The sequence below is a fragment of the Pseudonocardia sp. Ae505_Ps2 genome (assembly GCF_001932425.1).
GTDB lineage: Bacteria > Actinomycetota > Actinomycetes > Mycobacteriales > Pseudonocardiaceae > Pseudonocardia.
Map to the genome: position 1 here is coordinate 3210913 of NZ_MCIP01000001.1, position 112745 is coordinate 3323657.

106 protein-coding genes and 1 riboswitch (1 of these 107 running past the window's edge) are annotated in these 112745 nt (G+C 75.2%); of the genes, 65 read left to right on the forward strand and 41 right to left on the reverse strand.

The window, feature by feature from the left end:
* Positions 1-91 precede the first annotated feature (91 nt).
* Positions 92-676 carry a TetR/AcrR family transcriptional regulator gene (locus Ae505Ps2_RS15365; RefSeq protein ID WP_075307314.1) on the reverse strand — a complete coding sequence of 195 codons (585 nt, stop codon included), beginning with the start codon at positions 674-676 and terminating at the stop codon, positions 92-94.
* A gap of 206 nt (positions 677-882) precedes the next feature.
* Here Ae505Ps2_RS15365 and Ae505Ps2_RS15370 point away from each other — a divergent pair, with 206 nt between their 5' ends.
* A complete protein-coding gene (locus Ae505Ps2_RS15370; RefSeq protein WP_198932367.1) occupies positions 883-1422 on the forward strand; it encodes a DUF5709 domain-containing protein in 540 nt (179 codons plus the stop codon).
* An 83-nt stretch (positions 1423-1505) separates the two neighbouring features.
* Here the strand turns inward: Ae505Ps2_RS15370 and Ae505Ps2_RS15375 are convergent, their stop codons facing one another.
* Together Ae505Ps2_RS15375 and Ae505Ps2_RS15380 are read right to left on the reverse strand one after the other, a co-directional pair.
* A complete protein-coding gene (locus tag Ae505Ps2_RS15375; protein ID WP_075553730.1) occupies positions 1506-1931 on the reverse strand; it encodes an SsgA family sporulation/cell division regulator in 426 nt (141 codons plus the stop codon).
* Positions 1932-2216: 285 nt separating this feature from the next.
* Positions 2217-2882 carry a hypothetical protein gene (locus Ae505Ps2_RS15380; RefSeq protein ID WP_075307310.1) on the reverse strand — a complete coding sequence of 222 codons (666 nt, stop codon included), beginning with the start codon at positions 2880-2882 and terminating at the stop codon, positions 2217-2219.
* A 242-nt stretch (positions 2883-3124) separates the two neighbouring features.
* Here Ae505Ps2_RS15380 and Ae505Ps2_RS15385 point away from each other — a divergent pair, with 242 nt between their 5' ends.
* On the forward strand, positions 3125-4822 hold the full coding sequence (locus tag Ae505Ps2_RS15385; protein ID WP_075553731.1) for an AMP-binding protein: 1698 nt from the start codon (positions 3125-3127) through the stop codon (positions 4820-4822).
* A gap of 17 nt (positions 4823-4839) precedes the next feature.
* Here Ae505Ps2_RS15385 and Ae505Ps2_RS15390 read toward each other — a convergent pair whose 3' ends face one another.
* Together Ae505Ps2_RS15390 and Ae505Ps2_RS15395 are read right to left on the reverse strand one after the other, a co-directional pair.
* Positions 4840-5472 carry a flavin reductase family protein gene (locus Ae505Ps2_RS15390; protein ID WP_020624955.1) on the reverse strand — a complete coding sequence of 211 codons (633 nt, stop codon included), beginning with the start codon at positions 5470-5472 and terminating at the stop codon, positions 4840-4842.
* A gap of 46 nt (positions 5473-5518) precedes the next feature.
* Positions 5519-6505, reverse strand: a complete 987-nt coding sequence (locus Ae505Ps2_RS15395) for an aldo/keto reductase (RefSeq protein WP_075307304.1) — start codon at positions 6503-6505, stop codon at positions 5519-5521.
* Between the two features lie 102 nt (positions 6506-6607).
* Between Ae505Ps2_RS15395 and Ae505Ps2_RS15400 the strand changes: the two genes are divergently transcribed.
* Both Ae505Ps2_RS15400 and Ae505Ps2_RS15405 read left to right on the forward strand, forming a co-directional pair.
* Complete coding sequence (locus tag Ae505Ps2_RS15400) at positions 6608-7474, forward strand: helix-turn-helix transcriptional regulator (protein ID WP_075307302.1); 867 nt, start codon at positions 6608-6610, stop codon at positions 7472-7474.
* A gap of 10 nt (positions 7475-7484) precedes the next feature.
* On the forward strand, positions 7485-8492 hold the full coding sequence (locus Ae505Ps2_RS15405) for a cobalamin biosynthesis protein (protein WP_075307300.1): 1008 nt from the start codon (positions 7485-7487) through the stop codon (positions 8490-8492).
* Positions 8493-8714: 222 nt separating this feature from the next.
* Here the strand turns inward: Ae505Ps2_RS15405 and Ae505Ps2_RS15410 are convergent, their stop codons facing one another.
* Positions 8715-9629 carry an SURF1 family protein gene (locus Ae505Ps2_RS15410; protein WP_083695760.1) on the reverse strand — a complete coding sequence of 305 codons (915 nt, stop codon included), beginning with the start codon at positions 9627-9629 and terminating at the stop codon, positions 8715-8717.
* 58 nt (positions 9630-9687) lie between these two features.
* Here Ae505Ps2_RS15410 and Ae505Ps2_RS15415 point away from each other — a divergent pair, with 58 nt between their 5' ends.
* The 9 genes from Ae505Ps2_RS15415 to Ae505Ps2_RS15455 all read left to right on the forward strand — a co-directional run bounded on the left by Ae505Ps2_RS15415 (position 9688) and on the right by Ae505Ps2_RS15455 (position 20067).
* Positions 9688-11217, forward strand: a complete 1530-nt coding sequence (locus Ae505Ps2_RS15415; RefSeq protein ID WP_075312043.1) for a cobyric acid synthase — start codon at positions 9688-9690, stop codon at positions 11215-11217.
* The gene (locus Ae505Ps2_RS15420) at positions 11214-13475 is read left to right on the forward strand and encodes a VWA domain-containing protein (RefSeq protein WP_139318767.1); all 2262 of its coding nucleotides are present in this window, start codon (positions 11214-11216) and stop codon (positions 13473-13475) included. The genes Ae505Ps2_RS15415 and Ae505Ps2_RS15420 overlap by 4 nt, the downstream gene beginning before the upstream one ends.
* 29 nt (positions 13476-13504) lie before the next feature.
* The gene (cobO, locus tag Ae505Ps2_RS15425; protein WP_075307298.1) at positions 13505-14119 is read left to right on the forward strand and encodes a cob(I)yrinic acid a,c-diamide adenosyltransferase; all 615 of its coding nucleotides are present in this window, start codon (positions 13505-13507) and stop codon (positions 14117-14119) included.
* 23 nt (positions 14120-14142) lie between these two features.
* The gene (locus Ae505Ps2_RS15430) at positions 14143-15519 is read left to right on the forward strand and encodes a cobyrinate a,c-diamide synthase (RefSeq protein WP_249265278.1); all 1377 of its coding nucleotides are present in this window, start codon (positions 14143-14145) and stop codon (positions 15517-15519) included.
* Positions 15520-15572: 53 nt separating this feature from the next.
* Entirely contained in the window at positions 15573-16073 is a 501-nt protein-coding gene (locus Ae505Ps2_RS15435; RefSeq protein WP_075307296.1) for a cobalamin biosynthesis protein, read from the forward strand.
* Positions 16070-17290 (forward strand): uroporphyrinogen-III C-methyltransferase, encoded by a 1221-nt coding sequence (gene cobA, locus Ae505Ps2_RS15440; protein WP_075307294.1) that lies wholly within the window; start codon positions 16070-16072, stop codon positions 17288-17290. The genes Ae505Ps2_RS15435 and cobA overlap by 4 nt, the downstream gene beginning before the upstream one ends.
* 53 nt (positions 17291-17343) lie before the next feature.
* On the forward strand, positions 17344-17886 hold the full coding sequence (locus tag Ae505Ps2_RS15445; protein WP_226362056.1) for a MarR family transcriptional regulator: 543 nt from the start codon (positions 17344-17346) through the stop codon (positions 17884-17886).
* Positions 17883-19469 carry a chloride channel protein gene (locus Ae505Ps2_RS15450; protein WP_075307292.1) on the forward strand — a complete coding sequence of 529 codons (1587 nt, stop codon included), beginning with the start codon at positions 17883-17885 and terminating at the stop codon, positions 19467-19469. The genes Ae505Ps2_RS15445 and Ae505Ps2_RS15450 overlap by 4 nt, the downstream gene beginning before the upstream one ends.
* A riboswitch (cobalamin riboswitch) is annotated at positions 19466-19655 on the forward strand. (Overlaps the previous gene by 4 nt.)
* A 34-nt stretch (positions 19656-19689) precedes the next feature.
* Positions 19690-20067 carry a hypothetical protein gene (locus Ae505Ps2_RS15455; protein ID WP_075307290.1) on the forward strand — a complete coding sequence of 126 codons (378 nt, stop codon included), beginning with the start codon at positions 19690-19692 and terminating at the stop codon, positions 20065-20067.
* A 21-nt stretch (positions 20068-20088) separates the two neighbouring features.
* Here the strand turns inward: Ae505Ps2_RS15455 and Ae505Ps2_RS15460 are convergent, their stop codons facing one another.
* The 3 genes from Ae505Ps2_RS15460 to Ae505Ps2_RS15470 all read right to left on the reverse strand — a co-directional run bounded on the left by Ae505Ps2_RS15460 (position 20089) and on the right by Ae505Ps2_RS15470 (position 22777).
* Positions 20089-21621, reverse strand: coding sequence for a DNA polymerase IV (locus tag Ae505Ps2_RS15460; RefSeq protein ID WP_075553732.1), 1533 nt, complete (start codon positions 21619-21621; stop codon positions 20089-20091).
* 7 nt (positions 21622-21628) lie between these two features.
* On the reverse strand, positions 21629-22336 hold the full coding sequence (locus Ae505Ps2_RS15465) for a 4'-phosphopantetheinyl transferase superfamily protein (protein ID WP_233147597.1): 708 nt from the start codon (positions 22334-22336) through the stop codon (positions 21629-21631).
* A gap of 120 nt (positions 22337-22456) precedes the next feature.
* Entirely contained in the window at positions 22457-22777 is a 321-nt protein-coding gene (locus Ae505Ps2_RS15470) for a hypothetical protein (RefSeq protein WP_075333599.1), read from the reverse strand.
* Positions 22778-23035: 258 nt separating this feature from the next.
* On the opposite strand from Ae505Ps2_RS15470, the gene Ae505Ps2_RS15475 reads away from it, so the two are divergent.
* On the forward strand, positions 23036-24205 hold the full coding sequence (locus Ae505Ps2_RS15475) for an FAD-dependent oxidoreductase (protein ID WP_075307282.1): 1170 nt from the start codon (positions 23036-23038) through the stop codon (positions 24203-24205).
* 34 nt (positions 24206-24239) lie between these two features.
* The gene (locus Ae505Ps2_RS15480) at positions 24240-25448 is read left to right on the forward strand and encodes a cytochrome P450 (RefSeq protein WP_075307280.1); all 1209 of its coding nucleotides are present in this window, start codon (positions 24240-24242) and stop codon (positions 25446-25448) included.
* Between the two features lie 92 nt (positions 25449-25540).
* On the opposite strand, the gene Ae505Ps2_RS15485 is transcribed toward Ae505Ps2_RS15480, so the two are convergent.
* The 4 genes from Ae505Ps2_RS15485 to Ae505Ps2_RS15500 all read right to left on the reverse strand — a co-directional run bounded on the left by Ae505Ps2_RS15485 (position 25541) and on the right by Ae505Ps2_RS15500 (position 28886).
* A complete protein-coding gene (locus Ae505Ps2_RS15485) occupies positions 25541-26167 on the reverse strand; it encodes a 3-oxoacid CoA-transferase subunit B (protein ID WP_020626879.1) in 627 nt (208 codons plus the stop codon).
* 2 nt (positions 26168-26169) lie between these two features.
* Positions 26170-26913: a CoA transferase subunit A gene (locus Ae505Ps2_RS15490; protein ID WP_020626880.1), complete on the reverse strand. Its 744-nt coding sequence runs from the start codon at positions 26911-26913 to the stop codon at positions 26170-26172.
* A 198-nt stretch (positions 26914-27111) separates the two neighbouring features.
* The gene (locus Ae505Ps2_RS15495) at positions 27112-28029 is read right to left on the reverse strand and encodes an MOSC N-terminal beta barrel domain-containing protein (RefSeq protein WP_075307276.1); all 918 of its coding nucleotides are present in this window, start codon (positions 28027-28029) and stop codon (positions 27112-27114) included.
* Between the two features lie 68 nt (positions 28030-28097).
* Entirely contained in the window at positions 28098-28886 is a 789-nt protein-coding gene (locus Ae505Ps2_RS15500) for an HAD hydrolase-like protein (RefSeq protein ID WP_249265279.1), read from the reverse strand.
* Here Ae505Ps2_RS15500 and Ae505Ps2_RS15505 point away from each other — a divergent pair.
* From Ae505Ps2_RS15505 to Ae505Ps2_RS15530, 5 genes are all read left to right on the forward strand, one after another.
* Positions 28885-30036, forward strand: coding sequence for a lyase family protein (locus Ae505Ps2_RS15505; protein WP_075307274.1), 1152 nt, complete (start codon positions 28885-28887; stop codon positions 30034-30036). The two genes, Ae505Ps2_RS15500 and Ae505Ps2_RS15505, sit on opposite strands and share 2 nt — an antisense overlap.
* On the forward strand, positions 30033-30818 hold the full coding sequence (locus Ae505Ps2_RS15510; RefSeq protein WP_075307272.1) for an IclR family transcriptional regulator C-terminal domain-containing protein: 786 nt from the start codon (positions 30033-30035) through the stop codon (positions 30816-30818). The genes Ae505Ps2_RS15505 and Ae505Ps2_RS15510 overlap by 4 nt, the downstream gene beginning before the upstream one ends.
* 67 nt (positions 30819-30885) lie before the next feature.
* Positions 30886-32022, forward strand: a complete 1137-nt coding sequence (locus tag Ae505Ps2_RS15515) for an LLM class flavin-dependent oxidoreductase (RefSeq protein WP_075553733.1) — start codon at positions 30886-30888, stop codon at positions 32020-32022.
* A gap of 128 nt (positions 32023-32150) precedes the next feature.
* Positions 32151-33089, forward strand: coding sequence for a PaaI family thioesterase (locus Ae505Ps2_RS33450; RefSeq protein ID WP_249265280.1), 939 nt, complete (start codon positions 32151-32153; stop codon positions 33087-33089).
* A 33-nt stretch (positions 33090-33122) separates the two neighbouring features.
* Positions 33123-34508, forward strand: coding sequence for an FAD-dependent oxidoreductase (locus Ae505Ps2_RS15530; protein ID WP_075553736.1), 1386 nt, complete (start codon positions 33123-33125; stop codon positions 34506-34508).
* 49 nt (positions 34509-34557) lie between these two features.
* Here Ae505Ps2_RS15530 and Ae505Ps2_RS15535 read toward each other — a convergent pair whose 3' ends face one another.
* On the reverse strand, positions 34558-34869 hold the full coding sequence (locus Ae505Ps2_RS15535; RefSeq protein ID WP_020625128.1) for a hypothetical protein: 312 nt from the start codon (positions 34867-34869) through the stop codon (positions 34558-34560).
* A 309-nt stretch (positions 34870-35178) separates the two neighbouring features.
* On the opposite strand from Ae505Ps2_RS15535, the gene Ae505Ps2_RS15540 reads away from it, so the two are divergent.
* On the forward strand, positions 35179-35457 hold the full coding sequence (locus Ae505Ps2_RS15540) for an Lrp/AsnC ligand binding domain-containing protein (RefSeq protein ID WP_060711495.1): 279 nt from the start codon (positions 35179-35181) through the stop codon (positions 35455-35457).
* A gap of 152 nt (positions 35458-35609) precedes the next feature.
* Here Ae505Ps2_RS15540 and trpD read toward each other — a convergent pair whose 3' ends face one another.
* The gene (trpD, locus tag Ae505Ps2_RS15545; RefSeq protein WP_020625130.1) at positions 35610-36650 is read right to left on the reverse strand and encodes an anthranilate phosphoribosyltransferase; all 1041 of its coding nucleotides are present in this window, start codon (positions 36648-36650) and stop codon (positions 35610-35612) included.
* A gap of 23 nt (positions 36651-36673) precedes the next feature.
* Positions 36674-37129 (reverse strand): hypothetical protein, encoded by a 456-nt coding sequence (locus tag Ae505Ps2_RS15550; RefSeq protein WP_226352936.1) that lies wholly within the window; start codon positions 37127-37129, stop codon positions 36674-36676.
* A gap of 188 nt (positions 37130-37317) precedes the next feature.
* On the opposite strand from Ae505Ps2_RS15550, the gene Ae505Ps2_RS15555 reads away from it, so the two are divergent.
* From Ae505Ps2_RS15555 to Ae505Ps2_RS15570, 4 genes are all read left to right on the forward strand, one after another.
* Positions 37318-37929 (forward strand): heme-copper oxidase subunit III, encoded by a 612-nt coding sequence (locus tag Ae505Ps2_RS15555; RefSeq protein WP_020625132.1) that lies wholly within the window; start codon positions 37318-37320, stop codon positions 37927-37929.
* 64 nt (positions 37930-37993) lie between these two features.
* On the forward strand, positions 37994-38860 hold the full coding sequence (locus Ae505Ps2_RS15560) for a cytochrome c (RefSeq protein WP_075307264.1): 867 nt from the start codon (positions 37994-37996) through the stop codon (positions 38858-38860).
* Positions 38857-39993 carry a Rieske 2Fe-2S domain-containing protein gene (locus tag Ae505Ps2_RS15565; protein WP_043279663.1) on the forward strand — a complete coding sequence of 379 codons (1137 nt, stop codon included), beginning with the start codon at positions 38857-38859 and terminating at the stop codon, positions 39991-39993. The genes Ae505Ps2_RS15560 and Ae505Ps2_RS15565 overlap by 4 nt, the downstream gene beginning before the upstream one ends.
* Positions 39990-41705, forward strand: coding sequence for a ubiquinol-cytochrome c reductase cytochrome b subunit (locus tag Ae505Ps2_RS15570; RefSeq protein ID WP_075553737.1), 1716 nt, complete (start codon positions 39990-39992; stop codon positions 41703-41705). The genes Ae505Ps2_RS15565 and Ae505Ps2_RS15570 overlap by 4 nt, the downstream gene beginning before the upstream one ends.
* Before the next feature lie 99 nt (positions 41706-41804).
* Here the strand turns inward: Ae505Ps2_RS15570 and Ae505Ps2_RS15575 are convergent, their stop codons facing one another.
* A complete protein-coding gene (locus Ae505Ps2_RS15575; RefSeq protein WP_075307260.1) occupies positions 41805-43550 on the reverse strand; it encodes a DEDD exonuclease domain-containing protein in 1746 nt (581 codons plus the stop codon).
* Between the two features lie 148 nt (positions 43551-43698).
* Between Ae505Ps2_RS15575 and Ae505Ps2_RS15580 the strand changes: the two genes are divergently transcribed.
* Positions 43699-45192 carry an NYN domain-containing protein gene (locus tag Ae505Ps2_RS15580; protein WP_075553738.1) on the forward strand — a complete coding sequence of 498 codons (1494 nt, stop codon included), beginning with the start codon at positions 43699-43701 and terminating at the stop codon, positions 45190-45192.
* Positions 45193-45196: 4 nt separating this feature from the next.
* Here the strand turns inward: Ae505Ps2_RS15580 and Ae505Ps2_RS15585 are convergent, their stop codons facing one another.
* A complete protein-coding gene (locus Ae505Ps2_RS15585) occupies positions 45197-45526 on the reverse strand; it encodes a hypothetical protein (protein ID WP_075307256.1) in 330 nt (109 codons plus the stop codon).
* 397 nt (positions 45527-45923) lie between these two features.
* Between Ae505Ps2_RS15585 and Ae505Ps2_RS15590 the strand changes: the two genes are divergently transcribed.
* Positions 45924-47066 carry a glycosyltransferase family 4 protein gene (locus Ae505Ps2_RS15590; RefSeq protein WP_075307254.1) on the forward strand — a complete coding sequence of 381 codons (1143 nt, stop codon included), beginning with the start codon at positions 45924-45926 and terminating at the stop codon, positions 47064-47066.
* Positions 47067-47109: 43 nt separating this feature from the next.
* On the opposite strand, the gene Ae505Ps2_RS15595 is transcribed toward Ae505Ps2_RS15590, so the two are convergent.
* Positions 47110-48954, reverse strand: a complete 1845-nt coding sequence (locus Ae505Ps2_RS15595; RefSeq protein ID WP_075307252.1) for an AMP-dependent synthetase/ligase — start codon at positions 48952-48954, stop codon at positions 47110-47112.
* Between the two features lie 207 nt (positions 48955-49161).
* Between Ae505Ps2_RS15595 and Ae505Ps2_RS15600 the strand changes: the two genes are divergently transcribed.
* Genes Ae505Ps2_RS15600 through Ae505Ps2_RS15625 form a run of 6 tightly spaced genes read left to right on the forward strand, consistent with a single transcriptional unit; the run spans position 49162 to position 53496 of the window.
* A complete protein-coding gene (locus tag Ae505Ps2_RS15600) occupies positions 49162-49578 on the forward strand; it encodes a polyketide cyclase / dehydrase and lipid transport (protein ID WP_075312037.1) in 417 nt (138 codons plus the stop codon).
* Between the two features lie 2 nt (positions 49579-49580).
* Positions 49581-50375 (forward strand): metallophosphoesterase, encoded by a 795-nt coding sequence (locus Ae505Ps2_RS15605; protein ID WP_075333595.1) that lies wholly within the window; start codon positions 49581-49583, stop codon positions 50373-50375.
* Between the two features lie 20 nt (positions 50376-50395).
* Entirely contained in the window at positions 50396-50833 is a 438-nt protein-coding gene (locus Ae505Ps2_RS15610; RefSeq protein WP_020623841.1) for an SRPBCC family protein, read from the forward strand.
* 43 nt (positions 50834-50876) lie between these two features.
* Positions 50877-52124, forward strand: coding sequence for an ArsA family ATPase (locus tag Ae505Ps2_RS15615; RefSeq protein ID WP_075333594.1), 1248 nt, complete (start codon positions 50877-50879; stop codon positions 52122-52124).
* Positions 52121-52513, forward strand: a complete 393-nt coding sequence (locus tag Ae505Ps2_RS15620; protein WP_075307246.1) for a hypothetical protein — start codon at positions 52121-52123, stop codon at positions 52511-52513. The genes Ae505Ps2_RS15615 and Ae505Ps2_RS15620 overlap by 4 nt, the downstream gene beginning before the upstream one ends.
* Positions 52510-53496, forward strand: coding sequence for an ROK family protein (locus Ae505Ps2_RS15625; RefSeq protein WP_075307244.1), 987 nt, complete (start codon positions 52510-52512; stop codon positions 53494-53496). Before Ae505Ps2_RS15620 ends, Ae505Ps2_RS15625 begins: the two co-directional genes overlap by 4 nt.
* Before the next feature lie 3 nt (positions 53497-53499).
* Here the strand turns inward: Ae505Ps2_RS15625 and Ae505Ps2_RS15630 are convergent, their stop codons facing one another.
* Positions 53500-54000 (reverse strand): hypothetical protein, encoded by a 501-nt coding sequence (locus tag Ae505Ps2_RS15630; protein WP_075307242.1) that lies wholly within the window; start codon positions 53998-54000, stop codon positions 53500-53502.
* Between the two features lie 186 nt (positions 54001-54186).
* Between Ae505Ps2_RS15630 and Ae505Ps2_RS15635 the strand changes: the two genes are divergently transcribed.
* The 3 genes from Ae505Ps2_RS15635 to Ae505Ps2_RS15645 are packed head-to-tail and all read left to right on the forward strand — an operon-like array spanning position 54187 to position 56901.
* The gene (locus Ae505Ps2_RS15635) at positions 54187-54942 is read left to right on the forward strand and encodes a lysophospholipid acyltransferase family protein (RefSeq protein WP_020626437.1); all 756 of its coding nucleotides are present in this window, start codon (positions 54187-54189) and stop codon (positions 54940-54942) included.
* A gap of 26 nt (positions 54943-54968) precedes the next feature.
* A complete protein-coding gene (locus Ae505Ps2_RS15640; RefSeq protein WP_020626438.1) occupies positions 54969-55469 on the forward strand; it encodes a polyadenylate-specific 3'-exoribonuclease AS in 501 nt (166 codons plus the stop codon).
* Positions 55470-55497: 28 nt separating this feature from the next.
* Entirely contained in the window at positions 55498-56901 is a 1404-nt protein-coding gene (locus Ae505Ps2_RS15645; protein ID WP_020626439.1) for a class II 3-deoxy-7-phosphoheptulonate synthase, read from the forward strand.
* A 126-nt stretch (positions 56902-57027) separates the two neighbouring features.
* On the opposite strand, the gene Ae505Ps2_RS15650 is transcribed toward Ae505Ps2_RS15645, so the two are convergent.
* A complete protein-coding gene (locus Ae505Ps2_RS15650; protein ID WP_075307240.1) occupies positions 57028-58044 on the reverse strand; it encodes a LacI family DNA-binding transcriptional regulator in 1017 nt (338 codons plus the stop codon).
* 117 nt (positions 58045-58161) lie between these two features.
* On the opposite strand from Ae505Ps2_RS15650, the gene Ae505Ps2_RS15655 reads away from it, so the two are divergent.
* From Ae505Ps2_RS15655 to Ae505Ps2_RS15665, 3 genes are read left to right on the forward strand one after another with little or no spacing between them, the layout of a single operon-like run.
* Positions 58162-59139, forward strand: coding sequence for a nucleoside hydrolase (locus Ae505Ps2_RS15655; protein ID WP_075307238.1), 978 nt, complete (start codon positions 58162-58164; stop codon positions 59137-59139).
* A complete protein-coding gene (locus Ae505Ps2_RS15660) occupies positions 59136-60560 on the forward strand; it encodes an MFS transporter (protein ID WP_075307236.1) in 1425 nt (474 codons plus the stop codon). Before Ae505Ps2_RS15655 ends, Ae505Ps2_RS15660 begins: the two co-directional genes overlap by 4 nt.
* Complete coding sequence (locus Ae505Ps2_RS15665) at positions 60557-61420, forward strand: ribokinase (RefSeq protein ID WP_075307234.1); 864 nt, start codon at positions 60557-60559, stop codon at positions 61418-61420. The genes Ae505Ps2_RS15660 and Ae505Ps2_RS15665 overlap by 4 nt, the downstream gene beginning before the upstream one ends.
* 179 nt (positions 61421-61599) lie before the next feature.
* On the opposite strand, the gene pknB is transcribed toward Ae505Ps2_RS15665, so the two are convergent.
* Entirely contained in the window at positions 61600-63468 is a 1869-nt protein-coding gene (gene pknB, locus Ae505Ps2_RS15670) for a Stk1 family PASTA domain-containing Ser/Thr kinase (RefSeq protein WP_083695770.1), read from the reverse strand.
* 122 nt (positions 63469-63590) lie between these two features.
* Between pknB and Ae505Ps2_RS15675 the strand changes: the two genes are divergently transcribed.
* Positions 63591-63944 (forward strand): helix-turn-helix domain-containing protein, encoded by a 354-nt coding sequence (locus Ae505Ps2_RS15675; RefSeq protein WP_139318765.1) that lies wholly within the window; start codon positions 63591-63593, stop codon positions 63942-63944.
* Positions 63945-63988: 44 nt separating this feature from the next.
* Here Ae505Ps2_RS15675 and Ae505Ps2_RS15680 read toward each other — a convergent pair whose 3' ends face one another.
* The 4 genes from Ae505Ps2_RS15680 to Ae505Ps2_RS15695 form a co-directional block, all read right to left on the reverse strand.
* Complete coding sequence (locus Ae505Ps2_RS15680) at positions 63989-64981, reverse strand: phytoene/squalene synthase family protein (protein WP_075333591.1); 993 nt, start codon at positions 64979-64981, stop codon at positions 63989-63991.
* On the reverse strand, positions 64962-66563 hold the full coding sequence (gene mptB, locus Ae505Ps2_RS15685) for a polyprenol phosphomannose-dependent alpha 1,6 mannosyltransferase MptB (RefSeq protein WP_249265281.1): 1602 nt from the start codon (positions 66561-66563) through the stop codon (positions 64962-64964). Before mptB ends, Ae505Ps2_RS15680 begins: the two co-directional genes overlap by 20 nt.
* 155 nt (positions 66564-66718) lie before the next feature.
* A complete protein-coding gene (crtI, locus tag Ae505Ps2_RS15690; protein ID WP_075312029.1) occupies positions 66719-68278 on the reverse strand; it encodes a phytoene desaturase family protein in 1560 nt (519 codons plus the stop codon).
* Positions 68279-68283: 5 nt separating this feature from the next.
* Positions 68284-69360, reverse strand: a complete 1077-nt coding sequence (locus tag Ae505Ps2_RS15695) for a polyprenyl synthetase family protein (protein WP_075334297.1) — start codon at positions 69358-69360, stop codon at positions 68284-68286.
* A 213-nt stretch (positions 69361-69573) separates the two neighbouring features.
* Between Ae505Ps2_RS15695 and Ae505Ps2_RS15700 the strand changes: the two genes are divergently transcribed.
* Entirely contained in the window at positions 69574-70497 is a 924-nt protein-coding gene (locus tag Ae505Ps2_RS15700; protein ID WP_043277965.1) for a methylenetetrahydrofolate reductase, read from the forward strand.
* A gap of 45 nt (positions 70498-70542) precedes the next feature.
* Here Ae505Ps2_RS15700 and Ae505Ps2_RS15705 read toward each other — a convergent pair whose 3' ends face one another.
* Positions 70543-70962, reverse strand: coding sequence for an ATP-binding protein (locus tag Ae505Ps2_RS15705; RefSeq protein ID WP_158071506.1), 420 nt, complete (start codon positions 70960-70962; stop codon positions 70543-70545).
* 185 nt (positions 70963-71147) lie between these two features.
* On the opposite strand from Ae505Ps2_RS15705, the gene Ae505Ps2_RS15710 reads away from it, so the two are divergent.
* Both Ae505Ps2_RS15710 and Ae505Ps2_RS15715 read left to right on the forward strand, forming a co-directional pair.
* A complete protein-coding gene (locus Ae505Ps2_RS15710; protein WP_075307226.1) occupies positions 71148-72257 on the forward strand; it encodes a glycosyltransferase family 4 protein in 1110 nt (369 codons plus the stop codon).
* 173 nt (positions 72258-72430) lie between these two features.
* The gene (locus tag Ae505Ps2_RS15715) at positions 72431-73300 is read left to right on the forward strand and encodes an SAM-dependent methyltransferase (protein WP_075312027.1); all 870 of its coding nucleotides are present in this window, start codon (positions 72431-72433) and stop codon (positions 73298-73300) included.
* A 9-nt stretch (positions 73301-73309) separates the two neighbouring features.
* Here the strand turns inward: Ae505Ps2_RS15715 and Ae505Ps2_RS15720 are convergent, their stop codons facing one another.
* Complete coding sequence (locus tag Ae505Ps2_RS15720) at positions 73310-74785, reverse strand: PucR family transcriptional regulator (RefSeq protein ID WP_075307224.1); 1476 nt, start codon at positions 74783-74785, stop codon at positions 73310-73312.
* 115 nt (positions 74786-74900) lie between these two features.
* Here Ae505Ps2_RS15720 and Ae505Ps2_RS15725 point away from each other — a divergent pair, with 115 nt between their 5' ends.
* The 6 genes from Ae505Ps2_RS15725 to Ae505Ps2_RS15750 all read left to right on the forward strand — a co-directional run bounded on the left by Ae505Ps2_RS15725 (position 74901) and on the right by Ae505Ps2_RS15750 (position 83423).
* The gene (locus tag Ae505Ps2_RS15725) at positions 74901-76322 is read left to right on the forward strand and encodes an aspartate aminotransferase family protein (protein WP_075333589.1); all 1422 of its coding nucleotides are present in this window, start codon (positions 74901-74903) and stop codon (positions 76320-76322) included.
* A 101-nt stretch (positions 76323-76423) separates the two neighbouring features.
* On the forward strand, positions 76424-78823 hold the full coding sequence (locus Ae505Ps2_RS15730) for a glycerol-3-phosphate 1-O-acyltransferase (protein ID WP_075553740.1): 2400 nt from the start codon (positions 76424-76426) through the stop codon (positions 78821-78823).
* On the forward strand, positions 78810-80315 hold the full coding sequence (locus Ae505Ps2_RS15735; RefSeq protein WP_075307216.1) for an HAD-IB family hydrolase: 1506 nt from the start codon (positions 78810-78812) through the stop codon (positions 80313-80315). Before Ae505Ps2_RS15730 ends, Ae505Ps2_RS15735 begins: the two co-directional genes overlap by 14 nt.
* Positions 80312-81748 (forward strand): wax ester/triacylglycerol synthase domain-containing protein, encoded by a 1437-nt coding sequence (locus Ae505Ps2_RS15740; protein ID WP_075307213.1) that lies wholly within the window; start codon positions 80312-80314, stop codon positions 81746-81748. Before Ae505Ps2_RS15735 ends, Ae505Ps2_RS15740 begins: the two co-directional genes overlap by 4 nt.
* Positions 81745-82539 carry an alpha/beta fold hydrolase gene (locus Ae505Ps2_RS15745; protein WP_075307211.1) on the forward strand — a complete coding sequence of 265 codons (795 nt, stop codon included), beginning with the start codon at positions 81745-81747 and terminating at the stop codon, positions 82537-82539. Before Ae505Ps2_RS15740 ends, Ae505Ps2_RS15745 begins: the two co-directional genes overlap by 4 nt.
* Complete coding sequence (locus tag Ae505Ps2_RS15750; protein ID WP_083695774.1) at positions 82536-83423, forward strand: MaoC family dehydratase N-terminal domain-containing protein; 888 nt, start codon at positions 82536-82538, stop codon at positions 83421-83423. Before Ae505Ps2_RS15745 ends, Ae505Ps2_RS15750 begins: the two co-directional genes overlap by 4 nt.
* A gap of 45 nt (positions 83424-83468) precedes the next feature.
* Here the strand turns inward: Ae505Ps2_RS15750 and Ae505Ps2_RS15755 are convergent, their stop codons facing one another.
* The 3 genes from Ae505Ps2_RS15755 to Ae505Ps2_RS31240 are packed head-to-tail and all read right to left on the reverse strand — an operon-like array spanning position 83469 to position 87538.
* Positions 83469-84197: a Clp protease N-terminal domain-containing protein gene (locus tag Ae505Ps2_RS15755; protein WP_075333588.1), complete on the reverse strand. Its 729-nt coding sequence runs from the start codon at positions 84195-84197 to the stop codon at positions 83469-83471.
* Positions 84198-84246: 49 nt separating this feature from the next.
* The gene (dinB, locus tag Ae505Ps2_RS15760) at positions 84247-85563 is read right to left on the reverse strand and encodes a DNA polymerase IV (protein ID WP_075553741.1); all 1317 of its coding nucleotides are present in this window, start codon (positions 85561-85563) and stop codon (positions 84247-84249) included.
* Between the two features lie 46 nt (positions 85564-85609).
* Positions 85610-87538, reverse strand: a complete 1929-nt coding sequence (locus Ae505Ps2_RS31240; protein ID WP_139320177.1) for a hypothetical protein — start codon at positions 87536-87538, stop codon at positions 85610-85612.
* Between the two features lie 98 nt (positions 87539-87636).
* Between Ae505Ps2_RS31240 and Ae505Ps2_RS15770 the strand changes: the two genes are divergently transcribed.
* The 6 genes from Ae505Ps2_RS15770 to Ae505Ps2_RS15795 all read left to right on the forward strand — a co-directional run bounded on the left by Ae505Ps2_RS15770 (position 87637) and on the right by Ae505Ps2_RS15795 (position 94029).
* Entirely contained in the window at positions 87637-88464 is an 828-nt protein-coding gene (locus Ae505Ps2_RS15770; protein ID WP_075333586.1) for a hypothetical protein, read from the forward strand.
* A 50-nt stretch (positions 88465-88514) separates the two neighbouring features.
* Complete coding sequence (locus Ae505Ps2_RS15775) at positions 88515-89348, forward strand: DUF1684 domain-containing protein (protein WP_075307203.1); 834 nt, start codon at positions 88515-88517, stop codon at positions 89346-89348.
* Positions 89349-89545: 197 nt separating this feature from the next.
* Positions 89546-91351 (forward strand): NAD(P)/FAD-dependent oxidoreductase, encoded by a 1806-nt coding sequence (locus tag Ae505Ps2_RS15780; protein ID WP_139318763.1) that lies wholly within the window; start codon positions 89546-89548, stop codon positions 91349-91351.
* Between the two features lie 75 nt (positions 91352-91426).
* Entirely contained in the window at positions 91427-92317 is an 891-nt protein-coding gene (locus Ae505Ps2_RS15785; protein ID WP_249265282.1) for a hypothetical protein, read from the forward strand.
* Entirely contained in the window at positions 92314-93357 is a 1044-nt protein-coding gene (locus tag Ae505Ps2_RS15790) for an LLM class flavin-dependent oxidoreductase (protein WP_075307199.1), read from the forward strand. The genes Ae505Ps2_RS15785 and Ae505Ps2_RS15790 overlap by 4 nt, the downstream gene beginning before the upstream one ends.
* A 180-nt stretch (positions 93358-93537) precedes the next feature.
* On the forward strand, positions 93538-94029 hold the full coding sequence (locus Ae505Ps2_RS15795) for a DNA starvation/stationary phase protection protein (protein WP_075554248.1): 492 nt from the start codon (positions 93538-93540) through the stop codon (positions 94027-94029).
* A 127-nt stretch (positions 94030-94156) separates the two neighbouring features.
* Here the strand turns inward: Ae505Ps2_RS15795 and Ae505Ps2_RS15800 are convergent, their stop codons facing one another.
* A complete protein-coding gene (locus Ae505Ps2_RS15800; RefSeq protein WP_075307197.1) occupies positions 94157-94651 on the reverse strand; it encodes a hypothetical protein in 495 nt (164 codons plus the stop codon).
* Positions 94652-94697: 46 nt separating this feature from the next.
* On the opposite strand from Ae505Ps2_RS15800, the gene Ae505Ps2_RS15805 reads away from it, so the two are divergent.
* The 6 genes from Ae505Ps2_RS15805 to Ae505Ps2_RS15830 all read left to right on the forward strand — a co-directional run bounded on the left by Ae505Ps2_RS15805 (position 94698) and on the right by Ae505Ps2_RS15830 (position 99692).
* Entirely contained in the window at positions 94698-95333 is a 636-nt protein-coding gene (locus Ae505Ps2_RS15805; RefSeq protein ID WP_075307195.1) for a YoaK family protein, read from the forward strand.
* Between the two features lie 41 nt (positions 95334-95374).
* Positions 95375-96289: an alpha/beta hydrolase gene (locus tag Ae505Ps2_RS15810; protein ID WP_020622406.1), complete on the forward strand. Its 915-nt coding sequence runs from the start codon at positions 95375-95377 to the stop codon at positions 96287-96289.
* Positions 96290-96449: 160 nt separating this feature from the next.
* Positions 96450-97670, forward strand: coding sequence for an MFS transporter (locus Ae505Ps2_RS15815; protein WP_233147593.1), 1221 nt, complete (start codon positions 96450-96452; stop codon positions 97668-97670).
* A gap of 198 nt (positions 97671-97868) precedes the next feature.
* Positions 97869-98264, forward strand: coding sequence for a transglycosylase family protein (locus tag Ae505Ps2_RS15820; RefSeq protein WP_020622404.1), 396 nt, complete (start codon positions 97869-97871; stop codon positions 98262-98264).
* Between the two features lie 141 nt (positions 98265-98405).
* The gene (locus Ae505Ps2_RS15825) at positions 98406-99230 is read left to right on the forward strand and encodes a transposase family protein (RefSeq protein WP_075553319.1); all 825 of its coding nucleotides are present in this window, start codon (positions 98406-98408) and stop codon (positions 99228-99230) included.
* A gap of 33 nt (positions 99231-99263) precedes the next feature.
* Positions 99264-99692, forward strand: a complete 429-nt coding sequence (locus Ae505Ps2_RS15830; RefSeq protein ID WP_075307193.1) for a pyridoxamine 5'-phosphate oxidase family protein — start codon at positions 99264-99266, stop codon at positions 99690-99692.
* Between the two features lie 2 nt (positions 99693-99694).
* Here Ae505Ps2_RS15830 and Ae505Ps2_RS15835 read toward each other — a convergent pair whose 3' ends face one another.
* Entirely contained in the window at positions 99695-100249 is a 555-nt protein-coding gene (locus tag Ae505Ps2_RS15835) for a DUF3558 family protein (RefSeq protein ID WP_075307191.1), read from the reverse strand.
* Positions 100249-100590, reverse strand: a complete 342-nt coding sequence (locus Ae505Ps2_RS15840) for a PE domain-containing protein (protein WP_083695781.1) — start codon at positions 100588-100590, stop codon at positions 100249-100251. The genes Ae505Ps2_RS15835 and Ae505Ps2_RS15840 overlap by 1 nt, the downstream gene beginning before the upstream one ends.
* 170 nt (positions 100591-100760) lie before the next feature.
* On the opposite strand from Ae505Ps2_RS15840, the gene Ae505Ps2_RS15845 reads away from it, so the two are divergent.
* Positions 100761-101780 (forward strand): hypothetical protein, encoded by a 1020-nt coding sequence (locus Ae505Ps2_RS15845; RefSeq protein WP_075307189.1) that lies wholly within the window; start codon positions 100761-100763, stop codon positions 101778-101780.
* Between the two features lie 50 nt (positions 101781-101830).
* Here the strand turns inward: Ae505Ps2_RS15845 and Ae505Ps2_RS15850 are convergent, their stop codons facing one another.
* The gene (locus Ae505Ps2_RS15850; RefSeq protein WP_212567637.1) at positions 101831-103210 is read right to left on the reverse strand and encodes a ParB/Srx family N-terminal domain-containing protein; all 1380 of its coding nucleotides are present in this window, start codon (positions 103208-103210) and stop codon (positions 101831-101833) included.
* A 122-nt stretch (positions 103211-103332) separates the two neighbouring features.
* On the reverse strand, positions 103333-104631 hold the full coding sequence (locus tag Ae505Ps2_RS15855; protein WP_075550131.1) for an MFS transporter: 1299 nt from the start codon (positions 104629-104631) through the stop codon (positions 103333-103335).
* 53 nt (positions 104632-104684) lie between these two features.
* Here Ae505Ps2_RS15855 and Ae505Ps2_RS15860 point away from each other — a divergent pair, with 53 nt between their 5' ends.
* Positions 104685-105215 (forward strand): GNAT family N-acetyltransferase, encoded by a 531-nt coding sequence (locus Ae505Ps2_RS15860; protein ID WP_212567638.1) that lies wholly within the window; start codon positions 104685-104687, stop codon positions 105213-105215.
* Positions 105216-105347: 132 nt separating this feature from the next.
* Positions 105348-106727 carry an amino acid permease gene (locus Ae505Ps2_RS15865; protein ID WP_075307185.1) on the forward strand — a complete coding sequence of 460 codons (1380 nt, stop codon included), beginning with the start codon at positions 105348-105350 and terminating at the stop codon, positions 106725-106727.
* On the opposite strand, the gene Ae505Ps2_RS15870 is transcribed toward Ae505Ps2_RS15865, so the two are convergent.
* Positions 106696-106914, reverse strand: a complete 219-nt coding sequence (locus Ae505Ps2_RS15870) for a DUF2945 domain-containing protein (protein ID WP_020622397.1) — start codon at positions 106912-106914, stop codon at positions 106696-106698. The genes Ae505Ps2_RS15865 and Ae505Ps2_RS15870 overlap by 32 nt on opposite strands.
* 50 nt (positions 106915-106964) lie before the next feature.
* Positions 106965-108944, reverse strand: coding sequence for a M13-type metalloendopeptidase (locus Ae505Ps2_RS15875; RefSeq protein ID WP_075333582.1), 1980 nt, complete (start codon positions 108942-108944; stop codon positions 106965-106967).
* Between the two features lie 374 nt (positions 108945-109318).
* Between Ae505Ps2_RS15875 and Ae505Ps2_RS15880 the strand changes: the two genes are divergently transcribed.
* Entirely contained in the window at positions 109319-110251 is a 933-nt protein-coding gene (locus Ae505Ps2_RS15880) for a TauD/TfdA family dioxygenase (protein ID WP_020622395.1), read from the forward strand.
* A 3-nt stretch (positions 110252-110254) separates the two neighbouring features.
* On the opposite strand, the gene Ae505Ps2_RS15885 is transcribed toward Ae505Ps2_RS15880, so the two are convergent.
* The 3 genes in view from Ae505Ps2_RS15885 to Ae505Ps2_RS15895 are tightly spaced (at most 19 nt apart) and all read right to left on the reverse strand, a layout consistent with a single transcriptional unit that may run on beyond the window.
* Entirely contained in the window at positions 110255-110737 is a 483-nt protein-coding gene (locus Ae505Ps2_RS15885) for a hypothetical protein (protein WP_075550130.1), read from the reverse strand.
* Between the two features lie 19 nt (positions 110738-110756).
* The gene (locus tag Ae505Ps2_RS15890) at positions 110757-112280 is read right to left on the reverse strand and encodes an AbgT family transporter (protein ID WP_075307169.1); all 1524 of its coding nucleotides are present in this window, start codon (positions 112278-112280) and stop codon (positions 110757-110759) included.
* A protein-coding gene (locus Ae505Ps2_RS15895; protein ID WP_075307167.1) for a threonine synthase crosses the window boundary here: on the reverse strand, positions 112277-112745 show its final stretch. Its footprint extends 758 nt past the window's final position; only the last 469 of its 1227 coding nucleotides appear in the window; its start codon lies off the right edge, out of view — the gene reads right to left on this strand; it ends in the stop codon at positions 112277-112279. The genes Ae505Ps2_RS15890 and Ae505Ps2_RS15895 overlap by 4 nt, the downstream gene beginning before the upstream one ends.

The window sequence follows — 112745 nt, forward strand, 5'->3', positions numbered from 1 at the left end:
CACGACCGCGCCCCGCGGCCCGAGCACTACCTGTCGCGCACCCGGGAGACCCCCGCCCAGCGCGAGCGGTTCCGCGCCGAGGTGGACCGGCTCACCGGCTGACCCCGGGTGCCTCCAGCAGGGTGCGCGCGGCGCGCGTGACGTGGGCCAGCACCGTGTCCGGCTCGGCCCGCCCGACCGCGCCCTCGGGCAGCAGCGGCTGGACCAGGCTCAGCCCGAGCAGCCAGGTCAGGACCAGCTCCGCGCGCAGCTCGGCCTCGGCCCGGTCGGCGGCGCCGGTGGCCTGCGCGGCGAACGCCTCGGTGAACGCCCCGGCCAGCTCCCTCCGCACGGCCGTGGCCGCCTCCGACGTGCCGGCCGAGCGCACGACGGGCCCGAACAGGTCGCGCTCGGGGCCCTGGCTGCTGTCGAGGACGGACCGCAGCAGCCGGGGCAGGAGATCCTCGGGCGGGCCGTCGTGCAGCACGGCGAGGGCGCGCTCGGCGGCGACCCGGGCGAACAGGGCGTCCTTGCTGCCGAAGTAGCGGAAGAGCAGCGCCTGGTTCACCCCGGCCCGGTCGGCGATCGCACGGACCGAGGTGCGGTCGTAGCCGTGCTCGGTGAACAGGTCCGCGGCCGCGGCGAGCAGGGCCCTGCGGGTGCTGTCACCGGAACGGGCGGACGGGGCGGCGGTCACGGGGGAGTGCTCCTTCGTAGGTACTGGAGGTGCGGCGCGCCAGGGGCGCGGCGCGGGGACCGGCGACGGCGGGTCCGGTGTCGGCGACCGTAGCGTCCGGGCGTCGGCGCATGGCGGGAGGCGACGCCGGGTACGCACGGTCGATACCGAACACCCGAGACCGAACACCACCCGACACACGGCCACAGCGAGGAGACCCGCAGGCGATGGCATCCGCTTCAGGTGACGAGAACGAGTTCCAGCCGGAGGCGCCGGACATGGCGTCGGCGATGCAGCTGGACACCGACGAGGCGCTGACCGGGCCGTCGGACACCGACCCGCTGGACTCCGGCTACGTCCCGCCGGACCGCCCCTACGGCGTCGAGGACAACGCGGTGACCGCGGCGGGACAGGAGGAGGGCGAGTCGCACGAGGCGCGCCTGGCCCGGGAGCTGCCCGACGACCTGCCGGAAGGCGACCCGGGCCGCTCCGGCCGGCTGACCGCGGCCACCGACTCCGTCGCGGGTGACCCGGCCGTCGACGGCGCCGGAACCGACGTCGGCATCGACGGCGGCGCGGCCAGCGCCGAGGAGGCCGCCGTGCACGACGTCGACGAGGGCGTCGTGCCGGTGGTCGACGAGTCCCCGGTGGGGGACCCGGAGGTCAGCGACCAGCTCGCCCGCGACGCCGACCACGCCGACCAGGCCGCGGCCGACGCCGAGTGGGACGCCTCGACCGACCCCGAGTGGGCCGGGCAGAACCGCTGAGTGTCCGGGACACCCGGTCGACAAGAGGGCCCCGGTACCGCGTCGTGCGGTCCGGGGCCCTCGTCGTCGGTGGGAGCGTGGGCTCAGGGGGTGGTGGGGCCCGCCGCGCTGCCGGTCAGCCGGGCGATGGCGCCGTCGATGTCGAGGTGGTCGTGCTCCTCGCCGAGGTCGACGATCTCCAACGTCGAGTCGACGAACTGGGCCAGCAGGTCGCGGTCGACCTCCAGCGCGGCGGAGCCGCCGTCGGAGCGGATCTCCAGCTCGACGACGTCGTAGCCGTCGATGCGGCGCGGCGCCATCCGGATGTCACCGATGCCGGTGGGGGTGGTCAGGCCCTCGATCACGAGATCACGCGCGACGAGCCACTCGATCCAGCGGTCGGAGGACCGGCGCACCGAGAAGGAGATCGCGAACGGGTCCGCAGCGCGGTACGCCCATCGGCTCACGATCGGCGACGCCTGCCCGTGCAACACGGTGAAGACGTCCTGCTGGACCGACTCGCTGGCCATCGTGCTCCGCCTCTCCTGGCCCCCCCGACCGTCGCGGTCTCGCGACGGCCTCGTACGGAACATCGTCGAACCGGGCCCTGGCGCTGCACTCGACGCCGGGTTTCACCCGTTCGTGCCAACTGTCATTCACCTCACGGTACCCACGGCGCGCACAGGGCGTAACGCGAGGTCGGCTTCCGGCGAGGCACACCGTCCGGCGCGAGGCTCCGGTGACGGCGGGTGCCGGCGCGTGCCGGGCCGTGACCGGCCCCGGCAGTCGGCCTCGGTCGGCCCCGTCGGGTCCGGTCAGCCGCGGTCGACGTGGTCGACCACCCAGATCCCGCCGGTACCGGAGCGGACCGGCTGGGTGAGCCGGATCGTCGCGCGCTGCGGCGTGCGACCGTCGGTGGCGGCGTAGACACCGTTGCCGAGGCGGGTGACGGTCGGGTTCCGGTAGCCGAGCTCGCTGCCGACGAAGGAGAGCGTCACCTCCTCCGGGTCGAGCAGCCACGGGTCGCCGCCGGCGTCGGACTGCTGCTGCATCCGCCGCGCGGTCGCCGCGTCGCCCGCGGGCCACATCGGCGACGGCGCCGCGGCCGCTCCCGGGGCCCCGGTCCGGCCCGACCCGCCGCCGTCGGCACCACCGCGCCCGGGCGCGGGGGCCGGGGCCGGGGCGGGGGCGGCCGTCGTGCGCGACGGCTCGGCGGTGCGGCTCGGCGTGGGGGTCGCGGTGGGCGTCGGGGACGGGGTCGGCGTGGCGGTCGGCGATGTCGTCGTCGGGGCCGGCGACGGGGTGCGCCACGCCGCGGGCAGCTCGCTGTTGCCGCAGCCGGCCAGCAGCAGCACGAGGAGCACCAGCGCGAGCCCCACGAGTACGACGCGGAGCAGCGTCCGCGGTCCGTACCGGCCCACCCGCAGGCGGGACACCGACACGTCGGGGGTCGTCACCTTCGGCAGGTTCGGCACGGTCACGCGGGCACCTTACGATCACCGGCCCGCCCGGGCGGGCCGACCTCGCCGCCACCATCGCGTGATCGAGGTCCTACGGCCCGAGGTCCTGCGGCGGCCCTGTTCGGTGGGCCCGTGTGGCGGGGCCGTCGCGACCTGCCGAGCCTGCTGCGGAGTGACTAGGGTCGCGGTACGGCCGCACGGGCGGCCCCGCACGACGGGCCCGGGGCACGGGCCCCCCGCACGAGCCCACCGAGGTGCACCCCATGGCGACCGCCAGCCCGGCGACGGAGACGTTCCTCGCCGCCCGCGACTTCCTGCTGACCCACCGCGAGGACTACGACACGGCCTACCGCGACTTCCGCTGGCCGGAGCTCGACGAGTTCAACTTCGCGCTCGACCACTTCGACGTCGTCGCCGCGGACCCCGAGCGGGGTGCCCGGAAGGCACTGTGGATCGTGGAGCAGGACGGCTCGCAGGCGCACTGGACGTGGGCGGAGCTGTCCGAGCGGTCCAACCGGGTCGCGAACTGGCTGCGCGAGCAGGGCGTCGTCCGCGGCGACCGGGTCGTCCTGATGCTCGGCAACCAGCTGGAGCTGTGGGAGACCCTGCTGGCGGCGATGAAGCTGGGCGCCGTCGTCATCCCCGCAACCACCCTGCTCACCCCGGCCGACCTGCAGGACCGGATCGACCGGGGTCGGGCGCGGCACGTCGTCGTCGGTGCGGGCGACACCGCGAAGTTCGACGGCGTCGACGGCGACTACACCCGCATCGCCGTGCGCGGTGCCGTCGCGGGCTGGCGCGACTACACCGGTGAGGCCTACTCGGCCGCGGCCGACTTCACCCCGGACGGCGTCACGAAGGCCTCCGACACGCTGCTGCTGTACTTCACCTCGGGCACCACGGCCAAGCCGAAGCTGGTGGAGCACACCCACACGTCCTACCCGGTGGGGCACCTGTCGACGATGTACTGGATCGGGCTCGAGCCCGGCGACGTCCACCTCAACATCTCCTCGCCCGGCTGGGCCAAGCACGCCTGGTCCAACGTGTTCGCGCCGTGGATCGCCGAGGCGACCGTGCTCGTCATGAACTACGCCCGGTTCGACGCCGAGTCGGTCCTGTCGGTCCTGGACTCCTGCGGCGTGACCAGCTTCTGCGCGCCGCCGACGGTGTGGCGGATGCTGATCCAGGCCGACCTGTCCGGGCTGACGACGCCGCCGTCGAAGGTCGTCGGGGCGGGGGAGCCGCTCAACCCCGAGGTCATCGAGCAGGTCGAGAAGGCGTGGGGCCTGCGCATCCGCGACGGGTTCGGCCAGACCGAGTCCTCGGTCCAGATCGGCAACCCGCCCGGGCAGCCGGTCAAGCCGGGCTCGATGGGCAGGCCCATCCCCGGGTTCGTCGTCGCGTTGGTCGACCCAGCCACCGGGAAGGCGGCCGACGAGGGCGAGATCTGCCTGGACCTCGCCCACCGCCCCACCGGGCTGATGGTCGGCTACGCCGACGACCCGGAGCGCAACGCCGAGGCCATGGCCGGCGGGTACTACCACACCGGCGACGTCGGCTCCCGTGACGAGGCGGGCTACATCACCTACGTCGGCCGCGCCGACGACGTGTTCAAGGCCAGCGACTACCGGATCAGCCCGTTCGAGCTGGAGAGCGTGCTGATCGAGCACCCGGCCGTCGCCGAGGCGGCGGTCGTGCCGTCCCCGGACCCGGTCCGCCTCGCCGTGCCGAAGGCCTACGTGGTGCTCGCCAAGGGGCACGAGCCGACCGAGGAGACGGCGAAGGCGATCCTGCGGTTCGCCTACGACAACCTCGCGCCCTACAAGCGGATCCGCAGGCTCGAGTTCTTCGAGCTGCCGAAGACGGTCTCCGGCAAGATCCGCCGGGTCGAGCTGCGCGGCCGGGAGGGCGAGATCCACGCCGACCCGGCCGCGACGCCGCCCACCGAGTACCCCCTGTAGCCCCGGCGGGGGCCGGGTCACGCGTCGCCGAAGTGACCCGGCCACTGCTGATAGGGGATGCGGGTGATCTCCAGGACCTCGCCGACGCGCGACCACTCGTTGCGGCCCAGGCGGGCCAGCGGGGCGAGCCGGTGGATGTCGGGCAGGGAGTTGCCGCGTTCGTCGGTGACGAACACGCTCTCCTCGATCGCGGCGTGCACGACCCGGCCGATCACGACGGTCGAGTTGCCCAGCTCGATGCTGGCGTGCAGCACGCACTCCAGCGCGACCGGTGACTCGGCGACCCGCGGCGGCGCCACGACCGACGACGCCTCGGCGGTCAGCCCGACCGAGGAGAACTCGCTGATCTCGGCGGGGAAGTCGGTGCCGGTCGCGTTGATCTTCTCGAACATCGGCTCGTTCGCCAGGCAGACGACGAACTCGCGGGTCTCCGAGACGTTGCGCAGCGAGTCCTTCTTCCCGACCGACGTGAACTGGATCATGGGCGGGTCCACGCAGGACACCGTGAAGAACGAGTGCGGGGCGAGGTTGTCGACGCCGTCGGCCGAGCGGGTGGAGACCCAGGCGATCGGCCGGGGGACGACGACGCTGGTCAGGAGCTTGTAGAACGGGCCGCTGCCCAGCTCCTCGGGGACGATGTCCGTGCGCATGCCCCTGATCCTCCCCGGCCCGGCGCCGGGCCGCCCACCGCGAGGGTCAGTTCCCCACGCCGAGGGCCCCCATGAACGCCGACGGGTAGCGGTCCCCGCGCGCGGAGCCCGCGGGCAGCGCGTCGGTGATCGCGGCGAGGTCCGCCGGGCCCAGGTCGAGGTCGGCGGCGGGCAACGCCTCGGCGAGCCGCTCCCGGGTGCGGGCACCGACGAGCGGGACCACGTCGTCGCCCTGCGCGGCGACCCAGGCGATCACGAGCTGGGCGACGGTGACCCCGCGCTCGGCCGCCAGCGCGCGCAGCGTCTCGACCAGGCCCAGGTTGTGTGTCAGGTTCTCCCCGCTGAAGCGCGGGCTGCGGGTGCGGGCGTCCCCGGGCTTGCCGGGCTCGTAGTGGCCGGAGAGGAGCCCGCGGGCCAGCACGCCGTAGGCGGTGAGGCCGATGCCCAGCTCGCGCAGCGTCGGCAGGACCTCGGCCTCGACGGCGCGGGAGATCAGCGAGTACTCGATCTGCAGGTCGGCGACCGGGTGCACGGCGTGCGCCCGGCGGACGGTGGCGGCGTCGACCTCGGACAGCCCGAGGTGGCGGACGTACCCGGCGTCGATCATCTCGCTGATCGCGCCGACGGTGTCCTCGATCGGGACCTGCGGGTCGAGCCGGGCCGGGCGGTAGACGTCGACGTGGTCGACGCCGAGGCGGGTCAGCGAGTACGCGAGGAAGTTCTTCACCGCGACCGGGCGGCAGTCCTGGGTCAGCGGTGGCAGGCCCGGGCCACCGAGCCCGCCGAACTTCACCGACAGGACGTAGCCGTCGCGATCGCGCCCGCGCAGCGCCTCGGCGAGCAGCAGCTCGTTGTGGCCCATGCCGTAGAAGTCGCCGGTGTCGATCAGCGTGACTCCGGCGTCGAGCGCGGCGTGCACGGTCGCGACGGCTTCCGCGCGGTCGGCGTGTCCGTAGGAACCGGACATGCTCATGGCGCCCAGGCCGAGAGCGGAGACGGTGGGGCCGGTGGTGCCGAGGGTGCGTGTCTGCATGGGAGCCAGCGTGCGCCGCGTCGGCCCGTAGCGGGAGCGGAGCGTCGATCGTGGGAGCGGCGCTCCCTGGTCGGGCGGCCTGCCCACGGGGACCATCGCAGGGTGCAACGTGAACAGCTCGCGGACTTCCTGCGTCGCCGGCGGGACTCGGTCCGCCCGGCCGAGGTCGGCATCGCGGCGGGGCCGCGCCGGCGGGCCACCGGCCTGCGCCGGGAGGAGGTGGCGATGCTGGCGGGGATGTCGGTCGACTACGTCGTGCGCCTCGAACAGGGGCGCAGCAGCCGACCGTCGACGCAGCTGCTCGCCGCGCTGGCCCGGGCCCTGTGCCTGACCGACGACGAGCGCGACCACCTCTTCCGACTGGCCGGGCACCGGCCCGCTCCCGGGGAGGGGGTGGCCCGGCTCGCCCGCGCCGGGCTGCTGCGCCTGCTCGACCTGCTGCCGGCCACCCCGGCGATGGTGATCTCCGACCTGGGGGAGGTCCTGGCCCAGAACGCGATGTCACGGGTGCTCGCCGGGGAGCAGACCGGGTTCACCGGCGACGACCGCTACCTCGCCCACCGCTGGTTCACCCGGTCCGACCAGCGCGACGGTCACCCGCCGCAGGAGCAGGTGCGCCACTCCCGCCAGCTGGTCGCGGAGCTGCGGGCGGTGGCCGGGCGGCGTGCGGGGGACCCGGTGGTCGACCGGCTCGTCGCACGGCTGGCCGCGGCCAGCGCCGAGTTCCGCGAGCTGTGGGCCGAGCACGAGGTCGCCGTCCGCCGCGCCGACCGCAAGACGCTGCGGCACCCGCGGGTCGGCGCGCTGGTGATGGACTGCGAGACCCTCGTGACGCCCGACCTCGGCCAGCAGCTGGTCGTGCTCACCCCGGCCGACGACGACACCCGCGAGCGGCTCGAGCTGCTGCGCGTGCTCGGCGTGCAGGAGTTCCCGACCGGGCCTGCGCCGGACGGACGCCCGGTGGCCTAGTTTCCCCGGCATGGGAACACGGGGCCGCGCGACGGGGCTCGCCGCCGGGATCGTCGCCGACGCGTTGCTCGGCGACCCGCGGCGGGGGCACCCGGTCGCCGGGTTCGGTGCCGCCGCCGCCCGGCTGGAGCGCCGGCTGTACCGCGACGCCGTCGCGCCTGGTGCCGCCTACACCGCGCTGCTGGTCGGTGGCACGGTCGCGGCCGGGGCGCTGGCCGAGGCGGTCGCCCGCCGGGCCGGGGGTCGGCGGGAGACGGTCCTGCGGGCCGGGCTGACCGCCGTCGCCACCTGGGCGGTGCTCGGCGGGACCTCGCTGGTGGGGGAGGGCGCCGCGCTGGCCGCGTCGCTCGACGCCGGCGACCTGGACGCCGCACGCGCCCGGATCCCGCACCTGTGCGCGCGTGACCCGGACCTGCTCGACGCCGACGGAATGGCCCGCGCCGGAGCCGAATCGCTGGCCGAGAACACCTCCGACGCCGTCGTCGGGCCGCTGGTGTGGGGCGCGGTCGCCGGGATCCCGGGGCTGCTCGGCTACCGCGCGGCGAACACCCTCGACGCGATGGTCGGCTACCGCTCCGCCCGGCACGCCCGCTTCGGGTGGGCCTCGGCCCGCCTCGACGACCTGGTCAACCTGGCGCCGGCCCGGGTCACCGCGGTGGTCACCGTGGCCGTCGCGCCGCTGGTGGGGGGCTCGCCGGCGACCGCGCTGCGGACCTGGCGCCGCGACGCCGCCGGGCACCCCAGCCCGAACGCCGGTCCGGTCGAGGCGAGCGCCGCCGGTGCGCTCGGGCTGCGTCTGGGCGGGCCGACGATCTACGCCCACGGCACCGAGGACCGCCCGTCGCTCGGCGACGGGCACCCGCCCCGGGTCGCCGACCTGCACCGCGTCGCGCGGCTGTCCCGGCTGGTGGCCGGGACAGCCGGGCTGCTCGCCGTCGCGACGGCGGCGGTCCTCGCACGGCGGGGCGTGCCCACCCGGTCGGTGAGGGTACATCGGGGGCGGTCGCCGAGCGGGTGAGCGGGTCCGGAGGGAGGGATCGCGGGCGGTCGGTGTGTTCGGGGGGCGGGCGAATTCGCTTACCCGGTAAGCGAGTTCGGAGAGTGAGGCCCGCGAGGTGGCGCTGGTCCGGTGCGGGGCAGCGCGGGAGACGGGTCGGTCGGGCGGACTCACTGACCGGGTGAGCGCACGGGACTCGCGGGGTGCAGACCTGCCCGCCCGGCGCACCTGGCCGGGGCGGAGTCAGCCGGCGCCCGGGCCGGAGCCGGCGGCGTCGCGGGCGGTGTCACGGCGGCCGTCGTCGGCACCACCGTCGGCACCATCGGCGGCACGGTCGGTGACACGGCCGTCGGGGGCGGGCTCGTCGCCGAAGCCGTCGCGGCCGGAGAGCTGGTCCCGCAGGCTGCCTGCCGTCTCGCGCTTCCCGTTGCGCTGCAACAGTTCCAGTCGGATGAACAGGCCCAGCGCGATCAGGGCGACGGCGCCGAAGGTCAGCCACTGCAGGGCGTAGGAGAAGTTGCTGAACGGCGCTCCGCCCCCGACCGGCGCGATCGGGATCGGGTCCAGCACGCCCGGCTGACCGGCCTCCAGCACGACGACGCCCTCGACCGGCGTCAGGCCGGTGGCGGCGGCGACCGACCGGGAGTCGGACACGTAGACCTGGCGGGTGCCGTTCTCGACCAGCGGGGGGCGGCCCTGCGGGTCGGTCTCGTCCAGGCGCAGCCTGCCCTCGACGGTCACCGGCCCGGCGGGCGCCGCGGCGTACTCGGGCACGGCGCCCCGGTCCGCGGCCGGGATCGACCCCCGGTTCACCACGACGGTCCGACCGTCGGTGAGCCGCAGCGGCGTCAACACCTCGAACGCGGGCGCGCCGTCGACGACCCGCAGGCGGACCAGGGTCTCCGCGGCGCGGTCGAAGGAGCCGGTCAGGGTGACCCGGCGCCACTGGTCCTCGGCGCCGATCCCGGTGCCCGGCGGCACGAGCGTGTCGAACCCGACGGCGGGGGTCGCGTCGGCGGTGGCGATGGCCCGGCTCTGCGCGGAGCGCTCGGACTCCCGGTCGAACTGCCACGGCGCGAGCAGCGTGTAGCAGGCGACGGCGAAGGCCAGCACCGCGACGACGAACGCGATCCACCCGGGACGCAGCAGGAAACGCACGCCGCCCAGGGTAGCCGCGCCCGCCGACGGTCCCGCCGGGGCGATACTTCGCGCCGTGGTGGTTCAGGGAGCGGTCCTCGTCGCGGGGACGACGTCGGATGCGGGCAAGAGCGCCGTCGTCGCCGGCATCTGTCGGTGGCTGCACCGGCGCGGGGTCTCGGTGGCGCCGTTCAAGGCACAGAACATGAGCAACAACTCGGTCGTCACCCCGGACGGCGGGGAGATCGGGCGGGCGCAGGCGATGCAGGCCTTCGCCTGCGGCATCGCCCCCTCGGTCGACCTGAACCCGGTGCTGCTCAAGCCCGGCGGGGACCGGACCTCGCAGGTCGTGGTGCGCGGCCGCGCCGACGGCCAGGTGTCAGCGCTGTCCTACCGGCACCGCACCGCGGCGCTGTCCGACGTCGTCGCCGACTCCCTGGCCCGGCTGCGCGCCCGCCACGACGTCGTGGTCTGCGAGGGGGCGGGCTCGCCCGCGGAGATCAACCTGCGGGCCACCGACCTCGCCAACATGGGCTTCGCCCGGCGCAACGACCTGCCGGTGCTCGTCGTCGGCGACATCGACCGCGGCGGGGTGCTCGCGCACCTGTTCGGCACCCTCGCCGTGCTCGACCCGGCCGACCAGGCGCTGATCGCCGGCTTCGTGATCAACAAGTTCCGCGGGGACCCCCGCCTGCTCGAACCCGGCCTCGACCGGCTGCGCGAGCTCACCGGTCGGCCGACGCTGGGCGTGCTGCCCTTCGCCGAGGGGCTCTGGCTCGACGCCGAGGACTCGCTCTCCGCCGTCGCCGACGGGGTGCTCGGGCGTCCGGCCCCGCCACTCGGCACCCAGTGGCTGCGGGTCGCGGTCGTCCGGTTCCCGCGGATCTCCAACGCCACCGACGCCGAGGCGCTGGCCTGCGAACCGGGCGTCGCCGTGCGGTACGTGACCGAGCCGTCGCGGCTCGCCGACAGCGACGTCGTCGTCCTGCCCGGGACGAAGGCGACCGTCTCGGACCTGGCCTGGCTGCGGTCCTCCGGGATGGCCGACGCGGTGCGCGCGCACGCCGCGTCCGGGCGTCCGGTACTGGGGATCTGCGGGGGCTACCAGATGCTCGGGCACACCGTCGCCGACCCGGACGGGGCCGAGGCTGCCTCCGGCACCTCCGTCGCCGGGCTGGGGCTGCTGGACCTGGAGATCGCCTTCGACCCGGTCAAGCACCTCGGCACCCCCACCGCGACGGCGTGGGGCGAGACCGTCACCGGCTACGAGATCCACCACGGCCGCGTCGTGCGCTCCGGCGACCCCGGCCTGATCGGGGAGGAGGGCAGCGACCGCGGCAACGTCCTGGGCACGCACTGGCACGGCCTCGCCGAGAACGACGGTTTCCGACGGCTGCTGCTCACCCGCCTCGCGGACGAGGCAGGGCGAACCGGGTTCCGGGTGGCACAGGACACGTCGTTCGCGGCCGAGCGCACCCGGCAGGTGGATCTGCTGGCCGACCTGGTCGAACACCACCTGGACACGTCGTCACTTGAACATGTGATCGGACACGGTGCGCCGTCGGACCTCCCTGTGCTGACCTCCGGTCTGGCAGCCTCACCGGCGTGAGCACGAGCACCGCCCCCGCCGCCGGACCTCCCCGTTTCCCGTTCTCCGCCGTCGTCGGCCACGACGACCTGCGGCTGGCGCTGCTGCTCAACGCCGTGCACCCGGGCGTCGGCGGTGTCCTGGTGCGTGGGGAGAAGGGCACCGCGAAGTCCACGGCGGTGCGCGCGCTGGCGGCGCTGCTGCCCTGGCACGACGTCGTCGAGGCCTGCCGGTTCGGCTGCGACCCCGCCGCGCCGGACCCGTCCTGCCCGGACGGCCCGCACCCGGCGGGCGCACCGGGCGGCCGCCGCCCGGCCCGGTTGGTCGAGCTGCCCGTCGGTGCGACCGAGGACCGCCTGGTCGGCTCGCTCGACCTGGAGAAGGCGCTGTCCGAGGGGCGCCGCGCCTACCAGCCCGGTCTGCTCGCCGACGCCCACCGCGGGGTGCTCTACGTCGACGAGGTCAACCTGCTGCACGACCACCTCGTCGACCTGCTGCTCGACGCCGCCGCGATGGGCCGCGCGCACGTCGAGCGCGACGGCGTCTCCGTCTCGCACGCGGCCCGGTTCCTGCTGGTCGGGACGATGAACCCGGAGGAGGGCGAGCTGCGCCCGCAGCTGCTCGACCGGTTCGGGCTGACCGTGGAGGTCCGGGCCAGCCGCGACGTCGACACCCGCGTCGAGGTGACCCGGCGGCGGATGGCGTTCGAGGACGACCCGGCCGGGTTCGTCGCCCGCTTCGCCCCGGACGAGACCGCGACCGCGGCCCGGCTCCGCGCCGCGCAGGCCCGGGTCTCCGCCGTCGCGGTGAGCGACCGGGAGCTGCGGCGGATCGCGTTCGTGTGCGCCCGGTTCGACGTCGACGGCATGCGCGCCGACCTGGTCATCACCCGCGCCGCGGCCGCGCACGCCGCCTGGGAGGGCCGCGACGCGGTGACCGCCGACGACGTGCGCGTCGCCGCCCGGCTCGCGCTGCCGCACCGCCGTCGCCGCGACCCGTTCGACGAGCCCGGCCTGGACCCGGCCGAGCTGGACCGCGCCCTCGCCGACGCCGAGGACCACCTGGGTCCCGAGGACGGCCCGGACCCCGACGACGACCCTGACCACGATCCGGATCCCAGCCCGGGCCCCGGCGACCCGGCCGAGCCGCAGGACGGCCCGGACGGATCCGGGGCGGGCGAGGAGCCCGACGGGACCGGGGGGACGACCCCCGAGGCGGACGACCCTCGCGGCCCCGCGACCGGGTCCGGCGGGCGCGCCGAGGCCCCCGGCACCGACGGCACGGCGAGCGCCGACGGCGCCGACGGCACGACCGACCCGACCGATGCGACGGAGACGACCGAGGGGACCGGGGCGACGGACCCGGGGGACCGGGAACCCGGGGCCGCGCAGGCACCGGCCGGGGGCGACGGCGGGGAGGGCCGCGCCGTCGTCGTCGGGGAGGCCGCCCGGCTGCACCGGGCCACGGTCAGGAAGTTCACCGTGCCCGGGCTGGGCGCGGGCGCCCCGGGGCGCCGCTCCCGGGCCCGCACCGACACCGGGCGCGTCGTCCGCCCGTCCGGGGCGGGGACCACCCGCGCCGCGGACCTGCACCTGCCCGCGACCGTGCTCGCCGCGGCCCCGCACCAGGCCGGTCGCGGGCGCCGCGGGCCCGGCCTGCTGGTCCGCCGCGACGACCTGCGCCGCGCCGAGCGGGAGGGGCGCGAGGGCAACCTGGTGCTGTTCGTGGTCGACGCGTCCGGCTCGATGGCCGCGCGCAGGCGGATGACCGCGGTGTCCGGCGCCGTACTGGGCCTGCTCCGCGACGCCTACCAGCGCCGGGACAAGGTCGGGCTGGTCACCTTCCGGGCCCGGGAGGCGGAGCTGGCTCTGCCCCCGACGTCGTCGGTGCCGACCGCCCAGCAGCGCCTGTCCCGGCTGCGCACCGGCGGGCGGACCCCGCTGGCCGGCGGGCTGCTCAAGGCCCGCGCCGTGCTCGACGCCGAGCGGCGCCGGGACCCGCGCCGGCGTCCGCTGGTCGTCCTGCTCACCGACGGGCGGGCCACCGTCGCCGCCCGCGACGGCGGGGACCCCGTCGCCGACTCCCGCCGCGCCGCCGGGCTGCTGGCCGCGGACGGGGTGCACACCGTCGTCGTCGACTGCGAGGCCGGGCACGTGCGCCTGGGTCTCGCCGCGCCGCTCGCCGCCGCCGCGGGCGGCGAGCTGGTGACCCTCGACGAGCTGACCGCCGACAGTGTGGGCGACCTGGTCCGGGCGACCCGGTCCGCGCGCGCCGCCTGACACATCACGCCCGAGAAGGAGGGACAGCCGTGCCGCAGGGACAGGTGTCCGTCACGCCCGCCGACGGGCTCACCACCCGTCAGCGCCGCAATCGGCCGCTGCTGGTGGTGCACACCGGGGTGATGAAGGGGAAGTCGACCGCCGCGTTCGGGATGGCGCTGCGCGGCTGGAACCAGGGCTGGTCGATCGGGGTGTTCCAGTTCGTCAAGTCCGCGAAGTGGAAGGTCGGCGAGGAGGAGGCGTTCCGCGCGCTGGGGGCCGTCCACGAGCAGACCGGGCAGGGCGGGCCCGTGGAGTGGCACAAGATGGGGTCGGGCTGGTCCTGGTCGCGCAAGGCGGGCACCGAGACCGACCACGCTGCCGACGCCGTCGAGGGTTGGGCCGAGATCCGTCGCCGCATCGAGCGCGAGGAGCACCAGGTCTACGTCCTCGACGAGTTCACCTACCCGCTGAAGTGGGGCTGGATCGACGTCGACGAGGTCGTCGAGGTGCTGACCGCCCGGACCGGCCGGCAGCACGTGATCATCACCGGCCGGGACGCCCCGCCCGCCCTGATCGAGGCCGCCGACCTGGTCATGGAGACCACGAAGATCAAGCACCCGATGGACGCCGGGCAGAAGGGCCAGCGGGGGATCGAGTGGTGACCACCGTGAGCACCGTGTCCACCGTGAGCACGGCCCGCGCGCTGGTCGTCGCGGCGCCGTCGTCGGGCAGCGGGAAGACGACGGTGGCGACCGGGCTGATGGCCGCGCTGTCGCGGCGCGGCACCCGGGTCGCGCCGTTCAAGATCGGGCCGGACTACATCGACCCCGGGTACCACACGCTCGCCGCGGGCCGTCCGGGCCGCAACCTCGACGTCGTCCTGCAGGGCGCCGACCGGCTCGCCCCGCTGGCCCGGCACGGGAGCCGGGACGCCGACGTCGCCGTCGTCGAGGGGGTGATGGGGCTGTTCGACGGCCGCATCGCCGACGGCGCCGGGTCCACCGCGCAGGTCGCCGCCGTGCTGGGGGCACCGGTGGTGCTGGTCGTCGACGTCCGGGGGCAGTCCCGGTCGCTGGCCGCGTTGCTGCACGGGTTCCGCAGCTTCGACGAGTCCGTGCAGGTGGCGGGGGTGATCCTCAACCGGGTCGGGTCGCAGCGCCACGCCGACGTCTGCCGGGCCGCGGCCGAGGAGGTCGGGCTGCCGGTGCTCGGCGCCGTCCCGCGACGTGCCGAGCTCGCGGTGCCCTCGCGGCACCTGGGCCTGGTCACCGCCGCCGAGCACGGCACCGCCGCGACCGCCGCGGTGGACGCGATGGCCGAGCTCGTCGCCACACACGTGGACCTCGACGCCGTCCTCGCACTCGCCCGCCCGCTGCCCGCCGGCCCGGTCTGGGACCCGGCCGCCGAGGTCGGCACGAGCGGCACGGCGGGGCAGCGGCCGCTCGTCGCGCTCGCCGGGGGGCCCGCGTTCGGGTTCGGCTACGCCGAGCACGCCGAGCTCCTCACCGCGGCCGGCGCCGACGTGGCGACCTTCGACCCGCTGCGCGACCCCGCGCTCCCGGCGGGCACCGCCGCGCTCGTGCTGCCCGGCGGCTTCCCCGAGGAGCACGTCGGCGCGCTCGGCGACAACGCACCGCTGCGGGCGCAGGTCGCGGCGCTGGCCGCGTCCGGGGCCCCGGTGCACGCCGAGTGCGGCGGGCTGCTCTACCTGTGCCGGGACCTCGACGGGACGCCGATGTGCGGGGTCCTCGACGCGTCGGCGGGGATGACCCCGCGGCTCACCCTCGGCTACCGCGACGCGGTCGCGGTGTCGGCGTCGCCCCTGTTCGCGGCGGGCGAGCGGGCCGGGGCACACGAGTTCCACCGGTGCGCGGTCACCCCGCGGGCCGGTGCGGCCCCGGCCTGGGCGTGGCGGGGCGGGGAGCCGGAGGGCTACGTCGAGGATCGGGTGCACGCCTCGTTCCTGCACACCCACCCGGCCGGCGTGCCCGGCGCCGTCGCCCGGTTCGTCGCGGCGGCACGCCACACCCCGGCCGGGGCCGCCCCGGCCGCGTTCGCATGATCACCGGTCGTGGAGCCGACCGTCCGCGTGCCGAGCGCTCCGCTCCACGACCGGTGATCACGGTCGGGGTGGGGCTGCGCCCCGGAACCCCCGAGGCCGCGGTGCGCGCGCTGCTGGACCGGGTCGCCGCCGAGCACGGGCTGGAGCTCGGCGGCGCCGTCGTCGCCACCCTGGACCGGCGGGTCGCCGAACCCGGTCTGCTGGCGGCCGTCGCACCGCGGGAACCGCACGGATTCGCCGCGGCCGCACTGGCCGTGGTCGGGGTGGCGAGGTCGGATGCCCGGGTCGCCGCGGCCGTCGGGACCCCATCGGTCGCAGAGGCCGCCGCGCTCCTCGCCGCGGGCGACGGAGCCCAGCTGATCGTGGGCAAGACCGCTGGTCAGGGCGTCACGGTCGCCGTGGCCGCCGGAGCGGCGGATGTGGGATTGCCCTCCGGGGGCTCCTGCGACACATGCGGGCCCGGCTATCGTCCGGCGTCGCCGTCGAGCGGGGGCCCGGCGCAGGGACCCGCTGCCACCACCGGGCCTCGGAGTCCGGGAGAGGAACGTCGTTGAACGCGCACCACGAGCAGTACCTGGTCGGGCTGGACCTGGCCGGCCGCCGGGCCGTCGTCGTCGGCGGGGGACAGGTCGCCCAGCGGCGTGTCGCCCGCCTGATCGCGGCGGGAGCGGTCGTCGAGGTCGTCTCGCCCGAGGTCACCCCGGCGGTCGAGGGCATGGCCTCGGCCGGGGAGATCACCTGGACGGCCCGCCGCTGGACCGACGGCGACCTCGCCGGGGCCTGGTACGCGATCGCCGCCACCGACGAGCCGGAGACCAACGCCGCCGTCGTCGCCGAGGCCGAGCGGGACCGGGTGTTCTGCGTCCGCGCCGACGACGGCGACCGGGGCACCGCGGTCACCCCCGCCACCGGCGGCTACGACGGGCTCACCGTCGGTGTGCTGGCCCGGGGCGCGCACCGGCGGTCCGCGGCCGTGCGCACCGCGCTGGTCGAGGCACTGGCCGCCGGCGTCGTCGACGAGTCGGCCGAGCCCCCACAGGCCGGTGTCGCGCTGGTCGGTGGCGGCCCCGGCGACCCGGAGCTGATCACCGTGCGCGGCCGGCGGCTGCTGTCGCGCGCCGAGGTCGTCGTCGCCGACCGGCTCGGCCCGCGCGACATCCTCGACGAGCTGTCCCCCGAGGTCGAGGTCATCGACGCCTCGAAGATCCCCTACGGCCGCGCCATGGCCCAGGGGCGGATCAACGAGCTGCTCGTCTCGCACGCCCGTGCCGGGAAGTTCGTGGTGCGCCTCAAGGGCGGCGACCCGTTCGTCTACGGCCGCGGGTTCGAGGAGGTCCAGGCGTGCGCCGCGGCGGGGGTGCCGGTGACCGTCGTCCCGGGTATCACCAGCGCCTTCGCCGCACCGGCCGTCGCCGGGACGCCGGTGAGCCACCGCGGGGTGGCACACGAGATCGTCGTCGTCTCCGGGCACGTCGCACCGGGTGACCCGCGCAGCCTGACCGACTGGACCGCGCTGGGCCGGATGACCGGCACGATCGTGCTGATGATGGCCGTGGAGCGGCTCGGGAAGTTCGCCGAGGCGCTCATCACCAACGGCCGCCCGGCCGACACCCCGGTGCTGATCGTGCAGGACGGCACCACGCGGATCGAGCGGTCGGTCCGCGCGACGCTGGAGACCGCCGAGCGCGTCGCCGCCGAGCAGGAGATCAGCCCGCCCGCGATCGTCGTGATCGGGCCGGTCGCCGGTCTGCAGGCGCCCGTCGCCCGCTGACCGCGCCGACCTCATTGCACACTGCAACCTTGCAGTGTGCAATCATCGGCGGCGTGACCGACGAGAACGGTGCGACCGACGAGAACGGTGCTGCCGACGAGATCGACGATGTCGTCGACGCGGTGATGACCGCGAGCCGGGCGATGCTCTCCGTGGTGGCCGGGTCCCTGGCCGCCGCGGGGGAGCAGGCCGGCCCGACGGCGGGCGAGGTGACCCTGCCGCAGTACCGCGCGCTGGTCGTGCTGGCCCAGCACGGCACCCGGCGCCCGGCCGACCTGGCCACGGCGCTGACCGTGTCGGCGTCGACGGCGACCCGGATGTGCGACCGGCTGGTGAGCCGCGGCCTCGTCGTGCGCACCCGCACCGGCGACGACCGCCGCGAGGTCGCCCTCGCGCTCAGCCCCGCCGGGCGGACGCTCGTCGACGAGGTCACCCGGCTGCGCCGCGCCGAGATGCACCGGCTGCTCGCGATGCTGCCCGCCGCCGAGCGCACCGCGGTCCGCGACGCACTGCGCCGCTTCGCCGACGCCGCGGGCGAGGTCGGCGAGACCGACTGGGCCGTCGCGCCGGTGCCCGCCGAGGGCGGTGCGCGGTGACCGCGGTCCGCGCGCTGCACCGCGCGCTCGTCGGCACCCGGCCGGGGCTCGTCGGCCTGGCGACGGTCATCGGGATCGGCGCCGGCATCGGGTCGGTGCTGTTCCACGAGCTGATCCTCGGCGTGACCTGGCTGGTCACCGGGCGGGAGGACTTCTCCGACGCCGGCCGGGTCGCCTCGCCGCACCTGCCCGGGCTGGGCGTGTGGTTCCTGCTGATCGCCCCGGTGCTCGGCGGCCTGGTGTACGGCCCGCTGGTCCAGCGGTTCGCCCCGGAGGCGCGCGGGCACGGGGTGCCCGAGGTGATGTTCGCCGTCGCGCGCAGGGGCGGGCGGATCCCGGCCACCGTCGCCGCGGTGAAGGCGCTCGCGTCGGGGATCTGCATCGGGACCGGCGGCTCCGTCGGCCGGGAGGGCCCGATCGTGCAGATCGGCTCCGCGCTCGCCTCGGCGATCGGGCAGTGGCTGCGGGTGCCCGCCACCCGGCTGGTGCTCATGGTCGCCTGCGGTGCCGCGGGCGGGATCTCCGCGACGTTCGACGCCCCGGTCTCCGGGGTGGTGTTCGGCCTGGAGCTGATCCTGCGGTCGTTCAGCGCCGAGGCGTTCGGCGTGCTGGTGATCAGCTCGGTGGTCGCGAACGTCGTCGCCGAGGTGATCGCCGGCGACCGCGCGATCCTGACCCTGCCGCACTTCGACCTGGGCAGCCCCGCCCAGCTGCCGCTCTACGCGCTGCTCGGGCTGCTCGCCGGGCTGCTGGGCTGGGCCTTCGCCCGGATCCTCTACGTCGTCGAGGACGCCTGTGACGCCGTCTGGCGCGGCCCGGAGTGGCTGCGCCCGGCCGTCGGCGGGCTGCTGCTCGGCGCGCTGCTGCTGGCACTGCCCCAGATGTACGGCGTCGGCTACCCCGTGCTGGAGGCCGCGATCGGTGGCCGGTACGCCGTCGGGTTCCTGCTCCTGCTCGTCGTCGGGAAGATCCTCGCGTCCAGCCTCACCATCGGCATCGGCGGGTCCGGCGGTGTGTTCGCGCCGTCGCTGTTCGTCGGTGGCACCGCCGGTACCGCCTTCGGCTACGCCGCCGCGGCCCTGTTCCCGGCGCTGGACCTGCACCCCGGCGCGTTCGGTCTGGTCGGCATGGCGGCGGTGTTCGCGGGGGCGGCGCACGCCCCGATCACCGCGGTGCTCATCGTGTTCGAGCTGACCGGCGACTACGCCCTCATCCTGCCGCTGATGGCCGCCGTCGTCCTGGCCACCGGCCTGTCGAACCTGGTGTCGCGGGACAACATCTACACGCTCAAGCTGCTGCGACGCGGGATCGACCTCGCTGCCGACACCCCGACCGACGAGGCGCTGCGCCGGGTCGTCGTCGCCCAGGTGATGCGTCCCGTCGACGGCACCCCGCCCGGCCCGGAGCTGCCCGCGCTGGACCCGGCCGCCCCGGTGCACGACGTCCTCGGGGTGCTCGCCGCGCACCGGGGAGCCGCGCTGCCCGTGCGGGAGCCGGACGGGCCGCTGCTCGGGACGCTCGCCGAACACGACCTGCTCGACCATCTGCGGGGGGTGTCGGGGCGGGGGACGGTTGACCACTGACCCGGTCGCGTGATGGGCTCCCCGACGACGACGGAACAGGAAGCCGGTGCGAATCCGGCGCGGTCCCGCCACTGTCACCGGGGAGTGCCCTCCCCACACCGGTGCCACCGCCCGCGAGGGTGGGAAGGCCGGGGAGGGCGCGGGGATCCGGGAGCCAGGACACTGCCCGTCGTCGCGGATTCCCACTGGTGAGGGCGCGGACCCTCGAGGAGGACATGCGATGAGCCACGACCTGGTGGTGCTCGGTACCGACCCGTCCGGCGACGGCGCACCCCGCCCGGGTGCCCACGTCGCCGACCTGCTGGCCGACGCCGAGACCGTCTTCGCCTTCCCCCAGGCCGAGTCGACGGCCCTGTTCTACGCCGAGGCGTGGCGGGTCGAGCCGGTCACCCCGCGTGACGCCGTCGCCCGGATCGGGGCCTGGGCCGCCGCCGGACCCGCCGGCGGCGCGGTGCTGCTGGTCGGGGGCGACCCCGCGGCCGACGCCGCGCTCGGTGCGGTCCTCGACGGGTTGGCGCGCACCGTCCCGGCGCTGCGGGCCCGGGTCGCCGAGGGCAGCCGCGTCGCGCCGCCGCACCGCAGCCCGCTGATCGGCTGAGACCGCCGGCGGGCGGCGCGCTCAGGCCCGCCAGCTGCCCAGCGGGTCGGCCCGGGTGAGGTCGGGGTCGGCGGCGTCGAGCGTGCGGGTGCGGCCGGGCCCGGTGTAGGCGGTCTCGAAGCGCACGGTGACCCGCCCGTGCCCGGCGCCCTGGACCCAGCCGTGGCCGTGCTCGGGGTGGGCGACGTCGTCGCCGGCGCGCCAGGGCCGGTCCGGGTCGGGTTCGCGGTCGGGGCGGCCCGGGCGGACGGGGCCGGGCACGTCGCCGGCACCCGTGGTCGCGTCGGCCCCCGCGGTACCGCCGGTCCCCGCAGGACTGTCGGCCCCCGCGGCCGCGCCCGTCCCCGTCCTCGCGTCGGTGTCCGGAGGTGCGTCGGTGTCCGGTGGTGCGTCGAGCACGGCCACCCCCGCCGCGCCGGCCCGGGCGGCGGCCGCGGGCGGGGGGTCCAGGGCCGAGGCCGTCGTCCACCCGTTCTCCGAGGGCACCGCGTCGAACAGGGCCAGCGGCGGCTCGTCGCCGAAGCCGGACACCGACACGCCCAGCAGCCGCACCCCGCCCTCGCCGACCGCGCCCTCGGCCAGCCGGCGCGCCACCGCGACCAGGGTCGCCAGGTCCCGGGTGCCGAACGGGGTCGTCTCCGACCGGGTGTGGGTGGTGAAGTCCCCGGTCCGCGCCTTCACGGTGACGGTGCGGGCGGTCCGACCGTCGGCGACCAGCCGTCGGTGCACGGCGACGCAGATCGACTCCACCGCGGTGTGCACCGCGCTCATCGCGGTCAGGTCGGCGTCGAAGGTCGTCTCCGCGCTGATCTGCTTGGCCGCGCCGCGCGGGGCGACCGGACGGTCGTCGATGCCGCGGGCGAGACGGTGCAGCTCGGACCCGATCGCACTACCCAGCACCCCGGCGACCTCGCGGGCGTCCATCGCGGCGAGCTGCCCGATCGTCTCGATCCCGATCTTCCGCAGCGCCTCGCCGGAGACCGGCCCGATGCCCCACAGTGACCGCACCGGCAGCGGGTCGAGCACGGCCGCCTGCTCGGCGTGGGCGATCACCCGCAGCCCGTCCGGCTTGGCCAGCTCGGAGGCGATCTTCGCGATCTGCTTGCCCGACCCGGCGCCCACCGAGGCGGGCAGCCCGGTGCGGTCGCGCACCGCGCCGCGCAGCCGGGTGCCCCACTCCCGCACCTGGTCGGGGGAGGCGCCCACGAGGTCGGGCGGCTCCACGAACGCCTCGTCCACCGACACCGGCTCCAGCACGGGGGAGAACTCGCCGAGGACGGCCATGACCTCCTCGGACAGCGCCTTGTACAGGGAGAACCGGGGCGGCAGGACCGTCGCGTGCGGGCAGCGCCGCCGCGCCTGGCCCATCGGCATCGCCGAGCGTGCCCCGAACACCCGGGCCTGGTAGCTCGCCCCCGCGACGACGCCGCGAGGTCCCGCGCCGCCGACGAGGACCGGACGGTCGGCCAGGGTGGGCCGGGTGAGCTGCTCGACGGAGGCGAAGAACGCGTCCATGTCGAGGTGCAGCACCCAGCGGTCGGCCGCCGCGGTCACTCCATCATCACCCGTGCATCGTGCCCCGGCGCACCGACAGGATCGCGTCGCCGTCGGCGACGGTGACGGCCGGGGCCACCGGTCCCGCCCCGGCGACGGCGCCCGGGTGGTCGTCGAGGCCGGTGGGGACGTCGGTGACCCACCAGCTCCCGGCGGTGCCGGTCCAGTCCAGCACCCGGGCCGGGCCGTGCGGCGGGGACAGGGTGATCGCGTCCATCGGGCTCGACAGGCCCTCCCCGGTGGCCTTGAGCAGCGCCTCCTTCCGGGTCCAGGTGACCAGGAAGCCGGTCCCGTCGGGCGTCCCGGCGGCGAGCTCGGCGGGGGACAGGGCGTGCCGGGCCAGGCCGTCGAGGCCGGACAGGGGGCGGTGCGCCTCGACGTCGACGCCGACCGGCCCGGTCCCGACCGCGACACCGACCAGCGCGCCGGAGTGGGTGAGGGAGAAGCCGGGGTCGTCGCCGCGCCCGGCCAGGCGGGGCTTGCCGTGCGGCTCCCCGCAGCGGCAGGTCCGGTCGAGGACGAGCTCGGCGGGGTCGGCGTCGAGCCGCTCGGCGAGCACGAGCCGGGCCAGCGCGTGCGCGGCGAGGTAGCGGGCGCGGTCCTCGGGCCGTCGCAGCGCGACGAGCCGTTCGCGTTCGTGGGCGTCCAGCAGCGCGACGAGGTCGGCGCGGGCGCCGGGATCGGCCGGGGCGGCCCACCAGACGGTGACGGTCACGGCGTCCAGCCTCCCACGTCGCACCCCGGTCGGGGCGCGCCGCCGGGAGTGATCACGGACCGGGCACACGAAGGGTCGCCCGTCGGCGTCTCCGGTGCCCGGTCCGTGCTCCCCGTGCGGTCAGCCGCTGCGGCGGGCGGCGAAGTCCGTGCGGACGTGGGCCGGGCGGGCCTGCGGGGCCGGCCCCGCCGTGCGCGGTGCCGCCGGGCCGCCCGGCGCGCCGGACCGGCCGCGCTTGGCCGCACGGCGCTCGGCGCGGTTGGCGGGTGCGGTGGCGGTGGCCCCGCCGGGTGCCGCCCCGCCGGCCGTGCCGGGCCCGGTCGCGCCGGTCAGGGAACCGGGAACCGCGGACGCGTCGGTCGGTCGGGCTGTGCTGTGGGCTGCCCTGTGGGCGGTGCTGTGGGCGGTGCTGTGGGCGGTGGTGTGGCGGGTCGTGGGCATACGACCTCCTCGGAACATCGGGTCGGACTCGGACCGGGTGAGAGGGGCCGGTGACGCGCGGGGACGCCGGAGGGGCCGCGTGAGGGCGGCGACGGTTCCGGGGCCCGGTGAGGACGTCACGGGCCGGCGACGGAGGGCGCGGAGATCGACCGCGCGGGTCGCTCAGAGGAACCGGATCAGCATGGCGGCGACGCTACGACGACGACCCCGACCGGTGCCACCGGTTTTCCCCGGCGCCGCCGCCCTATCGTCGCGGGCATGGGTACGGCGGGCACGGGTACGGCAGGGACGGCGGGCACGGTGACGGCGGACGTGCTGGTGATCGGCGGCGGCATCGCGGGGGTGTCGGTCGCGTGGGAGCTGGCCGCGCACGCCCGGGTCGTGCTGACCGAGGCGGAGGACGACCTGCCGGTCCACTCCACCGCCCGCTCCGCGGCGACCTACATCCCCGGGCACGGCTCCGGCCCGTTCCGCGCGCTGATCGACGCCTCGGGCCCGCGGTTCGCCGCGCTGCCCGCGCTGCTCGGCACGCCACCGCTGCTGAGCCCGCGCCCGGTCCTGCACGTCGCCGACGACGACCTGGCCGCCGACCACCTCGCCACGACGGTGCGCGAGCAGCACGGCGAGCCCGGCGCCCCGGTCGCGCTGGACCCCGAGCAGGCCTGGCGACGCGTGCCGGTGCTGCGCCGGGCCCCGCGTGCGGCCGCGTGGACCGCCGGTGCCTGCGACGTCGACACCGCCGCCCTGCACGACGGCTACCGGCGCGGGCTGCGCGCCCGCGGCGGCACCGTGCTGCGCGGGGCCCGGGTGGCCGCGCTGGAGCGGGACGGCTCCGGCTGGACCGCCACGACGGCCGCCGGGCACCGGGTGCGGGCGGAGACGGTCGTCGACGCGGCCGGCGCCTGGGCCGACGCGGTGGCGGCACTCGCCGGCGTGCCCGGTGCCGGACTGACCCCCTACCGGCGCACGATCGCGGCGTGCCCGGTCGCCGACCCGTCGGTGCTCACCGTCGACGGCGCCGTCCTGCCGATGGTCGTCGACGCCGCCGAGCGCTGGTACCTCAAGGCCGAGGCGGACACGGTGCTCGTCTCCCCGGCCGACGAGACCCAGGCCGAGCCGGGCGACGCCCGTCCCGACGAGCTCGACGTCGCCCTCGCCCTGGACCGGGTGGGCGCGGCGACCACGCTGGGGCTGCGGTCTGTCCGGACCGCGTGGGCGGGGCTGCGGACCTTCGCCCCCGACCGTGCCCCCGTGCTGGGTGCGCGCCCGGAGCACCCCGGCTTCTTCTTCGTCGCTGGGCAGGGCGGGTCGGGCATCGAGTCCGCGCCGGCGCTGGCCGCGCTGGCCGCGTCGGTCGTCCTCGGCCGGCCGTCGCCGGCCGACATCGATCTCGACCCGGCTGCGTGCTCCGTCACACGATTGACGTAAGCGCTCGCTTACCACCGGCTGGCACGATGGACCCATGGCGCTGACCACCACCGGCACCGAGACGCACGACCTGTTCTCGGGCGACTTCTGGACCGACCCGCACCCCGCCTACGCGGCCCTGCGCACCGAGGAGCGGGTGCGGGAGCTCGCACTTCCGGACGGGAAGGTGTGGCTGATCAGCCGGTACGCCGACGTCCGCGCCGCGTTCGTCGACCCGCGGCTGAGCAAGGACTGGCGGTACACGCTGCCCGCCGACCAGCGCGAGGGCCAGCCGGCCGCGCCGATCCCGATGATGATCCTGATGGACCCGCCGGACCACACCCGGCTGCGCAAGCTCGTCGGCCGCTCGTTCACCGTGCGGCGGATGAACGACCTGCAGCCCAGGGTCGAGGAGATCACCCAGGAGCTGCTCGACGCGCTGCCTGCCGAGGGCCCCGTCGACCTCATGCGCCAGTACGCGTTCCTCGTCCCGGTGCTGGTCATCTGCGAGCTGCTGGGCGTGCCCGCCGAGGACCGCGACAAGTTCTCCGCGTGGTCGTCGGTGCTGGTCGACGACTCCCCGCAGGAGGAGAAGTTCGCCGCGATGGGCAGCCTGAACGGCTACCTCGCCGAGCTGATCGAGCGCAAGCGCACCGAGCCCGACGACGCCCTGCTCTCCGGCCTGCTCGCCGTCAGCGACGCCGACGGCGACCGGCTGTCCTCCGAGGAGCTCGTCGCGATGGCGACCCTGTTGCTCATCGCCGGGCACGAGACCACGGTCAACCTGATCGGCAACGGCGTGCTCGCCCTGCTGACCCACCCCGAGCAGCACGCCCGGCTGAAGGCCGACCCGTCGCTGATCAACTCGGCGGTGGAGGAGTTCCTGCGCTTCGAGTCCCCGGTCTCCAACGCCCCGATGCGCTTCGCCAGCGAGGACGTCGAGTACTCCGGGGTGACCATCCCCGCCGGATCGACCGTGATGCTGGGGCTCGCCGCGGCGAACCGGGACCCGGAGTGGCTGGCGGACCCGGATCGCCTCGACATCACCCGGGACTCCTCGTCCGGGGTGTTCTTCGGGCACGGCATCCACTTCTGCCTGGGCGCGCAGCTGGCCCGCACCGAGGGGCGGGTGGCGATCGGCAAGCTCATCGCGCAGCGACCGGACCTGGCGCTGGCCGTCGACCCCTCGGAGCTCGTCTACCGCGAGTCGACGCTGGTCCGGGGCCTGTCCCGGCTGCCGGTCACGCCGGGCGCGCCCGCCTGAGGGCCGCGCCGCCGCCGGACGCGACCGAGGGGGCGCGCCCGGCGGGGCCGGCGTGGACCCGGCGGGGCGGCCGTCGGTGCAGCGGGTCGGGGTCAGCGCAGCGGAGCGCCGGTCTTCTCCCGGACCTCGTCGGCGGTGACGCCGGGCGCGGTCTCGACCAGTGCGAGCCCGTCCGGCGTCACGTCGATCACGGCCAGGTCGGTGACGATCTTCGTGACGCAGCCGAGGCCGGTGATCGGCAGCGAGCACCGCTCCACGATCTTGGGGGACCCGTCCTTGGAGACGTGGTCCATCATCACGATCACCGAGCGCGCGCCGTGGACGAGGTCCATCGCGCCGCCCATCCCCTTGATCATCTTGCCGGGGATCGCCCAGTTCGCGAGATCGCCGTTCGCGGCGACCTCCATCCCGCCCAGGACGGCCACGTCGAGCTTCCCGGCCCGGATCTGGCCGAAGCTCTCGGCGGAGCCGAAGAAGGCGGCACCGGCGGCGACGGTGACGGTCTCCTTGCCGGCGTTGATGAGGTCGGGGTCGACCTCGTCGTCGGTGGGGTAGGGGCCGACGCCGAGGATCCCGTTCTCCGAGTGCAGCACGACCGTCCGGCCCTCGGGGATGTGCCCGGGGACCAGGGTCGGCATGCCGATGCCGAGGTTGACGTACGCGCCGTCGGGCAGCTCCGCCGCGACCCGGGCGGCCATCTCGTCACGGTTGAGGGCCATGGTCAACGCACCGTCCTGAACTCGACCGGCTTCTCGACGTCGGGGACGTGCAGCACGCGGTGCACGTGGATGCCGGGGGTGTGGACCTCGTCGGGGTCGATCTCCCCGGGCTCGACCAGGTGCTCGACCTGGGCGATCGTCGTCCGCCCGGCCGCGGCGCAGTCCGGGTTGAAGTTGCGCGCCGCGCGCCGGAACACCAGGTTGCCGTGCCGGTCGCCCTTCCAGGCGTGGACCAGCGCGAAGTCCGGGGTGAGGGCACGCTCGAGGACGTAGGTCACGCCGTCGAACTCGCGGGTCTCCTTCGCCGGGGACTCGACGGCGACCGAGCCGTCGGCCGCGTAGCGCCAGGGCAGCCCGCCCTCGGCGACCAGCGTGCCGACCCCGGCCGGGGTGTAGAACGCCGGGATGCCCGCGCCGCCGGCCCGCAGTCGCTCGGCGAGGGTGCCCTGCGGGGTCAGCTCCAGCTCCAGCTCGCCGGCGAGGTACTGGCGGGCGAACTCCTTGTTGTTGCCGACGTAGGAGCCGATCGTGCGCCGGATGCGCCCGGCGGCGAGCAGGGTGCCCAGGCCGAAGCCGTCGACGCCCAGGTTGTTCGAGATCGTCTCCAGGTCCGTCGCGCCCTGTTCCAGCAGCGCCGCGATCAGCACCGTCGGAACCCCGGACATGCCGAACCCGCCGACCGCGAGCGACGCCCCGTCGCCGATGTCGGCGACCGCCTCCGCGGCGGATGCCACCACCTTGTCCATCACTCACCTCCGTCGCCGACGACGGTACGCGGCGTACGACAGACGCACAAGTGTTCGCTCTGCGAACACTGCCGGAGTGGCGTCCACGCGCCGAGATGCAGCTCAGCGGGGCCCGAGGGTGCCCCGTACCCCGCTGAGCTGCATCTCGACGACCGCCGCCGTCGCGGCGCACCGTCGGTCGGGCGGGCGCGGCGCGGGTCAGGCCGGGGCGGGGGCGGTGTGCGGGTCGCCGACGGCGATCTCCCCGCCCGCGGCGACCTCGGCGTACACGCCCGCGCACGCCCAGACCCCGCCGATCTGCGGGATCTCGATGCGGTTGTGCTTCGCGATCGTGCGCAGGGTGTCCGGGTCGTCGGGCAGGTCGCCCTGGGGGAGCGTCGTCATGACGCACCGCATGGTGGCGAAGGAGAAGGAGACCCGGACCTCCTCGCCGATCGTCGACGTGCTGCCCGGCCAGTCGTTCTCGACGAAGCCGTGGCCGCCGTCGGGGGATGAGTCGGCGCGGAGCACGATGTTCGGCCGGTAGCGCAGCGCGTCGAAGGTCGCCTCCGGCGCGAGCTCGCGGAGCCGGTCGAGGGTGGACTCGGTGAGCACGTGCAGCGACGACAGGTCGAAGAACGTGCCCGGCGCCCCGAACGCGGAGATGTCGAACCGGCTGATGGCCTCGCCGGAGTCCTCGTGCCGGGTCGTCGTGGCGTCGATGAGCGCGCGCGGGGCGAGCTGCTGCGGGGTGAGGCCCTCGATGTCGGGCCACAGCTCCTCGAAGTGGCTGCCCTCCGGCGGGACCGAGACCAGCGACACGTCCCGCCCGAGCGCGGCCGACAGCGCGGTGTCCAGGCCCTCGTCGTCGCTGCGCAGGACCGAGCCGTCCGGGAAGGTGATCTCGACCGGCGGCAGCGGCTCCCCGGGCACCGGCTCGGCGACGAACCGGGCCGCGAAGCCGAGCAGTCCGAGCCAGCGCCTGGGCACCTTGGCGCTGGCGATGCTCCCGGTCTCGGTGTCGAGCACCGCATAGGCGCGGTCGCCCAGCAACCCCCGCCCGCTGACGGTGGCCCGGGTCAGGGACTCACCGAGCATGGACTTGACCGGGTACCGGTACAGCGCGACGACCGTCATGTCCGGTGTATATCGGCCCGTCCGCGTCCCCGGCACGGGTCGGACGGAGGGGGCTGCCCGGCCGGGTCTCAGCTGAGGGACTGCCGGGGGAGGGTCGCCGCGGATGCGCCGTCCCGCCCTGTCGGACCACCCGTTCGGCTCAGCAGGGCGACCCGGAGCTCGTCCGCGGAGTCGTAGACGGTGTCCGCGCCCGCCGCGACCAGCTCACCGGGCTCGGCGTAGCCCCAGCCCGCGCCGACGCAGCGCAGGCCGTGCTCGGCGGCGCCCTCGACGTCGTGCAGCCGGTCGCCGACCATCAACGGCTCGTCGGCACCGGACGGGTGCCCGAGCCGGCGCAGGGCCTCGGCGACCACGGCGCCCTTGGTCGGCCGGTCCGCGGTGCGCGTGTCGCCGACGATCTCGGTGAACAGGTCGGTCCAGCCGTGGTGGGCGATGATCCGCCGGGCCGGCGGCTCGGCCTTGCTGGTGGCCAGGGCCATCGTCACGCCGGCCGCGGACAGCGCGCGCAGCAGCTCCTCGACGCCGGGGTACGGAGTGCAGTCCAGGCAGCCGTCCTCGTCGCCGTAGATCCGCCGGTACACCGGCAGCACCGCGGCGGTGCCCTCCTCGCCGAGGATCGGGGGCAGGCTGCGGTACAGCGGCGGGCCGAGCAGGTGGGTGCCGAGCGCGGACTCGGGGACGTCCAGGCCCACCTCGTCGATGGCGCGGCGCATCGAGCCGAGGATGCCGGGGGCGGAGTCGACGAGGGTGCCGTCGAGGTCGAGCAGGATGTGGGTCAACACGTCGGGCCATTCTGCCTGCCGGGCGACGCGGGCGTCCTCCTCCCCGGCGGTCGCAAGCCGTACGCTCGTACGCATGGCGAACACGTTGCTCGGGCCCCTGTCCGGTACCGACCGGGTCGACGGCCTGCTCGACGACGGCGCGTGGATCGCCGCCCTGCTGGAGGTCGAGCTGGCGCTGTCGGCCGTCGCCGCCGAGCAGGGCGCGGTCGCCGAGCACGACGCCGACGCGGTGGAACGCGCCGTCGCCGCCGTCGCGGGCCTCGACCCGCACACGCTGGCCGCCGAGTCGGTCGAGGGCGGCAACCCGGTCATCCCGCTGGTCAAACGGCTCAAGGCGGCCGCGGCGCGGATCCAGCCCGGCGCCGAGCGGGCGGTGCACCCGGGCGCGACCAGCCAGGACGTCATGGACACCGCGCTGATGCTGCTCACCCGCCGGGCCGGGCACCGCATCGTCACCGACCTCACGGCCTGCGCCGACGCCGCGGCCGCGCTCGCCGCCGCCCACCGCGGCACCCCGTGCGCGGCCCGCACCCTCGGCCAGCAGGCGTTGCCCACCACCTTCGGCCTGGTCGCCGCGACCTGGTGCACCGGGCTGGACCGGGCGCGCACCGGTCTCGACCGGGTGCTCGACGCCCTGCCGGTCTCCTACGGCGGCGCCGCGGGCACCCTCGCGGCCGTCCACCCGCACGGCCCGGCCGTCGCCGACGCACTGGCCGCGCGGCTCGGGCTCGCCCCGCAGGGCGTGCCGTGGCACACCGAACGCAGCCGCGTCGGCGAGCTCGCCGGGGCACTCGGCGTCGCCGCCGGGGCCTGTGCGAAGCCCGCGGGCGACGTGGTGCTGCTGTCCGCCACCGAGCTCGGCGAGGTGTCGGAGTCCGCGCCGGGGGACTCGTCGTCGATGCCGCACAAGCGCAACCCGGCCGCCGCCGTCACCGCCCGTGGCGCCGCGAAGCGCGCCCCCGGCCTGGTCGCGACGCTGCTCGCGGGCGCCGAGCAGGAGTTCCAGCGCGCCGCCGGGGCCTGGCACGCGGAGTGGGAGACGCTCGTCGCGCTGCTGCGGGTCACCGCGGGTGCCGCGGCCCGGCTGCGGGTGAGCCTGGAGGGACTGCAGGTGCACCCCGGGGCGATGGCCCGCAACCTCGCCCTCGCCGCGGGCGCCCAGGGCTCGGGCACCGGGCACGCCGCCGACCTGGTCGACACCGTCCTCGCCGGGCGGCCCGGATGAGCGCCCCGCGCACCGAGCAGGTCCGCTCGCTGGCCCGCGGTCTGGCCGTCATCCGGTCCTTCGACGCGCAGCGCCCGCAGCAGACCCTCGCCGACGTCGCCCGCGCCACCGGGCTCACCCGCGCCGCGGCGCGCCGGTTCCTGCTCACCCTCGCCGAGGAGGGCTACGTCCGCACCGACGGCAGGCTGTTCGCGCTGACCCCGCGGGTGCTGGAGCTCGGCTGGTCCTACCTGTCCGCGATGGGGCTGCCCGAGATCGCCGCCCCGCACCTGGAACGGCTGGTCGCCGCGGTGCGCGAGTCCGCGTCGGTGTCGGTGCTCGACGGCGACCCGCACACCGGCTACGACGTCGTCTACGTCGCCCGCGTCCCCACCTCGCGGATCATGACCGTCACGATCACGATCGGGACCCGCTTCCCCGCCTGGGCGACGTCGATGGGCCGGGTCCTGCTCGCCGCCCTCCCACCCGCCGACCTCGACACCCACCTCGCCGCGCTGGAGCCCGCGGCGCTGACCGCGCACACCGTCTCGACCCCGGAGCAGCTGCGCACCGAGCTGGACCGGGTCCGCGTGGACGGGCACTGCGTCGTCGACCAGGAGCTGGAGGCCGGGCTGCGCTCGGTCGCGGTGCCGGTCCACGACCGCGCGGGGCGGGTCGTCGCGGCCGCGAACGTCTCCACCCACGCCTCCCGCAACGACGCCGACGGCCTGCGCGCGGACATCCTGCCCGAGCTGCGCGCCTGCGCCGCCGCGATCGAGGCGGACCTGCGCGCCGCCGGGTAGCCGGGAACAGACCGCGTCCGCGACGGGTTGGCTCGGTCAGGAGCTGAACACGAGCGACGGAGGCACGGTGAGCGGACGTCTGCACCTGGCGGTCGAACTCGGAGCGGCGGGGCGGCACCCCGGCGCGTGGCGGCTCGGCGGCGCCGACCCGGCCCGGCTGTTCACCGCCCCGTACCAGCTGGACCTGGTGCGCACCGCGGCGCGCGGCGGCCTCGACCTCGTCGCGCTGCCCGACTCGCTGCAGCCGCCCGGCGCCGACCCGGCCGCGCTGCCCGGCACCCTCGACGCCGTCGCCGTCGCCGCGCGGGTCGCGCCCGCCGTCCCCGGCATCGGGGTCGTCCCGACGGTGACGGTCACCCACACCGAGCCGTTCCACCTGTCCAAGGCCGTGGCCACCCTGGACTTCGTGTCCACCGGGCGGGCCGGGTGGCAGCCCGAGGTGTCGCGCACCCAGGCCGAGGCCGACCTGTTCGGCCGTGCGCGCGCCGACCGCGACGCGGCCTCGCTGTGGCGGGAGGCCGGTGAGGTGATCGAGGTCGCCGCGCGGCTGTGGGACTCCTGGGAGGACGACGCCGAGATCCGCGACGCCGCCACCGGGCGCTTCGTCGACCGCGACCGGCTCCACCACATCGACTTCACCGGCGAGTTCTTCTCGGTGACCGGGCCGTCGATCACACCGCGGCCGCCGCAGGGGCAGCCGCTGACCGTGCTGCGCGGCGACGAGCCCGCCGCGCTGGCGACCGTCGGCCGCTACGCCGATGTCGTCCGGGTCGCGGCCGACACGGTCGCCGGTGCCGCCGAGGCCCGCGACCAGGTCCGGGCCGCCGTCGCCGGCGCCGGGCGCGACCCCGAGCAGGTCACCGTGCTGCTCGACGTCGAGATCCTGCTGGGCGACGACGCCCCTGCCCGGCTGCGTGAGCTCGACGCCCTCGCCCCGGCCGGCGCCGACGCCGGCCCGGCCACGCTGCGCCACGTCGGCGACCCGGCCGAGCTCGCCGCCCTCCTGCGCGACGCCGCCGAGGAGCGTGCCGCGGACGGGTTCGTCCTGGTCCCGCTCGCGTTGCCGTCCGGGGTCGACGAGATCGTCGACGGCCTGCTCCCCGCGCTCGGTGACACCTGGGCGCCCGCCCCCTACGACGGCACCCTGCGGGACCGGTTCGGGCTCGCCCGCCCGGTGAGCCGGTACGCCCGTACGGCGGGCTGACCGGCACGATCGCCGGGTGCGCGTCCTCACCGCGAGCGGCGCGCCGTCGACGACGCGGCGACACTGCTCACCGCCGGGTACCGGGACCCGGAGCCGGGAGCACCCCCGGGGTGACGCACGATGGGATCATGACCGGTACGACGCAACCGCAGCAGACCAGGCCCGGACCGGGCTCCCGGGAGCGGCTGCGGCGCGCGCCGGTCGAGTCCGGTCTCGGGATGGTCCCCGACCCGTCGTCGACGCGGGAGCGCGCGGTGGTGCGCGCCCCGCTGCACGACGGCGTCCGCACCGCCGACGGCCGGGTCCTCCCGGTGGTCCCGGCGCTCCTCGCGGACGCGGGCCTGGGCTACCTCGTGTTCTCCACCGCGCGCCTCGCCGCCGGCGCCCCCACCGTCGACCTGCGCCTGGACCTGGCCGGGATCCCCGCGCCGGACGCGCGGTGGCTGCGCGCCGAGCTGACCCTGCTGCACCTCGACGGCGCCGTCGGTGTCGGCCGGGCCGAGATGCACGACGACACCGGGGTCGCCGTGGCGCACGTCGTCGCGACCTTCGCGCTGACCGGTGTCCCCGCGGGCCCCGGCGGGCTCGCGACCGCTCCCGCCCCGGGCCCCACCGCTCCCGACAACCCCACCGCTCCCGACAACACTGATCCCGACGCCACCGCTCCCGGCACCGACCTCCGGGCCGCCCTGCCGCCGTTCGACGCCACCCGGCTGCGGCCGGAGAACCTCGAGCGCGACGGCGACGGCGACGTCGTGTTCACCCCCCGGCCCCTCGACGACCAACCTCAACGGCACCACCCACGGCGCGGTCCTGTCCGGGCTCGCCGCCGCGGCCCAGTCCGCGCACCCCGGTGCCGGCGACGCCCGGCCGCTGTCGACGACGGTGGAGTTCCTGCGGCCGGTGCAGGTCACCGACCGGCTGCGGGCCCGCACCGTCGCGATCCGCGACGGCCGGCGCTTCCGCACCCTGAGCACGGAGCTGCTGCTGCCCGACGGGCGGACCGCGGTGCGCGCCGTCGGCACCGCGCTGCGTCGGTGATCGCCCGGACGGGTCATCGCTGTTAGCGTCGTCACCGTCCCCGGCTCGGAGGTGCGCACGTGTCGACCCCGCAGGTCCTCAGCCCACGACCCCACCGGATCGCCGTCATCGGGTCCGGACCGTCCGGCCTGTACACGGCCGAGGCGCTGCTGGCGGGGGACCCGGCGGTGCACGTCGACGTGATCGACCGGCTGCCCGCGCCCTACGGTCTGGTCCGCTACGGCGTCGCCCCCGACCACGTGAAGATGAAGTCGGTCATCCGGGCGCTGGTGCGGACCTTCGACGACAGCGACCGCGTCCGGTTCCTCGGCAACGTGCACGTCGGTCCCGGCGGCATCCCGGGGGAGGCGCTGCGGGAGCACTACCACGCCGTCGTGCACGCCCCCGGCAGCGCGGTCGACCGCGACCTCGGCGTCCCGGGGGAGGATCTCGCGGGCTCGGTCGGGTCCGGGGCGTTCGTGTCCTGGTACTGCGGGCACCCCGACGCGGTGGGCCCCGGCCCGCTGCTCGACCGCCCCGGCGCGGTCGTGGTCGGCGCCGGGAACGTCGCCGTCGACGTGGCGCGGGTCCTTGCCCGCCCCGCCGAGGACCTCGCCGCCACCGACGCGCACGACGCGGTGCTCGACGCACTGCGGGCGAGCGCGGTCACCGACGTGCACGTGCTGGTCCGGCGCGACCCGCTGCACGTGAAGTTCACCCCTGCCGAGCTGCGCGGTCTCGGGGGTCTCGACGACGTCGACGTCGTGGTGCACGACGACGGCCTGCTCGCCGCGGGCGTCGCCGAGCCGGAGGAACGGCGGATGCGCCAGAACATCGAGATGCTCACCGAATGGGCCGCCCGGTCCGTGACCGGTGCGCGTCGGCGCATCCACCTGCGGTTCCTGCGGTCGCCGGTCCGGCTCGTCGACGACGGCACCGGCCGGGTCGGCGCCGTCGTGGTCGAACGCAACGCCGTCGACGCCGACGGCCGGGTGCACGGCACGGGTGAGGTCGAGACCCTGGAGGCGGGCCTGGTCGTGCGGGCCATCGGCTATGCGGGCGAGCCCATCGAGGGGCTGCCGTTCGACCCGGTGACCGGCACCGTCCCGAACGAGGCCGGACGGGTGCTGCTCGGCGGGGAGCCCGTGCGCGGCAGCTACGTGGCCGGGTGGATCAAGCGGGGCCCGACCGGGGTGATCGGCACCAACAAGGGCGACGGCGCACAGACCGCGGAGTCGGTGCTGGCCGACCTGCCGGACCTGGCGACGCCGCCGCGGCCGGGTGGCGACGCCGTCGTCGAGCGGATGCGCTCCTACGGCGTCGACCCCGTCCTGTGGGAGGACTGGCTGCGTCTCGACGCCGCCGAGATCGCCCTGGGGGAGCGGCGCGGCGGCACCGAACGGGTCAAGATCGCGGACCGGGCCGAGATGCTCGACGCGGCCCGCAGCCGCAGCTCACGCCCGTAGCGGCCGCGGGCCCGTCGCCTCGGTGGCGGCCGGTCCAGCTCAGTACGGCTCAGTACGGGTCGACGGCCAGGACGCAGGGCATGGCGCCCATGCCGCGGGTGAAGTCGTCGGCTTCGTCGGGCGTCATCGACAGGGTGCAGGTGACCGAGCTGTAGGCGACGCCCTCACGGACGTCGACGCAGAACTCGCGCAGCGTGCGGCCGCAGCTCTGCAGCGCCGAGGCGATCTGCATGACCCCGGCCATCCCGTCGCCGGTGACGACGGTGTGCCGGCGGGGCATCCGGGACGCGATGTCCGCGGCGCCACCGGAACCGGTGGGGAAGGAGAAGGTGGTGGTGGGGCGGTCGGCGGTGATGCTCATGATCGTGTGGCTCCGTGCGTTGCGCGAGAGAGAAGCGGGAACGCGAGCCAGGTCTCGAAGATCCTCACCGCGGTGTGCGGGAGGGAAGCGCCGGGATTGCGGCGCGGGCGCGTCGGCGGCCTGGATCAGCCGACGCGCAGTGCTACTACCGCGGGAATGAGTGCGGGCAGCGCTGCGGCCGGAGCAAGGGTGTGCTCGACGGTGCGCATGACGGTGACAGTAGCAACCGGATGCGGCCTGCGCCACAGGGGATGCCCCCACTAGCCTGACCGGTGTCCGCCACGCCCTGACCCGAGGGGGAGCCCCACCGTGATCACCGCGATCGTCCTGGTGCACACCGCCGCCGACCGGATCCCCGAGACCGCTCAGGCCATCGCGGACCTCGACGGCGTGTCGGAGGTCTACTCCTGTGCCGGCGACGTGGACCTGATCGCGATCGTCAAGGTGCGCGAGCACGAGCAGCTCGCCGACGTGATCGCCAGCCGGCTCAGCCGGATCGACGGCGTCGTCGGGACCGACACGCACATAGCGTTCCGGTCCTACTCCAAGGCCGACACCGACGCGGCCTTCGCCATCGGCCTCGACTGAGCCCGCGCCCCGCCCCAACTGACCGGACTGCGCGAGCGGTCGGCCCGCGGGATGGCGCTGCCCGAACCGACCGGACTGCGCGAGCGGCCGGCTCGGCGGAGGGTGCCGGTCCGCTCGGGCGGCCGGTCCGGTGGACGGTGGTGCCGGTCCGCTCAGGCGGCCAGCTCGGTGGACAGCGCCGCCCAGCGGGTGAGCAGGTCGGACGCGGCGCCGGAGTCCACGGCCGCGGCGACGGCGTCGAGCGCGTCCCCGATCGCGGCCGTGAGGTCGGTGCCGATCCCGCGGTGCGCGGCGAGCGCGCCCGCGGCGTTGAGCAGCACCGCGTCGCGCACCGGGCCGCTCTTGCCGGCCACCAGGTCGCGGACCACGGCGGCGTTGACCTGCCGGGTGCCGCCGCGCAGGTCCTCTGCGGTGGCCACGCCGACCCCGAGGTCGGCCGGGTCGAGCCGCTCCTCGCGGACGGTGCCGCCGTCGCTGATCCAGACGGTGCTGCGCCCGGTGGTGGTCAGCTCGTCGAGCCCGTCGTCGCCGCGCACCACCAGCACCGACTTGCCGCGCCGGGCGAAGACCTCGGCCATCGTCGCGGCGTGCCGCGGGTCGGCGCAGCCGATCAGACCGGTCTCGGGTTGGGCCGGGTTGGACAGCGGCCCGAGCAGGTTCATCGCGGTCGGCACCCCGAGCTCGCGACGGACACCGCCGGCGTAGCGCATGGCGGGGTGGAAGGACTGGGCGAAGCAGAACGCGATCCCCAGCTCCGCGGCACACCGCTCGACCGCGGCAGGGGTCAGCTCGATCGCGACCCCCAGCTCCTCGAGCACGTCGGCCGTCCCGCACTGCGACGACGCCGCGCGCCCGCCGTGCTTGACGACCGGCGCACCCGCCGCCGCGACGACGATCGCCGCCATCGTGGAGATGTTCACCGTGTGCGCCTGGTCCCCGCCGGTGCCGACGACGTCGACCGAGCGGCCGGGCACGTGCACCCGCAGCGCATGGGCGAGCATCGCGTCGGCCATGCCCGAGATCTCCGCGGGCGTCTCGCCCTTCGCGCGCAGCGCGACGAGGAACCCGGCGAGCTGCGCCGGGGTCGCCTCCCCGGCGAACACCTGCCCCATCGCCCAGGTCGCCTCGTCGGCGGTGACGTCCTCGCCGCGCATCAGGCGGCCGATCACGGAGGGCCAGGTGGGTGCGCTCACGACGTGAGGTGTCCTCTGTCTCGCTACTGCTGCTGGGTCAGGGTGCCGGGTCGGTGGTCGCGCAGGACCTGGGCGACGACCTCGGCCGCCTCGATCGGGTCGAGCGGGTGCACCAGCACGGCATCCGCCTCCGACCAGGTGGCGAGCCAGCGGTCGTCCCGGCGGCGGACGGTCAGCACGATCGGCGGGCAGTCGACGATCTCGTGACGCAGCTGCTTGGCCACGCCCATCCCGCCGGTCGGCTGGGCCTCGCCGTCGAGGACCAGCAGGTCGGCCTCACCCGCGTCGCAGGCCGCGAGGACCTCGGCGATGCCGGCCGCCTCCACCCAGCGCACCCGGCCCACGTCCGGCGCGGGACGCCGCCCGACCGCCTCGATGATGCTCTCGCGGACCTCGGGACGGTGGCTGTAGACCAGCACCGTGCTGGTCCCCGTCCCCGACCCGGCCGCGCTGCCGATCTCTGCCGCTCGTCCGCTCACGCCGGCGATACTAGGGGAACCTCCCGACACCCCCGAACGTTGTCGTGTCGGCGATCCGGGCCGGGGCCGCGTGGCGGCCGCTCCGTCGTCCCGACCAGGCGATGAGTTCCCGATCATCGGGTCCGTTCGCCGATCGTGATGCGGTGAGGGGTATCCCGACAAGCCGTAGAAGTTCGGCTCGGGTCATAATGCCCGACGTGACGACAGCGGCACCCAACATCAGCGCGCGGATCCATTCGCTGAACCGCCCCAACCTGGTCAGCATCGGCACCATCGTCTGGCTCTCCAGCGAGCTGATGTTCTTCGCCGGGCTGTTCGCGATGTACTTCACCGCGCGGGCGCAGAACGACGGCCCCTGGCCGCCGCCGCCCACCGAGCTCGACGTCCCCTACGCACTGGTGGTCACCCTCGTCCTGGTGGCGTCCTCGTTCACCTGCCAGTTCGGCGTGTTCGCGGCCGAGCGCGGCGACGTGTTCGGGCTGCGTCGCTGGTACGCCCTGACGCTGGCGATGGGGACGTTCTTCGTGCTCGGCCAGGCGTTCGAGTACTACACCCTGGTCACCTCGCACGAGACGACGATCTCCTCGAGCGCCTACGGGTCGGTCTTCTACCTGGCGACCGGCTTCCACGGGCTGCACGTGGTCGGTGGCCTCGTCGCGTTCGTGTACCTGATCATCCGCACGAAGCTCAGCAAGTTCACGCCCGCCCAGGCCACCGCGGCGATCGTGGTGTCCTACTACTGGCACTTCGTCGACGTGGTGTGGATCGGGCTGTTCGCCACGATCTACTTCATCCGCTGACCGATCGCGCCGCCCGTCCCCTGACAGCACCCGCCACGACGTCGAGGTTGGAAGACCCCCAGCGATGACCGAGAACCAGAACCCACCACCGGTCGAACGGCCGGACGAGAAGGCCGGGGGCCGCACCCGTCCGCACGGCAAGGTGAAGCGCCGCATCGCCGGCGCCCTCGCCATCGGGCTGGGCCTGCTGTCCGTCGGTTTCCTCTACGCCGCCTTCGCGCCGCAGCCGCAGGTCGCCCAGGCCCAGCAGGACACCGCGCTGATCGCCAAGGGCGAGCAGCTCTACAACAACACCTGCATCACGTGCCACGGCGCGAACCTGCAGGGTGTCCAGGAGCGCGGCCCGAGCCTGATCGGCGTCGGCGACGCCGCGGTCTACTTCCAGGTGTCCTCGGGGCGTATGCCGATGGCGCGCCAGGAGGCCCAGGCCGCCCGCAAGCACCCGCTGCCGATCTTCGACCCGGAGACCCAGGAGGGTCGGGCGAACCTCGAGGCGCTGGGCGCGTTCGTGCAGGCCAACGGCGGCGGGCCGGTCACCCCGGCCGCGACCGGCGAGGCCCTGCGCGGCGACGACCCGGGCCGTGGTGGCGTGCTGTACCGGCTGAACTGCGCCTCGTGCCACAACTTCACCGGCGTCGGCGGCGCGCTGTCGTCCGGCAAGTACGCTCCCGCGCTCGAGCCGGCCAGCGAGGAGCAGATCTACACCGCGATGCAGACCGGCCCGCAGAACATGCCGCGCTTCTCCGACCAGCAGCTCACGCCGCAGGAGAAGCAGGACATCATCGCGTACATCAAGTCGGTGAACCACGCCAACGACCCGGGCGGCTACTCGCTGCTGGGTCTCGGTCCGACGGCCGAGGGTGTCTTCATCTTCGCCGTCGTGATGTCCGGTCTGGTCGGGTTCGCCATCTGGTTGGGGGCGAAGAGTTGAGCAGCGAAGTCAGCACCGGGTCGGACCGTCGTCCGACCAAGGAGGAGCTCGACGAGATGTCGCCCGAGCAGCTGGCCCGTCTGGCCGGCGAGCTCGACGAGGTCGAGGTCGTGCACAACACGCCGGCGTTCCCGATCCCGGGGACCCGCGCGGAGAAGCGCGCCGAGCGTTCGGTCGCGCTGTGGTTCATCATCTCGGCGATCTCCATGATCGCCTTCGTGGTCGCGTTCATCGCGTGGCCGTGGGAGTACGTCAACGTCGGCGAGCCCGGCCACGCGCTCTACAACCTCTACACCCCGGTCATCGGCTTCACCTTCGGGTTCGCGGTGCTCTCCATCGGCATCGCGGTCATCCAGATGGTGAAGAAGCTCTTCCCGGACGAGACCTCGGTCCAGCAGCGCCACGACGGCCCGTCCACCGACGTCGACCGCGCCACCTTCCTGGCCCAGGTCGCCGACGCGGGCAAGGGCACGACGATCGGCCGTCGCAAGCTGATCATCCGCAGCGCCGGGCTGGCGGCGGCCGTCGCCGGTATCGGCACCGGCGTCGTCGCGCTCGGCGGCATCATCCGGAACCCGTGGGCCGAGGGTGAGAACGCCCCGCTGTGGCACACCGGCTGGCGTCCGGAGAACGGCGAGACGGTCTACCTGCGCACCGACACCGGCATCCTCTCCGAGATCGCCCGCGTGCGACCCGAGGACATGGAGCCGGGCGCGATGATGACGGTCTTCCCGTACCGCGAGAGCGAGCGGGGCAACGAGGAGGAGCTGCTGCACGCGCAGCGCGCCTCGGACGCGCCGGTCATGCTCATCCGTCTCCGCCCCGGGACCGAGGTCACGAAGCGCCCCGGTCAGGAGAACTTCAACTACGGTGACTTCTACGCCTGGTCGAAGGTCTGCACCCACCTCGGATGCCCGACCTCGCTGTTCCAGGCGCAGGACAACCGCATTCTCTGCCCGTGCCACCAGTCGCAGTTCCTGGCCACCCAGGATGCCGAGCCCGTCTTCGGGCCGGCCGCCCGGCCGTTGCCTCAGCTGCCGATCACGGTGAACGAGGAGGGCTTCTTCGTCGCCCGCAGCGACTTCGTGGAGCCCGTCGGACCCGCGTTCTGGGAGAGGCCGAAGACGACATGAGTTCGATCACGACACCCACCACCTCCTCAGGGGGCCTCGCGGCCAAGGGCGGCGAAGCACTCGACCAGGCGGACCAGCGCTACCACGCGGCCGCGGGTCTGCGGAAGCAGTTCAACAAGGTCTTCCCGACCCACTGGTCGTTCATGCTGGGCGAGATCGCCCTGTACAGCTTCATCATCGTGCTGCTGTCGGGCACCTACCTGGCGCTGTTCTTCGACCCCTCCATGCAGGAGGTCGCCTACAACGGGCCGTACGACCCGCTGCGCGGCGTGCACATGTCGCGTGCCTACGAGTCCGCCCTGGAGATCTCGCTCGAGGTCCGCGGCGGGCTGTTCATGCGCCAGCTGCACCACTGGGCGGCGCTGCTGTTCGTCGCGGCGATGATCATCCACATGTTCCGGGTGTTCTTCACCGGAGCGTTCCGCAAGCCGCGCGAGGCCAACTGGACCATCGGGATCGTGCTGATCCTGCTGGGCACCTTCGCCGGCTTCACCGGCTACTCCCTGCCGGACGACCTGCTCTCCGGTGTGGGTCTGCGCATCGCCTCGGGCATCACGCTGACCGTGCCGATCATGGGCACCTGGGTGCACTGGGCGCTGTTCGGCGGCGAGTTCCCCGGGACCGAGATCATCCCGCGGCTCTACATCATCCACGTGCTGATCCTGCCCGGGATCATCCTCGCGCTGATCGCCGTGCACCTCGGGCTGGTGTGGTACCAGAAGCACACCCAGTTCCCCGGCCCCGGCCGGACCGAGAACAACGTCGTCGGCGTGCGGATCATGCCGCAGTTCGCGGCGAAGGGCGGCGCGTTCTTCTTCGTCGTCGCCGGTGTGCTGGCGCTGATCTCGGGGCTGTTCCAGATGAACCCCATCTGGCACCTCGGCCCGTACGACGCCTCGCACATCTCCGCCGGGTCGCAGCCGGACTTCTACATGCTGTGGTCCGAGGGCATGGGCCGGATCTTCCCGCCGTGGGAGTTCTACCTGTTCGGGACGTACACGATCCCGGCGGCGTTCATCCCCACCGCGGGCTTCCTGCCGGTGCTGTTCGTGCTCGCGGGTGCCTACCCGTCGATCGAGCGGCGCTTCACCGGCGACGAGGCGATCCACAACCTGCTGCAGCGCCCGCGCGACGTGCCGGTCCGGACCGCGCTCGGCGCCATGGCGATCTCGTTCTACCTGTGGCTCGTGATGTGCGGGTTCAACGACTGGATCTCGTACTTCTTCCACATCTCGCTGAACGCGACGACGTGGGCCGGCCGCATCGGTCTGCTCGTCGTGCCGCCGATCGTGTACTGGGTGGCCTACCGCTGGTGCATCGGTCTGCAGCGGTCGGACCGCGCGGTGCTGGAGCACGGCATCGAGACGGGCATCATCAAGCGGCTCCCGCACGGCGAGTTCATCGAGGTGCACCAGCCGCTGGGCGGCGTCGACGCGCACGGCCACGCCATCCCGCTGGAGTACCAGGGCGCCTCGGTGCCCAAGCGGATGAACCAGCTGGGCTCGGCGGGTGAGCCGGTCTCCGGTTCGCTGCTCACGCCCGACCCGGTCGAGGAGTCCCGTGCGCTGGCCGCGGCCCGCCACGAGGCCCACGAGCGCGAGCTCGAGGAGTCGCGCCAGCGTCACGAGGCGCGGGCGGAGCTCGAGTCCGGGCACGGTGAGCTCGCGGGCCGCCCGGACGACGGTGGTCGTCCGCAGCAGCCGCGCGACTGAGCACGGCCCGGGCCCCGGCCCGGAAGCACTCCACGGCGGCCCCGCCGGAGACCCGGTCTCCGGCGGGGCCGCCGTCGTGCGTGCGGTCTCCGTGCGACCTCAGACCCCGGCCGGTTCGTCGGGGGAGCGGTCACCGGTGCGGTGCGAGGCCTCCCGGGCCCGCTCGGCCCAGGTGCGCCAGGCGCCCCCGCCCCACGCCGGCTCCGCCCACGGCGGGTCGCAGTGCACCAGCCGGGTCCCGCCGCTGGTGAGCCAGCGGTGCAGGATCCGGACCTCCTCCGACGGGGCCCCGCGCAGCGGCCCGTCGCCCGGCAGGACCGTCTGCGCGCCGGCCCGCAGCGCCTCGACGACCGGCATCGGCCGCACCCCGCGCGGCGCGGTGCCCGCCGCGGCGAGCCGCCCGTGCCGCAGCACGGCGAGCTCCCAGCCGCCCCTGCCGTCGGGCCGGGCGCCGACCAGCTCGTCGATCCCCGCGAGCGCGGCCAGGGTGGTGCCCCGGTCGACCCCGGCGGCCAGCGTGGCCAGCCGGTCCCGGGCCCGTGCGGCGGCCTCGTAGCGCCCGCCCTCGGACCGGTCGTCGACCTCGGCGGCCAGCACCCGCAGCGGGCCGTCGTCCCTGCCCGCGACGAGGTGACCCCAGGCGTGCACGGCGGGCGCGTAGTCCTCGGCCGGCTGCAGACCGGCGCACGGCGCGGCGCAGCGGCCCAGCTCGTGCAGCGCACACGGTGTCGCCGACGGGTTCCGGGCCGGGATGCGGATCGTGCACCGGCGCAGCGGCAGCGCGTCCAGCGCCGCGTCGAGCACGTCGGTCGCGGCCCGCTGCGACCCGAACGGGCCCAGGGCGCCCGCCCGCGGGGTGGCGACGACCGACAGCCGCGGGAACGCCTCCGCCGTCGGCACCACCCAGTAGGCCCGGCCGGGGTTGCGCGAGCGCCGGTTGTACGGCGGGCGGTGCGCGGCGATGAGGGCCAGCTCGCGCACCGAGGCCTCCAGGGCGTGCGCGCAGACCACCGTGTCGACCTTCTCGGCCCGGGCGAGCATGTCCCGGACCCGGCGGCGCTTCTCCCCGGCGGTGAAGTACGACCGCACCCGCCGGTGCAGGTCACCGCTGGTGCCCACGTAGAGCACCTGGCCGTCGCCGCCGCGGAACAGGTACACCCCGGGCGCGGAGGGCACGTCGTTCGCCAGGTGCCTGCGGCGGCGCTGGGTGGTGGTGGGCCGGTGCGGGGCCCGGTCCCGCACGAGCTGCAGCAGCTCCTCCAGGCTCTGCACGCCCAGGTTCCCGATCCGCTCCAGCAGGTGGTGCAGCACCTCGACGGTCGCCCTGGCGTCGGTCAGCGCCCGGTGGTCCGGGGTGGTGGCACATCCGAAGTGCCGGGCCAGGACGCCCAGCTTCACGCTGGGGCACTCGGCGTGCGGCAGCACGGCACGGGCGAGCCGGGCGGTGCACAGGACCGGGGGGCCGGGCCAGGGACGGTCGAGGCGCTCGCAGGCGGCCTTGAGGAACCCGGCGTCGAACGGGGCGTTGTGCGCCACCAGGACCGAGCCGCGGAGCATGTCCAGCACCGACGGCAGGACCGCCCCCAGCGGCGGTGCGCCGTGCAGCATCGCCGTGGTGATGCCGGTCAGGCGGGTGATGTCGGCCGGGATCCGCACGCCCGGATCGACCAGGGTGCCGAGCTCGGAGACCCGGCTGCCGCCGCGGACGGCGACGGCGCCGACCTCGGTGATCGCGTCGGTCCGGTGGCTGCCGCCGGTCGTCTCCAGGTCCACCACGCAGAAGGTGACGTCGCGCAGCGGCGTGCCCAGCTCGTCGAAGGTGAGCTGCGGGGAGCAGGAGGTCACGCCCGCACCGTAGCCGTCGGGTCCGACAGTATGTTCGAACGCCCGGCCGGGACCCGGGCGGGCGCGGCGCCGCCACCGATCGGGCACGCCCCGTACGGGGACGGCCGCGCCGACGGCGGTCCGGGGCGGGCGGGGATAACCTGGAGAGATGGCGCACGACGACACGGAGCGACCGGAGCCCACGCGCTCCGGGCCGCCGTCGTGCGCCGAGGACGGTACCCGTGACGGGGAGGGCCCCGGCGGACCGGCCGCGGGCGACTGGCCGGAGCTGCCCGCCCCGCTGCGGGCCCGGCTCGCGGAGATCGCGGGCACCGCGCTGGGCGGCCTGCCGCCCGGGGAGGTCCCCACCCCGCTGCGCCGCTTCGCCCGGTTCACCCCCGCCAAGCGGGCCCGCCTCGGCGGGCAGGTGCTGGTGGCCCGGCTCCAGCACGACGCGGCGTTCCGGGCCGCGGTGGTGGCCTGGTGGGCCGAGAACCGGCCCGGTGAGCTGGAGCTTCCCGAGACCTCCACGCCACGGCCCACCGACGACCCGTCCCCGGACGGGACCGGCGCGCCCGCCGGCGACGCCGGAGCCGCGGAAGGGGCCGGGCCGCTGCCCGCGCCCGTCGACAAGCTCGATGCGGCCGCGGTCGCGCTGCTCACCGCCGACCCGCTCGCGGACCGGCGGGTCGCCGAGGTGGGACAGACCGCGGACCTGGCGAACCTGCGCGCCGAGCGCGACGAGGCACTGGCCAAGGTCGACAAGCTCACCGCCGAGCTCGAACGGGCCCGGGCCGAGCTGGTCGAGGAACAGGAGCGGGCCCGCATGCTCGTCGGTGAGCGGGAGACCGAGTACCAGCAGATGCGCCGCCGGGTCAGCGACCAGGGCGCCCGGCTGCGTGCCGCACTCGAGGCCCGCAGCGAGCTGGAGGCGGAGGTCGCGCGGCTGCGCGGCGGCGTCGACGAGGAACTCGCGCGGGCCCGCGCCGAGACCGCCGCCGAGCGCGAGCGCGCCGACCGGGAACGCCGCAGGGCCGAGGCCGCGGCCGGTCAGGTCGCCGCCGCCCGCCAGGCCGCCCGCGAGGCCCGTCGCGGCGACGAGGTGCGCCTGGAGCTGCTGCTCGACACCGTCAGCGGCGCGATCTCGGGCCTGCGCCGCGAGCTCGACGTCGGCGCGGGCGGACCGCGGCCGGCGGACCTGGTCGCGGGCACGGGCGACCGCGCGGCGGGCGCACGCGCCGCGGCACCCGTCGACGGGCTGGCCGCGCTGGACGCGCTGCTGAGCGTGCCGTCGGTGCACCTCATCGTCGACGGCTACAACGTCAGCAAGACCGGCTACCCGGACCTGCCGCTGGCCGACCAGCGCTCCCGGCTGGTGGCCCAGCTCAGCGCCCTGGGCGCCCGCACCGGGGCCGAGATCACCGTGGTGTTCGACGGCGCCGCGGTGATCGCCGCGCCGGTGCGCGGCAGCCGCGGGGTACGGGTGCTGTTCAGCGACGCCGGGGTGATCGCCGACGACGTCGTCCGCGACCTCGTCGCCGCCGAACCGGCGGGCAGGCCGCTGCTGGTGGCGACCTCGGACCAGGAACTCGTGCGCTCGGTGCGCCGCCGGGGCGCGCACACCGTGGCGTCCGCCGTGCTGCTGCGCCGCCTCGGCGGCTGACCGGTCACCCCACGTCACGGTGCCGGGTCCGGCGCCCGGCCGGCGGGACCACCGGCATCGGCAGCGTGGTGCGTGCCGGCGCGCCCGGCTCGACCAGGCGCAGGTGCGGGATGAGGCCGCCCTCGGCCAGCACCTGCAACGCCCGGCGCTCCGGCTCGGCGAACTCCACCGGGGCCCCGGCCGTGGCCACGCTCGTGTCCACCGAGCCGGCCGCCAGGTCGACGGGGAGATAGGGGATCGGTCGGTCGTCCTCCGGGACCTCCAGCAGCACTCCGATGACGCAGTCACCGCACGCGGCACCGCGGACCTCGCAGCGATCGCAGTCGACGATCATGGCTCCTCCTTCGTCGGACCCGAGGTGGTCGAGTACCGCGGACGCTAGGGGAGGGGTCCGACAGAATGGCCGCGCCGGAGAAATGCCGGGCCGGACCGTCACCGCGGGCGGCCGCACTCGTTCACCTGAACAGCACGACATCCTCACCAGCTGTCCCGTCGAACGACCGGCACCACTCCTGCGGAGCAGCGCCACGCCGGCGGGCCAACGCTCCGGTCACGCAGCGGTGAGGACGCGGAACTCGTCCGCTCCCCGGAGTGTCGCCCGGCGGCCCGCATCCCCGACGCGCCGTGCGCGTGCGGAGCCGCCGTCCCGACCCCGCCGCTCCGACCCCGCTGCCCGGTCCGCCGGTGACCACCGGGGGCCGCCGCCCCGTCGGGGACTAGCGTCGCCGATCGTGGCGCGCACGCTGCTGGTGACCAACGACTTCCCGCCCCGCCCCGGCGGCATCCAGTCCTACCTGTCCGACCTCGCCCGCGCGCTCCCGCCGGAGACCCTCGCCGTCCACGCCCCCGCCTGGCGCGGCGACGCCGCCCACGACGCCACGCTGCCGTTCCCCGTGCACCGGCACCGGTCGTCGCTGATGCTGCCGGTCCCCGAGGTCGCCCGGCGCGCCGCGGAGCTGGCCCGCGAGCACGACGCCCGGACCGTCTGGTTCGGCGCGGCCGCGCCGCTGGGGCTGCTCGGCCCGTACCTGCGCCGCCACGCGGGGGTGGAGCGGGTCGTCGCCACCACGCACGGCCACGAGGTCGGCTGGTCGATGCTGCCCGGCGCGCGTCGGGCGCTGCGCCGGATCGGCCGGGACGCCGACGTCGTCACCACGGTCTCGCGCTGGACCCGCAGCCGGCTCGCCGGTGCGCTCGGCCCGGACGCGGCCGTCGAGGTCCTGCCGCCGCCGGTGGACACCGTGCGCTTCGCGCCCGACCCGGCCGCCCGCGCCGCGGTCCGGGCCCGCTACCGGCTCGGGGACGCGCCGGTGGTGTCGTGTGTGTCCCGGCTGGTGCCGCGCAAGGGGCAGGACGTGCTGGTCGCGGCGCTGCCGAGGATCCGCGCGCGGGTGCCGGGCGCCCGGCTGCTGCTCGTCGGCGGCGGGCCCTACCGGGACCGGCTGCGCGCACTGGCGGCCCGGGCCGGGGTCGCCGACGCCGTGGTGTCCACCGGCGGGGTGCCGGCCGCCGAGCTCGCCGCGCACCACGCCGCCGGGGACGTGTTCGCCCTGCCGTGCCGCACCCACCTGGGCGGGCTCGACGTCGAGGGGCTGGGGATCGCGCTGCTGGAGGCCGCGGCGTCGGGACTGCCCGTCGTCGCGGGGGACTCCGGCGGAGCACCGGAGACCGTCGAGGACGGCGTGACCGGCCACGTCGTGGCGGGACGGGACGTCGCCGCCGTCGCCGACCGGGTCGCGGACCTGCTCGCCGATCCCGCCCGCGCGACGGCGATGGGTCGCGCCGGGCGGGCCCGCGTCCGTCGGCTCTGGGGCGGACCGTCGTCGGCGGCGCGGCTGCACGGCTTCCTGACCGGCGACGACGGGCCGCGCTGAGCGCGCGACCCGTCGGCGCCGGGAGGAGGGCGTCGGTGGAGGGTCAGCCCTTGTCGGCGGTGGTCCCCGCGTAGAGCGCCTCGATCTCGTCGGAGTAGGACTCCACGACGACCTTGCGCTTGACCTTCATCGTCGGCGTCAGCTCGCCGCCCGCCTCGCTGAAGTCGTGCGGCAGGATCGTGAACTTGCGGATCTGCTCGGCCCGCGAGACGGCCTGGTTGGCGTCCTCGACCGCGGCCGCGATCTCGCCGCGCAGCTCCGGATCGTCGACGAGGTCGGCGGCCGAGCTCCCGTCGCCGGCGGGCTTGCCGTTGCGTTCGCGCCAGCCCGGTAGGGCGTCCGGGTCGATCGTGACCAGCGCGGAGATGAACGGCTTCTGGTCGCCGATCACGATGCACTGCCCGACCAACGGGTGCGCCCGCAGGCGGTCCTCGAGCACGGCCGGGGCCACGTTCTTGCCGCCCGCGGTGACGATGATCTCCTTCTTGCGGCCGGTGATCGTGAGGAAGCCGCCGTCGTCGAGCTCACCGATGTCGCCGGAGTGGAACCAGCCGTCGGACTCCAGGGCCTCGGCCGAGGCCTCCTCGTTGTCCCAGTAGCCGCGGAAGACGATGTCGCCGCGCAGCATGATCTCGCCGTCGGAGGCGATCCGGACCGCGCAGCCGGGCACCGGGCGCCCGACCGAGCCGACCCGCTGGGCGTCGAGGGTGTTCAGGGTGATGCCCGCGGTGGTCTCGGTCAGGCCGTAGCCCTCCAGGACCGGCAGGCCGATGCCGCGGAAGAAGTGGCCCAGCCGCGCACCCAGCGGCGCCGATCCCGACACCGCCGCCTTGACGTTCCCGCCGACGGCGGCGCGCAGCTTGCCGTACACGAGCTTGTCGAACAACGCGTGCCGGGCCTTGAGCAGCAGCCCCGGGCCGCCCGCGTCGAGCGCCTCGGAGTAGGCGATCGCGGTGTCGGCGGCGGCGTCGAAGATCTTCCCCTTGCCGTCGTTGTGCGCCTTGAGCCGGGCCCCGTTGTAGACCTTCTCGAACACCCGCGGCACGGCGAGCAGGAAGGTCGGCCGGAACTCCGCCAGGTCGGGCAGCAGGTTCTTGACGTCGGGGGTGTGCCCGACGACGGTGCGGGTGGCCAGGCAGCCGCACTGGATGGCCTTGCCGAACACGTGCGCGAGCGGCAGGAACAGCAGCACCGAGTCGCCCGGCTCGAACAGGTGCGGGATCGTCGCGGCGATCGTCCGGATCTCGGAGAGCATGTTGCGGTGGGTGAGCTCGCAGCCCTTGGGCCGGCCGGTCGTGCCCGAGGTGTAGATCAGAGTGCACAGGTCGTCCGCGCGCACCGCGCCCCGGCGCTCGTGGACCACGGCGTCCGGGGTGTCCGAGCCCAGGCCGCGCAGCTGCTCCACCGCCGAGGGGGCGTCCGGCGCCGACCCGGCGGGCTCGATCTGCCACACGGTGCGCAGCGACGGCAGGTCCCCGCGGACCTTCTCCAGCGCCGCGGCGTGGTCGGCGGTCTCGACGACGATCCCGACCGCGCCGGAGTTCGACACGATCCAGGAGATCTGGTCCGGCGAGGAGGTCTCGTAGATCGGGACGGTGACCCCGCCCGCGGCGAGGATCGCGTAGTCGAACAGGGTCCACTCGTAGCGGGTCCGCGACAGCAGCGCGACCCGGTCCCCGGCCTGCACACCAGCGGCGATCAGCCCGGCCGCGACCCGGGTGACCTGCTCGGCGAACTCGGCCGCGGTCACCTCCGACCAGGTCCCGTCCGTGGCCTTGCGGCGGTAGAGCACGTCCGACGGGTGCTGCGCGGCATTGTCGAACACGGCGTCCGAGAGCGATTCCTCGTCTCCCACTGACACCGCGGCGGGAACGCTGTACTCACGCACGGGGATCGACCTCCTGGCGGCCTCGACAGGCTGAGAACACGGTCGCCGCGACGGCTGCGGCGACACCTTCCGGCAGAACTTACCGGAGAGTAGGACGTGCGTACATCGAACCGGACATACCGGATCCACGAGCTGATCCGCCGGTCCGGCCCGGCCCGCGACGGTACCCGTGACCGGGGCCGTCGCACGGGGTGGCACGCTGACCCGGTGCCCGCGATCGACGTGATCGACGAGACCTTCCTGGCCGTGCCCCGCGAGCGGGTCGCGGCGGAGTTCGCCGACCCGGCCCGGTGGCCGTCGTACTGGCCCGACCTGCGCCCCGAGGTCGCACACGACCGCGGACCGGCCGGGCTGCGCTGGACCGTGACCGGCGCGCTGGTGGGGACCATGGAGGTCTGGTGCGAGCCGGAGGGCGACGGCACCGTCCTGCACTTCTTCCTGCGCGCGGACCCGGACGGTGCGCCGTCCGGCGGGCGGCTGCGCCGCCGCCGGTGGCTGCGCGCCGAGTCCGACCGGCGGCACCGCGCGTTCAAGGCGCACGCCTTCGCGCTCAAGCGCCGGCTGGAGGACGGACGCCCGGCCGGCGTCGCGCCGTCGGCGTACCGGCCGGACGGGACGGCCTGAGCGTGCGGCTGCACGTCGTCACCGACGTCCACGGCGCCACCACGCCGCTCGCCCGCGCCGCCGAGGGCGCCGACGGCGTGCTCGTGCTCGGCGACCTGCTGGAGTTCATCGACTACCGCGACCCGGCCAACGGGATCATCTCCCGGCTGCTCGGGGCGGAGGTGGCCGCCGAGTTCGGCCGGATGCGCCGGATCGGGGCACCGCGCACGCAGATGCTGGGCCTGCTGGAGCGTTCCTGGGCCCGGTTCACCGACCCGGCGGCCGCCGTCGCCGAGGCCGTCGCCGCCCAGTACGCCGAGGTCTTCGGGGTACTGGGCGGGCTCGGGGTGCCGGTGTGGGCGATCCCCGGCAACGTCGACGTCCCCGACGCCTGGCCCGAGACCGAGGGCGTCACCCGCGCCGACGGACGGGTGGTCGAGATCGGTGGCCGCCGGTTCGGCTTCCTCGGCGGGGTGCCGCTGCCGCCCGGGGTCGACCCGCGCCGCACCGGCCCCTGGCAGCCGCACTTCGTGTCCCACGAGGACTGGACCGCCCGCCTGGACGCGCTCGGCCCGGCCGACGTGCTGTGCACCCACGTCCCGCCGGCGCTCCCGGGCCTGACCTACGACGTCGTCACCCGCCGCGCCGAGATCGCCAGTGCCCCGCTGGCCGCGCGGATCCGGGCCGAGCAGCCCTCGCACGCGCTGTTCGGCCACGTGCACCAGCCGCTGCGCCGCCGTACCCGGGTCGGCCGCACCGAGTGCGTCAACGCCGGACACTTCCGTGCGCACGGCACGCCCTACGTGCTCCGGTTCTGACCACCGGATAGCCTCCCGCCATGGCCGACGCGACCTCGTCCTCGATCCACATCGACGCCCCGCCGGAGCGGGTCATGGCGGTGATCGCGGACTTCGCGTCCTACCCCGAGTGGACCGACCAGATCACCAGCGTCGAGATCCTCGACGCCGGTGCCGACGGCCGCGCCCGCCAGGTCCGCTTCGCGATGGACGCCGGGGCCATCAAGGACACCTACACCCTCGACTACGACTGGGCCGCCGACGACCGCTCGGTGTCGTGGACGCTGGTCAAGGGCGGCATCCAGCGCGCCCAGGACGGCGCGTACCGGCTGGTCGGCGACGCAGGCGGCACCACCGTCACCTACGAGCTCAGCGTCGAGGTCAACTTCCCGATGATCGGGATGCTCCGTCGCAAGGCGGAGAAAGTGATCATCGACGCGGCCCTGAAGGGGCTCAAGCGCCGCGTCGAGAAGGGCTGAGCCGGTCGGCGGCGACCCGGACACGATCGTTAGGCTCCGCGCTGTGCGTGTGGTGCTCTTCACCGGCAAGGGCGGGGTCGGCAAGACGACCCTGGCCGCCGCGACGGCCGCGCACGTCGCCGGGACCGGGCGGTCGGCGCTGGTCGTGTCCACCGACCCGGCGCACTCCCTCGGCGACGCGCTGGACGCCGAGCTGGGCGCCGATCCCACCGAGGTCACCGACAACCTGTGGGGCGCCCACATCGAGGCCCGGCACCTGCTCGAGGGCGCCTGGGGGGACCTGCAGGGGCACCTGCGCACGATGCTCGCCGGGGCCGGGGTGGACGAGCTCGTCGCCGACGAGCTGACCGTGCTGCCCGGCGTCGAGGACCTGCTCGCGCTCGTCGAGGTGCAGCGCTTCGCCGACTCCGGCCGCTTCGACGTCGTCGTCGTCGACTGCGGGCCGACTGCGGAGACGCTGCGGCTGCTCACCCTGCCCGAGGCGCTGTCGGGTTACCTGGAGCGGCTGTTCCCCGCACACCGGCGCGCCGTGCGCGGTCTGGTCGCCGGACTCGCCGGCGCGAAGGCCGACGGCGCGGGCTGGGAGCGCACCGTCGACGCGCTCGGTGTGCTGGCCGAGCAGCTGCGCGGCCTGCGCGGCCTGCTCGCGGACCGCTCCCGCACCTCGATCCGGCTGGTGCTGACCCCGGAGCGGGTCGTCGCGGCCGAGACCCGCCGGACCCTGACCGCGCTCGCCCTGCACGAGCTGCGGGTCGACGGGCTGCTGGCGAACCGGGTGATGCCGGGCCCGCCGCCGTCGCTGCGCGGGCCCGCCGCCCGCTGGCTGCGCGAACGTGCCGCCGAGCAGCAGTCCGTGCTCGCCGAGCTGGGCGAGCTCGGCGCGGACGTGCCGGTGACGGCCGTCCGCTACACCGCCGCCGAGCCGACCGGCGTCGCCGCACTGCGCGAGCTGGCCCACTCCGTCTACGGCGACGACGACCCCGCGGGCACGGCCGACGACGCCCCGTCGCGGCCGCTGATGGAGCTCCGGCGCACCGCCGGTCACGGGGTCTCCGCCGACACCGAGTTCGAGCTCGACGTGGCGCTGCCCGGCGCCCAGGACGCGCCGCTGGACCTCGCCCGGGTCGGCGACGACATGGTCGTCGGCATCGGGTTCTCCCGGCGCGTGGTCTCGCTGCCGTCGGTGCTGCGCCGCTGCGAGGCCACCGGCGCCCGGCTGGAGGGCCACGGCTCCGACGCCCGCCTGGTGATCTCCTTCGTCCCCGACCCGGGCACCTGGATGACCTCGTGAGCGGCCGCGGCACCCAGGGCGGCACCCAGGGCGGCACCCACTGCGGCACCCACGGCGCGATCCCGGAGGACCTGCGGGTCACCGCGGTGGCGCTGCTCGACCGGCTGCGCACCGCCACCGAGGCCATGTCGGACTCGCTGCAGGCCACGGGCGTCGACCCCGGCCCCGGCGCCGCGGGCTCCTGCACCGCCTGTCCGGTGTGCGCGCTGATCGCCGTCGTCCGGGGGGAGCGCTCGGAGCTGGTCACCCGGCTCGCCGACCACGCCACCGGGCTGCTCGCCGTGCTCGTCGCGCTGTTGGAGGAGGCCGCCCCGCCCGCGCGCCGGGAGTCCCGCCGGCCGCAGGGCAGCGGTCGCTCCGTCCAGCGGATCGTGGTGCACCGGACATGAGCCCCCGGATGTCCGACGTCCGCACCATCGGGGTGGACGTCGGGGGTACCAGCGTGCGCGCGGGCGTCGTCGACGCCGAGGGCGGGATCCTCGACACCGCCTCCGCACCGACCCCACGCACCGACGACACGCTGGAGGCCGCCATCGCCGGCGCGGTCGAGGAGCTGCGGCGCCGGCACACCGTCGCCGCCGTCGGGCTCGCGCTCGCCGGGTTCGTCGACGCCCCGCGCGGGCTGGTCCGCTACGCCCCGCACCTGTCCTGGCGCGACGCCCCGGTCGCCGAGCGGATCGGCGCCCGGCTCGGGGGGATCCCGGTCGTCGTGGAGCACGACGCGAACTCCGCCGCGCTCGCCGAACGCCGCTACGGCGCCGCGGCGGGCGCGTCGGTGGCGCTGGTCATCGCGCTGGGCACCGGGATCGGCGGTGCCCTGCTGCTCGACGGCGAGCTGTACCGCGGCGCGCACGGCGTCGCGCCCGAGCTCGGGCACCTGCGGGTCGTCCCGGAGGGGCGAGCCTGCCCGTGCGGCAAGCGCGGCTGCTGGGAGCGCTACTGCAGCGGGACCGCGCTCGGCGCCACCGCGCTGGAGATGCTCTCGGGCGGCGACGTGCCCGGCCCGTCCGGCCTGGCCCGGGAGGCCGCCGTCGACCCGGGGCGGATCACCGGCAAACGGGTCGCCGCCGCCGCCCGCGAGGGCGACCCGGTCGCCCGCGCCGCCCTCGACGACATGGGGCGCTGGCTGGGGGAGGGGCTCTCGCTCGTCGCGGACGTCTTCGACCCGGACCTCGTGGTGATCGCCGGCGGGGTGTCGGCGTCGGCGCCCCTGTTCCTCGACGCCGCCCGCGAGCACTACGCCCGCATCCTCACCGGCGCGGGCAACCGGCCGCTGGCCCGGATCCGGACCGCGCAGCTCGGCGCGGCCGCCGCCGTCGTGGGCGCGGCGACGCTGGCCCGGGAGAGCCTGCGGGCCGACGCCCGGCGCTGAGCGCTACAGCCGCGAGCCGTCGTCCCAGGGGTCGGGGCCCTCGTCGGTGTCCGGGCTCCACAGCCGCAGCAACAACCAGCCCAGCCCGGCCGCGATGAGCACCAGCCCCAGCGGCAGCGGCCAGGTCCCGCCGACGCCGACCAGCCCCGGCGCGACGCACAGCAGCAGCCCCACCGCGATCAGTCCGCCACCCACGACGGCCGGGGGGCCCGGCCGCGGCAGTGGCGGCGGCTCCGGCGGGTGGTAGTGGTCCTCCGGGTCGGCGTCGGCCCCGCCTCCCGGGGGCGGGACCGCGGGGCCCGGCCGGTGCACGGGGCGGTCCGCCGCGGTGCCCGTGGCGTCGCCGGTGTCGCCGCTGTCGGTGCGGTCCGCACGGTCGGCCCGCTCGACGGGCTCGGCGGGCCAGTCCGGCACCGAGCCCTCGTCGCGCCAGGCGGAGACGATCGCGTCGAAGTCGTCGTCGGGCCGGTCCTCGCGGTCACGCGCGGGGTCTGCGGAACTCATACCGGTCCGTCCCTCCCCGCTCGCGGCGGCTCCCATCCTGTCACGGCCGGTGTCCCGCCCGACACCGCCCACGGGCCCGCGCGGGCCACCGCGGGGCGCGCCCGACCACGGTGACCACAGCCCCGTTGTGAGGAGGTGTCGACGCTCCGTAGGCTGTCGCCGAAGTCGGTAGGGAGGCAGCGCAGGGTGCTGTACTGGTGGTCCAAGTTCGTGCTGCTCGGCCCGTTGATGAGGCTGTTCTGCCGGCCGGAGGTGCGCGGCGCCGAGAACGTGCCCGCCGGCTCCGGCGCGATCCTCGCCAGCAACCACCTCGCGGTGGCCGACTCCTTCTTCCTGCCGCTGATGCTGCCGCGGCGGGTGACCTTCCTCGCCAAGCGCGAGTACTTCACCGAGCCCGGGATCCGCGGCTGGTTCAAGAAGCAGTTCTTCACCGGCGTCGGGCAGGTCCCGGTGGACCGGTCCGGTGGGTCCGCGGCGCGCGCCGCGATGGACACCGCGGTGCGGCTGCTGAACGAGGGCAAGCTGCTCGGCATCTACCCGGAGGGCACCCGTTCGCCCGACGGGCGGCTCTACAAGGGCAAGACCGGCGTCGCCCGGATGGCGCTGGAGGCCGGCGTGCCGGTCATCCCGGTCGCCATGGTGGGGACCGACAAGGTCAACCCCATCGGCTCGAAGATGTGGCGCCCGCGCAAGGTGCGGATCGTGATCGGCGAGCCGCTGGACTTCTCCCGCTACGAGGGCATGGCGGGGGACCGGTTCATCGAGCGCTCCATGACCGACGAGATCATGTACGCGCTGATGGAGCTGTCCGGGCAGACCTACGTCGACCTGTACGCGGCGTCGGTCAAGGAGAAGGCCGCGGCCGGTGCGCCGCCGCCGGCCCCGTCGCGCCAGAGCCTGCCGCGGCCGGACGCGAACGTGCCCGACTCCCGCGCCTCCTGACCGGCTCCGGTAGACAGGACGGCACCATGCGCTTCTTCTACGACACCGAGTTCATCGAGGACGGCACGACGATCGACCTGGTGTCGATCGGGATCGTCGGCGAGGACGGCCGCGAGTTCTACGCCGTGTCCACCGAGTTCGACCCGGACCGGGCGGGCAAGTGGGTGCGGGCCAACGTCCTGCCCAAGCTGCCCCCGCCCAGCGACCGGGCCTGGATGTCGCGGGCCCGGATGCGTGAGGAGATCCTCGACTTCTGCACCGGTGCGCCCGGCGACGTCGAGCTGTGGGCCTGGATCGCCGCCTACGACCACGTGGCGCTGTGCCAGCTGTGGGGCGCGATGCCCGCGTTGCCGCGCCCGATCCCGCGCTTCACCCGCGAGCTGCGCCAGCGGTGGGAGGACGCGGGCCGCCCGGCACTGCCCCCGCCGCCCGCCGAGGCGCACGACGCGCTCGCCGACGCCCGGCACAACCTGCGGCGCTGGGAAGTGATCGCCGAGACCCTCGCGACGGGGGCCGCGCCCCGGTAGGGATCGGCCGCGGCCTAGGCTGGACCACGTGAACTGGTCCGTCGACGCGCCGATCGACGTCCTCCCGGAGCTGCCGCCGCTGCCCGCGGACCTGCGCTCCGCGCTGGACGACGCGCTCTCCCGCCCCGCCGCCCAGCAGCCCGAGTGGCCCGACCCGTCGCAGGTGGGCGACGTGCGGAAGGTCCTCGAGTCCGTCCCGCCGGTGGTGCTGCCGCCCGAGGTCGACCGGCTGCAGTCCCGGCTCGCCGACGTCGCGAACGGCGAGGCGTTCCTGCTGCAGGGCGGCGACTGCGCCGAGACCTTCGTCGACAACACCGAGCCGCACATCCGGGCGACGATCCGCACGCTGCTGCAGATGGCCGTCGTCCTGACCTACGGTGCCTCGATGCCGGTGGTCAAGGTCGGCCGGATCGCCGGGCAGTACGCCAAGCCGCGCAGCTCCCCGATCGACGCGGCCGGGCTGCCGTCCTACCGCGGGGACATCGTCAACGGCCTCGCTCCGGACCCGCAGGGCCGGATCCCGGACCCGTCGCGCATGGTGCGTGCCTACGCGAACGCCTCCGCGGCGATGAACCTGGTCCGCGGCCTGACCGCGACCGGGCTCGCCGACCTGTCCAAGGTGCACGACTGGAACAAGGACTTCGTCCGCACCTCCGCCGCGGGCGTGCGCTACGAGGCCGTCGCCGCCGAGATCGACCGCGCGGTCCGCTTCATGGACGCCTGCGGGGTGCGCGACCACAACCTGCACCAGGTCGAGTTCTACGCCAGCCACGAGGCGCTGCTGCTGGACTACGAGCGCGCCATGCTGCGCCTGGACCTCGAGCGCGACCCCACCGGCGGGGAGGCCCCGAAGCTCTACGACCTGTCGACGCACTTCCTCTGGATCGGGGAGCGGACCCGCCAGCTCGACGGCGCGCACGTCGCGTTCGCGGAGCTGCTGGCCAACCCGATCGGCATGAAGATCGGCCCGACGACGACGCCCGACCAGGCCGTCGAGTACGTTGAGCGGCTCGACCCGCACAACCGCCCCGGCCGGCTGTCGCTCATCTCCCGGATGGGCAACGACAAGGTCCGCGACGTGCTCCCGGCGATCGTCGAGAAGGTCACCGCCTCGGGGCACAAGGTCATCTGGCAGTGCGACCCGATGCACGGCAACACCCACGAGGCCTCGACCGGCTACAAGACCCGGCACTTCGACCGGATCGTCGACGAGGTGCAGGGCTTCTTCGAGGTGCACCGCTCGCTCGGCACCCACCCCGGCGGCATCCACGTCGAGGTCACCGGCGAGGACGTCACCGAGTGCCTCGGCGGTGCGCAGCGGATCTCCGACACCGACCTCGCCGGCCGGTACGAGACCGCCTGCGACCCGCGGCTGAACACCCAGCAGAGCCTGGAGCTGGCGTTCCTCGTCGCGGAGATGCTGCGCGGCTGACCTGCCGTCCTCGATCAGTACCCGTCGATCAGTACCTCAGCGCTGTTCCGGCCGGTCCGGACCGCGCTCAAGTACTGATCGACGGGAAGCGGGCCGCCCGCATCCCGACGCGCGGGGCGCCCGGGATCAGGCGCCGGTGCTGGCCCGGGCCGCCAGGCGCGACGGCAGGCGGGGGGCGACGCCGTAGCCGTCGGCGCCGGCGAGCACCCCGGCCAGGCGCTGCGCGGCGGCCCGGCCGAGCTCCTCGGCGGGCAGCGCCACGCTCGTCAGCGCCGGCGCCGTCACCTGCGAGTACGGCAGATCGTCGAACCCGGCGACGGCGATGTCCCCCGGCACGTCCAGCCCGAGCCGGTGCGCGGCGGCGAGGACGCCGTAGGCCATCGTGTCCGCCGCCGCGACGACCGCGGTCGCCCCGCCCGCCCGCCAGCGCGGCAGTGCCTCGGCGCTGACGTCGGCGGCCGAGTCGAGGGTCAGCCCGGCCCGGGTGCCGTCGTCGAGGACCCGCAGGCCGTGCTCGGCGGCGACCCGGGACAGCAGCTCGCGGCGCACGGTGAAGGTGGCCGAGGGCGTCGACCCCTCCAGGTAGGCGATCGTCGTGTGCCCGGCCGCGGCGAGGTGCGCGACCAGCGCGCGCACGCCCGGCTCCAGGTCGAAGGTCACCGTGGCCGCGCGGCTCTCGAAACCGGGGGCGTCCATCAGGACCATCGGCGGTCCGCCGGGCTCGAGGTCGTCGAGGAAGGTCGGCGACGGCGCGTGCACCAGCAGCCCGGCCGGCCGGAACGCCGCGACCCGGCGGACGTCGTCGGCGCCGGGCTGTTCGCCGCCCTCGATCACCGACAGCATCAGCGGGTGCCTGCTACCCAGCGCCGCCCGGATCCCGGTGGTGACCCGCCCGAAGTAGGGGTTGGGGAGATCGGGGGCGAGCAGCACGACGAGGTCGGTGGTACCGCGGGCGAGCGAGCTCGCCGCGTGGTCGACCACGTAGCCCAGCTCGTCGACCGCGGCCCGGACCCGGTCGGTGATCACCTCCGACACCCGCCCACGCGACTTGCCGTTCACCACCAGCGACACGGTGGACACGCTCGTCCCCGCCCGCCGGGCCACCATCGCCGCCGTCACCCGCCGGCCCACCGGTCCTGCCATTGGGCGAGCGTACCCGGACGCGCCACACATCAAGCGCTTGACGTCATGCGCTTGACCAGTCACAGTCGACACGTCCGGAGCCCCGGACGGCCGCGACGACGAGGTAGGACACCGGAGATGACCGAGAAGATCGTCCTGGACTGCGATCCGGGCCACGACGACGCGATCGCGCTGCTGCTCGCCCACGGCGACCCGCGGATCGAGCTGCTCGCCGTCACCACGGTCGTCGGGAACCAGACGCTGGACAAGGTGACGCGCAACGCACTGTCGGTCGCGACCCTGGCCGGGATCACCGGCGTGCCGTTCGCGGCCGGCGCCGACCGCCCGCTGCTGCGGGAGATCGCCGTCGCCGCCGACATCCACGGCGAGTCCGGGCTGGACGGCCCGGAGCTGCCCGCCCCGGCGTTCACCACGGTGGACACCCACGCCGTGGACCTCATCGTGGAGACCGTGCTCGCCCACGAGCCGGGCACGGTCACCCTCGTCCCCACCGGCGGTCTGACCAACATCGCGCTCGCCGCCCGGCGCGCACCCGAGATCGTCGGACGGGTCAAGCGGGTGGTGCTGATGGGCGGCGGCGTCGCCGTCGGCAACCGGACCCCGGTGGCCGAGTTCAACATCGCCATCGACCCCGAGGCCGCCGCGATCGTGTTCGAGGCGGGCTGGGAGGTGGTCATGGTCGGGCTCGACCTGACCCACCAGGCGCTGGCCGGTCCCGAGGTGCGCCGCGCGATCCGCGCCGTCGGGACCGGCCCGGCGCGCTTCGTCGACGAGCTGCTCGACTTCTTCGCCGCCACCTACCGCGACGTGCAGGGCTTCGACGCCCCGCCGGTGCACGACCCGTGCGCGGTCGCCCACGTCATCGACCCCACGATCGTCCGGGCGTTCCCGATGCCGATCGTCGTCGAGACGGCGGGTCGGCACACCACCGGGATGACGGTCGCCGACCGGCGCGGTCCGGCCCCGCAGGGGTGCCGCACCCACGCCGCGCTGGAGCTCGACCACGCCCGCTTCTGGGAGCTGGTCGTGGACGCGCTGCGCGCCATCGGCGACCCCGCGCCCGCCCTCCTCGCCGCGACGGAGCAGATCGCATGACCACCCCCGACCGCCGCCCGGTCGTCACGCTCGTCGTGGCGGTGCTGGCCGCCTGCGTGGCGTTCCAGCTCAACGCCTCCATGCTCAGCCCCGCGCTGGTCACCATGGCCCGTGAGCTGGGCACCGACGACGCCACCGTCGGCCTGTCCCAGACGATGTTCTTCACCCTTGCGGCGATGTTCTCGCTGTTCCTGCCGCGGCTGTCCGACATCGCGGGGCGCCGCAGGGTGCTGCTGGTGATGCTCGCGGTCATGCTGGTCGGCAGCGTCGTCGCCGCCCTCGCCGTCAGCGTGCCGATGCTGTTCGCCGGTCGGATCCTGCAGGGCATCACCGGGCCGGTCGTCCCGATCTGCCTGCTCATGCTGCGCAGCGAGATCGCCGACCCGCGCCGCTACGGGGTCGTGCTCGGGCTGATCACCGCCGTCAACGGCGGCGTCGCCGGTCTCGACGCGCTGCTCGGCGGCTGGCTGGCCACCCACCACGGCTTCCGCTCGATCTTCTGGGTCATCGCCGCGGTCACCGTCGTCGCGCTGGTGCTCGTCGCCGTGTGGGGTGTGGAGTCCCGCCCCTCGGAGGGCGCCCGGATGGACTGGCGCGGGGTCGTGCCGCTGGTCGTCGCGGTCGGTGCACTGCTGCTGGCCTTCGACGAGGCCGCCGCGCTGTCCGACGCGAGCTGGGGTCTGGTCGTCGGGTACGCGCTGCTCGCCGTCGTCGCCGCCGTGGTGTTCTGGCGGCTGCAGGGCCGCACCGCGCAGCCGCTCGTCGCACCCGAGGACCTGCGCCGGCGCGCGACCTGGGCCACACTCGGCACCACGCTGCTGACCATGACCGGCGTGTTCGCCGTGGTCAACGGCCTGGTCGCCTCGATCGCCCAGAACCCCACGGCCGGGTTCGGGCTCGGCGCGGACCTCACCGCGCTGGCGCTGCTCGCCCCCTACGCCCTGATCGGCTGGCTGGTCGGGCCGTTCGCCGGTCGGCTGGCCCCGGTGCTCGGCTACCGCACGGTGCTGCGGGTCGGGCTGGCCGGCAGCGTCGTCGCCACCGTGCTGCTGGCGGTGGTGGGGGTGCACTCGTTCCCGGTGCTGGTCGTCGCGACGCTGCTGCTCGGCATCACCTACGCCGGCATCGCCAACATCATGCTCAACGGCCTGGGTGTGCTGCTCTCGCCCGCCGACCGGCCCGGCATGCTCCCCGGGCTCAACGCCGGCGCGTTCAACCTGGGCGCCGGGATCAGCTTCGTGGTGCTGCCCGCGGTGCAGGTCGCCGTCGGCGGTGTCGAGCAGACCGGGGTCGGCGGCTACGCCGCGGGCATGGGCGTCGGGGCCGCGTGCACCGCGGGCGCGTTCGCGCTGTCGCTGCTCATCCCGCGTCCGGCCGCGGCCGAGACCGGCGCCGCACACGACGCGGTGGACGCCCGATGAGCCGGGTCCTGGTCGTCGGCTCGCTCAACGCGGACCTGGTGGTGCGCACCGAGCGCTTCCCCGGACCGGGGGAGACCGTGGCCGGGGAGGACCTGACGGTGGGCCCCGGCGGCAAGGGGGCCAACCAGGCCGTCGCCGCCGCCCGGCTCGGGGCCGGTGCCGGGGTCGGCGTGGGCATGGTCGGCGCGATCGGCGACGACGACCACGGCCGCACCGTGCGCGACGCCGTCGCCGCCGCGGGTGCCGACGTCGACCGGGTCGCGGTGCGGGCCGGCACGGCCACCGGCACCGCGGTCATCACCGTCGACGCCGCGGGCGACAACACGATCGTCGTCTCGCCGGGGGCCAACGCCACCCTGGGGCCGGAGGACCTGCCCGCCTTCGACGACGTCGCAGTGCTGACGCTGTGCCTGGAGATCCCCACCCCGACGGTGCTGGCCGCCGCCCGGGCCGCCCGCGCCGCCGGGACCACCGTGCTGCTCAACCTCTCGCCGTACGCCCCGGTGCCCCCGGAGCTGCTCGACGCCACCGATGTGCTCGTCGTCAACGAGCACGAGGCCGCGCTGCTGGGGGAGCACCCGGTGCCCCGGTCGGTGGTGACACGCGGGGCCGCGGGGTGCGAGGTCCACGACGCCGACCGCGATACGGTGTCCACAGTGGAAGCGATGCGGGTCGAGCCGGTGGACACCACCGGCTCGGGCGACGCGTTCCTCGCGGCCGTCGCCGTGCGGCTCGCCGCCGGGGACGACCTGGTCGACGCGGCCCGCTATGCCGTGCGCGCCGGTGCCCTCGCGGTGACCGTCGCCGGGGCGCAGCTGCCGCCCGTCGGCGACGACGAGCGCATCCGCTTCGGGCTGTAGGCCCCACGAACGCCGGTGTCCCGGCCGGACCGCCATCCGGCCGGGACACCGGTTCCCGTCCCGCCGGGTTCCGGGCCGCGGCCGGTGTCCACGCGGTGTGTCGCCCGGCCCGGAGCATCCGGCCTAGAGCACCCGTCGCGGAGCATCCGGCTCGGAGCGCCCGGATCCGAGGGCCGGGCTCAGAGGACGGTGAGCGTGATGGTGTCGCCTGGTTCGGCGTCGCTGCCCGCTCCCGGGTCCTGCCCGATGACGCGCCCGTCGCGGCGGCCGAACGGGAAGCCGCGCTCGACGTCGACGTCGAAGCCCGCCTGGCGCAGCAGGTCCGCGGCCTCGTCGGCGCGCATGCCGATCACGAACGGCACCGAGGTGGGGCCCGGCTCCGCGGTGGGCGGCGTGGTCGTCGGGGGCGGGGCGGGTTCGGCGCCGCGACTGGTGACCAGGGTGACCGCCGCGCCGCTCGCCAGCCGGGTCCCGGCGGGCGGGTCGGTCCGGATGACCGCCCCGGCCGGCACCTCGGTGCTGTACTCCGCCGCGGTCGTGGACTGCACCGGGGTCAGCCCGGCGCGGCGCACCGCGTCCTCGGCGGTGGCCACGGCGCTGCCGGCCGGCACGTCGGGGACGGCGGGCCGGCCGGTGGAGACGACCAGGGTGACCGTGGTGCCGCGCAGCACGCGGGTCTCCGGCGCCGGGTCGACCTGGGCGACCCGGTCGGGGGCCACCTCGTCGTCGGCGCGTTCGGTGACGGTCGGGGTCAGGTCGGACTCGGCGACCAGCGCGGTCGCCTGCTCCCGGTCCATGCCGGTGACCGCGGGCATCGTGGTCCAGCGGCCGGACCCGAGCCACCAGGCGCCCGTCCCGGCCAGTGCGGCCAGCAGCAGGAGCAGCACCATCCACAGCGCGAATACCCGGCGGCCACGACGGCGGCGCCCGGCCAGCTCCTCGCGGGTCATCGGCTCCGGCTGACCGGCGGGGGTGACGGCGGTGCCGTGCGCGCCGCGGGCCCTGGTCTGCACCCGGGTGCCGCCGGGGCCCGGCGCGGCCGCGTCGAGCGGCCGGTGCCGCAGCGGTCCGGCGGGGAGGGTGGCGCCGTCGTCGGGGGGCGGCGGGCCGGGCGGTCGCGGCGTCGCGGTCCGGGGCAGGCCCAGCCGGTCGGCCATGTCCAGCAGCTCGCGGCGGAAGTGCTCCGCGTCGACCGGGCGCTGCTCCGGGTCCCGCGAGGTGGCCCGGGCGACGAGCGCGTCCACGGCCGGTGGCAGGCCCGGGACCAGCGCCGACGGCGGCGGCACGTCCTCGTTCACGTGCCGGTAGGCCACCGACAGCGGGTTGTCGGCGGTGTAGGGCGGCTGCCCGGTCAGCATCTCGTAGAGCACGACGCCGGCGGCGTAGACGTCGCTGCGGCCGTCGGCGCGGCCGGACACGACCTGCTCGGGGGAGAGGTAGGCCATCGTCCCGAGGATCATCCCCGCGTGGCTGACCCCGGCCTCGGCGGCCGCGGTGAGCAGGCCGAAGTCGGCCACCTTCACCTCGCCGCCGGAGGAGATCAGCACGTTCTCCGGCTTCACGTCGCGGTGCACCATGCCGAGCCGGTGCGCGCGGGCCAACCCGGCGAGGACCGGCTCCAGCACCCGCACCGCGGCGGGGAGCCCGAGTGCGCCGCGGGCGCGCAGCACGTCGCGCAGGGTGCCGCCGTCGACCAGCTCCATGACGACGAACAGGCTGGCCTCGCCCAGCGGGCCCGCCGGGACGGTGCCCCGGTCGTAGACGGCGACGACGCACGGGTGGTCGATCCGCGCCGCCAGGCGGGCCTCCCGGTCGAACCGGGTGCGGAAGGCGTGGTCCCCGGCCATCCTCGGGTCCATCACCTTGATCGCGACGGCGCGTTCGAGACGGGTGTCGGTGCCGTGGTGCACCGTCGACATGCCGCCGCGGGCCAGCACCGGGCCGACCCGGTAGCGACCGTCGAGCAGCACCTCGCCGGGGCCGTCGGCGGCGAGCCGCCCGGCCCCACCCGGGGTGCCGGGGGCGGCCGGACCGGACGGTGAGCTCATCGCGGGTCAGGTTACCGGTGGGGATCCCGGCGCTCGTGCAGGTGGTCGGCGCCGGGGCCGCCGTGCCGGTCGGTGCGGTGGGCGTCGCCGCCGCCCGGGGCGGTGTGGGACAGTGTCCGGCTGTGAACGAGTCCCTCTCCGCCGCTGTCACCGAGGAGACGCTGAGCGTCGCCGAGGTGGCCGACCGCCTGTCGATCCCCGTCTCCCGGGTGCACCAGCTCGTCCGCGACGGGCAGCTCCTGTCCTTCAAGGAGGGGCACGACGTCGTCGTCCCCGCGGCGCTGCTCGACCGGGACGGCGTCGTCCGCGGGCTGCCGGGCACGATCGTCGTCCTGCGGGACGGCGGCTACGACGACCACGCGATCCTGACCTGGCTGTTCAGCGAGGAGGAGTCGCTGGACGGCGCCCCGATCACCGCGCTGCGCGCGGGCCGGCACAAGGAGATCAAGCGCCGCGCCCAGGCCATGGCCTTCTGACCGCCGCCCCGCGGTCTGACCGGTGCCCTGCGGGGCGCGGCCCGTCAGGCGCGGGCGCGGTGGACGCGGTCGCGCGCCAGCTGGCTCCCGCGGGCGGCCAGCGCCCGGCCGAGCCGGGGCAGCGCGACGGCGGCCCGGCGCCGGTTCGACACCGCGACCCGGCGGGTCAGGACGTCGTAGCCGGCGTCGGCGATCTCGTCGAGGATCTCCGCGTACAGCACCCGGGCGGCGCCGACGCAGGCCCGCGACACCGGCTCCAGCATCGGGATCCCCGGGTCGGCCCGGCGGTAGGTGGCCCGGGTCCGGGCGACCAGGTGGGCCAGGGCGCGGCGGATCCGTGGGTCCGGGCGCCCGGTGCGCCGGCTCCAGGCCAGCAGCTCCCGGTCGACCCCGAACGCGGCGAGCTCGTCGGCGGGCAGGTACACCCGGCCGCGGTCGAGGTCCTCGCCGACGTCGCGCAGGAAGTTCGTGATCTGGAACGCCACGCCCAGCAGCGCGGCGTGCGGCTCGGCCTCGGCCCGCGGCACGACGGTCCCGAGCACCGGCAGCGTCTGCAGCCCGATCACCGCGGCCGAGCCGTGCACGTAGACGGCCAGCTCGTCGTCGGTGGCGTAGTCGGTGACGGACAGGTCCATCCGCATCGAGACCATGAAGTCCCGGAACAGTGACGCGTCGAGGTCGTGGCGGCGCGCTGTCTCGGCGACGGCGATGACCTCGGGCCTGCTGCCGGGCAGTGGCGCGCCCGCCAGCGCGGCCGCCAGCTCGGCGTCGAGCGCGTCGAGCCGGGTGTGCGGGTCCCCGCCGCCCGCGCCGTCGGGGTCGTCGACGATCTCGTCGGCGAAGCGCGCGAAGCCGTAGAGGGCGTGGATGTCGACCCGTCGCTCCGGGGGCAGCAGCCGGGTCGCGAGGAAGTAGGTGCGCCCGTGCTCGGCGTGCAGCGCCCGGCAGGCGGCATAGGCCGCGCGCAGCTGCGGGTCGGTCAGGCCGGCGGCGTCGAGCTCGACGCGCCCGGCCCGCTCAGCCGCGGACGGCCGCATCGTCGGTGGGCGGCTGGGTCGCGGGCCCTGTCGCGGGTTGTGTCACGGCCGGGGCCGGGGCCGGCGACGGCGTGCTCCGGCGCAGGCCGAGCGGGTCCGGCCGCAGCAGCGACACCGCGGCCAGGACACCGGCCAGGGCGCAGGCCAGCAGGTAGTGCGGCACGTAGAGGGCGGTCTCGCCGTCGGGGAAGTACACGATCATCAGCCAGATCGAGCCGAACACGACCCACTGCAGCCCGCGGGCGCTCCACGGGGTCATCGCGAGCAGGCAGAACCCCCAGCTCAGGTACCACGGCAGTGTGGTGGGGGAGAGGACCGCGGCCAGCGCGAGGGCGATCGCCGCGTTGCGCACCGCGACCCGCGGGTCGTTGCGGCCGCGCCACCACAGCAGTGCGATCAGTGCGGCCATCACCAGCGCGCCGATGAACCGGAACGTGTCGACGAACGCCTGGGAGTTCACCTCCTCGGCGAACATCCCGGCCACGCTCGCGGTCGCCTGCCCGACGGCGGTCGGCACCGACAACCAGTTCACGATCATCGAGGGGGCGCTGAGCGCGGGCAGCCAGCCCAGCCCGAGACCGGTGAGCCAGGTGGCCCCGCCGAACACGACGCCGAACACCGCCACCGACGGCACCCCGGCCCGGACCAGCCGCGACCAGAACCCGCCGGAGAGCTTCGCCGCCCACACGAGCACCAGGAACGGCAGCACGATCCCGGCCGAGGCCTTGACCGCCATCGCCAGCGACGCGACGACGATCGCCCACACGAACCGCTCCCGCAGCGCCAGCAGCGCCGCCAGCGGCAGCAGGCCGACGACCAGCAGGTCGTTGTGCACCCCGCCGACCATGTGCACGACCATCACCGGGTTCGCCACCGCCAGCCACAGCGCGACCGCGGGACGCCCGCCCAGGCGCCGGGTCAGCGCGGGCAGCACCGCGACGAGCAGCAGCAGCCCGGTGACCAGGATCAGCCGCATCAGCACGACGCCGAGCAGCACGTTCTGGCCGGCGAGCAGGACCACGCCCTGGGCGAGCAGGATGAACAGCGGCCCGTAGGGGGCGGGGGTGTCCTGCCAGAAGAAGTGGACGTTGTCGGTGAAGATCCCGCCCATGGTGTCCGGCCCGACGACGTACGGGTCGTACCCGGCCAGCGGCAGCGCGCCCTGGGCGAGGTAGCTGTAGGGGTCGCGGGTGAACAGCGGCGCCGTGACCAGCATCGGCAGCATCCACACCGCGGCCGTCGTCAGCACCGCGCGGCCGCCGGCGCTGCGGGCGAGCACGGCGCGGCCCAGCCGCACCCACGCCCACACCATCAGCACCAGGCCGACGTAGATCACGATCGTCGCGAGCATCGCGCCGTGGCCGTAACGCCAGAACGACAGGGCCGAGTTGCCGATCACCGGGTCCCGCATCGGGATCCCGCCGCCGCCGAACGAGCCGAGGAACATCAGCACGGTCCCGGCCAGCCCCAGCAGCAGGATGCCCCGCGGCGGCGAGCCGAGCCGCTCGACCGGACCGGGCCCGGCGGGCCGCGGGGTGGCGGGCGGGGGCAGGACCCGGCCCGCGCCGGGGGCCGGCGTCACCGGTTCGGGAGCCGCCGGGCGGGGGAGCGGGGGCGAGGGCTGAGCCGTCATCGTGTCCGTGTGTGCTGGTCGGGCGTCGTCCGGGGTCATGATTCCACGCCCCTCGACGCTCCTACTCGGCGCCCGCCCGCAGTGGCCGTCGTCAGTGCCGACCCTCAGCGACCCGTGCGTGCCCCGACCCCGTGCCCGGCGCGCTCGGCCGGGCGCGGACCGGTGATCCGCTCCGCCGCCAGCCGCCCGGAGATCAGCACCGGCGGGATCCCGACGCCGGGGGTCGTGCCGCACCCGGCGAGCACCGCGTTCGCCGTCCCGCGGACCAGGTTGCGCGGCCGGAACGGGCCGGTCTGGGCCAGCGTGTGCGACGCCGAGAACGGCGTGCCCGCCGCCATCCCGGCGGCCGCCCAGTCCTGCGGGGTCCACATCCGGGTCCAGCTCGGCTCCGCCGAGGAGTCCACCAGGCCGCGGTCGGCGAGCACCCCGAACAGCTCCTCGGCGTAGGCCGGGCCGACCCGGTCCCAGTCGATCCCGGGCGCCACCGCGGTGTTCGGGCAGGGCGCGAGCACGCTCATGACCTCGCGCCCGTCGGGCTGCAGCGACGGGTCGGTCAGCCCGGGCCGGGTGACCAGCAGCGACGGGTCGGACATCAGCCGGCCCTCGTCGATGATCTCGCGGAAGGTGCCCTCCCAGGAGCCGCCGAAGGAGATCGTGTGGTGGTGCTGCGCGGTGCCCGGGGCGGGGGCGGGCATCCCCGCGTGCACGACGACGGCGCTGGGCGACCAGCGCAGCCCGACCGGGCGTCGCGGCGCCCCGCCGAGCAGCGCGTAGGCCGCGGGCAGCTCGGGGGTGAGCACGACCGCGTCGCACGGGGTGCGCGACTCGTCGGTGCCGTCGGGGCCGGTGTGCCGGACCGCGGTGACCCGGTCGCCGGAGCGGTCCAGGCCGGTCACGGTGCGGCCGTAGTGGATCTCCGCGCCCGCGTCGGCGGCCGCGCCGGCCAGCGCGGTCCCCATCATCCGCATGCCGCCGCGGGGGAAGTACACGCCCGCGATCGTGTCCATGTAGGCGATCACGCCGTAGGCGCCGAGCGCGTCGCGCGGGGAGACCCCGGCGTAGAGCGCCTGGAAGGAGAACACCCGGCGCAGTCGCTCGTCGGGCAGGAAGCGGTCGATCCGCCGCCCGAGCCGTCCGAACCCGCCGAGCGCGGCGAGCCGGGCCAGGTCGGGGCCGAGCAGCGACAGCGGCGAGTCCATGTTCGCGCCGATGAAGTGGTCCATCTCGGCGCGGTAGAGGTCGGTGAGCCAGCGACGCAGCCGTCGGTACCCGGCCGCGGAGTCCGGGCCGCAGGTCTCGCGGATCTCGTGCTCCATGGCGGCGGCGTCGGTGTGCACCGCGATGGCCGAGCCGTCGGCGAACTCGGCCCGGTAGGCCGGGTCGAGCCGGACGAGGTCGAGCCGGTCCGCGGTGGTCTCGCCGACGGCGGCGAAGGCGGAGTCCAGCAGCTCCGGCATGGTCAGCACGGTCGGGCCGGTGTCCAGGGCGTAGGTCCCGTGGGCGTCGGTCACGTCGAGCCGTCCGGCGCGGCCGCCGGGGACGCTCTCCCGCTCGACGACCGTGACCCGGCGGCCCGCGCCCAGCAGGTGCAGCGCGGTCGACAGCCCGGCCAGCCCCGCCCCCACGACGACGACGTGGTCGGAGGGCCCCTCGATCCGCCGCATCCCGCTCACCACGCCCGTCGGGTGGCGCGCTCGGCCAGCTCGAACAGGTGCGACCGGCCCGGTTCGGCGACCGGTGCGGAGTCGAGCGCGTCGAGCGCGGCGCCGGTGAGGGCGGCGATCCGCTGCTCCACCGACTGCACCGCGCCCAGCTCGGACAGCGCGGAGCGGGCCCGGTCCAGGCTCGCGGCGTCCAGGTCGGGGTCGCCGAGCGCGGCGAGGACGACGTCGGCGGCGGCCCGGTCCCCGCGCTGCTCGGCCCGCTGCAGGGCCGCGGCGACCAGCAGGGTCCGCTTGCCCTCGCGCAGGTCGTCCCCGGCGGGCTTGCCGGTGACCCGGGGGTCGCCGAACACGCCGAGCAGGTCGTCGCGCAGCTGGAACGCGACCCCGATGTCGGCGCCGTAGCGCCGGTAGGCCGCGACGACCCGCGGGTCGGCCCCGGCGATCGCCGCGCCCAGGTGCAGCGGCCGCTCCACGGTGTAGGCGGCGGTCTTGAAGCGGTCGATGGTCAGCGCGGTCGACTCCGCGGTGTCCCCGGAGGCCTGCGCCAGCACGTCGAGGTACTGGCCGGACAGCACCTCGGTGCGCATCGCCCGCCACGGCTCGGCGGCGCGGGTGTGGGCTCCCTCGGGCAGCGGTGCGGCGTGGAACATGTCGTCGGCCCACACCTGGGCCAGGTCCCCGACGAGGATCGCGACGGCGGCACCGAACCGGGCCGGCGGGCCCGACCAGCCGTTCGCCGCGTGCATCCTGGCGAACTCCACGTGCACCGTCGGCCGGCCGCGCCGGGTGGAGGAGGCGTCCATCAGGTCGTCGTGGACCAGCGCGCACGCCTGGATCAGCTCCAGCGACGCGATCGCGCTCAGCACGCCCTGGGCGTGCGGGTCGGCCGGGTCGCCACCCGCGCCCCGCCAGCCCCACCAGGCGAAGGTGGGCCGCAGCCGCTTCCCACCGCCCAGGACGAACCCGGCCAGCGCGTCGGCGGCCTGTACGACGACCGGGTCGATGCCCGACACCTCGGCGCGCCGGCGGTCCAGGTACCCGGCCAGCACCCGTTCCACGTGCTGGGGCAGCGCGTCGTCCAGGGGGGCCGGACCGGTCGTGGACGGGCCGGGGGACCCGGACGGACCGGACGGTGCGGACACGGGGGAGACGGGGTCTGCCACGTCGACCAGGCTATCGGTGCGCCGGGGACCCGGCCCGTCGATGCGGTGGTGGTGCACGTCATGGCCGCTCGGGGGCGGTGCGGACCCTTCGGCGGACGACCGGTGGGTCCTGCGCCCCGTAAGGTCGTCGCCGTGACGACGAGTTCCGCATCCACGGTGACCGAACGGATCAGCGTCGACCGCCCCTTCTTCGCGGTGGAGTTCTTCCCGCCGAAGGACGACCAGGGCGAGGCGGAGCTGTGGCGCGCCATCCGTCGCCTCGAGGTGCTGGACCCCGCCTACGTCTCGGTGACCTACGGCGCGGGCGGCTCCAGCCGCGACCGGACCGTCCGCACGGTCGAACGGATCGCCACCGACACCACGCTCTGCTCGATGGCGCACCTGACCGCCGTCTCGCACTCCACCGACGAGCTGCGCCACGTGATCGGGTCGCTGGCCGCCGCGGGTGTCCGCAACATCATGGCGCTGCGCGGGGACCCGCCCGGCGACCCGCTCGGCGAGTGGGTCGCCCACCCCGAGGGACTCGAGTACGCCGACCAGCTGGTCGCGCTGATCAAGCGGTCCGGCCCGTTCTGCGTGGGCGTCGCCGCGTTCCCCTACGGCCACCCGCGCTCGGCCGACCTCGACGCCGACACCGAGCGGCTCGTCGGGAAGTTCCGGGCAGGGGCGGAGTTCGCCGTCACCCAGCTGTTCCTGGAGCCCGAGGGCTTCCTGCGGCTGCGTGACCGGGTCGCCGCCGCCGGGTTCGACCAGCCGATCATCCCCGGCATCATGCCGCTGACCTCGGAGAAGACCTTCCGCAAGGGTCCGGAGCTGTCCGGCTCGCCGCTGCCGGGAGCACTGGTGGAGCGGCTCGCGCCCTACTCCGGCGACGCGGCGGGGTTCCGCGCCGCGGGGATGGAGGTCACCGGCGAGCTGTGCGAGCGGCTGCTCGCCGAGGGCGTCCCCGGGATCCACTTCTACTGCCTCAATCGGTCCACGGCGACGACCGAGCTGGTCGAGCGGCTCGGGCTGGCACCGCGCCACGAGGGGGCCCGGCACTCCACCCCGGCCTGACCCCGCGCCGCAGCGCCCGTGCCGGTCCGACGGCCGGGCCGGTGGTCAGGCCGGGCGCACCAGGTGCAGGTCCGGGGCCGGTCGGGCGCCCGTCGGCCCGACGTCGGCCCAGGTCGTCTTGCCGCCGCGGTGCGGGCGCACCCCCCAGCGCTGTGCGAGCCGGCCGACGATCTGCAGCCCGCGCCCGCGGGTGGCGGTGGGGTCGTGGGGCTGCTCGCGTCCGCGGACGACCGAGCCGTCGCGGACGCGCAGCCGCACCGCGCCGTCGCGCACCCGGGCGGTCACCAGCATCGGGGTGTGCGCGTGGTCGATGCCGTTCGCGACCAGCTCGTGCAGCACGAGTGCCGCGTCGTCGAGGGTCGAGTCGTCCACCAGCGGCGTCAGGAACCGCGTCAGCTCGTGCCGGGCCGCGCGGCACGCGGCCGCGTCGGGCTCCACCCTCAGGGTCCAGGACTGCGCGGTCACGGCCCGCCCCCTCCCCGTCCTGTCGGGTCGTGCCACCCGACCTGAACGGGTTACCCGATGTGCCCCCCTCGCACACGCGCGCGGTCACCCACCCGTGGGCCGCCCGGAGCGGGTACGGTCACAGATCCGACGCGTAGAGCCAACTGCGCGTGCCCGCAGCTGCGAGCACGACGTGGAGGCTCCGCTTGCGCATTGCCGTCATCCGTACCCCCGAGGTCCCGAGAACGTGCGGCGCGGGAATCACCGCCGCCTCGCTGGCCGCCGCCGGGCACACCGTCCGGGTGTTCACCGACGTCCCCGACGACCCGGACCTGGTCGCCCGGGCCGGCAGCGACGCACTGCGCGTACAGCCGTGGGACGCCGGGCAGGACACCGCACTGGCCGCGGCGTGGTCCGACGACCCGCCCCAGGTGGTGCACGCGATCGGTCTGCGCGCCGGGGTCGCCGCCGCCGCGACCGGGGTGCCGGTGGTGCAGGTCTACCCGCCCGACACCCCGGGCCCGGCCGTGGTTCCCGCGGCCCGTACCTGGTCGTCGCCGGAGGTGGCCCGGGTGCTGGCCTCCAGCGAGGAGCAGCACACCGCCCTGCTGCGCCACGGGGTGCCGCGGGCGGCGTTGCGGACCGTGCCGACCGCCGTCGACACCGACGCCTTCACCCCCGACGGCCCGGCGCTGCGCCGGGGCGAGCGGCCGCGGCTCCTCGCGGTCGGCTCGCTGGCCGACGGTGCCGGGGTGGACACGGTGATCCGGGCGCTGGCCCGGATCCGCACCGCCGAGCTGCTGGTCGCCGGCGGCGCGGCGGGCCAGGACCCCGACCGCGCGCGCCTGTTCGGCATCGCCCGCGAGGCCGGAGTCGCCGGACGTGTCCGGTTCCTCGGGCCGGTCGAGGGTGACCTGCTCCCGCGGCTGCTGCGCTCGGCCGACGTCGTGGTCGCCGCGCCGGAGCACGACGTCGGGGTCGGGGCGGTCCTGCAGGCGATGGCGTGCGCGCGACCGGTCGTGGCGACAGGGGTGGGCGGGCTGCGCGACGTCGTCGTCGACGGGGTGACCGGGATGCTGGTCCGCCCGGCCCGGCCGGCCGAGCTGGCGGTCGCGCTGCGCGGCGTGCTCGGCGACGACGCCCTGCGCGTCGGGTTCGGGATCGCGGGCCGGGACCGTGCGGTGTCACGGTTCGACCGGGTGCGGATCGCCCAGGCCCTGACCGCCGTCTACGGCGAGCTGGTCGGCGAGCCGGTCGTCGAGCCTTCCGAGGACGACGACCCCGAGGCCCGCACGCCGGTGGGCGCCCTGGGCTGACCCGGCGGCCGTGCTCCCCGGCACCTACGCGGCTCCCTGGCACCTACGCGGCGTCGCGGATCGCGCACGCACCGTCGGTATGGGGCTCGGTGTCCGGTACCGCCTGCGCCGTGCGAGTGGTCATCCGCGTGACTGGTGAGCGACGCTAAGCATCAGCTCCTACCGTGATCGGCATGCGCACAGCCGACGATCAGTGGGACATCACCAGCAGCGTGGGCGCCACCGCCCTGGCCGTCGCCGCGGGGCGGGCACTGGAGACCCGCCGCCCCGACCGACTGGTCGACGATCCGTACGCCCAGCGGTTCGTCGATGCGGCCGGGACGCTGTCGGCCGTGCCGCAGGACCCGGACGACCCCGCCGACCCGTGGGTCGTGCAGGCCGGCTACCAGGGCGTGCGCTCCCGCTTCTTCGACGAGGCCCTCACCGGCGCCGGGACGACCCAGGTCGTGCTGCTCGCCGCGGGACTCGACGCGCGGGCCCTGCGGCTGCCGTGGCCCGCCGGGACCACGGTGTTCGAGGTCGACCAGCCGAAGGTGCTGGACTTCAAGGACGGGGTCGTCGCCGAGGCGGGGATCACGCCGACCGCGCGCCGGGTCACCGTGCCGGTCGACCTGCGCCACGACTGGCCCGCCGCGCTCACCGCCGCCGGTTTCGACCCGGCCCGGCCGACCGCCTGGCTGGCCGAGGGGCTGCTGCCCTACCTGCCCGCCGACGCCGAGCAGCTCCTGTTCGAACGGGTGCACGCGCTGTCGGCGCCGGGCAGCCGGATCGCCGTCGAGCACTTCGGCGACCAGGTGGAGCGGATCGCGGACGACCCGTCGTTCCGGGTGGCCGCCCAGGAGATGCTGCCCGGCACCGACGTCCGCGAGCTGTTCTTCGCCGAGCCCCGGACCGAGCCCTGCGACGCCTGGCTGCGCCGCCACGGCTGGACGGTCACGGCCCGTACGGCCCGCGACGTCGCCGCGGACTACGGGCGACCGCTGGGCGGCACGGCCGTCGACATCCTCGGCGCGACGACGCTGCTGTGGGCCGACCGGCCCTGAGCGGCGGGCTCAGCGCGCGGCGCGGGCGTCGACGAGCAGGGCGAGGTGCAGCGTCGTCCGCACCTCGGGGTCGGTGAGGTCGAGGTCCAGCAGGGCGGACAGGCGGCGCAGCCGGGCGTAGGCCGCCGGGCGGCCCACCCCGAGCCTGCGGGCGACGTCGGCGACGACCCCGCCGGCGTCGACCAGGGCCCACAGGGTGTCCCGGGCGTCGGTCCGCGCGGCCGCGGGCAGTGCGCCCACCGGGCCGAGGACGTCCGCGGCGAAGCCGAGCAGATGGGGGTCGTCGCCGAGGCGGTGCACCAGCCCGCGCAGCGCGGGCACCCGGACGGGGCCGCGGCCGCCGGTCGCGGCGTGGGCGGCCGCGTCCTCGCGGGCCCTGCGCAGCAGGTCCGGCAGGTCGGCGACGGAACCGGGCCCGGCCGTCGCCGCGGCCACCGTGGCGGGCAGCGCGGCGAGCAGCGGGCCGCCGTCGCCGGGGACGAGCACGACGAGCTCGCCGGGTGCGGGGGAGGCCACCGTCGCCGCCGGTGCGACGACGGCGAGTGCCGCCTCGAGGCCCTGCTCCGGGGGGTGGTCGCCGGTCGCGCGCAGCGCCACCACCGACAATCCGACGGCGGTGTCCAGCCCGGCGGCGCGGGCGCGCACCGCCAGCCGTCCTGCGTCGGACGGGACCGCGGCGGCCAGGTCGGCGACCAGCGCGTCGCGGGCGGCGCGCAGCAGGACCACCGGGTCCGGGTCGAGCAGCGACACCGCGTCCGCGGCGGCGTCGAGCACCGCGCGGACCCGGTCGGCGGTGCCCGGCGTCGGCCGTGACGGCACCGTCAGCCGCCCCCACCGCGCGCCCGGCCGCCCGACCGGCGCGGTCGCCCAGCCCTCGGGCCCGGCGGGCCCGGCGAGGCGCGAGCGCGCCACCCAGTCCCGCAGATCCGGATCGCCCGCCGTGAGCAGGACCCGGTGCGCGAGGTCCTCGCACACCACGGGCGCGTCGATCCGGCGGGCCAGCTCGTCGACCACGCGCTCGGGCCCCACCCGGTGCAGGGCGAGCGACCGGAACGCGGCCTCGGCGCCCGGCGGCCCGGGGAGGTCGTCGCCGCGGTCGACGATCTCCCCCAGCACGCCCGCGACGATCTCGGCGAAGCGCACCGTGCGGCGCAGCTCCACCAGTGGGAACCCGGCCGCGCGGGCGGCCTGCACCAGCCCGGCGGGTAGCGACGGCAGCTGCTGCCCGATCTCGACGACCAGCCCGACCGCCCCGGCGGCCCGCAGCGCGTCGACGTAGCGGGCGGGGACGGTGGTGGGGTCGGCCACCGGCATCCCCACCGACAGCACCAGCACCCCCGGGGGCAGCGTCCCGGCCGGGTCGGCGACCTCGCTGACGTGCACCCAGCGCACCGGGGTACCCAGCGCCGCCCGCCCGGCCCGGACGGCCGGTGCCCCCGCCCGGACCTCCGGACGGGCCAGCACGTCGGCGATGGTCGGGTGCACCGGGGATCCACTCCGTTCGCCGGAAGGCTCGGGACGATACGGATCGTATCCCTGACCGGAGCCCTCGCGGCGCCGACGATCGGAGGTGTCCACGCCGCTACCGAGGGAGCCCCACGTGACCGCCGTCGAGAACCCGACCCGGACCGAGGCCGGTGCCACCCCGGACGCGCCCGCCCTCTCGCCGCACGCCGACGCGGCGGGCCGGCACCTCTGGATGCACTTCGCCCGGATGCACGGCCGCGACGGCGCGAACCCGATCCCGGTCATCACCCGTGGCGAGGGCGTGCACCTGTGGGACGACCGCGGACGCCGGATCCTCGACGGCCTCGCCGGCCTGTTCGTCGTCCAGGCCGGGCACGGGCGGCGCGAGCTGGCCGAGGTCGCCGCCCGGCAGGCGTCGGAGCTGGCGTTCTTCCCGGTCTGGGGCTACACGACCCCACCCGCGGCCGAGCTCGCCGAGCGGCTGGCCCATCTCGCCCCCGGCGACCTGAACCGGGTCTTCTTCACCTCCGGCGGCGGCGAGGCCGTCGAGAGCGCCTGGAAGGTGGCCAAGCAGTACTTCAAGCTCCGCGGCCGCCCGCTCAAGCACAAGGTGATCTCCCGGGCGACGGCCTACCACGGCACCACGCACGGGGCGATGGCCGTGACCGGGCTGCCTGCGATGAAGAAGGACTTCGAGCCGCTGGCCCCCGGCGGGTTCCGCGTGCCCAACACCAACCTCTACCGCCACCCCGAGTTCGACGGCGACGCCGAGGCGCTGGGCCGCTGGGCCGCCGACCGGATCGAGGAGGCCATCGCGTTCGAGGGCGCCGACACCGTCGCCGCGGTCGTGCTGGAGCCGGTGCAGAACTCCGGCGGCTGCCTGACCGCGCCGCCGTCGTACTTCGCCCGGGTCCGCGAGATCTGCGACCGGCACGACGTGCTCCTCGTCGCCGACGAGGTGATCACCGGCTTCGGCCGCCACGGCGTCCCGTTCGCCAGCGCGAAGTTCGGGTTCACCCCGGACATCATCACCTGCGCGAAGGGCATGACCTCGGGCTACGGGCCGCTGGGCGCGATGATCGCCTCGGAGAAGGTGATCGAGCCGTTCCTCGCCCCCGGCGTGACGTTCCCGCACGGCTACACCTGGGGCGGGCACCCGGTCTCCGCCGCCGTCGCGCTCGCGAACCTCGACCTCATGGAGCGCGAGGACCTCTACGGCAACGTCGCGTCCCACGCCGACGCGTTCGGCGCGACCCTCGGCCGGCTCCGCGACCTGCCGATCGTCGGTGACGTCCGCGGCGACGGCTACTTCTGGGCGATCGAGCTCGTGCGCGACCGGGAGACCCGGGAGACCTTCGGCCCGCAGGAGCGGGAGCGGCTGGTGCGCGGCTTCCTCCCCGGTGCGCTGTTCGAGGCGGGCCTGTACTGCCGGCCCGACGACCGCGGGGACGTCGTGATCCAGCTGGCACCGCCGCTGATCGCCGGCCAGGCCGAGTTCGACGAGATGGAGCAGATCCTGCGGCACGTGCTCACCGAGGCGGCGGAGGTCGTATGAGTTCGTAGGGACCCGCCGCGTCGGGTTGTTGACCAACCGGCGGGTAACTAGGTTGAACGCGCAGGCGCCGCACCGCGGCGGGGCATGCGACGGGGGGCTCCATGACGACCGACGACCTCACCGGCGGACGCGAGGTCGTCGTGACCCAGGCCCGGTCGCACACCGAGCGCGGCATCCTGCGGCGCTGGGCCGAGGAGCACCACCCGGGCGCGAGGGTCGTCGGGATCGGGCCGAACGGCGAGGTGCCCTCCGCCCTGGGGGAGGCCCTGCACGGCGACGACACCGTGATCGTCCCCGCCCGCGTGGCCTGGGTGACCCCCGAGCCGGAGGACAGCGGCGCGGTCGGCAAGCTCACCGGCCTCGCGACCTCGGCCGTCATGCGGATGGCCTGGTCGCCGCTGCACCCCTCGATGGCCCGGCACCGCCCGGACGCGGCGCGGGTCGTCGTGGGGGAGGCCGCGACCGTCGCCGACCTGGTGTCGCGGTTCGTCGCCCAGGAGAGCGGGCGGCCCGGCAGCAACGGCTTCACCCGCTTCGTCGCCCGCCAGGCCGTGCTGGCCTGCGACCGGGCGGAGCGGCGGATCCTCGGCGACCGCTACAAGGTGCCGCGCCGGATGGTCGAGCAGATCACCTCCTCGTCGCGGTTCGCGGCGCTGGTCGACCGGCTCGCCCGGCAGACGGGCACCCCGGCCGCCGAGGTCGAGCAGCGCCTGGAGTCCTGCCTGCACGAGATGGCCGCGGTGCAGAGCCCGCCGGCGATCGACGTGTTCCGGGCGATGATGGGCCCGATGCACTCCAAGGCCTGGGACGTGCAGGTCGACGAGTCCGGGCTGGAGCGGCTGCGGGAGCTCAACAAGGAGCACGCACTGGTCTTCCTGCCCAGCCACCGGTCCTACGCCGACCCGCTGCTGTTCGCCGAGGTGCTGCACGACCGCGACTTCCCGCGCAACCACGTGCTCGGCGGCAACAACCTGTCGTTCTGGCCGATGGGGGCGCTGGGCCGCCGGGCCGGGATCGTGTTCATCCGGCGCACCTTCGGCGGGGACACGATCTACAAGGCCGCGATCCAGGAGTACCTGGGGCATCTGCTCGCGAAGCGCTTCAACCTGGAGTGGTACATCGAGGGCGGCCGCAGCCGCACCGGCAAGCTGCGCAAGCCCCGCATCGGGCTGCTGCGGTACCTGGTGTCCGCGCTGGAGGAGCGCCCCGAGCTCGACGCGATCCTGGTGCCGGTGTCGATCGTCTACGACCAGCTGCACGAGGTCGGTGCGATGGCCGCCGAGCAGCGTGGGGCGGCGAAGAAGGCCGAGGGCCTGGGCTGGCTGCTCGGCTACTTCCGGGACCAGCGCCGCCACATCGGCACCGCCCGGGTGCGCTTCGCCGAGCCGTTCGCGCTGCGCCAGGCGCTGGCCGACGCCGGGCCGGGCCGGGCCCAGCTGGAGAAGGTCGCGTTCCGGGTGTGCGCCGGCATCAACCGGGTCACCCCGGCCACCGCGACCTCGCTGGCGACCTTCGCGCTGCTCTGGGCGCAGGACCGGGCACTGACCCTGCAGCAGGTCCGGGAGGTCGTCGCGCCGTTGGCGGACTACCTGGAGGCCCGCGGCATCCCGGTGCCGATCGCCGAGCTGCGGACCCGGCACGGCCTGCGGATGACCCTCGACCGGCTCGCCGAGGCCGGTGTCGTCACGATCTACGACGGCGGCACCGAGCCCGTCTTCGCCATCAGCACCGGCCGCCACCACGTGGCCGCCGTCTACCGCAACGGCGCGCTGCACCACCTGCTCAACCGGGCCATGCTGGAGATCGCGCTGCTGCGGGTGGGCGACGCCGACCCGGACGAGGACATCGTCGAGGTCGCATGGCGGGAGCTGGCCCGGCTCCGGGACCTGCTGAAGTTCGAGTTCTTCTTCTCCACCCGCCGCGAGTTCCGCGCCGAGATCATCGGCGAGCTCGACCTCGTCGACCCGCAGTGGCGGACCCGCGCGGCGGACCCGGCCGACGTCCGCGGTGCGCTGCGGCAGGCGCCGCTGCTGGTCGCGCCGGGTGTGCTGCGCTCGTTCTTCGACGCCCAGCTCGTCGTCGCGGACCGGCTCGTCGCGCTCGGCGAGGAGCCGATGACCGACGAGAAGGAGTTCCTGGAGGACTGCCTGGGCGTCGGCCGCCAGATGCTGCTCCAGCAGCGGGTCGACCGCGCCGACTCGGTGTCGCGTGAGCTGTACGCCACCGCCGTGCGCCAGGCCGACAACCGCGACCTGCTCGCCGAGCCGGAGTCCGGCGCGGCCGGTGCGCCGCTGGCCGACCGGCGCGCCGCCTGGCTGACGGAGGTCACCGCGGTCATCCACGATCTGGGACGGCTGGGCGAGCTGCAGCGCGCCCGCCTCGAGGTGGTCCTCGGTTCCGGCGAGACGACGACGGTCGCGGCCTCCGCCGCCGCGGGCGCCGTCGTCCCGCCGGCCGGGGCGCAACAGCGTGCGGAAGGGGACTCGGGTGTCGCCAGCTGACGGTGCGCGGGACGGGGACACCCGGGCCAGGATCCGGGCCATCCAGGAGGCCGAGCCCGGACCGGGCACGATCGCCTACTTCGACTACGACGGCACCGTCATCGACGGCTACTCGGCGGGCGCGTTCTACCGCCGACGGCTGCGTGAGTTCGACGTCGGCCCGGTCGAGATGGTGCGAACGGTGCTCTCGGGCATGCGTGGAATCCGCACCGACGACGACTTCAAGGAGTTCCTCGCGATCACCCTCGCGACCTGGAAGGGCCGTAGCGAGGACGAGCTGCTCGCGCTGGGCCGGACCCTGTTCCGCGACGAGATCGCGGCCGCGCTGCACCCGGAGGTGTGGGAGCTCGTCGCCGCGCACCGGGAGCAGGGCCACCAGGTCGTGATGGCGTCCTCGGCGACCCGGTTCCAGGTGCAGCCGATGGCCGAGGAGCTGGGCGCGGACCGCGCACTGTGCACCGAGCTGGAGGTGCGCGACGGCGTGCTGACCGGCCGCGTCGCCGGGACCTCGCTGTGGGGGACCGGCAAGGCCGACGCGGTGCGGGCCGACGCCGCGGCGCACGGCGTCGACCTCGCGGACTGCTTCGGCTACGCCAACGGCACCGAGGACGCGGAGTTCCTCTCCGCCGTCGGGCACGCGGTGGCCGTCTCGCCGACCGACTCGCTGCGCCGGCTCGCGGTGGAGCGGGGCTGGCCGGTGCTCGACTGCGCACCGCGGGGCGGGCTGTTCCCGAGCGTCGCCGACCTCGCGCGGACCGCGGTGTTCTACGGCGGCCTGCTGGGTGGTCTCGCGACCGCGGCAGGCGCGGGTCTGCTGCACGGCTCGCGGCGACGCTTCGTGGACATGGCCGCCGGGGTGGGGTCCGACGTCGCGTTCGGGCTGGCCGGTATCGACGTCGAGGTCAGCGGCGCGGAGCACCTGCACTCGGCGCGCCCGTGCGTGTTCGTGTTCAACCACCAGTCCAAGTTCGACGTGCCGCTGATGATGAAGCTCCTCCGCGAGAACTTCACCGGCGTCGCGAAGAAGGAGGCCGCACAGATCCCGGTGTGGGGCCAGCTGTTCTGGGCGGCCGACGTCGCGTTCGTCGACCGCGGCAACTCCACCGCCGCCCGCGAGGCGCTGCGCCCCGCCGTGGAGAAGCTCCGCGACGAAGGGGTCTCGCTGGCCATCGCGCCGGAGGGGACGCGCTCGGCGACGCCGCGGCTCGGCCCGTTCAAGAAGGGCGCGTTCCACATCGCGATCCAGGCCGGTGTCCCGATCGTCCCGGTGGTCATCCGCAATGCCGGCGAGATCATGTGGCGGGGTGCACAGACGATGCGCGGTGGCACCGTGCAGGTCGCGGTGCTCCCGCCGGTGGACACCTCGTCGTGGGTGCCGGAGGACGTCGGGAAGTACGCCGACCAGGTCCGCGACCAGTTCCTCGACACGCTCGCGGCCTGGCCCGAGCGGCGGATCGCGCAGGACGGACGCACCCAGGAGGACCCGGCATGAGTGACACTCCGCTGGCGTGGGGTTCGGTCCGCGAGATCTCGTCGTTCGAGACGATGATGTGGCGTGCGGAGGCCGACGACCCCCGGTTCCGCTCGCCGGTCCTCGCGGTCGAGCTGCTCGACATCCGGCCGGACTGGGACCGGCTCGTGGCCGCCGTCGACTGGGCGACGCGGATGGTGCCGCGCTTCCGCGAGCGGATCCGCGAGCCGCTCGGCGGGCTGGGCACGCCCTACTGGATCCACGACGTCGAGTTCGACCTGCACTACCACCTGCGCCGGGTGCGCATCCCCGGCGCGGGACCCGACTTCTGGCCGGAGCTGTCCTCGATCGCCGAGCAGTTCATGATGACGCCGTTCGACCGGGAGCGGCCGCTGTGGGAAGCGACCCTCGTCGAAGGTCTCCCGGGCGGTCGCGCCGCGTTCCTGCTGAAGCTGCACCACGTGCTCACCGACGGGATGGGTGTGGTCCAGCTGCTGTCGCAGCTGCACAGCCGCAAGCGGGAGCACGACGAGGAGAAGCCGCAGCCCCCCGCACCCGCCACCGAGACGCCCGACCCGCTGGCCGAGGTCGACCGGCTGGTGCGCCGTGAGGCCGGCATCGTCCCGGCGACGGTGCGCGCCGCGCGCGACGTCGTCGGCGCGCTGACCCACCCGCTCTCCGCGGCCCGCGACAGCGCGCGCTACCTGGAGTCCGCGCTGCGGGTGCTGTCGCCGCCGCCGGGCACCGGGTCGGAGCTGCTGCGCCCGCGCGGGACGTCGTGGCGGTTCGTCGCGCTCGACGTCTCCTTCCCCGACCTGCGGGCGGCCGCGAAGACGGTCGGCGGCTCGTTCAACGACGCCTACGTGGCCTCGCTGCTCGGCGCCTTCCGCCGCTACCACGAGGAGATGGGCCACCCGGTCCCCGGCGACGCCGTCCTGCGCACCTCGGTTCCGGTGTCGGTGCGCCGACCCGGGGACGCCGACGGCGGCAACCGGTGGGCGCCGGCCCGGCTGCGCGGCCCGATGGGCATCGCCGACCCGGCCGCCCGGCTGCGGGCGGTCGGTGAGCAGATGCGTGCGGCCCACGAGGAGCCCGCGCTGGAGAGCCCGGACGTCGTCGCCCCGCTGCTGGCCCGGCTGCCCGGACCGCTGCTGACGCTGGTGGCGGGCGGGTCGACCCAGGGCAACGACCTGCAGGCCTCGAACGTGCCGGGCCTGCGGGCGGAGGCGTTCCTGTGCGGGGCACGGATCGATCGGGTCTACCCGTTCGCGCCGCTGCCCGGCTGCGCGGCGATGATCACCGTCGTCACGCACGGCGAGCTCTGCTGCGTCGGGGCGAACATCGACGCCGCCGCCATCACCGACCGCGACACGTTCGCGCGCTGCCTGGCCGAGGGGTTCTCCGAGGTCCTCGCCCTGCACCCGGGGTCGGCCGAGCCGGTGGTGGTGGCGTGAGCGCCGTCCACGTCGGCGGGTCCGGCGAGCCGTTGCTGCTGCTGCACGGGGTGACGTCGTCGTGGCGGGCCTGGAAGCCGGTGCTGGCGATGCTCGAGGAGCACCACGAGGTCTGGGCGGTCACCATGCCCGGCCACCTGAACGGCCCCCCGATGCCCGAGGGCGAGTTCAGCATCGACCTGCTGGTCGACGCGCTGCTCGACCAGCTCGACGGGCTCGGCGTGCCCGAGCGCCCGCACGTCGTGGGGAACTCCCTCGGCGGCTGGGTCGCGCTGGAGCTGGCCCGCCGCGGGCGCGCCCGGTCGGTCGTGGCGCTGTCCCCGGCCGGGACCTGGGAGATGCCCGCCGACCTGTACCGGTTGCTCGCGAGCTTCCGGATCGGCGCGATGCTCGCCGGGTGGGCGCCGGTCCGGGCGCTCGCCTCGTGCGGTCTGATCCGCCGGCTGATGCTGCGCGCGCTGTCCGAGCGCACCGACCGCTTCACCCCCGAGGAGGTCGCCGAGCTGTTCGCGGACTTCCTCGGCTGCACGGTGCTCGACCCGCTGCTGTCCGCCGCGCGGATGGACAACGCGATGGCACCGTTCGAGGAGCTGCCCTGCCCGGTCCGGATCGCGTGGTCGGGCTCGGACCGCACGATCCCCTACAGCCGTTACGGGCGCCCCATGATGGACGCCGTGCCCGGCGCGGAGTTCGTCGTGCTGCCGGGGGTCGGGCACGTGCCGATGGTCGACAACCCGGCCCTGGTCGCGTGGACGATCCTGCAGCACACCCGCTACGAGGTGGCCTCGTGACCGGGCCGGCCGCCGGGTCGCCGGACGGGGCCGTGGACCTGGCCGCGGCGGTCGAGGGCTGGGCGCCGGAGCCGCTCGTCGGCACCGACGCGGTGTCCGCGTGGTCGGTCGCCGCGTTCTCCGGCCTGCTGGACCTCGACCCGGTCGCCGCCGAGGGCGACCCGCTCCCGCCGCTGTGGCACTGGTTCGCCTTCCTCGACACCCCGCCGACGTCCGCGCTCGGCGACGACGGGCACCCCGGCGAGGGTCGCTTCCTGCCGCCGATCCCGGACCGGCGACGCATGGTCGCCGGCGGCCGCCTGACCTGGCACGCGCCGTGGCGGGTCGGTGAACCGGTGACCCGCCGCCAGGAGCTCGGCCCGGTCCGCGTGAAGCAGGGCCGCAGCGGGCAGATGGCCTTCGTGACCACCCGCGCGGAGTTCCACCGCGGTGACACGCTCCTCTGCGTCGAGGAGCAGGACATCGTCTACCGCTCGCAGCCCGCGGGCACCGGGCGCGGGATCACCGCCCCGGACCCGGCGCCGCGTCCGGAGCACGAGTGGGGATTCACCGTGCCGACCGGCCCGGAGCTCCTGTTCCGCATGTCGGCGCTGACCTACAACACCCACCGCATCCACTACGACCTGCCCTACGTCACCGAGGTGGAGGGCTATCCCGGGCTGGTCGTGCACGGCCCGCTGTTCGCGCTGCTCGGCCTGGAGATCGCGCGACGCCACCGCCCGACGGCGTTCGTCCGCGGCTTCGAGTACCGCCTCACCGCACCGGCCTTCGCCGGCGCGGACGTCTGGGTCGGCGGGACCCCGGACGGGGACCGCATCGTCGTCGCCGCGGGATCGGACGGGGCACCGGAGTCGGTGCGGGGGAGCATCGAGCTGGCGTCCTGACCGGTCAGGTCCGCGGGGCGTGGCGGCGGACGAACTGCCGAGGAGTCACGGTGTCTCGGGGTCCTCCATCGCGGCGAGTGCCTGGGCCAGGGACTCCTCGACGCGGGCGGCTTCGACACCGGCCGCGGACAGGACGCCGTCGCCGTCCTCGGTCTCCAGCAGCGCGAGCAGGACGTGCTCGGTGCCGACGTAGTTGTGTCCCAGCCGCAGCGCGTGGCGGAACGTCAGCTCCAGGGTCTTCTTCGTGTCCGGGTCGAACGGGATGAGGGCGGGGAGGGTGTCCGCGGGGGCGGGCAGCGCTGCGGTGGCGGCCTCGCCCAGCGCCGCGGTGTCGGTGCCGAGCCCGGTCAGCAGCAGCACCGCGAGCCCACGGGTCTCGGAGAGCACGCCGAGGAGCAGGTGCTCCGGCGTGATCCGGTCGTTGCCGGCCGCACGGGCCGCCTCCTGGGCGGCGACGACGACGGCCCGCGCCCGCGGGGTGAAGCGCTCGAAGCCGCCCGCCATGTCGGTCCTGGGGTCGGCACGCGGCACGAACCGCTTCTGCGCGGCCTGCTTGGACACCCCCATGCTGCGGCCGATCTCGGTCCAGGAGGCGCCGGAACGGCGCGCCTGGTCCACGAAGTGGCCGATCAGGTGGTCGGCCACCTCACCGAGGTGGTCGCCGGCGAGTACTGCGTCGGACAGCTGCTCCAGGGGGTCCTGGTGGATGGCGGTGATGGCTCGGATGAGGTCGTCGAGACGGACGGTGGTGCCCGGAGGCGTCGGAGTTCCCATGCGTCAACTGTAAGTTGACGCAGGCGATCCGTCAACATTGAGTTGACGGTCATTCGTGCTCGGGCAGGAGCGGCACCTGCAGGCCCTCGTCGTGGCCGAGGCGGCTGGCGCGGCCGACCGAGGCCGATCCGAACCGGCTCCGGACGGCGTCGAGCGCGGTGTCCAGGGCGGGTCCGGCGTGCGCGTCGAGCGGCAGCTCCAGCTGCAGGGCGTCGTCGCGGTCGAGGTTGGTCAGCGACAGGCCGAGCAGGGTGATCCCGCGGCGGTGGATCTCGGGCAGCGCGTCGACGAGCAGTCGTCGTGCCGCGGACAGGATCGTCGGAGTGTGGGCAGTGGCGACCGGCAGGGTGTGCGAGCGCGTGATGCGGGCGTAGTCGCCGAACCGCACCCTCAGCACGACGGTGCGGCAGACCCGGCCGCCGGCGGGGGTGCCGATCGCGCCGGTGCCCGCCGGATCGTCCGGGTCGTCGCCCGGCCCGGCGGCGTCGAACGGGTCCGGGGTCCCGTCCTGCTCGTCGCGGTCGGAGCCGCGGGGGGCGCGAAGTCGCCGGGCCAGCCGGTCGACGGTCGAGGCCAGGATGCCGTCGAGCTCGGCGTCGGTGCGCGGGCGCCGGCCCAGGGCCCGCTGCGACCCGATCGACCGGCGGGTCCGGTGGGTGTCCACCGGCCGGGGGTCCTGCAGGTGGGCCAGGGCGTGCAGGTGGCGGCCCGCGGCGGGTCCCAGGTAGGAGACCAGCGCCGCCTCGCCCAGCGACGCGACGTCGGCGACGGTCCGGACCCCGACCTCGTGGAGCCGGGCCGCGGTCACCGCGCCGACGCCCCACAGGCTGCGCACCGGCAGCGGGTGCAGGAACTCCCGTTCCCGGTCGGGGTCGACGACCAGCAACCCGTCGGGCTTCGACGCCCCGCTGGCCACCTTCGCGAGGAACTTCGTGCGGGCCACGCCGACGCTGATCGGCAGACCCGCCTCCCCGGCCACCCGCTCGCGCAGCCGCGTCGCGATCTCCCGGGGGGTCCCCGCGATCCTCAACAGCCCGCCGACCTCCAGGAACGCCTCGTCGATGGACAGCCCCTCGACCTCCGGGGTCGTGTCGCGGAACAGCGCGAACACCGCGCGGCTCGCCTCGGAGTAGGCCGCCATCCGCGGCGGCACGACGACCGCCTGCGGGCACAGTGCCCGCGCCTGGCGCCCGTTCATCGCGGTCCGCACGCCGTAGGCCTTCGCCTGGTAGCTGGCCGCCAGCACGACACCGCCGCCCACGATCACCGGTCGCCCGCGCAGCCGCGGGTCGTCGCGCTGCTCGACCGACGCGTAGAACGAGTCCAGGTCGGCATGCAGGATGGTGGCCAGGCCGCGCACGAACACATGTTCGCATGCGGCCGGGCCGACGGCGAGGGCTCGGTGTGGTGTCTCAGGCGCCCCCGGTCCGGCTGCGCCAGCGCTCGCGGGCCCGCCGGGCGGCCTTCGCCACCGCGGCGTCGGGGTGGTGCTCGCCCAGCGCGGCGAGCACGTCGCCGACCCGGGGATGGTCGAGCTGCCACAGCATGTCGAACACGTCGAGGGACTCGGGCGGGAACTCGGCGGCGAACGCGTCCGGCCAGTCCTCGGCGTCGACGGTGTCCAGCGCGACGGCCAGCACGTCGACCGAGGCGACCAGCAGGAGCTCCGGCTCGACGGCGTCGGGGTCCAGCTCCCCGCGCGCGACGAGCCGGCGGGCCACCATCCCGCGGTGCGGGCCGTCGAGGTGCTCGCGCAGCAGGGTGTCGACGGTGTCGGCGCCGAACCGGTCCGCGGCCACCCCGGTCGCGGTGAGCGCGACCAGCAGCGACTGTCCCGGCGCGAGCGCGGCGGCCACGAAGTCCGCGACCGCGCGGGCCGGGTCGGGCTGCGCGGCGTGCCAGGCGTCGATGTCGCGGCGCCACTCGTCCGGCGCGACCTCCCCGGCCAGCTCGACGATCTCCGCGGCCGAGGCGACCGCCGGGTCCGGGCGGGTCGGGTAGTGCAGGTCCTCGGCGGCGAGCAGCAGCAGCGCGCAGGCGACCCCACCGGGAGTCAGCTGCACGATCCCGCCGACCCGCACCTGGCCGACCAGGTCGTCGGGCTCGGTCCGCGAGCCGGTCCAGGCGACGACGCCGAGCCGCTCCAGCTGCTCCAGCAGCAGCTGCGCCCGGCCCTCGGCGACACCGGTGTCGCCGGGCTGCTCCTCGGTCCAGTCGAGCAGCACGTCCAGGGCGTGGCACAGGTCGTCGTGGTCGACGCCGTCCTCGACGTGGCGCAGCAGGAACAGCAGGGCCGGGGTCGCGTCCTCCGAGGGCGGGCCGTCCCCGGCGCCGAGCAGCGCCTCGATCGTCTCGTCGTCGATCCCGGCCCCCGGCACCGGGGCCTCGTCGTCGATCCCGGCCCCCGGCACCGGGGCCTCGTCGTCGAACCCGAGGACCACGTCCTCGAGCGGTGCGGGCAGCGACGGGTGGGCCGACGAGCCGGCCGGGCGGTCGGGGTCCGTCCCGTCGTCGACGACGGCACGCGGCCAGCCGGTCGAGAGCGCCCCCACGTCGCGGGCGGCCAGCACGAGGTCCTCGTGGGCCGTGGTGTCGTCGAGCCCGGCGAACCGTGGCACGGCCACCAGCCTGCCCTTCTCCCGGCGCACCGCGCCCGCGCGCACGCTGGTCTCCAGCACCCAGGTGAGCGTCCGCAGCCGGGTGGAGCGGTCGAGGCGGCCGTAGCGGTCCGGCTCGTCACCGGTGCCGAGCAGGTCCACCAGCTCCCGCGCGTCGGCCAGCCGCAGGTTGCCGGTCGCGGTCAGCGGCCTGCCGCGGTCGCCGCACCAGGCGGCCAGCGCGCGGGCGTCGTGCAGGATCCGGGCCTGCGCCGCGGACGCCGCCCGGTCGGCGGGCGAGGGGATCCGCACCGGGTCCGGGTCGTCGCCCAGCTCGGTCAGCAGCGGGGACCCGGCTCCGGCCTCCAGCTCCTCGTACTCCTGTACGTACTCCCCGCACAGCCGCCGCACCTGCGACGGCCGCGGCCCGCCCGGGGCGAGCAGCCCCCGTTCGTCGAGGTACTCGATGAACGCCGCGACGCTCGCGGGCACCAGACGCACCGGCAGCCGGTGCTCCAGCACGACGTGCGGGCACCAGCCGTCGAGGAAGGTCTCGACGTGCTCCAGGGGCCAGTCCGCGAGGTCACCGTCCGCCGCCAGCCACTTGTACTGCAGCAACAGCTCCGCCGACATCGGCTCGGCGTCCACCTCGTTCTCGGTGAGCCACGCCGCGAACCCGTCGAGCAGTTCCTGGGCGGCCGCGTGGAACTCGTCGTCGGAGTCCGGGCCGAACCGCATGCGCATGGCCCGAGTGTGCACGCCCGGCGGGCCGGCCACACCCACGGCCACGGATCGGCGTGTCCGGAGCGGGCCACCGGCTCGGCAGGCAGGATGGCCGGGACATGACCACACTCCTCGCCCTGCTCGCGGCCGCGGCCGCCATGGCCGGCAACACCGTCGCCGCCCTCTGGGAGGCCCGCGGGAGCCGGCTGGCGAAGTACGGGCGGCCGGTGTGGCTGCAGCCGTGGTTCCTGGCCGGGCTGTTCGCCGACATCCTGGCCTGGGTGCTCACCGTGGTCGCACTGCGGTACCTGCCGGTCTTCGCGGTCCAGTCGATCCTCGCCGGCGCCATCGCGCTGACCACGCTGGCCGACCACGGCTGGAACCCGTGGAACCTGATCCGGCGCGACCGGTGGGCCGTCCTGGCGGTGCTCGCAGGCCTGGTCGTGGTGGCCGCGAGCGCCGAGCCGGACCGTCCGGACGCGTTGCCCCCCGTGGCCACCCCGGTCCTGCTGGTGTCGTTCGTGCTGATCCTCGCCGCCGCACCGTTGGTGTGGCGTGCCGGCCGGCCGATGCTGCTGGCGCTGCTGGCCGGGCTCGGGTTCGGCGGTACCGCGCTGGCCGTGCGGGCCATCCACCCCGGGCCCCTGCGCTGGGAGACCGCGGGCAGCCTGCTGCTCGACCCGCTGGTGTACGGCGTCGTCGCGATGGGTGTGCTCGGGGTGCTGGCCTTCGCCCGTGCCCTGCAGGACGGCGCCGTCGGCCCGGCGACGGCGGTGCTGTCGGTGACCGAGGTCGTGGTGCCGGGCGTCGTCGGGCTCGCGCTGCTCGGCGACCGGATCCGGCCGGGCTGGGAGGGCGCGGCGCTGGCCGGGGTGCTGGTCGCGCTGGCCGGGGTGGTCGTGCTGACCCGTCCCGACCCGGAGTCGGTGCGCCGCCGGGTGCACTGAGCCGGGCCCCGAGCGGGAACAGCCACGGCCGGAGCCGGTGTTGCCCCCACATGACGAGCACCTGGACCTCCGCGACGACCGAGAGCACCGAGCGCGCCGCGTACGACACCTGGCGCGCCGACCGCGAGCGGACCCTGGCCGAGCCGCACGGCTGGCTGTCGCTGACCGCCCTGCACTGGCTCGACGACGGCGAGGGCGGGCTGCCGGGGCTGCCCGGCACCTGGCGGGTCGCCGGCCCGGACGCGGTCGCGGTCACCGCCGAGGCGGCCGACGGCGTCGTCCTGCCCGGCACCGACGCGCCGCTCGACGGCACGGCGCACCTGCACCCGGTGGACGGCGCACCCGGGGTGATGGTCACCGTGGGGGAGCGGGTCGTCGAGATCGCGCGGCGCACCGACTCCTACGCGCTGCGCGTGCGCGACCCGAGGGCGGTCACCCGGACCGCCTTCACCGGTGTCCCGGCCTGGGGTTACGACCCGGCCGCGGTCGTCGACGCGGTGTTCACCCCCTACGACGCGCCGCGCACCGTCACCGTGGACGCCGTCGTCGCCGGCCTGCAGCACTTCCCGACCGCGGTCGGCGAGGTCGCCTTCACCTGGGCGGGCCGCCCGCAGCGACTGGTGGCGCTGGCGGGCAAGGACGGGGGCCTGTCCCTGCACTTCCGCGACGCCACCTCCGGGGACACCACCTACGGCGGCGGGCGCATCCTGCGCGCCGACGACCCCGCCCCGGACGGGACCCTGCGCCTCGACCTGAACCGGGTGGTGAACCTGCCCTGCGCGTTCACCGCGTACGCCACCTGCCCGCTGCCGCCGGCCGGGAACACCCTGGACGTGCCGGTGGAGGCGGGTGAGCGGACCCCGTCGCGGCCCGACCAGGTCTGAGGCGAGGGGCGGCCCGGCACACGGGGAGCGTGTGCCGGGCCGGGGGCGGCGAGCCCCCATGCCGCGGCGGTTGCAACCTCCCCGCAACCGGTGTCGTGGGTCACGCGGGTGGTGTTCACTCCGGTCGTTGCCCCGACGACCGCGGCTGGACGGCGAGCGCCGCCACGGTCGTGGCGAACCGCTCGCTGGAGGTGCCCGTGACGACCACGCAGGAGAAGACGGCGGCACGCACGACCGCGGAGGGCTGGCTCACCGCCTTCGCCGACGCCCTGTCCGCCCGCGACATCGACCGCGCCGTCGGGCTGTTCGCCGACGAGAGCTACTGGCGCGACCTGGTCGCGTTCACCTGGAACCTGAAGACCGTCGAGCACCACGACGGCATCCGTGACCTGCTGACCCACACCCTGGACCCGACCGACCCGTCGCACTGGGCGCTCTCCGCCGAGCCGACCGAGGCCGGCGGCGTCACCGAGGGGTGGTTCACGTTCGAGACCGCCGTCGGGCGCGGCTCCGGGCACGTCCGCATCGTCGACGGGAAGGCGTGGACCCTGCTCACCACCCTCGACGAGCTGAAAGGCCACGAGGAGCCCCGCGGGGAGAACCGGCCGCTCGGCACCGAACACGGCGCCAACCCCGCCCGGGTCACCTGGAAGGAACGCCGCGACGCCGAGCTGGCCGAGCTGGGCCACACCCGCGACCCCGAGGTCGTGATCATCGGCGGCGGGCAGGGCGGCATCGCGCTGGGCGCCCGGCTGCGCCAGCTCGGTGTCGACACGATCATCGTCGAGCGCAACGAGCGGCCCGGCGACTCCTGGCGCAAGCGCTACAAGAGCCTCGCCCTGCACGACCCGGTCTGGTACGACCACCTGCCGTACCTGAAGTTCCCGGACAACTGGCCGGTGTTCGCGCCGAAGGACAAGATCGGCGACTGGCTGGAGTTCTACACGCGGATCATGGAGCTGAACTACTGGGGCTCCACCACCGCGAACAGCGCCGAGTTCGACGAGGCGTCCGGTCGCTGGCGCGTCGTCGTCGACAGGGCGGGCGAGCAGATCACCCTGCGCCCGCGCCAGCTCGTGATCGCGCTCGGCGTCTCCGGCAAGCCGAACATCCCCGACTTCCCCGGGCAGGAGCAGTTCCGCGGCGAGGTGCAGCACTCGTCCCAGCACCCCGGCCCGGACGCCTACCGGGGCAAGAAGGTCGTGGTCATCGGCTCGAACAACTCCGCCTTCGACATCTGCGGGTCGCTGTGGGAGGTCGGCGCCGACGTCACGATGGTGCAGCGCTCCTCGACCCACATCATCCGGTCCGAGTCGCTGCTGGAGTACTGCCTCAAGGGCCTCTACTCCGAGGAAGCGGTCGCGAACGGCGTCGACACCCACACCGCGGACATGATCTTCGCGTCGTTGCCGTACCGCATCATGAACCAGTTCGAGAAGCCGAACTACGACAAGGTCCGCGAGATCGACGCCGAGTTCTACGCCAAGCTGGAGAAGGCGGGCTTCGACCTCGACTTCGGCGACGACGACTCCGGTCTGTTCATGAAGTACCTGCGCCGTGGCTCGGGCTACTACATCGACGTGGGTGCCGCCGAGCTCGTCGCCGACGGCAAGGTGAAGCTGGTCCGCGGCCAGATGCAGGAGTTCACCGAGAAGGGCGTGAAGCTCGCCGACGGCACCGAGCTCGACGCCGACCTCGTCGTGTTTGCGACCGGCTACCGGTCGATGAACGGCCTCGCCGCCGACATCGTCGGCCAGGACGTCGCGGACACGGTGGGCAAGGTGTGGGGCCTGGGCTCGGACACGACCAAGGACCCCGGTCCCTGGGAGGGCGAGCAGCGCAACATGTGGAAGCCCACCCAGCAGCAGAACCTGTGGTTCCACGGCGGGAACCTGCACCAGAGCCGGTTCTACTCGCTGTACCTGGCGCTGCAGCTCACGGCGCGGGCGGCGGGCATCGACACCCCCGTCTACGGGCTGCAGGAGCGGCACCACCTCTCCTGACCGCCGAGCAGGAGAGCCACCGGGGTGGCCGCGCGCCGGGACCGCGTGCGGCCACCCCGTACTAGCGTTGCGCCGGTGACCACCTCCGACGGCGCGGTGCCGTCCACCCGGGCGCTCTGGGCCGAGCTCGAGCCGGTCCACGACGTCGTCTACTTCGCCCCCGAGGCGCAGGCCGCCGCCGGGGCCGCCGGGTTCCGCGGGTTCTGGCGTGGCTACTTCGCGATGCGTGCCGCGCCACTGGGGCCGGTGGGCGCGGCACCCGTGACGGCCGCGTTCCACGGATTCCACCGGTCGATGGTCGCCCGCGCACTGCCCGCGGTCTGGTCGCTCGGCACCCCGGCCGCGGCGCTCGCGGCCCGCCTCGCCGGTGCCGCCGCCGCACTGCGCCGGTCCGGTCTCGACGGTGCCGGCCCGGCCGCCGACCCGGCCGCGCTGCGCCGGGCCGCGGAGCTGGCCTGGGCGGCCGCCGGGGAGGTCGACGTCGACGGCCGCGTCCTCGCCGCCGCGAACGCCGCACTGCCCCGGCCCGACGGCGACCTCGAGACCCTCTGGCAGGCGACGACGACGCTGCGCGAGCACCGCGGGGACGGCCACGTCGCCGTCCTGGTCGCGCGGGGCATCGGCCCGGTCGCCGCGCACCACCTCAAGATCGCCGCCGGGGAGACCGACGGCGAGTGGCTGCGCACCGCCCGCGGGTTCGACCCCGAGACCTGGGCGGCCGGTGCGCAGGACCTGCGTGCCCGCGGCTGGGTCGACGCCACCGGTGCGCTCACCGCCGCGGTCGCGCACGAGCACGACGAGATCGAACGGCTCACCGACCGGGCCGCCGCCCGCCCGTGGGCCGCCCTCGGCGCGGACCGGACCGCCGAGCTCGCCGCGCTGCTGGCGCCGATGGCGTCGGCGGTGCTCGCGGCCGGGGACGTGCCCGCGCACGGCCCGGTCGGGCTCGTCCGGGACGCCCGATGAGGACCGCCACGACGGTGGAGGCCTCCGGCGGCGACTGGCGCGAGACCGTCGAGTTCGTCGTCGAGGCCGAACGGCTCGGTCTCGACGACTGCTGGGTCGCCGAGGCGTGGGGGTCGGACGCGCCGTCGGCGCTGGGCTACCTGGCCGCCCGCACCGAGCGGATCCGGCTCGGCTCCGGGGTGATCCAGGTCGGCACCCGCTCGCCGGTCGCGGTCGCCCAGGCGGCGCTGACCCTGCACGACATGTCGCAGGGCCGGTTCCTGCTCGGCCTCGGAGCGTCCGGCCCGCAGGTGATCGAGGGCCTGCACGGGGTGCCGTTCGCGCGCCCGCTCACCCGGCTGCGCGAGACGATCGAGGTGGTCCGGGCCGCCTGCGCGGGGGAGCGCATCGACTACGACGGCGAGACCGTCGCGATCCCGCTGCCCGGCGGCGAGGGCCGCCCGATGCGGCTGTCGACGACGCCCGTGCCGGACCTGCCGGTGTTCGTCGCGGCGCTGTCCCCGCGGATGTTGGAGCTCACCGGGCGGGTCGCCGACGGCTGGCTGGGCACGAGCTTCGTCCCGGAGGGCGCCGAGGCCTACCTCGCCCACCTCGACACCGGTCTGCGCGCGGCCGGGCGGGCCCGGTCCGCGATCGAGGTCTGCCAGGGCGCCGAGGTCGCCTTCGCCGCCGACGAGGCCGAGCAGGCGGCGATGGTCGACGCCCGCCGTCCCGGCATCGCGTTCAGCCTCGGCGGGATGGGCACCGCCGAGCGGAACTTCTACTACGACGCCTACCGGCGCCAGGGCTGGGGCGAGCGCGCCGACGCCGTCCGCGCCGCCTGGCAGCGCGGGGACCGGGCCGGCGCCGCGGCCCTGGTGACCGACGAGATGGTGCTGGGGACGACGCTGGTCGGTACCCACGAGCGGACCGGCGCGCGGCTGCGGGACTGGGCCGCCGCCGGCGTCGACACCGTCCGGCTCTACCCCGCCGGCGAGACGCTCGACGAACGACTCACCACCCTGGCGCGGGCCGTCGAGCTGGCCCGGGCCGCGGGGTGAGCACACGGCGGCGGCGCGCCGCTGCTCGGACTACCCACGCGGCGCGCTCGTAGGCTCGACTCTCCCCAGGTCAGGCATGCCTCACCGGTTGTCGGACGGATCACGAACGGGTGTGGGCGCCCCACGGTCGGGGCACTCCCGGTACGTCCCGAACCGACATCGGAAGGAGCGGTGAGCACCATGGCCACCCCGATCACCAGCCCGCTCGACGGCGGCGCCACCGACATCACCGGCCGCGTGCTGCAGGAGACCCTCGTCGACCTCGTCGACCTGTCCCTGGTCGCCAAGCAGGCGCACTGGAACCTCGTCGGCAAGCAGTTCCGTGACATCCACCTGCACCTCGACGAGCTCGTCGCCCTCGCGCGCGAGCACGGCGACTCGGTCGCCGAGCGTGCCGCCGCCATCGGCGTCGCCCCCGACGGTCGCGCGAGGACGGTCGGCCGCGACACCGGGCTGCCGGAGTACCCGGCGGGCTACGTGTCCGACCAGGACACGGTGCTGACCATCTCGGCGACCGTCGACGCCGTCGTCGACCGGCTGCGTCCGCGGATCGAGCAGGCCGGCAAGGCCGACCCGCTCACGGAGGACCTGCTCATCGAGCTGGGCCGCGCGCTGGAGGAGGCCCGCTGGATGTGGCAGGCCCAGGCGGCCGGCTACCGCGGCGAGGTCTGAGCAGCACCCACCACACCGGCCCCGGACGTCCCCACCACGGCGTCCGGGGCCGTCGTGCGTCCGCAGGCGTGAGGCCCGCTGCGTGAGGCCGGGACCGTGAGATCTGCTGCGTGAGGTCTGCGGTGGGTCACCGCACCGCCGTCGCGGCCGCGGTGACCGTCGCCCGCCAGATCGCCATCGCCGCCCACAGCACGAACACCCCGACCGGCAGCGGCAGCGCATCGGGCAGGTCCGCGCCGTAACGCGGCCGCAGCGCGCCGGCCCGCCACACCCGGCCCGCCTCGTTGACCGCGTCGGCCGTGGTGAGCAGCGCGAACCGGTGCCCGACCCCCGAGCCGCTGAGCCGGTAGGCCAGGTCGCCGACCTCGACCGACCACCGAGGGCGCGACAGCGGCCCGTCCGGATGGTCGACCGAGCGCTGGATGCGGGCGCGGACGTCGCCCTCCAGCGCGAACCGGGCGATCCCCTCCGAGCGCAGCGCGTAGGGGTGCCCGTCGATGACGAGGTCCCGGTGGGCCTGCCAGGCACGTGCGCTCCACCCGGTCACGGCCCGGCCGTCGGCGGTGACCTCGTAGCGCACGCGGAGCAGCCCGGCCGGAACGGAGGTGGCACGCAGCTGCACCCGCCCAGCGTGCCACCTCCGGTGGCCGCCGCGGGAGGATCATCCGGTGAACCGTGCGATCGTCCTCGCGTTGCTGGCCGCCTGCGCCGGGGTGGTGGACGTCTGGGCGGTGGTCGCCCTGGGTGGCGCCTTCGCCGGCGTCGTCACCGGCAACCTCGTGACGGCGGGGCATGCCGTCGCCGTCGCCGACCCGGTCGAGCTGCTCCCACCGGCGGTCGCGGTGGCGGGCTTCGTCGCCGGGGTCGGTCTGTGGTCGCTGCACCGGCGGTGGCAGCGGGATGCGGTGTCCGCGCCGCTGCTGGCCGAGCTGGTCGTGCTGATCGCACTCGCCGTCGCGTGGCTGCTCGCGCCCGCCGCGACGCTGCCGCTGCTGGCCGGGGCCGCGGTCGCGATGGGTGGACAGAGCAGCGTCGCCCGGCTGCTCGGGGAGTCCACGACCTACATGACCGGCACCCTGACCGGTGCGGTCGCCGACCTGGTCACCGGCGACGGGCGGCGGTGGTCGGCGCTGCGCCAGCTCGGCGCGCTGGTGCTCGGGGCCGTCGCGGGCGGGCTCCTGCTGGAGCACCTGCGGCCCGCCGTGCCCGCGGTGGCGGTGCTGCTCGCCGGGGCGGCCGTCGTCGTCCACGCCGTCGGTGCCCGGCGGGTGCAGGATGGTCGAGTGGGGTCCGCCGCCCCGTAGGACCCCGCCACTCGTGGGACGACGTAGAAGGAGTACCGACCGTGCCGCTGCACCCGCAGGTGGAAGCCCTCCTGACGCTCCTGGCCCAGCAGGGCGGTGACCCGCCGGAGACCATGACCGTCGAGCAGAACCGGGCCATGCTCCGGGGGATGGCCGCGGTGTCCGGCCCGCCCGAGCCGGTCGCGGCGGTCCGCGACGACCGCGCCGGTGACGTACCGGTCCGCATCTACACGCCCGAGGGCACCGGCCCGTTCCCGATCCTGGTCTTCTACCACGGCGGCGGCTGGGTGATCGGCGACCTCGACAGCCACGACCCGGTGTGCCGGTCGCTGGCCAACCGGTCCGGCGCCGTCGTCGTCTCGGTCGACTACCGGCTCGCGCCCGAGCACCGGTTCCCCGCGGCCGTCGACGACGCCGTCGCCGCCCTGGACTGGGTGCACGCCCACGCCGCGGAGTTCGACGGCGACCCGTCCCGCATCGCCGTCGGCGGCGACTCCGCGGGCGGGAACCTGTCGGCGGTCGTCGCCCAGCACGCTCGCGACCACGGTCCCGACCTGCGGTTCCAGCTGCTGGTCTATCCGGCCGTCGACGGCGCCGACGAGAGCCCGTCGATGACCGAGAACGCACAGGGTCCGCTGCTGACCCGGGCCATGATGGAGTGGTTCATGGGCCACTACCTCACCGACGAGAAGGACCTGCGCGACCCGCGGATGTCTCCGGCCCGCGCCACCGACCTGTCCGGGCTGCCGCCCGCGCTGGTCGTCACCGCGGAGTTCGACCCGCTCCGCGACCAGGGTGCTGCCTACGCCGCGGCGCTGAACGCCGCGGGGGTGAAGGCGGAGCTGCGCGAGTCGCCGGGCATGATCCACGGGTTCCTGCAGTTCGGCGCCGCGGTCGACGACAGCCGTGCCCTGCTCGACGAGGCGGGCGCCGCCCTGCGCACCGCTCTGGCCTGACCCACCCCCGCACCCGCCCCTCCTCGCGCGCCGAGCCCGCGGCGTCGTCGTGCTGGGCGGGGTGGGACGGGGGAGCGGGGGCGCCGGGGAGGTCGGGGGAATGCGGGTCCCGGGCCGGTCGTTGCGGATGCTCAGAAGGCCGTCCGACCCGAGGAGCACCGTGCCCCGCCTGTCCCCGCCGGTGGCGTTCGCCGTCGTCGCCGCGACGTTCGTCTGGTTCCTCGCCGCGTCGTCCGCGCCGTCCCCGCTCTACGTCGTGTACCAGGAGAGCTTCGCCTTCAGCGAGTTCACGCTGACCACGGTGTTCGCGGTCTACGTCCTCGCGCTGATCGCCGCCCTGCTCGTCGCCGGGTCGCTGTCGGACCACATCGGGCGCAAGCCGGTGCTGCTCGGTGCGATCGCGCTGGAGGCCGTGTCCCTGGTGCTGTTCCTGCTGGCCGACGGTGTCGGCTGGCTCCTGGTCGCGCGCGTCGTCCAGGGCGTCGCGACCGGCGCGGCGACGGCGACGCTGCCCGCGACGCTGGTCGATCTCGCCGCTCGCGGTGACCGGCCCGAGCGCGCCGGCGTGGTCAACGGCACCGCGCCGCTGTCCGGTCTCGCCGTCGGGGCGCTGGGCTGCGGCCTGCTCGTCGAGTACGCGCCCGCGCCGACCCGCCTGGTCTGGGCGCTGCTGCTCGCCGGCCTGGTCCTGGCCGCCGTGCTGGTCGCCCTGATCCCGGAGACCATCGACCGTCGGCCGGGGGCGCTCGCGTCGCTGCGCCCGCGGGTCGGGGTGCCGCCGCGGGTGCGGTCCGGGTTCGCCGTGATCGTGCCGATCCTGCTGGCGAGCTGGGCGCTCGCCGGGCTCTACCTCTCGCTCGGGGGCTCGGTGGTCGCGCAGGTGTTCGGCGTGCGCGACCACCTGGTCGGCGGGCTCACCGTCGTCGCGCTCGTCGGGACCGGCGCGGTGACGGCCTTCGCGCTGCGCGGGCGCGTCCCCGTGACGCTGCTCGTCCCGGCGGCCTGGCTGCTCGCCGCCGGTACCGTCGTCACACTGGCCGGGGTGCTCACCGGAGTGCTCGCGCTCGCCGCCGTCGGCGCGGTCGTCGCCGGGCTGGGTTTCGGCTCGGCCGCCTACGCCACGTTCGGGACGATGTCCACGCTCGCCGCCCCGCACGAGCGCGGCGAGCTCTTCGCGGCCCTCTACACGCTGGCCTACCTGGCGTTCTCGGTGCCGGCGATGGTCGCGGGCGTCGCCGCGACGCTGGGGGAGCTGCGGCCCACGGCGCTGGTGTACGGCGGCGTCGTCGCGGTGCTCGCCGTCGTCGCGGCGGTGCTGGGCCGTCGCGTCCCCGTTCCCGCGACGGGCGAACCGGTCCCCGCGCCGACCCGCGGCAGCTGATCGGCGGACGGCCCGACGGGTATGCGTTACCCCGTCCGTCGGTGAACGCGGCCGGGCGACCACTCGTCGCCTACTCCGCGTCGGCGGGTGTCACGGGTTGTGACGAGTGGTCTCGGCGTGGTTACGGTGTCGGCCGCTCCGGGCCCTCCCCGCACTCCGGCCCGGGCGGCACCTGCTCCCCGAGGTAGAGGAACGACGATGGCTGGACGACACCGCAAGCCCACCGAGACCGGCCGGAAGGTCGCCCGGATCAGCGCGTTCGCCGCGGTGGCGGCGGCTCCACTGGGCGTCGTCGGGACCGCGGCGGCGGCCGAGTCGACGTCGTCGGCCGCGCCGTCGGTCGAGCGGACCGCCACCTGGGACAAGCTCGCGCACTGCGAGAGCACCGGGAACTGGGACGCCGACACCGGCAACGGGTTCAAGGGCGGACTGCAGTTCACGCCGTCGACCTGGAAGGAGTTCGGCGGCCGGAAGTACGCCCCGAGCGCCGAGCAGGCGACCAAGGCCCAGCAGATCGAGATCGCGAAGAAGGTGCAGGACGAGCAGGGCTGGAAGGCCTGGCCCGCGTGCACCGAGAAGCTCGGCTGGCGCTGAGCGGCCACACTGAGGTGTTCTCAGTAGCGGGGTGGCAGGTCGTGGCGACACGCCGAGGGTGGTGAGATGAGCGGGAACGGGGCAGGACCCCGGTAGATCGGTTCGGTCCAGCACAGATCGACACCGTCACCGAGGTCCTGCATGTCTGATCCTGTCACCTACACCGCTGTCCTCCCGATCGGGGAGCGCACCGTGGCCTATCTGGCGCGGCTCCTGGTCCTTCAACGCCGTCGACGTGGCACCCGGCGGCGGGCGTTGACCCCGTTCGCCCAGGCAGTGCTGGTGATCCGCTGGTTCTGTGATGCTACCCGGGTCCGATGTTCGGCCGGTGACAACGCGATCAGCACTGCAACGGCCTACCGTTACCTGCACGAAGGCATCGACGTCCTCGCCGCGGCCGCACCCGGCCTGCACGGAGCCCTGCTCGCCGCCCGCACAGCCGGGCACACCCACGTGAATCTCGACGGCACCCTGATCGCCACCGACCGGTGCCGCGCGCTCGGCCTCACCCCCGGGGTCGACCTGTGGTGGTCGGGCAAGCACCGCCGCCACGGCGGGAACATCCAGGTCCTCACCGCACCTGATGGATGGCCGCTATGGACCAGCGACGTGCGGCCGGGCCGCGAGCACGACACCCGCTGCGCCCGTACCCACCCCGGGCTGCTCGAGGGCCTGGCCGCGTTCACCGACGACACCCACGCCGCGCTGGGCGACCTCGGCTACGAAGGCGAAGCCGACCGGCTCACCGTGCCCATCAAACTCGCCCCCGGCCGCGGGCAGACGGTCAACCAGCGCACCGTCAACACCCTGCACTCAGCCCTTCGTGCTCTGGCCGAACGCGGAAACGCCCTGCTCAAGACCACCTTCGCCGCGTTGCGGCGAGTCACGCTATGTCCCTGGCGCACCGGCGCGATCACCGCAGCTGCGCTCGTACTACTCCACACCGAGTACGACCGCACGACATGATCAACCCGCTACTGAGAACACCTCACTGGTCGCATGGATCTGGACGCGGTACGGCGGATCGTCGCCGAGGACTCCGGGCTGTGCACCGTCGCGGTCGTCCGCGCCGACGGACGCCCGCACACCTCGCTGGTCAACGCGGGTGTGCTCGACCACCCCGTGACCGGCACCCCGGTGGCCGCCTACGTCACCTACGGCCCCGTCAAGCTGACGGCGTTGCGCGCGCGACCCGCGACGTCGCTGCACTGGCGGGCCGGGTGGCGCTGGGTGGCCGTCGAGGGCAACTCGGAGATCATCGGGCCGGACGACCCGCGCGACGGCGTCGACGTCCCGCAGCTTCTCCGGGACGTGTTCGTCGCCTGCGGCGGCACCCACGACGACTGGGCCGAGTACGACCGGGTGATGGCCGAGCAGCGGCGGGCGGCGGTGCTCGTGGCGCCGGAACGGGTGGTCGGGAACCGCTGAGGTCAGCCGGCGTGGGCCGCGCGCAGGTTCGCCATCATCCGCGAGGCCTCGCCACGGAGACGGTCACAGATCGACCTGCCGGTGTACGCCCCGCCCCTCTCGGCCAGCGGTGTGACCTGGACCTGAGCACGGAGCGACGCGGTGTCGGCGACGTCGAGCACGAGCTGACAGAGCGGTAGACCCGTCCCCGGGGCAGCCAGCGATCGCTGGACGGCGCCGAACCCCGCGACCTCGACGATCTCGGAGCTGCCGGGCTCGAACGCCTGAGCTGCATCGACGTGGAAGGTCTGGAGTGTGTAGCCCAGACCGTCGCGGGTGCTCCATGTGCAGTCGTTCGACGTGCCGTCCTGGCTCGTGCCGGGTTTCGTCGTCCGGACGCCGAGGCGATCGCGATCCGATGGGGCGAGGCCGTCGCACGGGTCCACCGTCGTGACGTCCAGTTCGAACGGCCGAGGCGGGAACGACACCGGCCGGTCCTGCTCGTCGTGTCGGGCAGCGCCTCCGCAGCCGGTGAGGAGCACGGTGACGGCCAGCCCGATGACCAGCCGGGTGCGCATCACGAGTCGTCCCCGAACTCACGTGCAAGATCGGCGTCGGTGACGCCGTACTCCAGCGCCGTCGCGCGCAGGGCCGTGTGGGCTGCGCGGAGCTCGGCACACTGGGCCCAGTGCCCGGCCAGAATCTGGTCGATCTTCCGCTGGAAGAGGTCGCGGGCGTCGAGGGATACAGGATCCTCGGCACAGGGTCTGAGGTCGAGGCCGTTGAGACTGGCGTTGAGCATCGACTCCATGTCGTCGGCCCGGGTACGGAGCACTCGTGCCACCGCGAGGACGTTGTCCGCGCTGACCTGGGAGATGAGGCCTTCGAACGACCGCTGCCGCTCCGGGCTGAGCGTCACCGGGCGAGCGTAGTCGGTGTTCGTGTTCGCCCGGGGTGGATCAGCCGATTCCCGGCGAGAGTGATGGTGCCGCTCCTGATCCACGGATACCCACCGACCACGGGCGCGGCCAACGGTGCCCGATCGCGGACCCGGCGGAACCGAGTCGCACCCGGCGTCGTCCAAGCCGCATGACCACCTACGCCCACGACCCGGTCGCCTCGACGATCGTCGCCTGCTGGCCCACCGGCGACGGCGCCGTCGCCCACCGGGCCGCCCGCGTCCCGCGGACCCTCGACCACTCCCTGGCCCGCCGCACCGCGACCGCGCTGAGCGCCCTGTCGAGGCACCTGTGGGCCGCCTACGCCGACCAGGCCGCGCACGAGATCGACCCGGCGGAGCTGGCCGCGGCGGTCCGCCACCCGAACCAGCCGGTCGGAGACCTGCTGCGCGTCATGGAGGACGGCTGTGCCGAGACCGCGCACCTGCTCGGCCGGATCGTGGCGCGGGCACCGGGGCAGGCGTTCCGCGACGCCGTCGTCGCCGACGTCCGCGCCGAGACCGACGCCGTCCTCGACGCCGACGACGGCGTCCTCACCGGCCGCTCCGCCCAGGCCGTCGTCCACCCGCGGTGCGACGCCCCGGCCGAGCAGCTCCTCGTCGCCCACTCGCTGCTGCACGACGACCCGCTCGGGCCGCCCGCGATCGTGACGTCGGTCGAGCCGAACGCGGCCGCCGTCGCGACCCTGCGCTGGCTGCGGGCCTCCGCCGCGCTCGTCGCGGAGCGGGTCGGGCATGCGGTGCCCGACGTCGTCGCGCTCGCCGAGGCCATCGGACACGAGGACCTCGCGGTGGCCCGGCACGTGCTGTGCACCCTCGCCGGGGCCGCCGAGGAGGAGGTGGTCCTCGACCTGTTCCAGGAGGCCGTCCTGGCCCGGCAGGGGTGGTTCGTCGTGTGCCCGGAGCAGGCCCCGCACCCCGAGCACGGCCACCGTGCGGTCTCGACCGTCCTGGACCCGCTCGAGCCGGCGTCGTGCCTGCTCGACGGGCTGGTCCGCGGGCTCCACGGCTGCTTCCGGGTGTGGCTCGACGACGTCGTCACCCGGGAGAACCCCGGCACCGACCCGCGGCTGGTCGGGGCCACCCGGATCGCGGAGCTGCGCCGGCTCTACGCCGAGGAGGTCCGGCGCTCGATCGGGGCGGGGCGCTGAGCGCGCTGGTGGGTCGCGCCGCCGATCGCCGAGCTGGGCGTCGGTGACGCTCAGCCGACGACGACCGGGCCGCGCACCTCGTTCGGGGTGCAGGCCCAGCCTCCGACCCGCGTCCGCTCGGTGCTTCCCCGCACGACGACCGGCCCGGTCACCCGGGCCCCGCACACCTCGACGACGCGGGCCCGGGTCGCGGTCACCGGGCCGGTCACGTCGGACCCGCGCAGCACCAGGCTCGCGCCGCCGGTCACCGTGACCGGCCCGCGGACCCGCGCCCGATCCAGGCAGAGCACCCCCGAGCCGACGGTCAGCGGGCCGGTGTACGCCCCGGTCACGGTGCGGGTGCACGCCGGCGTGGCCGGGACCCGGTTGCGGGAGTCGACGGCGTAGGCGACCTTGCCGGGCTTCGGGTCGGTGATCGGGCGGGACAGGTCGCCGAACTCGCCCTTGTCGGCGGCCTTGCCGTCGTTCCAGCGGGCGATCCGGCCGAGCTGGTCCGCGGTCCGGCCGGGCGCGATCTCGGTGTCGCCCGGCGTCGAGGACATCAGCTGCGAGGCGTCCTTCACCGCGCGCAGGTACGAGGCCGGGTCGTGCAGGTCGTAGCGGCCCAGGTCGATCCGGGTGCGCAGCCAGGAGGCCCAGAAGAACTCCAGGTACTCCGGGGCGTCGGCAGGCGGGGCGTAGCCGATGTCGCGGGTGAAGTAGACGAGCCCGCGGTAGGGGTCGTCGGGCAGCAGCGCCAGCCCGATCCGGTCGGGGAGCTGCTGCGGGGTGATGGTGGTGCCGTCGGCGGTGCGCAGCCACACCCAGGACCGGGCCTGCATCTGCGTCCAGAACGCGGCCGGCGTCAGCCGGGACAGGTTCGCCTGCACCCGCATCCGGACCCGCACGTCGGGTCCGCCGTCGGCGGTCTCCAGCAGTGACGTCGTCGTGTGGTGGCCGTCGGTCAGGTACAGCGCGTTCCCGGGCCCGACGACGACGGTCTTCATCGCCGCGAGCGACGCCGGAGTCTCCGCACCGGTCGCGATCGTGCACCGGAACGACGACGGGTCGCGCAGCGTGGCGCCCGGTCCGGCCTCGGCGGCCTCGCCCCGCCCGTCGGCCTCGCACCAGTCGTCGAACCGCTTGTTCGGCGTGCCGCGGTCGGTGTCCTTCGTGCCCGCGTAGCGGCCCAGCTTGTAGTGGATCTGGTCGTGGCCGATGTTCGGCTGGGTGGGCCGCAGGTCGCGCAGGCGCACCTCCAGCAGGTCGCCCTCGCGGGCCTGCGCGGCGGACGGGGCGGTCGGTGGCACTGCGGACGGCACTGCTGTCTGTGCTGCGGACGGCACTGCTGCCGGCGCGGCGAGCGGCGCTGCGGTGGCGCCGGTCGTCGCACCCACGACGAGCGCCGCGACGGTCGCGACGAGGACGGTGCGGACGGCGGTTCGGGACACGGGCGCTCCTCGTTCGGGCCCGGCCGGTCCGGCACGGTGATCACCCGAACGGGGACGATCGCGGCCGGAGCGGACGCCCCGGCGACCACCCGGCGTCGTCGGGGTGGCGCGCGGGTGAACGATCACGCCGTCCCGGGCCGGGGCCCCGCGACCAGCTGCACCGCGGTCCCGGCGACGGGCAGCACCAGCAGCAGCGCCAGCGCCGCGCTCAGCCCGAGGACGGCGGCGAACCCGCCGATCGCCGCCGCCCCGATCCCGGCGCCGGTGAGGAAGCACAGCGTCGCGACCCCGATCGCGCCGCTGCGCCGGTCCTGCGGCACCGCGGCACCGACCGAGGCGATCATCGCGGGCTGGCCGGTGCCGAACGCCAGTGTCACCAGCATCGGGGCGAGCGCCAGCACCCACGGCAGGTGGGTCGCCACCCCGGCCACGCCGAGCACCAGCCCGACGACGGTCGTCGCGCAGGCCAGGGTGAGTGTCCGGTGTGCTCCGATCCGGGTCTGCAGGAACCCCGACGCCGCCGGGCACACCAGCGCCACCACCGCCGAGGGCACCAGCACCAGCCCGGTGGACAGCGGGCTCCAGCCGCGCTCGGCGAGCTCCAGCGGGATGCCCAGCAGCAGCGCGAACCAGCTGGCCGGCACCACCGACGCGCACAGCGAGCTGCGCACCACCGTCGCGTTCCCGACCACCCCGCGTGGCAGGAACCCGTCGGGACGGGCCCGCACCCACAGCGCCGTCATGGGCACGCCGACGGCGAGCAGCACCCCACCGGCGACGGCCGCGACCGCACCGGCGCCGGGCGACTGCACCAGCAGCACCAGGCCGGTCACCGCGGTCGCGACGATCACCGCGCCCGCCAGGTCCACCCGGGCGCCGTCGCCACGGACCACCGAGTGCCGCCACAGGTAGGGGAGGGCGAGCAGCGCCAGCGCGGGCAGTGCGACCGCGGCCCGCCACCCGCCCACCGTCGTCAGCGCCCCGCCGATCAGCGGCCCGAGCGCGGACAACGCGGCGGAGGTCCCGGCCAGCCGTCCCAGCGCGCCGCCGCGTCGCTCCGGCGGGATCCGGGCCGAGAGCAGCGCCGAGGCCAGCACCGGGATCGCCGCGGCTCCGATCCCCTGCACGATCCGGGCGGTCATCAGCAGCCCGAAGTTCGGCGCCGCCGCGGCGGCGAGCGCCCCCAGCCCGAGCAGGCCCGCTCCGATGCACAGCGGGGCCCGGATCCCGACGGCGTCGGCGAGCCGTCCGTGCACCGGCGTCGCCACGGCCAGCGCGACGGCGTACCCGCTGACCATCCAGGTCGCGGTCGCGGTCCCGACCCCGAGGTCGGCGGCCAGGTGCGGGAGCGCGACCGTCACCCCGGACGTCGACGTGCCGGCGAGGCCGAAGAGGAGTCCGAGCACGATCGACAGGAGCACACCGGCGATCCTCACCCGCGACGGCCACCGATGCACCGTGATTCCCTGTGTCCGTGCCGACCCCACCCCTCGTCCGCCCGGCGACCGCCGAGGACGCCGACGCCTGCGCCGCCGTCTACGCCCCCTACGTCCGCGACACCGCGATCAGCTTCGAGGTCGAGCCGCCCGGTCCGGTCGAGATGGCCGAGCGGATCGCGGCCGCCCAGGAGCGTCACGCCTGGCTGGTCGCGGTCGGTCCCGGCGGCGCGGTGCTCGGCTACGCCTACGGCGGGCCCTGGAAGTCCCGCGCAGCCTACGGGCGGACCTGCGAGGTCTCGGTCTACCTGGCCCCCGAGGCCCGCGGCCGGGGTGTGGGCCGAGCGCTGTACGAGGCGCTGTTCACCGAGCTCGCCGCGCGCGGCATGGTCGTCGCCGTCGCCGGGATGACCGAGCCGAACGAGGCGAGCGCCGCCCTGCACCGCGCGCTGGGCTTCACCGAGGTCGGCACGTTCCGCGGGGTCGGCTGGAAGCTCGGTGCGTGGCGCGACGTGACCTGGTTCCGGCGGGCGCTGGTCGAGGCCCCGCCGGACGGCCCCCGGGACTGAGCCCGTCGGGTTCGTGCGAGGATCACCGCCCGTTGCGCCACGCACCGCACCCGGCCCAGCCGGCCGGGCGCCGTGCCGGCGCGCCCCGCCCGCCATCCCGGGCCGGGGGAGCGGTACCGCACGGGGAGCACCATGGACGGCCTGCGCCGCGAACTCGACGGGCGCCAGATCGGCATGATCGCCGTGGGCGGCGCGATCGGCACCGGGCTGTTCCTCGGCTCCGGGCTCGCGATCTCCCTCGCCGGTCCCGCGGTGATCGTCGCCTACGTCGTCGCCGCGGTCGTCGCGCTGGTCCTGGCCTACGCGCTGGCCGAGATGGTGGTGCGCCACCCCGAGGCCGGCGGGTTCGGGCCCATCACCCAGCGCTACCTCGGGCCCGGCGCCGGGTTCGTGCAGCGGTGGATGTACTGGGCCGCGCAGGTCGTGAACATCGGCAGCGAGGTCGTCGCCGCCGGGCTCTACCTGACGTTCTGGTACCCCGACCTGCCGCTGTGGATCCCGGTCGTCGGGTTCTCCGTGGTGATGCTGGCGGTCAACGCGGGCGCGGTCCGCTTCTTCGGCGAGACCGAGTACTGGTTCGCAATGATCAAGGTGGTGACGATCGTGGCGTTCATCGCCGTCGGTCTCGTCGCGATCGTGTTCGGGCTGCCCGGGCAGGAACCGGTCGGACTCGGGGCGCTCACCGCGCACGGCGGGTTCGCCCCGAACGGGATCGGCGCGATCTGGCTCGCGCTGACCGTGGTGACCTTCTCGTTCCTGGGCACCGAGGCCGTCGCCGTCACCGCGGCCGAGTCGTCGGACCCGGTGCGCGACATCCCGCGGGCCGCCCGGCGCACCGTCGTGCGGCTCGCGATCTTCTACGTCGGCGCCATGCTGGTGGTGGTGACCCTGGTGCCCTGGAACACCGTGACCACCGGCGACGACGTCGGCGAGTCGCCGTTCGTGCGGCTCTTCGCCCAGGCCGGGGTGCCCGCGGCGGCCACGGTGATGAACCTCGTCGTGCTGACCGCGGCGCTGTCGGCGATGAACACCAACCTCTACGTGACCGCGCGGATGACCTACTCGCTGGCCCGCGACGGCTACGCGCCCCGCTCGCTGGCCCGGGTCAACCGGCACGGCGCCCCGCAGCGGGCACTCGCGCTGTCCGCGGTCGGGCTGGCCCTCGCGTCCCTGGTCTCGGTGTTCGCCGAGGCCACCGCGTTCCCGCTGCTCGTCGGGCTGGCCCTGTTCGGGGCACTGGTGACCTGGCTGCTGATCTTCGCCGCGCACCTCGCGTTCCGCCGGGCGGGCGCCGGTGAGGCGTCCCCGGTCCGCCTCTGGGGCGCGCCGTACACGACGGTCGCGGCGATGCTGTTCGTCGCCGCGGTGCTGGCGACGACGCCGTTCACCACCCAGTTCGCGACGGCGGCGCAGGCGGGTGTGCCCTTCCTGGTCCTGCTCGTCGTGGTCTACCTGGTGGTGCGGCGCCGCCGCCGGCGGGTCACGCCTTCCTCAGCTCCGAGTGGAGCTTGAGCACGGTCTGGCCGTCCTCCTGCTCCAGCACGTAGGCCGGGTTGTCCTCGGTCCCGTTCCGGGACTGCGTCGACCCGTTGATCGTCTTCTCGATCCGGTCGGTGGAGTGGTCCACCACCTTGCCGGTCGGGGTGCCGTTGCCCCAGTTCCAGGCCACCCACGTGCCCTTGGCGAACGTCTGCGTCATGGGGACGGATACCCCCGCGCCGGCCGGTCAACCCGGCGCGGGGGACCGTGTCACCAGATCCGGACGCGCCGGTCCGGGTCGGTGTAGAGCCCGTCGGACTCGGTCACCCCGAACGCCTCGTGGAAGGTGTCGAGGTTCGTGACGACCGCGTTGCACCGCAGGTCCGGCGGCGAGTGCGGGTCGGTGGTGAGCCGCCGGATCGCCTCCGCGTCGCGGGTCACCGCCCGCCACACCTGCGCCCACCCGAACAGCACCCGCTGCTCACCCGTCAGACCGTCGATCACCGGCGGCTCGAAGCCCTCGTGCGCGATCGCGTACGCCTTCAGCGCGATCGTCAGCCCGCCCAGGTCGCCGATGTTCTCGCCGACCGTCAGCGAGCCGTTGACCTTGTGGTCGGGCAGCCCGGCGGGGGACAGGCCGTCGTACTGGTCGATCAGCATCTGCGCGCGGGACTCGAACTCGGTCCGGTCGGCGGACTCCCACCAGTCGGTGAGGTTGCCGTCGCCGTCGTAGCGGGAGCCCTGGTCGTCGAAGCCGTGCCCGATCTCGTGGCCGATGACCGCGCCGATGCCGCCGTAGTTCGCGGCGTCGTCGGCATCGGCGTCGAAGAACGGCGGCTGCAGGATCGCTGCCGGGAACACGATCTCGTTGAGCCGCGGGTGGTAGTAGGCGTTGACCGTCTGCGGGGTCATCAGCCACTCGCCGTGGTCGACGGGGCCGCCTAGCTTGGCGTACTCGAAGTCGTGGCGCCACTGGGCCGCGCGACCCGCGTTGCCGAGCAGGTCGGCCGGGTCGATCTGCAGGTCGGAGTAGTCCTTCCAGGAGTCCGGGTAGCCGACCTTCGGTGTGAACTTGCCGAGCTTGTCCAGCGCCCGCTCCCGGGTGGCCGGGCTCATCCAGTCCAGGGTGGAGATCGACCGGCGGTAGGCCTCGACGATGTTGTCGACCAGCTCGGTGATGCGCTCCTTGGCCCGCGGCGGGAAGTGCCGCTCGACGTAGATCTTCGCGACGGCCTCGCCCAGCGCGCCCTCCACCAGCGACACCCCGCGCTTCCAGCGCTCGCGCAGCTCCGGGGTGCCGGACAGGGTGCGGCCGAAGAAGTCGAAGTCGGCCTCGACCAGGTCCGCGGAGAGGAACTCCGCGCACGACCCGGCGACGGTCAGCGCGAGCCACGCCTGCCACTGCTCCAGCGGGCGCCCGGCCCACAGCTCACCGGCGGCGGTGACGAAGCTCGGCTGGCGGACGATCACCTCGTCGTAGGCGTGCGCGGGCACCCCCAGCGCGGACTCCCACTCGGCCCAGTCGAAGCCGGGGGCAGCGGCCCGCAGCTCCTCGCGGGTCATCAGGGTGTAGGTCTTCTCGGCGTCGCGGTTGAGGACCCGGTCCCAGGACGCGTCGGCCAGCGCGGTCTCCAGGTCCATGACCTGCTCGGCGACGCGTTCCGGCTCGGCCAGCCCGACCAGCTCGGCGAGGCGCCGCAGGTGCTCGACGTACTTCGCCCGGATCTCGGGGTCGCCCTCGTCGCCGTAGTACGACTCGTCGGGCAGGCCCAGCCCGGCCTGGTTGAGGTTCACCAGGTAGCGGGAGGAGTCCTTGAGGTCGGTCGCGATGAACTCGCCGAACAGCGCGGCCCGGCCCTCGCGCTGACGCCGGCCGAGCACGGTCGCGAGCGCGGCCCGGTCGGTGGCGGCGTAGATCTCGTCGAGCAGCGGGCGCAGCGGCGCGGTGCCGAGCTCCTCGACCCGCTCGACGTCCATGAACGAGCGGTACAGGTCGCCGATCTTGCGGGCCTCGGTGCCGGGCTCCGAGGAGGCCGCGCACTCCTCCACGATCTCGTGGACCTGGTCCTCGGCCCGGTCGCGCAGGACGCGGAACGCACCGTCCTGCGAACGGTCGTCGGGGATCTCGTGGGTCGCCAGCCACCGGCCGTTCACGTGGGTGAACAGGTCGTCCTGGGGACGGACGTCCGGGTCGACCCAGCTGAGGTCGAGACCGGAGCGCTTCTCGGTCGGGGACTCGGTGGTCGTCATGGGTCCATCCTGCCTGCCGGGTGCGACGGTTTCGAGCAACCGACGCCGGCACGCCCGCGCCGCCCGGTCCGTCGCGGAAGTGGGGTGCTGCGAATCCGCTTACCCGGTAAGCGGATTCACAACCGTCACATCCTTGGGGCGGACGGGGCGGATCGGCGTCACCGAGTGGCGGCGGCACCGAGCGACAGCACCGAGCGGCGGCACCGAGCGGCGGCACCGTGCGGCGGCGGCACCGGGTACGAGCGCGACGGGCCGGTGCCGGCTGGTCGACTCCCCCGGGTCCGGGGCGGTGCGCGCCGAAGTTGACCGGACAGGTCACCGCGCAGTGGACGCCCGGTTGTCCACCACCGGACGGCGGACGCACCATCGCGGACGTGACGATCCACCTCGATGCGCCGGTCACCCGGCCCCGTTCCACACCCGCCGTCGACCTCCTGGAGGGTGAGCGCCTGCTGGCCCGCCTCCCGGGCGACGGGGCGGACCGATGTGGCGCGGACTTCGAGGCCTTCACCCTCACCCCGCTCGGGCGCACCCTGGGCGCCGAGATCACCGGTATCGACCTGCGTGACCGCGTCGACGAGGACCTGCGGGCCGAGCTGCACCGGGCACTGCTGGAGTGGAAGGTCCTGTTCTTCCCCGGCCAGCACCTCACCAGCGACCGGCAGCGCGAACTCGCGCTGCTCTGGGGCGACCTGGAGACCAACCCGATGCTCGACACCGGCGACGCCGCCGACGTCGTCCGTTTCGGCACCGGCAGGCGCACCTACGAGAACATCTGGCACGCCGACACCACGTTCCGTCCCGCACCGGCCATGGGCGCCATGCTGCGGATGGTGCAGACGCCACCGTTCGGCGGGGACACGGTGTGGGCCGACATGGCCGTCGCCTACGACAACCTCACCGACGAGGTGCGGGCGCGCATCGACGACGCCGTCGCGGTGCACGACATGGTGCCCGGCTTCGCCCGGTTCCTGGACCCGGAGCGGCTGGCCCGTGGCCGCGACCTGTTCCCGCCGGTGACCCACCCCGTCGTCCGGACCCATCCGGAGACCGGGCGCCGCACGCTGTTCGTGAACGCCTCGTTCACGACGGAGATCGTCGGGCTCCCGCGCGAGGAGTCCGACGCGCTGCTGCGGCACCTGTTCGCCCAGGCCCACGTGCCCGAGTTCCAGGTCCGCTACCGCTGGTCCGAGGGGACGCTCGCGTTCTGGGACAACCGGGCGACCCAGCACTACGCGGTCGGCGACTACCACCCGCACACCCGGGTCGCGGAGCGCGTCGCGATCGCGGGCGACCGACCCTTCTGACGGTCAGGAGGCCGCGCCGCCCCACCGGCGGCGGCGCGGCCGGTCGGCGGGCTCGTCCTCCATCGGGGCGGCGATCGCCAGCCGCCCGACCTGCTCGTTGAGGACCTTCAGGTGCACCCGGACGTCGTCGTGGGTCGGGTCCAGCACCGCCTGCTCGGCGATCTCCGCGGCCTGGTCGACCGACTGCTTCAGCGACGCCTTGGCCTTGTTCAGCCGGGCGGCGATCCGCTTGGCGGGCGGTTCGGTGAGCCGGAACCGGGCGGGCTCGATCGAGTCGCCGACGGCGGCCAGGCGCTGCACCGCCTCCAGCTCCGAGTCCAGCCGCTTGCCGATCTCGGTGAGCCAGGTCCGCACCTGCATCGCCGAGATCACCGTGGTGATCCGGTGGAAGCGCTGCACCTGCTCGGCGCACTCGGCCACGTAGGTCCGCCAGTACCGCGACAGCGGTGCGGGGGAGGGCTCGGATCCGGGGCGCAGGAGTGACACGCCCGCAGGCTACCGGTGCTCACCCGGCCAGCCGGATCGTCGTCCCCGGGCCGAGCGGCAGCCCCAGCAGGACGAACACGCAGAGGATGACCACCCACACCACGAACACCGGCACGACGAACATCGCCATCCGCGAGAACACCGCGCCCAGGGTGAACGAGCGGTCGTAGCGACGGCAGGTCAGCTGCAGCACGTACAGGTAGGGGTTCAGCGGCGAGATCGGGTTGGTGATCGCGTCACCGATCCGGTAGGTCGCCTGGATGACCGCCGGGTGCAGGCCCAGCCCGACGAACACCGGCACCAGTACCGGCGCCAGCACCGTCCACAGCGACGCCCCGGAGAACACCACCATCGCCAGCACCGAGCACAGCACCAGCGCGAGCAGCAATGCGCCGAGCCCGGTCAGGCCGATCGCGCGCAGCCCGGCCGACCCCTCCACCGCCAGCCACGTCCCGACCCCGCTCCAGGTGAACATCGCGATGAACTGGCCCGCGGAGAAGGCGATGACGACGAACCCGAGCATCCCCTTCAGCGACTCGGCCATCATCTCCGGCATGTCCGACGGGCGGGTCACCACGCCCGCGGCGATGCCGTAGGCCAGGCCGGTGACGAGGAAGGTCAGGAACAGCAGCGGGACGATCCCGTCGAGGAACGGGGAGTCGATCAGGGACCCGTCGTCGCCCTGCAGCGGGCCGCCGGGCACGAGCCAGGCCGCCAGCGCGCAGACCAGCCACACCGCGAGGGCGACGCCCGCCACCCGCAGCGCGCGCCGCTCCCGCGCGGTGACCGTCGTGTCCGGCTCACCCGCCGCGTCCGGCTCCGGGTCGACCGGGGGCAGCCCCGGCTCGACGCGGTGCGCCAGGATCCAGCCGAGCACCGCGGGCAGCACGAGCGCCGACACCGCCTGGAACCAGTAGTTCATGAGCACCCCGACGCCGATGTCCGGCGGCGTCCCCGGCGGCAGCACCGACTCGGTCAGCGCGGCCAGGTTCGCGTCCAGCGCACCGACGATCAGCCCGGAGCCGTAGCCGACGGCCGTCGCCGCGAACGCGCCGAGCGCCCCGGCGACCGGATGCCGCCCCACCGAGGCGAACGCGAGCGCCGCCAGCGGGGGGAGGATCACCATCGCCGCGTCGCCCATGAAGTGGCCCTGCACGCACAGGTAGGCCACCGCATACGGCATGAAGCGCCGCGGTACCCGGGTCAGCGCGATGTTCACCAGCGACCGCAGCAGCCCGGTGCGCTCGCAGATCCCGACGCCCAGCAGCATCGTGAGCACCACGCCCAGCGGCGGGAAGCCGATGAAGTTGTCCACCATGGTGGTGAGCAGCTGCCGCAGGCCCGCCACGGACAGGATGTCGCGGACCGGTTGTGCCTGCGGGGCGCCCGGCAGCTGCGCGGTCGCCCCGTTCGCGGCCAGCACCGCCGAGCCGACCCCGAGCAGCAGCAGGAGGATCCAGAACAGGAAGAACGGGTGCGGCACCCGGTTCCCGACCCGCTCGATGCCCCGGATCACCGGTCCGGGCCGGTACGCCGCGGTCACGGGATGCGCCCGTCGGTCGCCAGCACCGGCGCGTCGGCGGGCACGGTGTCGGGGTAGATCAGCCCGCTGCCGGTGTTCAGCACGACGACCGTCTCCGACCCGTCGAGCCAGCCCGACTCCCGCAGCCGGCCCGCCGCGGCGACGCAGGCCGCGCCCTCCGGGCAGATCCAGGTGCCCTCGTCGCGGGCGAGGGCGTGCTCGGCGGCGAGCAGCTCGTCGTCGGAGACGGCGACGGCGGTCCCGCCGGTGTCGTACACGGCGTCGAGGACGAGGAAGTCGCCCAACGCCTTGGGCACGGTGATCCCGAACGCGACCGTGTGCGGGTCGGCCGGGGCGGTCGACTCGCGCAGCCCGGCCTCGAACGCCTCGACGATCGGGGCGCACCCGGTGGCCTGCACCGCGACCAGCCGCGGCAGCGGACCGGAGATCCAGCCCAGCTCCCGCATCTCCGCCAGGGCCTTGTGG

Excerpts from the sequence above, each read along its gene's own strand:
- Ae505Ps2_RS15475 (WP_075307282.1), top strand. The coding sequence starts at position 23,036 with ATGGGTACGGCGGGCACGGGTACGGCAGGGACGGCGGGCACGGTGACG.
- Ae505Ps2_RS15480 (WP_075307280.1), top strand. The coding sequence starts at position 24,240 with ATGGCGCTGACCACCACCGGCACCGAGACGCACGACCTGTTCTCGGGC.
- Ae505Ps2_RS15775 (WP_075307203.1), top strand. The coding sequence starts at position 88,515 with ATGACGAGCACCTGGACCTCCGCGACGACCGAGAGCACCGAGCGCGCC.
- Ae505Ps2_RS15535 (WP_020625128.1), bottom strand. The coding sequence starts at position 34,869 with ATGAGCATCACCGCCGACCGCCCCACCACCACCTTCTCCTTCCCCACC.
- Ae505Ps2_RS15875 (WP_075333582.1), bottom strand. The coding sequence starts at position 108,944 with ATGACGACCACCGAGTCCCCGACCGAGAAGCGCTCCGGTCTCGACCTC.
- Ae505Ps2_RS15715 (WP_075312027.1), top strand. The coding sequence starts at position 72,431 with ATGCGCACAGCCGACGATCAGTGGGACATCACCAGCAGCGTGGGCGCC.
- Ae505Ps2_RS15795 (WP_075554248.1), top strand. The coding sequence starts at position 93,538 with ATGGCCACCCCGATCACCAGCCCGCTCGACGGCGGCGCCACCGACATC.
- Ae505Ps2_RS15510 (WP_075307272.1), top strand. The coding sequence starts at position 30,033 with ATGAGCGCCCCGCGCACCGAGCAGGTCCGCTCGCTGGCCCGCGGTCTG.
- Ae505Ps2_RS15755 (WP_075333588.1), bottom strand. The coding sequence starts at position 84,197 with ATGGGAACTCCGACGCCTCCGGGCACCACCGTCCGTCTCGACGACCTC.
- Ae505Ps2_RS15390 (WP_020624955.1), bottom strand. The coding sequence starts at position 5,472 with ATGCGCACGGACATCGTCCCCGAGGAGCTGGGCAGCGGCCCGTTCTAC.
- Ae505Ps2_RS15630 (WP_075307242.1), bottom strand. The coding sequence starts at position 54,000 with ATGAGTTCCGCAGACCCCGCGCGTGACCGCGAGGACCGGCCCGACGAC.
- crtI (WP_075312029.1), bottom strand. The coding sequence starts at position 68,278 with ATGCGGCGGATCGAGGGGCCCTCCGACCACGTCGTCGTCGTGGGGGCG.
- Ae505Ps2_RS15660 (WP_075307236.1), top strand. The coding sequence starts at position 59,136 with ATGACCACCCCCGACCGCCGCCCGGTCGTCACGCTCGTCGTGGCGGTG.
- Ae505Ps2_RS15655 (WP_075307238.1), top strand. The coding sequence starts at position 58,162 with ATGACCGAGAAGATCGTCCTGGACTGCGATCCGGGCCACGACGACGCG.
- Ae505Ps2_RS15470 (WP_075333599.1), bottom strand. The coding sequence starts at position 22,777 with ATGCCCACGACCCGCCACACCACCGCCCACAGCACCGCCCACAGCACC.
- Ae505Ps2_RS15485 (WP_020626879.1), bottom strand. The coding sequence starts at position 26,167 with ATGGCCCTCAACCGTGACGAGATGGCCGCCCGGGTCGCGGCGGAGCTG.
- Ae505Ps2_RS15650 (WP_075307240.1), bottom strand. The coding sequence starts at position 58,044 with ATGGCAGGACCGGTGGGCCGGCGGGTGACGGCGGCGATGGTGGCCCGG.
- Ae505Ps2_RS15640 (WP_020626438.1), top strand. The coding sequence starts at position 54,969 with ATGCGCTTCTTCTACGACACCGAGTTCATCGAGGACGGCACGACGATC.
- Ae505Ps2_RS15375 (WP_075553730.1), bottom strand. The coding sequence starts at position 1,931 with ATGGCCAGCGAGTCGGTCCAGCAGGACGTCTTCACCGTGTTGCACGGG.
- Ae505Ps2_RS15455 (WP_075307290.1), top strand. The coding sequence starts at position 19,690 with ATGAGCCACGACCTGGTGGTGCTCGGTACCGACCCGTCCGGCGACGGC.
- Ae505Ps2_RS15500 (WP_249265279.1), bottom strand. The coding sequence starts at position 28,886 with ATGCGTACGAGCGTACGGCTTGCGACCGCCGGGGAGGAGGACGCCCGC.
- Ae505Ps2_RS15585 (WP_075307256.1), bottom strand. The coding sequence starts at position 45,526 with ATGATCGTCGACTGCGATCGCTGCGAGGTCCGCGGTGCCGCGTGCGGT.
- Ae505Ps2_RS15580 (WP_075553738.1), top strand. The coding sequence starts at position 43,699 with ATGGCGCACGACGACACGGAGCGACCGGAGCCCACGCGCTCCGGGCCG.
- Ae505Ps2_RS31240 (WP_139320177.1), bottom strand. The coding sequence starts at position 87,538 with ATGCGCATGCGGTTCGGCCCGGACTCCGACGACGAGTTCCACGCGGCC.
- Ae505Ps2_RS15405 (WP_075307300.1), top strand. The coding sequence starts at position 7,485 with ATGGGAACACGGGGCCGCGCGACGGGGCTCGCCGCCGGGATCGTCGCC.
- Ae505Ps2_RS15835 (WP_075307191.1), bottom strand. The coding sequence starts at position 100,249 with ATGCGCACCCGGCTGGTCATCGGGCTGGCCGTCACCGTGCTCCTCACC.
- Ae505Ps2_RS15845 (WP_075307189.1), top strand. The coding sequence starts at position 100,761 with ATGACCACCTACGCCCACGACCCGGTCGCCTCGACGATCGTCGCCTGC.
- Ae505Ps2_RS15770 (WP_075333586.1), top strand. The coding sequence starts at position 87,637 with ATGACCACACTCCTCGCCCTGCTCGCGGCCGCGGCCGCCATGGCCGGC.
- Ae505Ps2_RS15830 (WP_075307193.1), top strand. The coding sequence starts at position 99,264 with ATGGATCTGGACGCGGTACGGCGGATCGTCGCCGAGGACTCCGGGCTG.
- Ae505Ps2_RS15610 (WP_020623841.1), top strand. The coding sequence starts at position 50,396 with ATGGCCGACGCGACCTCGTCCTCGATCCACATCGACGCCCCGCCGGAG.
- Ae505Ps2_RS15870 (WP_020622397.1), bottom strand. The coding sequence starts at position 106,914 with ATGACGCAGACGTTCGCCAAGGGCACGTGGGTGGCCTGGAACTGGGGC.
- Ae505Ps2_RS15555 (WP_020625132.1), top strand. The coding sequence starts at position 37,318 with ATGCCCGACGTGACGACAGCGGCACCCAACATCAGCGCGCGGATCCAT.
- Ae505Ps2_RS15395 (WP_075307304.1), bottom strand. The coding sequence starts at position 6,505 with ATGCAGACACGCACCCTCGGCACCACCGGCCCCACCGTCTCCGCTCTC.
- Ae505Ps2_RS15370 (WP_198932367.1), top strand. The coding sequence starts at position 883 with ATGGCATCCGCTTCAGGTGACGAGAACGAGTTCCAGCCGGAGGCGCCG.
- Ae505Ps2_RS15385 (WP_075553731.1), top strand. The coding sequence starts at position 3,125 with ATGGCGACCGCCAGCCCGGCGACGGAGACGTTCCTCGCCGCCCGCGAC.
- Ae505Ps2_RS15740 (WP_075307213.1), top strand. The coding sequence starts at position 80,312 with ATGAGTGACACTCCGCTGGCGTGGGGTTCGGTCCGCGAGATCTCGTCG.
- Ae505Ps2_RS15730 (WP_075553740.1), top strand. The coding sequence starts at position 76,424 with ATGACGACCGACGACCTCACCGGCGGACGCGAGGTCGTCGTGACCCAG.
- Ae505Ps2_RS15680 (WP_075333591.1), bottom strand. The coding sequence starts at position 64,981 with ATGCGGCCGTCCGCGGCTGAGCGGGCCGGGCGCGTCGAGCTCGACGCC.
- Ae505Ps2_RS15570 (WP_075553737.1), top strand. The coding sequence starts at position 39,990 with ATGAGTTCGATCACGACACCCACCACCTCCTCAGGGGGCCTCGCGGCC.
- pknB (WP_083695770.1), bottom strand. The coding sequence starts at position 63,468 with ATGAGCTCACCGTCCGGTCCGGCCGCCCCCGGCACCCCGGGTGGGGCC.
- Ae505Ps2_RS33450 (WP_249265280.1), top strand. The coding sequence starts at position 32,151 with ATGACCGGTACGACGCAACCGCAGCAGACCAGGCCCGGACCGGGCTCC.
- Ae505Ps2_RS15825 (WP_075553319.1), top strand. The coding sequence starts at position 98,406 with ATGTCTGATCCTGTCACCTACACCGCTGTCCTCCCGATCGGGGAGCGC.
- Ae505Ps2_RS15495 (WP_075307276.1), bottom strand. The coding sequence starts at position 28,029 with ATGACGGTCGTCGCGCTGTACCGGTACCCGGTCAAGTCCATGCTCGGT.
- Ae505Ps2_RS15790 (WP_075307199.1), top strand. The coding sequence starts at position 92,314 with ATGAGGACCGCCACGACGGTGGAGGCCTCCGGCGGCGACTGGCGCGAG.
- Ae505Ps2_RS15665 (WP_075307234.1), top strand. The coding sequence starts at position 60,557 with ATGAGCCGGGTCCTGGTCGTCGGCTCGCTCAACGCGGACCTGGTGGTG.
- Ae505Ps2_RS15625 (WP_075307244.1), top strand. The coding sequence starts at position 52,510 with ATGAGCCCCCGGATGTCCGACGTCCGCACCATCGGGGTGGACGTCGGG.
- Ae505Ps2_RS15865 (WP_075307185.1), top strand. The coding sequence starts at position 105,348 with ATGGACGGCCTGCGCCGCGAACTCGACGGGCGCCAGATCGGCATGATC.
- Ae505Ps2_RS15820 (WP_020622404.1), top strand. The coding sequence starts at position 97,869 with ATGGCTGGACGACACCGCAAGCCCACCGAGACCGGCCGGAAGGTCGCC.
- Ae505Ps2_RS15560 (WP_075307264.1), top strand. The coding sequence starts at position 37,994 with ATGACCGAGAACCAGAACCCACCACCGGTCGAACGGCCGGACGAGAAG.
- Ae505Ps2_RS15505 (WP_075307274.1), top strand. The coding sequence starts at position 28,885 with ATGGCGAACACGTTGCTCGGGCCCCTGTCCGGTACCGACCGGGTCGAC.
- Ae505Ps2_RS15490 (WP_020626880.1), bottom strand. The coding sequence starts at position 26,913 with ATGGACAAGGTGGTGGCATCCGCCGCGGAGGCGGTCGCCGACATCGGC.